This window comes from Mycobacterium sp. 4D054, assembly GCF_052245755.1.
GTDB lineage: Bacteria > Actinomycetota > Actinomycetes > Mycobacteriales > Mycobacteriaceae > Mycobacterium.
The window spans coordinates 56,329-143,558 of sequence record NZ_JBQQCF010000011.1 but is presented as its reverse complement, the minus strand read 5'-3'; the positions used below and the strand labels follow the sequence as shown (position 1 = coordinate 143,558).

Here is an 87,230-nt window from a genome sequence, read left to right as displayed (position 1 = left end):
ACACCCCACCCCATCGGACCCATCAACGATGAAGGACCCACAGGCCCCAGGAAAGCCCGCCCCACCCGGCGACACGGGACAGCACCTCTACGCCACCACACGAAAACCACTACCCAACAACACAACTCGGCATCACACCGAACCCACACCAATTACCACGCAAAATCCGGGCTAACTGCCCATTCGTCGACGTCGCCCTGTCCGAAATGATCGTCTTGGCGGACTTCGGTTTTCGCTGTCAAAGTCGCTCCGCGCACGATCAGCTACAGTCCGAAGCGAAGAGTGTTGCCAGTTCGTGCAGCGAGTTCACCCGCAGATCAGCAAGCACCGCTTCTTCTTTGAGGGCGTGAATGTGGCCCCATGGTCCGCGGCGGATGAACGCCGTGTGCATCCCGATCGCGCGGGCGGGCAGTATGTCGTTGTCGAGGCGATCACCCACATACAAGATGCTCTCGGCGGGAGCCTGCGCTTCGGCGATCAGCCGGTCGAAGAACGCGGGGTCTGGCTTGGCTACACCCCATGCTGCGGATGATGCCACGAAGTCTGCTTCCAGCCCGGCTGTTGCGAGCATCTGCTCGACGGTTTCTGGTTGGTTTCCGGCAACGCCGACGATCAACCCTGCTCGACGCGCCGCGGCGACGCATTCCAGAGCATCGGGATACAAGTCTCCGAAGCCGGGGTCGACGCCCACTGTGGGTCGATCGACGCCAAGAACCTCCCACAGATCGTGGTGATGTCGTCCGGTGGCGATCAGGGCTCCCAGCACGCTGCTCAAGGTCAATGGCGTCACCGAGTCGTTGGGCGAGTTCGCTCCACATTCGAGTCTCATCAACCAGTGTCTCGCCGATGTCGAACGTCACGCATCGGATTTCCGGCGGGATCATCGGGACTCCCGGATAATCTGCTGGTTGTTCAGCCAGCCGTCGAGGGCTGCGTCGGTCGCTGTCTCGTGCTCGGCGCCGAACACTGCGTTCGCGGCTGCCAGGAGAGCCATGCGGGCGGGGCTGGGATCACCGGAGCGGTTCAACAATGCGGGCCGTCGATCGATGATGACCGCGGCCATCTTCACCGTTTCGACGTAGGTGGCGATGTGCAGGTTGACCGTTGAGATGCTGGCCCATCGCCCTCCCAGGGCGATGCCGGTAACCGCGCTCTCGCCGATATCATCACTGTGTCGGAATCGTCGCTGCCGCAGAACTATACGTGATGCGTCGTTGATCGCTAGCTCAACGATGTCGGGGTTGTTGCGCTTGGCCAGGGCATGATGCGCCCTGGCAGCTTGGGCAACGGCTGGATAGTTTTTGAGTGATATCTGATCGTCCCATCGCTGGGCGGAAGGGCCGATCCAGCGGTTGTGGCGATGGCAGACGGTGAGGTGGTCGGGCAGCCAGCAATGGACCGGCTGGGTCGCCCCTCGCCTGGCTGAGCAAAACCGGCAGAGTGGGCGGGCCCGTGCCCGCTGGCGGGTGAGGTCACGTTCATCAGCGGTCAGGCCCCGCAGTCGGGCGCCGAGGACATGTCGTGGGTAGCCGCTGAGCCGGGCGAGGCGGTCGGGGTCGACGTAGTGGCCTTCGCGTGCGGCGTAGTCGCGCAGGCTTTGGGGCGGGAGTCGGTTGGCGTGGGCGAGTCGGGTGGTGAAGGAGTGCACGGTTTCATCGCGAAATGCGGTGACTGACTGCGGAAGTGGTCGTGGTGGTAGTCGGGGCCAGTCGTTGATCACTGCTATCCGGCGCTGCGTTGGGCTGAGGCCTGAGCTGCGTAGTCGATGAGGACGCTGTCCAAGCCCTGACGGTCGATGTGTTCGGTGTGGTCCAGCATTGCCCGGATGGCTGCCGAGCGGATGAGGTGGGCAAGGCTTCCTATCATTCCGCCGGTGCGTTGGTGCAGGTATTTCGTCTGGCGCACGAGCGTGCCCGGCTCGTGTCGGTGCAGTCGCAGGGTTCCCTCCATCGCGGCGACCAGTGCTCGCCACTCTTGCCCATACGGGAAGGCCGCTGTGTTGATGACACCGCAGCGCCCGGCCAGTTGGCGGCCGCGGGTACCGGTAAAAACCCCGGAGCGTTCGACGTCGATGCCGGCGTAGACGAAGGTCGCAGGGAGGTGTTCGGTGAAGTACTTCAAGTGGTCGGAAAGCTCTTCTCCGGCGCGGGTATCGAGATTGAGGTTATGGATCTCGTCGACGACCACGATGTCGGTACGCGCGTCGATGAGCACTTGGCACACCGCGTCGGCGATATCGGTGACGTTCATCCGTCGTACCGGTGGAAGCCCCAGGAAGCGGGCGAATTCCATAGCGAGCTTGCGAGCTGAGCCCTTCGGCGGAGCGGTCACGTAGACGACGGGGATACGGGTTTTGTCCGAGTAGCGGGTGCGGATCCGAAGTTCGTGGAACCGACCGAGTTGTTTGATCGCCGTGGTCTTTCCGGTGGCCGCGCCACCAGAGACGATCAGCCCCCGCCGGGCGCCGATCTCGCGTTGATTCAGCAAAGTGAGCAGCTGGCCCTCGTTGGTGATCTTCTGGATCGCCGAGGTGGTTACCACGACGAGCTCGGAATGATGGGCCACCCTGGCCTCGTTGTAGGCGATCCGATCAGCGTCGTCGAGATCAGACCAGCCTTGTTCGGGCAGCAAGGTGAATTCAGGCCGGTCCGCGTCGATGAACCGTCGCCACCCTTCCAGGGTTGTCGTCGGTTGCCGGCGCTCCTCGAGTTGACTGATCGGGCTCACCAATGCCACTGCTCGGCCTCCTTACGTGCGTCGAACACCGGCAACGGGATGACATCAGCGAGATCGTCATCATCGGAACCTTGGGGCCCGTCGCTGCTCATCTCCGGCGGTTCCTGGTTCTGGTTGGTGTCCTCCGGCCTGGCGGGGTGTGGCCAGGACGGCTCGGGGATGGATCGGGCCCTGGCTGCTGCGCGTCGAGCTGCTGGCGGGTTCTGCTGGGTGTCGGGGCCGCGTTCGGCACGGTCCAGTAGGGCGTCGGCCGCCGCCGCGATCTCGGCTTCGGTCACCGGATCTGCGCCCCTTTCGGAGACGATCGCTTGGGCTTGCTTCCACACGGTGTTCCCGAATGGCACTGCAGCGGTGCGCATGTGGGTCCAGGTCGCGGTGATCCAGCCGTCGTCGTGGTGGTTGCGGACCCAGATCTGAGAGACGTCGTAGGGGTCGTAGTGAACCTCCCACCGTCCGTTGCGGGACCGAACCCCAGAGTCGGCCCGGCGGTACGGGTTCAGTGCCCGGGCATCGTAGGTCCGGTGATTGACCCGGATACCCGCTGAGCCGATGGTGCGCCACGTCGCGGGTAATAACTCGATGTAGTCGTCGGCGCTCAGCGGTACTGGGACGTAACCCGCGACTTCGACCAGGGCCGCGTACTTCTCGTTGGGCGTCAGTGCTTTGCCTGGGGTCACCGGGTCACGTAGTCCGTCGTGGGGGCGGTTCTGCCACACCGCGACGAGCCACTCATCGAGCAACGCCTGCAGTTCCAGCAATGACCACACGGCGTCCTGGTCGGCGTTCTTGCCGCGACGTTCGACGCTGGAGCCGACATAGCCGGCGACGTATTGGGCGAACAATGTGCCCACTGACTGCAGGGTGCGTTCCACTTTCGGTTTGTCAGTGGGTTGATCCGGATGAGCGGGTTGCAGGTTGATGCCCAGTGAGCAGCACGCCTGCTCAAAGGTCTTGGAGAGAAATGCCTTCCCGTGATCACAGACGATGGTCTCGGGAGCGATTACCGGGCGGGCCGCGGCGTCGGCGAGGCGTTGATCGATATCGGTCAAACGCCGGTGCGGCAACACCGAGCGTGACAACCGCAACGCATCAGACCAACCCGGGCGCATCGGCTCTGGGGTCAACGCCTTGGCCAACAACAACGCGGCATCGACGGCCTTGGTGGTGGGCCGCAGAACTGCCGCCGGGATCGAGCGGGTGACGTTGTCGACCATGGCGGTCAGCTCCACCCGATCGACCACACCGTCATCAAGGACCACCCTCACGTCCAGCGGGGTGGAGTCGATTTCCACCATTTCACCGGGACGGGCTGCGGTGACCGTCCCGAAGGGGCCGTCGGGTTGTTTGGCTAATGACCTGCGGGTACGCGCGGAACCGAAGGTGTGTTTGCCTTCCTCCAGGCGTTTGACGAGCCGGTAGAACGTGGCCTGTGACGGGACTTTCGGGGCGTCGTCGGCACCGTATTCGGCCAGCAGCGCCTTCTCCAACTTGCGCTGGAGCCTGCTCACCGTGCCGGTCGATACGTCAGTCTCGTTGTCGATGAGACGCCGGACCACGGCAACGACACGCTCATCAACACGACCCAACACCGGACGTCTGGCGAGATAGCGGCCGTCCACCAATCCCAGAAGACCTTTGGCCTCGTACCGGGATCGCTGACGTTGCAGGGTGATCAACGCCAGATCGTGACCGGCGGCACGCAGCTCCTCAAGCTTGGTCAGCTCCCTTTGGCGAAGGGACCGGACCGCCGGATCGAACTCTGGACGGATCGGCTGCCCAGCAGGACTCTCAGGTCGGCGCCCGGTCAACACCTCGACGATGTGGTGTTCCCACCACCGTGCCCGATCAGCGACCTCCTCGGGCACACCTTCGAGCGCCTCAACAGACCACAGCACCGGCCGTGACCCCGCCAGCACCTCCAGAGTCGAATCGGCCAGCACCGCCGCCAGGGGAACAGTTGTGCGTTCACCAACAGCGTCGATGAGCCGTACCGATCCTGCGGCCAGACTCGAGACCGTGAAAACCCGTGAACCTAGGCGGATTTCGTCACCTTCACGGATCACACCACCTCGCAGCGAACTCACGACACTGCCGCGCTCACCGGTGTCCGATCGTCGAGGACCGTGCGAGAAAGATCGGCCACCAATCGTCGGTGCCAGAGCAAGTGGAACAGCACAGGCAGCACCACCAGCGGATCGCCCAGGGCCTTCGCGCCCTCCAGAAGCGGCCGCTCGTGGGCGAAACAGCTCAACAGTTCGGCCGCCACGCCCGGTCGGAACACGCGCGGATGCCGGGACCCCGACAACCACCGCAGGTTCGCTGCCAACACAGGGTCCAAAACGCCGACGCGCTTGTACTGCCAGCCGGCCGCAGTGCACACGGCCTCCGAGCGGGCGAACAACTCCGCATCAGACTCCGGAATCCGGTCATCGGGACGGACGTCGACGATCACGACCGTGCCGTCGGATCTGCGAGCGTAGTAGTCGGGAACATGATGACGGCCATCAGACCATCGCAGCCGAAAAGGTTGGGAGGCAACGCCAACGGTGTCAGGATCAGCATCCAATGCCATCAGCTGATCCCGCTCAACCCACGATTCATAACCGATGTGCCTGCGCATCGTCGCGAACCACCACAATCCAGGAAAATTCCGTTGCCCACGAAACGACGGAAACGACCGCACCGGCTCGCAATCGACATCGAACCGGATCCCATGAGCCAACTCCAGCGGAAGACGTGAAGTCCCGTCGGCATCGGCTACCTCAAACACCGCATCGCACCGGCCCGCGGCAACAGCACCAGTGGCCAGCATCGACATGCCCAGAACGGTACCGGCTGTATCAGATCAAATGAGAAAGGCGCGCCGATGTGTCACATCAAATGAGAATGCTTCTGATCGGATGAGAACTGACAGTTGATGCCGGCGTGGTGAAACCTGCCCACCGCTTCGGGTGTCAGTTCCGTCACGGTGACGACATCCGCACTAGTGCGGGCCAATTCGACGAACGCGCTTGGGTCCGCCCGTCCGTAGCGCAGATTCGATGACAACACCCGCACCTGGACGTCCCCGCCGGCCGAGGCTGCGCTGACGCTGGCGCTTCCGCCGTAGTACCAACGCACTTGAATTCCGAGCGATACCGCAAGCACGATCACCGCCACCACCGACAGAATCACTCGGCGAGACAACACCGCCAGCACGAGCCCGATCATGGCCACCACCACGCTGTAGGGCGCCGCCACCGCAATCACCAGCATGACTGTGTTCGTCAGCGGTAACGCGCGAATCACCACGGTCAGGATCGAGAATCCGAGGGCGATAAGGATCGCCACCACCGTCGCACGTCGTTGCCACGTCGACGCGCGGTGCTGTGCGGAAAGAATGAGGTGAGTCCTCCCCTGTGCCGCCCCCGCGGTTGTCCGCAGGCTACCAATGCGCGGAGGGCCTCGCCGGGCACCAGAGGTCAGGTGAGGGCCGCCGAGCTCCTTTTCTAAGGGACTAGTAAGGGCCACCCGCGACACCGCCGGTCGGCGCGGTTAGCATCGGGAGCTATGACCAGCGTGAGCGAATCCCCGGCGACGCCAGCCGCCTCCCACGAGATCGACATCCACACCACCGCCGGGAAGCTGGCCGACCTGCGCAAACGCGCCGAGGAGGCCCTGCACCCGGTCGGCGAGGCCGCCGTGGAGAAGGTGCACGCCAAAGGCAAGCTGACCGCCCGCGAGCGCATCCTGGCGCTGCTGGACGAGGGCTCGTTCGTCGAGCTCGACGCGCTGGCCAAGCACCGCAGCAAGAACTTCGGCCTGGAGAAGAACCGGCCCACCGGCGACGGTGTGGTCACCGGCTACGGCACCATCGACGGCCGCGACGTGTGCGTGTTCAGCCAGGACGCCACCGTCTTCGGCGGCAGCCTCGGCGAGGTCTACGGCGAGAAGATCGTCAAGGTCCAGGAGCTAGCCATCAAGACCGGCCGCCCGCTAATCGGCATCAACGACGGCGCCGGCGCCCGCATCCAGGAGGGCGTGGTCTCCCTCGGCCTCTACAGCCGCATCTTCCACAACAACATCAAGGCCTCCGGCGTCATCCCGCAGATCTCGCTGATCATGGGCGCGGCGGCCGGCGGGCACGTCTACTCCCCCGCGCTGACCGACTTCGTCATCATGGTCGACCAGACCAGCCAGATGTTCATCACCGGCCCCGACGTCATCAAGACCGTCACCGGCGAGGACGTCACCATGGAAGAGCTCGGCGGCGCCCACACCCACATGTCCAAGTCGGGCACCGTGCACTACGTCGCCTCCGGCGAGCAGGACGCCCTGGACTACGTCCGCGACCTGCTGTCCTACCTGCCGCCCAACAACTACGCGGAGCCGCCGCGCTACCCGGCCCCGCACGCTGACGCCCCGATCGAGGAGAGCCTCACCGACGAGGACCTCGAGCTCGACACGCTGATCCCGGACTCGCCGAACCAGCCCTACGACATGCACGAGGTCATCACCCGCATCCTCGACGACGACGAGTTCCTCGAGGTGCAGGCCGGCTACGCGGGCAACATCGTGGTCGGCTTCGGCCGCGTCGACGGCCGCCCGGTGGGCATCGTGGCCAACCAGCCCACCCAGTTCGCCGGCTGCCTGGACATCAACGCCTCGGAGAAGGCCGCCCGCTTCATCCGTACCTGCGACTGCTTCAACATCCCGATCGTGCTGCTGGTCGACGTGCCCGGCTTCCTGCCCGGCACCGACCAGGAGTACAACGGCATCATCCGCCGCGGCGCCAAGCTGCTCTACGCCTACGGTGAGGCCACTGTGGCCAAGGTCACCGTGATCACCCGCAAGTCCTATGGCGGCGCGTACTGCGTGATGGGCTCCAAGGACATGGGCGCCGACGTGGTGGTGGCCTGGCCGACCGCCCAGATCGCGGTGATGGGCGCCTCCGGCGCCGTCGGGTTCGTCTACCGCCAGAAGCTCAAGGAAGCCGCCGCCAACGGCGAGGACGTTGACGCGCTGCGCCTGCAGCTGCAGCAGGAGTACGAGGACACCCTGGTGAACCCGTACATCGCCGCCGAGCGCGGCTACGTCGACGCGGTGATCCCGCCGTCGCACACCCGCGGCTACGTCGCCACCGCCCTGAAGCTGTTGGAGCGCAAGGTCGTTCAGACCCCGCCGAAGAAGCACGGCAACATCCCGCTGTAATCCGGCCTGAACGCCTTCCCAGACAAGGACTTTGCGCATGAATCACGACTCCGACATCGTCGAGGTCTCCGACCCGCGCGAGATGACCATCGACGACCCGCCCCCGCCCGACCCGCACTTCCAGGTGCTCAAAGGCGAGCCGACGCTCGAAGAGCTCGCCGCGCTGGTGACCGTGCTGGCCGGCGCCGGTGGCGGCGCACCCGCCGATCCCGGCCCCCAGGAACTCAACCCGTGGGGCCACCCGGTCGACAAACTGCGCTACGACGTCACCAGCTGGCAGCGCGTCACCCTGCTCGAACGCATGCACATGCGGCGGTGACGTAAACCAGGACGCACGAAACTCCAGGCAGCGGTTCTCCGCTGCCTGGAGCTTTTTCGTGGGAAGAGTGTCAGCAGCCCCGGCTGTAGCCGAGCTTGGTGGTCCCGTAGGGGCCGATCGACAGCGTGATCCCGAAGATGCACGTCGAGAAGTTCAGGCTCTGGGTGAACCAGCTGTAGAGCGGCTTGATCCAGTTCGGAATCAACGCCAACGGCGTGAAGGTGAAGAACGTGGTGGGGCCGTCCTCACCCGGGCCGGGGCCGTGGAACCACCACCACTGCTCGGGAACGGCCGCGGCGCCCAGCGCCGGTGCGGCCATGATCTCGGAGACCATCGGTGCCGACGGAGCGGGCAGGGTGACGATATCGGCCTGCGCGGCGACGGCCGGCGTCAGGACCGCGGCCCCCGCAATGGCGCACGCGGCGGCGCCCACCTGAAACTTGGTGCAGACCGTCGAAAATCGTGTTGCCTCAGCAGACATATCGCCCGCCTTCCATTGTCGGGGCTGTAGGAAAAATGTTGGCAGAGGGTTGCGGCGACGTCAAAAGAAGGGACGGCGACGAAAAATCGGCACCGACGCGACTCTTTCTGACCGCTCTACCTGCGACAACGCTGCGGATCGAGGTGCTGCACGGGATGCCCGCCCGCGCTTTCCGAGCATTATTTGCGGCCGGGGATTCGGAGAATTAATCTCGCGCAACCAACAATTAATCTGCCGTGCAGGCGAAAAGACCTCCGGCCCACTGATGTGCGGGAAATCCGTCGCACCGCGCCGGATAACATCGCCGCATGACCAGCGTGACTGATCGATGACGCGCGTCGTTCTCGCGTCGGCCTCCCAGGGCCGGCTCGGTGTCCTGCGCCAGGCCGGTATCGACCCACAGGTGATCGTCTCCGACGTCGACGAGGACGCGTTGATCGCATCCTTGGATCCGGAGATGCCACCCGAGGCGGTGGTGGCCAAGCTCGCCACAGCCAAGGCGGTCAGCGTGGCCGCGGCACTACCTGAGGATCTGCTCGCCGACTGCGTGGTGATCGGCTGCGACTCCATGCTGTTCCACGACGGAAACCTGCGCGGCAAGCCGGGATCGGCGGATGCGGCGCGCGCGCAGTGGGCGTCGATGGCCGGCACCACCGGGCATCTGCTGACCGGACACGCGCTGCTGCGCATCGCCGCCGGCGTGATCACCCACACCGAGGGCGACACTGGCAGCACCGCAGTGCATTTCGGAACCCCGACCGCTGCGGAGCTGACCCGCTACATCGACAGCGGTGAACCCCTTTATGTGGCAGGCGGGTTCACCCTCGACGGCCTCGGCGGCTGGTTCATCGACCGCATCGAAGGCGACCCGTCCAACGTGATCGGCCTCAGCATGCCGTTGGTGCGCCGCATGCTGCAGGCTGCCGGCCTGTCGATCGCCGAGCTGTGGACGTGATGCGTCAACGCAATGGGGACTGCCCGTGCGGACAGTCCCCATTGGTGAAGCTCGGCGATCAGCAGCCTCGGCTGAAACCGACCGATAGCGTGCCGTAGGGCCCGATCCTGGCGTTCAGGCCGAGGAAGCAGGCGGTGAAGTTGATGTTGGCGAACCACGAGAACAGCGGCTGGAGGAACCCCGGCACCAGAGCCAGCGGCGAGAACGACGCCACCGAAGTGTAGGTGGGGCCGTCATCCTTGGTGCGGCCGAACCAGATCCACGACCCCTGTTCGGCCACACCGACCGACGAGATCATCGGCGCGGTCACGAGGTCCGACATCGCCGGCGCAGCAGGTACCGGCAGCGCGATGTCGGCCTGCGCAGCCACCGCCGGCGTCAGCACGGCCGCGGCGGCCACCGCACACGCGGCGGTTCCGACCTGGAATTTGGTCCCGACCCTTGAGGATTTTGCAGCGACAGCGGACATGACCCCCCACTTCCTCCCGATTTAGTTAGCTGCAACCATCCCACTCGGGAAGCCCGATGTCAACCGTGAACCGCTGCGGGGACGGGTTCCGCCTTTGCGCCGAAAAGTGCTGTTGCTAAAGCCTTTTCACGTTACGAACGCCCTGGAGCCGGCCTTCGGACTGACGACGTGGGAACGCGTCACGAGTGCGACCCCGGCCATCGCTAAATGTTTGCTGGTTCGTCTGCGGCACGGCTTCGGGCGAGGTAGCGGGAGTGTTGAGGACGCAGCACCGATCGCCATCGACGCATGGCGCGGTGCACGCAGGCGACGGCTGCGGATTCATGCACCCCAATGCCGCAAGTGCACATACGCGACAAAATCGATACGTGGCCGCGCATCGGCACGACCATTGGGCGCGGGCGGTCGCCGCCTCAGTGCACCCGGTCAGTGGAACAGGATCGGCGAATCAGCAGCCCGAAAAACGCCGCGCCAACGCGAAGGTCACCGTCCGCGGCTTCTCGCCGACCTTCACCGTGCTGCCGGCCGACGGGGCCTGCCCGCACACCACCCAGTTGGTGTAGTTGTAGATCACCTGGTTCAGGTCTCGGTTGTACAGATTGAAGCGGACGTTCTGCTCGCCCGCGTTCGCGATCACGTCGTCGATGGCGCGCTGCAGGACCTCATTCCGGTAGGTGCCCATCTGCCACGTGTCCCCCACGGTGGGCGCCGCCCCCGCGGTCGGCGCACCGATGCCGATACCCGACGCAAACATCCCGGCCGCCACCGCTGCGACTGCCATGCTTCGCCGCTGCCTCCTGAACCCCTTCAGCTCCATGCCGAGAAGCTTAGAGGTGCCTGGAAGCTCAACCCAAAGCGTTAGGTAACGATTTGCTCACGCCGGTTCCCCAGCCCGGTGGCGCAACCCCTCGTTACGCGCCGCAGGCCTTCCCGCCGGGCCGCTCGACCAGCAGCGTCACCGACTTCGTCTTCGCCTTCGACAGCGCGCTGCCCGCCTTCGGCGACTCACCGCACACCACCCAGTCCTCCAGGTTGTAGACGGCCTCGTGATTGGGCGCCAGGGTCTTGAACTTCAACGGCATGTTGTCGACGACGCCCTCAACGTCCTGTTCGGCGCGGTAAAGCACCTCATCCTTCAGGTCCGGCATCACCCACGCCGCGTTTGGCTCCTTGTACTGGATCTGCGCGTCGTCGGCGTGCGCTGACGCCGGCCCGGCACCCGCGACGGCGCCCGCCGCAGCGGCACACATCGTCACGGTCGTCGCCACGATCACTCTGTTCATCACGGTCCCTTGCTGCCAATCGTCTTTCGCCCCAGGAGATCCGACGCCCTTTTGCTGGGAGTCTCGTGGAGACTGCCTGATCAGGCTAAGGCCGGCGGCACGCCAACGGCCCGACCTCAAGCACACCGGCAGGATCTCCCCAGGAAGCACGCAGCCGCCGACAGTGGTCTCTCAGGCGTTGCGCGCGCGTTTCCCGGCCGTGACGCCGAACACGTCGAGTTGCCAAAAGTCTCGGAACCGGAAAGATGGCGAAGAACTGTCGATGCTTGCCGGGGGGCACACATGGTGACAAGGCTCGATCAATGGCGTCAATCGGAAATTCGACGCCGCCGCCGCGCGGAACGAGCAAACCATCGATTGGACATTCAAGGATTGCGCGCCGTCGCGGTCATGGCCGTGTTCGCGCATCATCTGTGGGGCGCGCCCAGCGGCGGCTTCGTCGGTATCGACGTCTTCTTCGTGATCACCGGATTCTTCGTCACTGAGAGTTTGCTGCGAACCGCCGCCGACGGCGGCGCCCCGTCGCTGCGCCGCTACTACTGGGACCGCCTGCGCCGCATCGTCCCGGCCGCCACCGTCGTGCTCATCGCGACCCTCGTCGCCGTCGTGTACGTGCTGCCGCCACCGGCGCTGCGCACCACCGGCATCGACGCGCTGTTCGCGTTCTTCTTCGTCGCCAACTGGCATTTCCTCGGCACCGACGTGCTGGCGGCGACCGATACCGCGTCGCCGCTGTTGCACTACTGGCCGCTGTCGATCGAGGAGCAGTTCCTGCTGGTCTGGCCGCTCGTGATCGTCGGGATCACCGTGGTGGCCGTGCGCGGCGCCTGGGGCCACAACCGCCGGCTGGCGCGGATCGCCGCGGCGACCGGTCTGCTCGTCCTCGCGTCGTTCGCCTGGGCGGTGTACGCCACCTCGGCGTCGCCGGCCGCGGCGTACCTCGACACCGCAGCCCGCGCCTGGGAGTTCGGCGTCGGCGCGCTGCTGGCCACCGCGGTCGGCGCGTTCGCCCGGCTGCCCCGCCCGGTCCGCCCGCTGCTGTCCTGGGCCGGCGTCGCGCTGATCGGCGCGAGCATGGTCGTCATCGACGGGTCGGCCGGGGTTCCCGCGCCGTGGGCGCTGCCGGTGGCCGGCACTGCGCTGGTGATCGCCGCCGGAGTGGGGCACGAGCCCGCGCTGCAGGGATTCCTGCGCAACCGGGCCATCACCTACGTCGGCGACGTGTCCTATGCGCTGTATCTGACGCACTGGCCGGTGATCGTGCTGCTGGCCGCGATGATGGAACCCGACGCGTACTTCTATGTCAGCGTGCTGACGCTGGCGTTCGGCTTGGCGCTGGCGCTGCACTACCTGGTCGAGAACCCGCTGCGCTACGCCGGCGTCGCCGCGTGGCGGCAGGCCCGCGAAGACATGCGGCACGGCCTGTACCACGTCGAGCTGCGCACCAAGATCGCCGTCGTCGCCGCGCTGATCCTGTGCACGCTCAGCGTCATCAGCTACGCCATGCGCCCCGACGCGCTGCAGGACGCGCCGGCACTGACCGAGACGAGCAGTATCGGCCCGTGAGCCCATACCCTTGTGGCCATGGGCATGGATCAGCGCCCCGCTCAACATCCTGATGACTCCGCGAACCGGCAGGCGCATAAAGCCCGGGTCGCGAGGGCACTTCACCAAGTGCTGCGCTCGGAGTCCAGGCTTCTGGCCCGACTGAAGGACGCGTGAACTTCGCTGCGGCTCCCGATCCCCAGCGACCATGGCTGCAATCTCGTCCTCAGCTTCGAAAACTGGACACGCCGTCGCCCAAAACCACGCCCCACCTCCCCGGTAGGCTCGAAGACGTGCCGCTACCCGCTGATCCCAGTCCTGCTCTGCAGTCCTACGCCCACCCGGAACGGCTCGTCACCGCCGACTGGCTGTCGGGCAACCTCGGCCGGCCCGGGTTGGCCATCGTCGAGTCCGACGAGGACGTGCTGCTCTACGACACCGGCCACATCCCCGGTGCGGTGAAGATCGACTGGCACACCGACCTCAACGACCCGCACGTGCGCGACTACATCACCGGCGAGCAGTTCGCCGAGCTGATGGACCGCAAAGGCATCTCCCGCGACGACACCGTCGTCATCTACGGCGACAAGAGCAACTGGTGGGCCGCCTACGCGCTGTGGGTGTTCACGCTGTTCGGCCACCCCGACGTCCGCCTGCTCGACGGCGGCCGCAACCTGTGGATCTCCGACGGCCGCGACACCACCCTCGACGTGCCGACCAAACAGACCACCGGCTACCCCGTCGTCGAGCGCAATGACGCCCCGATCCGCGCCTTCAAGGAGGACGTGCTGACCGTCCTGGGCGAGCAGCCGCTGATCGACGTGCGCTCCCCGCAGGAGTACACCGGCGAACGCACCCACATGCCCGACTACCCCGAAGAGGGCGCGCTGCGCGGCGGCCACATCCCGACCGCGGTGTCGATCCCGTGGGCCAAGGCCGCACTCGACAACGGCAAGTTCCGCAGCCGTGCCGAACTCGAAGAGCTCTACGCCGACTTCCTCGATCCCGAGAACAAGACGGTGGTGTACTGCCGCATCGGCGAACGCTCCAGCCACACCTGGTTCGTGCTGACCCATCTGCTCGGGCTGCCCGGCGTGCGCAACTACGACGGCTCCTGGACCGAGTGGGGCAACGCGGTGCGGGTGCCCGTGGCCGTGGGTGACGAGCCCGGCCAGGCGCCGTAAGCGACCTAGCGAGAAACGATGAACCGATGAGTATGCCCCCCGCACTGGCCGAGGTGGTCTCCGACTTCAAAGAGGTTGAGGGACAAGACAAGTTGGCCCTGCTGCTGGAGTTCGCCGGTGAATTGCCGCCGCTTCCCGACGAACTCGAAGAGGCCGCGATGGAACCGGTGCCCGAATGCCAGTCACCGCTGTTCCTGCACGTCGACGCCGCCGACCGCGACAACGTGCGACTGTTCTTCAGCGCGCCCGCCGAGGCCCCCACCACCCGCGGGTTCGCCGCGATCCTGGCCGCCGGCCTGGACGGGCAGTCCGCCGACGACATCCTGGCCGTGCCCGACGACTTCTACAGCGACCTCGGCCTGGCCAAGCTGATCAGCCCGCTGCGGCTGCGCGGCATGTCGGCGATGCTGGCCCGCATCAAGAATCGCTTGAAGTAACACTGCCCTCCCGCCCGCGCGATAGCTCAGTGACCGGGCGCGACAACAGCATTCCCCCCGGGAATGCGCAGGGAGGGTTCAAGGAATGGCGAAGACCACCAGGGGGCGCGACCGCGCGCGCAAGATTGCGGCGTGGACGGCGGTGTTCGCCGCACCGGCCGCGCTTGTCGCGCTCTCCAACGCCACCGCGTCGGCCAAGGAGATCGGCGTCGACCGCACCGTCACCAGCCGTCAAGCCGGATCCGTCTCCGGCGACGCCACATTCGGTGAAGTCCGCGGCCCCGACGGCGGCATGCTCGCCCAGGGTGAGATCAAAGAGTCACTGAAGGCCGTCCCCGACCGGATGGGCGGTACCCGCGCCCGGCCGTTCAACCCGAACTGGAAGCCGGGCCCCGGCATGGGCAACTGGTGAGCTGACCCACCAGTCGTTCGACACGCAAGCAGATTTGATCTTCTGTTCATCAACCGTTTCGGCGCCCGCTAGGCTCTAGCAAACCGCTCACACCGTCTGGACAGCAGACCGGGGTGAGCGGTTGTGGGATCCGAGCGGGGGGTTTCGTGGGGGCGATCAGACGCTGGTGGCAGCAGCCGGATCAATACGACTGGCTGTCGAGCTACATGCACGCCCGCGGCTTCACCCGCCCGGCCCAGACCCTGATGGCGATCGTCGCCGGCTCCGGCGCGCTCGTTCCGCTCAACGCGATCTGGGGTCCTCCGTCGTCCAACCGCGCCTTCCTGATCGCCCTCGGTGCGGTCGCGGGGGTGGTCGGGCTCGGCTACGCGGCGTTGTGGCTTACCCGCTGGCCCACCCGCAGCCAGTCCATCGGTTTCGCGCTGTTCATCTGTGTGTGCATCGGGCTCGGCAGCTGGACCGCCACCCAGCCCGAGATCGGACTGATGGCGTGCGCGGCGCTCGCGGTGTCCGGCGGCTATCTGGCCTTTTTCCACTCGGCCCAGCTGGTAGCCGTGAACCTGTTCGTCGCGCTGGGCGTGGCGTCGATGCACGTGATGCATCTGGTCGCCGACGGCGAAGCGGTGCTGGGCCTGTCAATGTTTTTCCTCGTCCTCGAACTCAACGCCGGTGTCCCGCTGGCGATCCAGATCATGGTGCACGCGCTGGGCCTCGACCTGATCCAGTCCGACCGTGATCCGCTGACCGGGCTGCTCAACCGTCGCTCGTTCGAACGCACCGTCGTCGCCGCGGTACTTGACGGCAAGCGCAGCGGCAGCCACCTGGCCTTCGCGATGATCGACCTCGACCGGTTCAAAGTGCTCAACGACACCCTCGGGCACAGCGCCGGCGACGACGCGCTCGTCGCCGTCGGCCGGGAACTGTGTGCGCACCTGCCGGATACGGCGATCGTCGGCCGCGTCGGCGGCGAGGAGTTCCTGGTCGCCGACATCATCTCCGGCCCCGTGGCCGAGGCCCTCGGCGAACAGGCCCGCGAAGCCGTCGCCGCCACGCCCTACGAGCTGACCGGCAGCGTCGGCACCGCCACCGTCGCGGTCGGCACCCTCGACACCGGCACCATCGTCGACTCGCTGCACTGGCTCACCGTCCAGGCCGACGTGGCGATGTACAGCGCCAAGCGCGCCGGCGGAAACCGCGTCCGCCACCACGGTGTGTCCCTCCGGTGCGATCAGGACAGCCCTAGGGAAGGGGCGCAGCGAGGGCCCTGACCCGATGCGCCCACCGGTCGGCCGTCCTTACTCGGCGGTAACCGACACCGCTTGGCGGGGGCACGGCGACGGCGCTTAAACTGCCCGATAGATTCTTAAAGACGTTTCTTAGAGATGGCCGTTTTCGGCCAACAGAACCACGCCATCAGGAGGCGCCAGTGGCCAGTCACGCCAGCTCGAAGATCTCCAAGGTGCTTGTCGCCAACCGCGGAGAGATTGCCGTCCGAGTCATCCGTGCAGCAAGAGACGCCGGACTGGCCAGCGTGGCCGTGTACGCCGAGCCCGACGCCGACGCCCCGCACGTGCGGCTGGCCGACGAGGCGTTCGCTCTGGGCGGGCAGACCTCGGCCGAGTCCTACCTGGTGTTCGAGAAGCTGCTCGACGCCGCCGCCAAGTCCGGCGCCAACGCCATCCACCCCGGCTACGGATTCCTGTCCGAGAACGCCGATTTCGCCCAGGCCGTGCTCGATGCCGGGCTGATCTGGATCGGGCCCAGCCCGCAGTCGATCCGCGACCTCGGCGACAAGGTCACCGCCCGCCACATCGCCGCCCGCGCCAACGCCCCGCTGGTGCCCGGCACCTCCGAACCGGTCAAGGACGCCGACGAGGTCGTCGCCTTCGCCAAGGAGTACGGCGTGCCGGTGGCCATCAAGGCCGCCTTCGGCGGCGGCGGACGCGGCATGAAGGTCGCCCGCACCATCGAAGAGATCCCCGAGCTCTACGACTCGGCCGTCCGTGAGGCCGTCGCGGCGTTCGGCCGCGGCGAGTGCTTCGTCGAGCGCTACCTGGACAAGCCCCGCCACGTCGAGGCCCAGGTCATCGCCGACACCCACGGCAACGTCGTGGTCGCCGGCACCCGCGACTGCTCGCTGCAGCGCCGCTTCCAGAAGCTCGTCGAAGAAGCCCCCGCGCCGTTCCTGACCGACGCCCAGCGCAAAGAGATCCACGAGTCGGCCAAGCGGATCTGCAAAGAGGCCGGCTACTACGGCGCGGGCACCGTCGAGTACCTGGTCGGCCAGGACGGGCTGATCTCCTTCCTCGAGGTCAACACCCGCCTGCAGGTCGAGCACCCGGTCACCGAGGAGACCTCCGGCATCGACCTGGTGCTGCAGCAGTTCAAGATCGCCAACGGCGAGGCCCTCGACATCACCGAGGACCCCACCCCGCGTGGGCACTCCATCGAGTTCCGCATCAACGGCGAGGACGCCGGCCGCGGCTTCCTGCCCGCCCCCGGCCCGGTCACCAAGTTCGTCGCCCCCACCGGTCCCGGTGTGCGTATGGACTCCGGTGTGGAGAGCGGCTCGGTCATCGGCGGCCAGTTCGACTCGATGCTGGCCAAGCTGATCGTCAGCGGCGCCACCCGCGAGGAGGCGCTGGCCCGCTCGCGGCGCGCCCTTGACGAGTTCACCGTCGAAGGCCTGGCGACGGTCATCCCGTTCCACCGCGCCGTGGTGTCCGACCCCGCGTTCATCGGCGACGGCACCAAGTTCGACGTCCACACCCGCTGGATCGAAACCGAGTGGAACAACACCGTCGAACCCTTCACCGGCGGCGACCCCATCGACGAGGAAGACACCATCCCGCGGCAGACCGTCGTCGTCGAGGTCGGTGGCCGCCGCCTCGAGGTGTCGCTGCCCGGCGATCTCGCGATCGGCAACGGCGGCGCCCCGGCGCACGGCGCGATCCGTAAGAAGCCCAAGCCGCGCAAGCGTGGCGGTGGCGGCAGCGCCGCGGCCTCGGGTGACGCCGTGACCGCCCCGATGCAGGGCACCGTGGTCAAGGTCGCCGTCGAGGAAGGTCAGACCGTGGCGGCCGGTGACCTGGTGGTGGTGCTGGAGGCCATGAAGATGGAGAACCCCGTCACCGCCCACAAGGACGGCGTGGTCACCGGGCTGTCCGTCGAGCCCGGCGCGGCCATCACCCAGGGCACCGTGATCGCGGAGCTCAAGAGCGCCGAATAGGTCTCGCTTACTCGAAGAACGGGGCGCCATCGTCTGATGGCGCCCCGTTTTCAGGTTTTTGTGTCTTCACCGAAATTTGCTTGTTTTCACCAAAGAAACGCTGCGGTGACCCCGGTGGCGTTATGGTTTGCCCCAGAGTGGGTTCGTCGGGTTGCTGCACACAGGCAGTCAGGAGAGCCGAGGGGTGGGAACGGCCCCGCTGCCACGGCAGCGGGGCCGAGCCTCGTTTCGGGACCATGGCAAGCTGTCGGGGTGGAGCCCGTCGAGATCAATGCCGGCGCCTGGTACCTGCGGGCGCTACGCGCCGATGACCGCGTCGACGACCGTCCCGCCCTCGCCGAGCTCGGCGAGCGCCGCGCTGACTACGTGGAAACCCTTGCCTCACAATGGTCTTCGGAGACCCTCTACTCCTGGGCGGTGTGTGAGCCGACGACCGGCGAACTGCTGGCCGAGGTGACCCTGGACCCGTCCACCCGCGAGATCTCGACGCGGGCCCGGCCCGGCCAGGACGACGCCGCCCGCACCGGCGCGCAGGCCGTGGCGCGGTTCGCCGCGGCGATGCTGGGCTGAGACATACGCTGCCGGCGCTGGTCAACGCTGGGCCCAACCGTGTGTTAGCGCGTGTCGATGTCGCGCCCGCTGCCCAGATCGGCACAGTCGACGGCGACGGCGTCGTCGCGGCTGTTCAGGAACGGTCCGGCGCCGACGTCACCGGACAGCGTGTCCAGCAGGGCGGGCCAGTGCCTGCGCGCGATCGCCACCGGATGACCCGGTCGTCGGTCGTAGCGTGCCCGCGCCAACCCCGACTCCTGCGCCGCCGCCAGCACCCTTCGCACCGCCTCCGCACCGACACCCGGGGTGTCGACGGTGGTCAGCACAACGAAATCCGTCGTGCCCGCGGCCCGCACTCCGGCCCGCACCGAGGCACTCAATCCGACGCCCCAATCCTCGGCGACGACCGCGCGCGCGGGCGCGGGGACCTCGACGACCGCGGCGCCCAGCACCACCACCACGTCGTCGCAGCCGCCGCCGGCCAGCGCGGCGACGCTCGCCCGCAGCCAGGCGCCACCGTCGGCCAATACCTTCGGCATCCCGAAGCGTGTGCCCGCGCCCGCGGCGAGCACCACACCGGTAACCGAAATATTCTGTGCCACAGCTATTTACGACCTACCCGTGATCGTCATCGACTGTTCATGCCCTGCCCGTGATCGTCTGTACGCAGTGACGACGTTCTGCTGAGGATTTGCTTAAAGCTGGCATATTCGGGGTCCAAGATCACCGGATGAGCGTATGGTTCAAAGCAGGTTGATTTCCCAGCCTTTGAAAAGGTCATCGTCACCACACGGGGCTCCCAGGCTCCGTGGAGGCTTTGAGAACTAGGGCCCCACCTTGGCGTGAACCACCGCACCCGTGCTCCTGATCGGAGGCCATCGTGCATCACGTCCCAGAACACTCCCCTAATGAGGGCCGCGATAGCTTCGTCTGCCATACGGCGCTCTTCGAAATCAGTTGGCCCGAACCGTCCACCGCCGTCGTCGCGGGACACGGTGAACTCGACGCCGCCAACGGCAACGAATTCGTCAACTACGCGCTGCGTCACTCCGACAAGACACACTGGCTGGTCGTCGACCTGTCCGAACTGACGTTCTTCTCCACCGCCGGATTCTCGGCGCTGCACACCCTCAACGTGCAGTGCGTCAGCGGCGACATCCGGTGGGTGCTGGTGCCCGGCAACGCGGTCAACCGGGTGCTGCGCATCTGCGACCCGGATTCGGCGCTGCCCATCTGCGAGGACGTTCCCGCCGCGCTTACCGTGGTGCGAGAAGACCCACCGCAGTCACTCAAGCTGGTCGCGGAGCCGCGCTAGCGACTTCGCGAGCAGCCGCGAGACGTGCATCTGTGAGATGCCGACCCGCTCGGCGATCTGCGTCTGCGTCATCGACTCGAAGAACCGCAGCACCAGCACCGTGCGCTCGCGCTCCGGCAGCTGTGCCAGCAGTGGTCGCAGCGCCTCGCGGTTCTCGATCTGGTCCAGCGTCAGGTCCACGTCGCCGAGCGTGTCGGCGATCGCGGGGGCGTCCTCGTTGCCGCTGCCGCCGCTGTCGATCGACAGCGTGTTGTAGGAGCTGCCCGCGACCAGACCCTCGATGACCTCGTCACGGTCCATCTCCAGCTCGGCGGCCAGCTCGGTGGCCGTCGGGGCGCGGCCCAGCCGCTGTGACAGCTCAGCCGTCGCGGCGCCCAGCCGCAGATGCAGCTCCTTGAGCCGGCGCGGCACCTTCACCGACCAGCTGTTGTCGCGGAAATGGCGGCGGACCTCGCCCATGATGGTCGGTACTGCGAACGACACGAAGTCTGAGCCGGCGTTGACGTCGAACCGGATCACGGCGTTGACCAGCCCGACACGGGCCACCTGGACAAGATCGTCACGCGGCTCACCGCGGCCGTCGAACCGGCGCGCGATGTGGTCGGCCAGCGGGAGGCAGCGCTCGACGATGCGGTCACGCTGCCGTAGGAACGTCTTCGAGCCCTCTTCGAGCTCGGCGAGCGCGCGGAACATCTCGGCAACGTCCGCGTATTCAGAGCTCGACCGTGACGACGAACCCTGGGACGACGACCGGGTCACTGCAACGAACTCGCTCGCCTCGTCGTCATGGAGATGCCGAATACCTCGCTGTCACCGGAGGGCTGGCCGTCGGAGAACGTCGTGACCTCGTCGGTCAGCGAGCTCAGCACATGCCAGCTGAAGCTGCCCGGCGCGAGGATGTCCGTGTTGTCGCAGGTCGTCGACGCGTGCACAACCAGTGCGTCGGGCTGGGGATCGACCACGACCAACAGCGTCGAGTTGGGCAGGGCCGACCGGATCAGCCGGGTACAGGCCTCGTCGACAGCGAGCCGAAGGTCGGCGACCGCGTCGAAATCGAGGTCCTCGAAGGTGCCGATGGCGGCCACCAACGTGCGCAGCACCGCCAGGTTTTCCAGGGTGGCGTTCACGCGCAGCTCTACCGACTGCGCGCCGCGACCCTGTCCATTGATGTGGCTCGCAACATCGGCCATCTGACCTCCCAGAAACTTGCCAGCGAGATTACCCCAGGCTGCGTCGCCGTTATTCATGGGCGCACCGCGGGGCCGTTACCAGCCTCCCCGTCCCGGGTAACCCGAAAACATGAATCAGCACACCAACCCGCTGCGCCCGATCCTGGTGGCAGCCGGCATCGCCCTGGCGGTTCTGATCCTGACGTGCGTGGCGATCTATGCCGGCGCCTTCCTGATACTGGCGCCGATGATGCAGTAAGGCCTGCGGTGGGGAGCTTCTCATGGTGCCGCTTCCATACCCCACTGTCCGTGCAGGCCAAACCCCTTTGTCGTGCGGGGTTCTTACGGTTGTGGCGCGACGCCGTCACCGGCAAACCCGTTGCCGCTGAGAGCGGTTCGCTGGAATGCGCTGAGAACGCTCTGCTGACATGCCGGCGAGAGCGGTTGCTGAGATGCCGCTGAGAGGGTCCCGTGAGACGCCGGTCACTCGTTTAGCGCCAGAGGGCTTCGGGAAGCCAGGGGGTGGCTCAATGACGGGGCGCTCCCGCCCCAACTCATCCATCCAGCGGAAGGCAGCCATGACTGAGAAGAACAGTGGTCCCGAAGAAGGCATCAAGGGCGTCGTCGAGGACGTGAAGGGCAAGGCCAAGGAAACCATCGGCACCGTCACCGGCCGCGACGACATGGTTCGCGAAGGCAAGGCCCAGCAGGACAAGGCAGACGCGCAGCAGGAAGTCGCCAAGAAGGAGGCCGAGGCCGAGTCGGCCCGCGCCGGCGCCAAAGCCGCCGAGAAGCGCCAGGAAGCCAACCAGTAGACGTCCAGACGTTGCCCCGACGGGCCCGACCGGGAGACCGGTTGGGCCCGTTGCGTCGTTCGGCCCTTTTTCGTGATGCTGTCCGTCCGGTCCTGTGGTGGCCAATCGTCGGCCCGGGGAGTGGCACGCCGCACCCCTCTTGCCCCTCTGGCGGGCGCTTCGATCACGCGGACCCACGCCAGATCATAGCCCGTTCGGGTTAGGAAATCGTGCAGTTGCGTTCCCGCGCAACGACATTCCGCGCTCTTGCCGAGCTGGAGAACCGCCATCCGCCCTCAGGTTGAGCACCAAGAGGAAGGCCGAAGATCGCGCCCCCTAGGCGCACGCCGGCGGGCTTGAGCACCGCCGGCCCGGGAGCGGTTTAATCCACCTTGGACCGGGTAGTGCACACGGGTGACGTACTCAATCATCGGCCGCGACGCCGACACCGGCGAAATGGGCGTCGCCACCCAATCACAGGCGTTCGCCGTCGGCAACAGCGTGCCGTTCGCCATGCCCGGTCACGGTGTGATCGCCACCCAGTCGATGGCCGAGCCCATGTACGGCGACGTCGGCCTCGACCTGCTGCGCAGTGGGTTCACCGCCGAGGAGTCGTTGACCGCCCTGCGCAGCGTCGATCCGCATCCGGAGCGGCGGCAGGTCGCCATCCTGGCGGTGACAGGAGAAATGGCCGTCTACACCGGCGATGGCTGCGTCGCTGAGGCTGGCCACCTTGTGGGCGAGGAATGCGCCGCTCTGGCGAACATGGTCGTCTCGCCCGACGTGTGGGAGGCCATGCGGAAGTCTTTCGAGTCGCACCCGGAACCACTCACCCAGCGGCTGCTGCGCGCCTTGCACGCCGCGGAGGACGCCGGGGGCGACTTCCGGGGGCGTCGGTCGGCCGCGGTCATGGTGGTTCGCGCCCACACCACGGGGCGACCCTGGCACGACCGGGTGGTGGACCTGCGCGTCGACGACTCCACCGACCCGGTCACCGAGCTCGACCGCCTGACCACCAAGTGGGAGCGCTATCAGCGGGTAGTCGCCGCCTTCCAGCTAGCGCTGAACGGGGATCCGGACACGGCCGACCGACAACTGGAGGAACTGCGCCCACAGGACCCCGAACTCGAGCCCGACCAGGCGCTTTGGCGGGCGGTCGTCGCGGCCCTAGCCGGACGGGAGGATGCCGCGCGGGAGATAGTCGAGCACCTCGGTGCCACCGCACCGCAGTTCGTGGAGGCGGCCCGTCGCTTCGCACCCGCGGGGCTGCTCCCCCGGGATGTGGTGGAACGAATACTGCCGCAGGCGCCCTGACTGCGGCCCGGCCGACCGGCACGGGCCCCGACAGTCCCCGTCCGCCACGGCACCTCGGCGGTGCTGTCTGGTCAGAAGACGGCGCCTCGGACAGCTGGTGCAAAAGCCGTCCGACCCGCGCGGGACTTGCCCGACGCATAGCGGCAGATGCTCAGCTGGTGGGGCGCTGCCTCGTGGTGCCGGGATGCTCGGCGTACCAGAGCTCCTCGAGGCGGCGGACGCGGTGATGTTCGAACATCAGCCAGCCGGCTCCGACCAGGAAGCCGGTGCCGGCGATCCCGGCGAGCACCAGACCAGAATCGTGATGCGACGTGGCGAAGGCCGCCAACGACGCGACGAAACTGACGAGGGCGAGACCGATCACCACAAGGCCCGGCATGATCTTGTTGTCCTTCATCGACTCACCCGCGTGCGTCCGCGTGGTGCGTGCATGGTCGACTGGATCGTTGGGACCCTTCATCGGAGACTCCTTAGAACTGCCCCCTCAGTGTGCTACCGACCGGGCAGAGAAGGAAGACTCACGACGGCACTGAGCACCATCAAAGCCAGCAGCGACCACCCGGCGCCCTGCCACGCCCACCGAGCATGCCCGTGCCGGACGCGGAAGCTGCGGACCAGCGACCACAGTCCGCCGACGAGCAGGATGGCCGGCGCGCCCAGCGCGAGCATCGTGCGCTGCGGGGCGCCGCAGCCGGCCGCCTCCGCGAGCGACCCGGTGCATGTCCCGATCCACACCATCGCCACGAAGAGGAACGTCGCGCCCGCGGCGGCGAAACCGAACCCGGCCCGGACGGCGTCGCGCACACCCGGTTCGGCATAGCTCGCGCCAGGCCGCAACTCCCGGGTGTGGTGGGACAGGTCCGTCATCGTGTCTTCTCCCGGTCGCGCAGTCGGTGATTTGCGGGGAGTTCCCGGGCGTCGACGTGGATAAACGCGAGCTGTCGGTGCTGCTGCCTACGATTCGGCCGTGACGAGGCTCAGGTGGAAGCTCTGTGCGGCCCTCGGTGTCGCCGCCGGGGCCACCGCCCACCTGGCCGGCGCAGACCTCGGCCTCAGCGCCGCGGTGGCATTGCTGGCTCCGGGGGTTGCCGTCGCCGCACCGCATTTCCTGCGCGCCGTGATCGTCGGGGCGGCCACCCCCACTGCGCGCGAACATCCCGTCGACGCGGACATGTCGGGCACCGAGTTCGAGGACTACATCGCACGGATCGCGCGCAGCTGCGGCGTGCCCGTGATCATGACGCCGCTGACCGGCGACTGGGGCGTCGACCTCATCGTCGGGCATCGGCCGAACCGGCTGGCCGTGCAGTGCAAACGCCAGTCACGACCCGTGGGCGCCGGAGCCGTGCAGGAGGTGGTCGCCGGGGCGCCCATGCAGGACTGCACGCAGACCATGGTCGTCACGAACCACCAATTCACGCCTGCGGCACGCAAACTCGCCGAACTTCACGGCTGCGAGCTGGTGGGCGGGGCGGACCTGCCGCGGCTGCGGTCGACGATCCGCCGGCTCACATCGACCTGAGCACCGCGCGCACCGCGTCGACCGCCGAGTCGAGCTCGGCCGTCGACACCGTCAACGCCGGCCGGAACCGCACGCTGTCCGCGCCGGAGCCGAGCATGATCACCCCGCACTCCCAGAGTCCGGCGATCAGCGCGTCGCGCTGCGCCGGGCTCGGCACGCTGAACGCGCACATCAACCCGCGGCCACGCACGTCGCGCACCAGCCCGGGAAATTCGAGTGCCAACCCGTCGAGCCGGCCGAGTAGATGGCGTCCGCTGTCGGCGGCACGCTCGAACAAGCCGTCGACCTCGATGACCTCCAGGATCCGGCGGGCGCGCACCATGTCGACCAGGTTGCCGCCCCACGTCGAATTGATCCGGGAGCTGGTGTGGAAGACGTTGGCGGGTACCTCGTCCACCCTGGTCCTGAACTGCTGCCCGTGTGCGCGGCCGCCCGCCATGATGCCGCACACCTGGGTCTTCTTGCCGAACGCGACCACATCGGGTTGAACACCCAATTGCTGGTAGGCCCAAGCGGTTCCGGTGATCCCGCACCCGGTCTGCACCTCGTCGAAAATCAGCAGCGCGTCGAACTCGTCGCACAGCTCCCGCATGGCGGCGAAAAACTGCGGCCGGAAGTGGCGGTCGCCGCCCTCTCCCTGGATCGGTTCGGCGATGAAACAGGCGATGTCGTGCGGGTGAGCCTCGAAGGCCGCGCGGGCCTGCCGCAGGGATTCGGCTTCCACCGAGTCCATGTCGGCACCTGGCCGCAGGTACGGGGCCTCGATGCGCGGCCAGTCGAACTTCGGGAACCGCGCCACCTTGTTCGGGTCGGTGTTGGTCAGCGACATCGTGTAACCGCTGCGCCCGTGGAAGGCGCCCGTCAGATGCAGCACCTTGGTGCCGAGTTCGGCGCTGCGGCCGTGCGCCTCGTTGTGGCGGCTCTTCCAGTCGAACGCGACCTTGAGCGCGTTCTCGACGGCGAGCGCGCCGCCGTCGACGAAGAACAGATGCGGCAGCTGCGGGTCACCCAGCACACGGGCGAACGTGTCGACGAAACGCGCCATCGGCACGCTGTAGACATCGGAGTTGCTGGGCTTGTTCAGTGCGGCGGCGGCGAGTTCGTCGCGGAAATCGTCGTCGCCGGCGAGCCCCGGATGGTTCATGCCCAGCGCCGAGGACGCGAAGAACGTGAACATGTCGAGATAGCCGCGGCCGGTGCGGGCGTCGACCAGGTGAGAACCGTTCGAACCGTCGAGATCGAGGACCAGGTCCAGTCCGTCGGCCAGAATGCTGCGCGCCAGCACCGCGTGCACGTCGGCAGGTGCGATGGCGGCGGCCCCTGACCGGACTGCAGCGCTGATCGACGGAAAAGTAGCGGTCATGGATCCACTTTAACGCATTTTTTACGGCACTGATGCCTTCTAGGGCGAATTTCATCGAAGTTGCAGCGGCCAGTCCGCTCGTGTCGGCAGGCGCTGCGTGTTTTCCGGGCCTAAAATCGGGCATCCGGCGCGACGATGCGTGCGGCGACTCGAAGCGCGGCCCGGATCGGCCGATGGTCGCGAGCGAAACTGGTCTTACGGTGGTGGTCGAGGTGGCTCAGTCCGCGCAGGCACGAAGCGCATCGATGCCGCGCGAGACGACAGGCCGACCGTCATGAATCTGCTCGGATCTTCACTCAAGCTGGCCCAAATCGCCGCCGGGACAGCACTTTTGGCCGGCGATGCCGCTCTCGGCGCCGGACGCGCCATCGCCGGCGTGGTCACCGATGCCGCGACAGGCGCAGCATCGACCGCCCACGCCGCAGCCGAGGCGGTCCAGGACGCGGCGGCCGGCGCGCCGGCGGCGCTGCAGACCGCCGTCGCGATCACGACCGAGGCGCTGGGCGGCCACCCCGTCAAACGCACCAGCCGGCTGAACTCGCACCACTGGATCGAGGTCTGCGGTCTGAGCGGTCCCGACGCCGACGCGATCGCCGCCGAGGTGCTCGCCGCCGTGACCGCCGTCGACGGGGTCAAGCACGCCGAAATCAACCGGTCGGTGGCGCGCGTCATCGTCACCACCGAGCCGGAAGGACCCGCCGAAGACCTGGCCGAGGTGGTGCTCGCCGCCGAACGTCGCGTCCGCACCGCACCCTGCGGTGAGCGGCACCGACCCCTCACCCTGCCCGGCGACGACGCGCTGCTGGCGGCACGGACCATCGGCGCGGTGGCCGCCGCCGTCGGCTTCGGCCTGTCCGTGACCGGCAGGGCGCTGCACGGGCCGAAAGTGTCGGAGCTGCTGTCGGTGGTTCCGACCATGGCCGCCAACGTTCCTCAGCTGCGCCGCCAGCTCGAACACCGGCTCGGGCGCGACAGCACCGACCTGCTGTTGAGCCTGATGGAAGCCGCGACGTCCGCACTGACCGCCTCACCGGCGTCCGCGGCCGCCGACGCCGCGACGCGCGCCTTGCTTGCCGCCGAGGCGTGGGATGCCCGCCTCGCGTGGCGCCGCCACGAGCCCCGACTGGCTGCTTATCCCCCCGACGGCGGCTTCCCCGATCGCGGCACCCTGGAGTGGAACTACGGCCCCGGCGAGCGCTACTCCGAGCGGATCGGCGAGGCCGGCATGGCCGCCGCGACGCTCATCGGGGCGGTCACCGGAAACCCCACGATCGCAGGCACTGCCGCGTTGGTGACCGCCGCCAAGCCGTCGCGAGCGGCGCGTGAAGCGTTCGGCTGCGCGATGACCCGCGGACTGACCGGCCGGCACGACGTCGTCGTCGTCCGCCCGCGAGCGCTGAGGCACCTGGACCGGCTCAACGCGATCGTCATCGACCCCCGCGTGCTCTATACCGACAAGCTCACCGTGACTCGCGTTGTCGGAGTGGCGAATTCGGGGCGAGCCCCGGCCTGGGAGGCGGTCCGGACGGCACTGGACACCGACGGCCTGGCGGCCGGCTGGCACAAGCTGTCCACCATCCCGGGAGCGGGGCGGGCGGGCAAGGCGCTGGTGAGCCCGGTGCGCGACCCCCTCGCCAGCGCCGTGGTCACCGAGGCGCGGCGCACCAAACCGCGGGTGGTGTCGGTCGCCGACGACGGGCTGCGCTCGCTGGCCCAAGGTTTCGATCGGCTCTATCCCGTCGACGGTTCGATCGACGAGGCGCTGGCCTCGGCGCTCGCCGAACTGAAAGCCGACGGCGCCACCGTCGCGCTGATCACCACGCCGGACATGGCGATGAACCAGGACGCCGACCTGACGATCGGGCTGGAACGTCCCGACTGGCGGCCGCCGTGGGGCGCCGACGTGTTCGTGCCGGACCTGCTGTCGGTCTGGCGCATCCTGCACTCGCTACCGACCGCGCGCGCCGTCACCGCCCGCGGTATCCGGTTATCGGTATCGGCCACCACGCTCGGCGCGCTGATGTTGATACCGAGCGTGCCGGGCAGCGGTCCGGAATCGGTGAACGTCGGCGTGGTGGGCGCGCTGTGGTCGGGGTTCACCGCGGGAAGCAAAGTGTTCAACGACCCGCCGCCCGAACCGGAGGTCGCGCACGACTGGCACGCCATGCCGGCCGACGAGGTGCAGCGACTGTTGCCCCGTCCACCCGACGAAATACCCGATGAGACAACAGGTTTGGCCGACCTCCTCGCGTTACGCGTGCTCGCGCGTGCCGGCTCCTGGGCATGGCACCTGACCCGCGATTTCGTCGGCGAGATGCGGACGGACCTCTCCGATCCCATCACGCCGCTGCTGGCCACCGGGGCGGTGGCCAGCGCCCTGCTCGGCTCCCCGCTGGATGCCGCGCTGGTCGGGGGCGTGCTGCTGGCCAACGCCGCGCTGTCGGCCGAACAGCAGCTGCACGCCGAGCGGATCCTGCGGCGGCTCATGGCCGTCGAGGAGCCGCTGGCCCGCCGGCGGACCGGTCCGCTCGATCAGCACGGCCACGAGAAGGTGTCGGCGCGCCGCCTGCGACCCGGCGACATCATCGAGGTCCACGCCGACGAGGTGGTCCCCGCCGATGCGCGGCTGATCGAGGCCACCAACGTCGAGGTCGACGAGTCGACGCTGACCGGCGAGTCGCTGCCGGTGCCCAAACAGACCGATCCCACGCCAGGAGCTGCACTGGCCGAGCGGGCCTGCATGCTCTACGCGGGCAGCACGCTGGTGGCCGGCACCGCGGTCGCGGTCGTTACCGCGGTGGGGTCCCGCACCGAGATGCGCCGCGCGCTGGCGATGGCTCCCGAGAAATCCCGGGAGATCGGCCTGCAGCGCCAACTGAGCCGGGTCACCAAGCGCGCCTTGCCGTTCAGCATGGGCGGCGGCACTCTGGTCGGGTTGCTCAGCGTGGCCCGCGGCACCCCGCTGCGCGAGGCCGTCAGCAGTGCGGTCGCGCTGGCGGTGGCCGCCGTCCCCGAAGGACTTCCGCTGGTGGCCACGCTGGCGCAACTGGCCTCGGCCCGTCGGCTCACCGGCGAGTCGGTGCTGGTGCGCAACGCGCAGTCGATCGAGGCGCTGGCCCGCCTGCAGGTGGTGTGCTTCGACAAGACCGGCACGCTCAGCGAGAACCGGCTGAGGGTCAAGGCCGTGTCCCCGGTCGACGGCTTCACCGAGGACCAGGTGCTCGACTCGGCCCTGAGCACGATCTTCGTCCAGCCCGGTCACCGTGCCCACCACGCCACCGACGACGCGATCCGCCGCGCCGTCCACGGCGAGGAGAACGCCGCGGACACCACCGCGATCAAGCGCGACGCGTTCCTGCCGTTCCAGGCCGGCCGGCCGTTTGCGGCCGCGATCGTCGGCCATCGCCTGACCATCAAGGGTGCACCGGAGGTACTCGCGTCGGCGCTGACCCGGGCCAACGGTCCGGTGGTGGCCGCCATCGACGACATGGCCGCCAAGGGACTGCGGGTGATCGCTGTGGCCGAGCGTCAGCTCACCCCGGAGCAGGCCGCCGCCGCGGCCGCCGACGCCGCCGCGTTCGAGGCGTTGTGCCGTTCGGAGCTGACGCCCATCGGCTTGCTCGGCCTGGCCGACACCCCCCGGGCCAGCGCCCGCCAGGTCCTTGAGGGGCTCACCGACCGGGGTATCGGGGTCCGTCTGATCACCGGCGACCATCCGGTGACCGCGATGGTGATCGCCGGCGAGCTCGGCCTCGACGTCACCGCCGAACAGGTGATGACCGGCACCGAATGGGAGCATCTGTCCGCGGACGAACGCGCCGACGCGGTCTGCTCGCGACTCGTGTACGCCCGCATGTCGCCCGAGCACAAGATCGACGTGGTGCAGACGCTGGAGCGCATCGGCATGGTGACGGCCATGGTCGGCGACGGCGCCAACGACGCCGCAGCCATCCGGGCGGCCAGCGTCGGGGTCGGCGTGGCCGCCCGCGGCAGCGATCCGGCGCGCACCGCCGCGGACGTGGTGCTGCTGGACGGCCGGATCGAGGCCCTGCTGCCGGCCCTCGATGAAGGTAAGCAGCTGTGGCGCCGCGTGCAGTCGGCGGTGTCACTGCTGCTGGGTGGCAACACCGGTGAGATCGCGTTCGCGCTCCTGACCAGCCTGCTGACCGGGCGATCGGCGCTCAACGCCCGACAGATGCTGCTGGTCAACATGCTGACCGACGCACTGCCGGCCGCGGCGCTGGCGGTGAGCCGGCAGACCGACACGACGGGACAGGTCGACCTGGACGAGGCGGCGATGTGGCGGGCCATCGGCGTGCGCGGTGCGGCCACGACGGCCGGCGCAGGCGCGGCCTGGATGATGGCGCGCGTGACGGGCACCCCCCAGCGCGCGTCGACCGTCGCGCTGATCGGGCTCGTATCGACGCAGCTGGCCCAGACTCTGGTCGACTCGCGCAGCCCGCTGGTAGTGGTGACCGCGCTGGGCTCGTTCATGACGCTGGCGGGAATCGTCAGTGTCCCAGTGGTCAGCCAGGCCTTCGGCTGCACGCCGGTGGGCCCGCTCGGCTGGGGTCAGGCGTTGTCGGCCACGGCGGTCGCCACGCTGTTGTCGGCGACCGCCCCGGGACTGCTCAGCCGGGCCACCGGCGCAGTGCGCGACCGCGTCGCCGCCATGGTGGACGACGAGCAGGCCGCACAGAGCGGGGCGGTCGCGAGGAAGACAGCGGCGGAAAAGGCGGCACCCGCCAAGAAGGCCGCGGTCACGAAGACGACCGCCAAAAAGACACCGGCCAGGAAGGCATCGGCGAAGAACACCGCGGTCACGAAGACGACCGGCAAGAAGGCCGCGGTCACGATGACGACCGGTGCACAGAAGACACCTGCGAAGAATCCGCCCGCCAGGAAGTCAGCCGTGAAGAAGGCAGGCGGCAGCCCTGCGTCGTGACGGGGCCGACCGGGCGCAGCCGTGCATTTTGGCCCTCACCGCGCCATTGCCAGTAATTAGTCCGGTATGTAGCGCCTACCACTGTAAAATTTCTGTAAGATGACCGTGCTGCGCGTCTTCACGTCGGCTGCGGTGCGGATCTTCTGCAGCAGGCCTTCCAGGGCCCGTGCCGACTCGACGTGAACCAGCAGCAGATAGTTGTCTTCGCCGGCCACCGAGTAACACGCCTCGATTTCGGGGATGTGCTCCAGCCGTGCGGGTGCATCATCGGGTTGAGAGGGATCGAGAGGGGTGATGGCGACGAACGCCGACAGCTTGCTGCCGACGGCCTCCGGGTCGATGCGCGCCGTGTATCCGGTGACGATCCCCCGCGACTCCAGTCGCCGCACCCTCGACTGCACTGCCGACACCGACAACCCCGCCGTCGCCGCCAGATGCGCCAGCGTCGCCCGACCGTCGGCGACCAGCTCGCGGGCCAGCACGCGATCGATCTCGTCGAGCGGCTGCACGTCTGCGGGATCGGTCATGGGCGCACTGTATCGGAGCGCCCATGAGTAGCGTCGAAACCTGGCAGTTGCGCGCGCAATTCGCGGCAGGACTCTCGCAGCTGCACGGCGCCGAGGCGCCCGCCGGCCACACGCTGGTCGAGGTCAGCGCTGCGGTGAACGCCGCCTACGTCACCGAGAATCCCGACGCCCAGCGGCTGGGCTCGCTGGAGCGGGTCACCGCCGAGCGACACGGCGCGATCCGCGTCGGTTCGGCGGCCGAGCTGGCACAGGTGGCCGACCGGTTCCCGGCGTTCGGCATGCATCCCGTCGGCTTCGACGATTTACGCGAAGCTGCCTCCCCGGTGCCCGTGGTGTCCACAGCGTTCCGTCCGATTGATCCGGATGAGCTCGCGCGCAACCTCTTTCGAGGGCACCACGTGCACCACCCCTACGACCTCTACGAGAAAGTCGCATCCTCATGACCACCGTTCTGACCTCCCCGCTGCCCACCGCCGACGCGCTGCGCGCCCGCGTCCAAGACGCACTGACCGCGGTCGGCGCGACCGTCGACCTGCGCCCGGCCGGCGCGGGAGGAATGCCCGCCGGCACTCCGATCTCCGGTGACGTGCTGTTCACGGTGCCGGCCGCGTCGGCATCCGATGCCGATGCCGCGATATCCGCTGCTGCCGACGCATTTTCGACGTGGCGGACGACCCCGGCGCCGGTGCGGGGGGCGCTGGTGGCCCGGCTCGGTCAGCTGCTCGTCGAACACAAGACCGATCTGGCCACGCTGGTGACCATCGAGGCCGGCAAGATCACCTCCGAGGCGCTCGGCGAAGTGCAAGAGATGATCGACATCTGCGAGTTCGCCGTCGGGCTGTCGCGGCAGCTCTACGGCCGCACCATCGCGTCCGAGCGCCCGGGACACCGGCTGATGGAGAACTGGCATCCGCTCGGCGTGGTCGGGGTCATCACCGCGTTCAACTTCCCCGTCGCGGTGTGGGCGTGGAACACCGCGGTGGCCCTGGTGTGCGGCGACACCGTGGTGTGGAAGCCGTCCGAGCTCACGCCGCTGACCGCGGTGGCGTGCCAGGCCCTGCTGGAGCGGGCCTGCGCGGACGTCGGGGCGCCCGCCGCGGTGGGACGTCTGCTGCTGGGCGAGCGTGAGATCGGCGAGACCTTGGTCGACGACCCGCGGGTGGCGCTGGTGTCGGCGACCGGCTCGGTGCGGATGGGCCGCGAGGTCGGTCCGCGGGTGGCGCAGCGGTTCGGCCGCGCGCTGCTCGAGCTGGGCGGCAACAACGCCGCGATCGTGACCCCCTCGGCCGATCTGGATCTGGCGGTGCGCGGCATCGTGTTCTCGGCCGCGGGCACCGCCGGTCAGCGGTGCACCACGCTGCGGCGGCTGATCGTGCACTCGTCGATCGCCGACGAGCTGGTGTCGCGGATTGTGGCGGCCTACCGGCAGCTTCCGGTCGGCGACCCGCTGGCCGACGGCACGCTGGTGGGGCCGCTGATCCACACGGCCTCCTACCGGGACATGGTCCTGGCGCTGCAGCAGGCCGAGGCCGAGGGTGGCGAAGTGATCGGCGGCGAGCGCGTCGACGCCGGGGACGAGGGCGCGTTCTACGTGACACCGGCGGTGGTGCGGATGCCCGCGCAGACGGCCGTGGTGCACCGGGAGACGTTCGCCCCGATCCTCTACGTGCTGACCTACGAAAGCCTCGACGAGGCCATCGCGCTGAACAATGCGGTGCCGCAGGGTCTTTCGTCGTCGATCTTTACGCTGGACATGCGGGAGGCCGAGCGCTTCCTGGCCGCCGACGGATCGGATTGCGGGATCGCCAACGTCAACATCGGCACGTCGGGCGCGGAGATCGGCGGCGCGTTCGGCGGTGAGAAGGAGACCGGTGGCGGTCGCGAGTCCGGCTCGGACGCGTGGAAGGCCTACATGCGGCGCGCGACCAACACCGTCAACTACTCGGCGGAGCTGCCACTGGCCCAAGGCGTGCACTTCGGCTAGCCCCGATACGCGCGAACGTGCGTGCCTGCGGCCGACACACCGCCCTAGGGACCGACTTCACGCACGCTCGCGGCAGACTTGAGCCATGGACCTTCACGGCAGGACAGCGATCGTCACCGGCGGCGCGTCGGGAATCGGGGCCGCGATCGCGGACGAGCTCGCCCGAAACGGCGTCAGCGTCGTGGTCGGCGATCTGGACGAGGCGGGCGCGCACGCGACCGCGGCAGCGATCCGGGATGCCGGCGGCGCCGCCGTCGCACTGCGCGCCGACGCCGCCGAGGTCGTCGACATCGAAGGTCTGATCACGCTCGCCGCCCGAGAGTTCACACCCGTCGACATCTACGTCGCCAATGCCGGCATCATCGGAAAAGCCGGTCTGGGAACCGAATCCGACTGGGACGCGATCCTGGACGTCAATCTGCGCGCGCACATCCGCGCGGCCCGGCTCGTGGTACCGCACTGGCAGTCCCGGGGATCGGGGCACTTCGTGTCGGTGGCGTCGGCCGCCGGGCTGCTCACCCAGCTGGGTGCGGCGGGTTACGCGGTCAGCAAGCACGCGGCGGTGGGGTTCGCCGAATGGCTGGCGATCACCTACGGCGACGACGGCATCGGGGTCAGCTGCGTGTGCCCGCTCGGGGTGGAGACGCCGCTGCTGCAGGCCGTGCGCAGCACCGAGGATCCGGATGCGCGGCTGGGCGCGTCGTCGATCGAGCACTCGGCCGGCGTGATCAGCGCCGCCGATGTCGCGTCGGTGACGGTCGAGGCCGTGCGCGAAGGCCGGTTCCTGGTGTTGCCGCACGCCGAGCTGCTGGAGATGTACCGACACAAGGGCGGTGACTATGACCGCTGGATCAGCGGAATGCGCCGCTACCAGCGGACCCTGCGCGCGCTCTGAACCTCAGGGTGGCCACGGCCTATCCGGCGAACTCCGGGACCGTGGAAATCCGCCCGTGCGCCATAGACGGTGGCCGGGCCGCCCTGCATCATGATGCCCACGGCGATCAGCGCCGTCGCAGCGTCAGGTGGAAATCCTTGGGCATCAACGTCAACCGCTGTGCGACCTGCAGCCGGTAACCCGGATCGGGGATTAGCTCGTAGCGGCGCAACAGCACTGCCAGCAGCAGCACCGCCTCGTGCAGCGCGAACTGCCGGCCGATGCACGACCGCAGCCCGGTACCGAACGGCTTGTACAACCCCGCGGGCCGCGCCCTGACTTTGTCCGGCGCGAAGCGGTCGGGATCGAAGGCCTCGGGGTCGTCACCCCACCGCGGGTCCCGGTGCAGCCCCATCGTCAACGCAAGCACCCAGTCGCCCTTGCGCATCGGATGCACCCCGGCCAGCACGGTGTCCTCGCGGGCGGCCCGGTAATAGCCTGGCACCGTCGGCTGCAGCCGCAACGCCTCATCGAAAATGCGCCTCACGTGGCGTAGTTTGGCGATCAGCTCGAAAGCCGGGCGTTCATCGTCACCCCACACCTCGGCGATCTCGGCGCGCGCCCGTTCGGCGGCTTCGGGGTGCCGCGACAGGAAGTACAGCGCGAAAGACAGTGCTCCTGAGGTGGTTTCGTGGCCGGCGACCAGGAAGTTGATCAACTGGTACCGGATGTTGGCCGCGTCCAGATCTGACACCAGCATCAGTTCGAGCAGGTCGTCGTGGCGCCCGAGCCCGCCGCGCACGCGTTCGGCGATGATCTCGTCGGCGAGCGTGTGCATCTGCGCGGCGTGGTGGCGAACCACGCGCTCGACCCTGCGCGCGAAGACCCGCGGCAGGAATGTCGCACGCAACACCCCGAGCCGGTCCGATCCCTGCAGCCCGGCGACCATGTGCTCGACGAACGGATGCGCGTCCTCGGAGTCGAAGCAGCCGAAGGGATAACCGGCAGCGCAGCGCCCGATCGTCTCCAGCGTCACCCGCGTCGTATCGGCGGGGACGTCGATCGGCTCGCCGGTGCCGGCCCGCGCGTCCCACCGCGCCAGCAATTCGCCGGCGACATCGAACATCACGGCGTGATACCGGTGCATCGCCTGCCTGCTGAATGCCGGCATCAGCACGTCGTGCGCCTTCTGCCAGTTCGGTTCGTGGTTGTAGGCGGTGAACAGGCCGTCGCCGCCCATGATCCGCAGCGCCTCGATGTCGGGACCGACGTGCTTGCAGAACCGGCTCTCGTCGCTGAGCTCGACCACCGCCTCCGCGCCCGCCGCCACGACGTATCGTGCGCCCAGAAAACGGAACTCGAACACCGGACCGGTAATCTGCGAGGACGGCTGGGTGAGAATGTCCTCGCTGAAGCCGAGCACGTCGCCGAGAACCGGGACGCGCCGCGGCGGGTGTGGCAGCTTCGGAAACGACACCCGGTCACCAACGAGGGCCATGGGCCCCAGCCTCCGCCGCTATTTTACATGTGTCAAGTAGTATCGGGCCATGACTGAAGGTCGCCGCAGGCTCTCACCCGAGGATCGTCGCAACGAGTTGCTGGCCCTCGGAGCCGAGGTGTTCGGCCGACGGCCGTACGACGAGGTCCGCATCGACGAGATCGCCGAACGCGCCGGCGTCTCGCGCGCGCTGATGTACCACTACTTCCCGGACAAGCGTGCGTTCTTCGCCGCGGTCGTCCGCGCGGAGGGCGAACGGATGTTCCAGGCCACCAACACCCCTCCCCTGCCCGGTCAGTCGCTGTTCGCTCAGGTCCGCACCGGCGTGCTCGCCTATCTGCGCTACGACGAGGAGCACCCGCACCGGGCCTGGGCGGCATACACGGGAACAGGGCGGTCCGATCCGGTGCTGCGCGGCATCGAAAACGTCGACAACGATCGTCAGGCCGACCGGATCATGGACCGCGTCACCGAAGCCGCCGGCCCGGTCGACGCGAAGGTGGAGCGCGATCTGCGCGCGACCGTCTACGGCTGGCTGGCGTTCACGTTCGAGATGTGCCGGCAGCGCCTGCTGGACGCCTCACTGGATGCAGACCTGATCGCCGATCTCTGTGCCCACGGCCTGATGGACGCGGTGGGCCGGGTGCCGGGCATCCCGGCCGTGCTCGTCGAGTCCGTCGCGCCGCACCAGCGCTGAGGTCAGCCCTGACAGCGGTTGCGGAAATCCACCAGCGGCTGCCGGATGTTCCGCAGGTCGGCGGCCACCTGCGGATTGGCATCCATGTACGCGGTCACCGCGGCCTTCTTCTCCTCGCGCGGCTTGTCCTTGAGCGTGGTGAAGAAGTCGTTGACCGGCGGGTGGGTGAACAGGTAGGCCGACGTGGCGGCGCTGACGCCGGTCATGACACCGGCGAGGTCGGCCGCCGTGCAGTTGGGCGCCGCCGGCTGGGCGTGAGCGGTGGCCGACGACAGGACGACGCCGGCCGCGCCGAGCGCCGCGGCGGTCATCCGCCGCACAGAGATCTTTCGCACCCAGCGATCGTAGGCTGCTCAGCCGCCGCAGCGTTTGCGAAAGTCCACCATGGGCTGCCGGATTGCCTGCAGCTCCGCCCGTACCTGCGGGTTGGCGTCCATGTAGGTCTGCAGCGCCGCGCGACGCGCTTCCGGCGGCTGCCCCTTGAGGCTGGTGAAGAAGTCGTTGACGGGCGGATGGGTGTACAGGTACGCCGACGTCGCCGCCATCACCCCGGTCATCGTCCCCGCCAGGTCTGCCGAAGAGCAGGTCGGCGGAGCCGGTGGCGGCGGCTGTGCGGCGGCGGACGCGGCGGTACCGAGCACGGCGGCGCAGCCGATCGCGGCCAGCACGGGTGCCAGGAAATGAGATGCCATGCGCTTCTCCTCGGTTCTCATCGTCCGCCGCGTCCGCCGCCGCCGCCGGGGCGGCCCCCGCCGCCGCCCGGCCGTCCCGGGTTGCCGATATCCGGACGACCGGGTCGTCCGATGTCGGGCGGACGAGGATTGACGTCGATATCGGCATCGGCATCGAAATCGACGTTCCACCACTCGTTACAGTCGTAGTAATCCAGATCGCACGGGTAGGGCACGTACGGGCCTTCGCCCGGGCCGGCCCCGGTGTTGGAGCCGCGCACCTCGCCCTGCGAACAGATGGTCGTGCCGCCGGCACTGGTGCAATCGGCAACCGCGGGCGGCGCGATGGCGATACCGGTGCAACACACCACCGGTGCGACGAACAGGTAAACCAACCGCATCTTGCACACTCCCTGCGTTGGTTCGCGCACAGCCTCTGTTGGCTCACGGATCGCTGCGTCAGCGTAGGCATCAGTCCTCACCCCCGGCATCCCCCACAACGGGTGAAACAGTTTGCCGCTCTGTGGAATTACCGTAAGCAAATATCCGGGCTTCTCACAGCCAGGTCGGCGCTTCCCCCGGATCGGGGGACGACAGCACCGCGGACAGCACCCTACGCTCCGCCCGAGGGGGCGATCGGAGGATGAGCGCGATGGATGGTGACAAGGTGTGGTCGCGGCCTGCGGCCATGGCGATCCCGCCCGAGGGCTACTTCGAGCTGGAGCGCGGCCGGTATGGTCCGGTCTATCCGCGCACCCCCGCGTGCTACGGATTCTCGATCATCGCGAAGGTCAAGGAGGGCCGCGAAGAAGCCGTGCGGGCGTATGGCAAGCAGATCGAGGACGCGATCGCCGGCAGTCCCGACGTGCTGGCACCGTTACGGCTGCACTACCTGCGCTGGGTGCTGTTCGACGTCGGCTCCGGCCTGCACTTCCAGTACCAGGGCATCTTCGACACCGACTTCGACAAGTACACCGAGGACGCCGTCCGCCTGTTCAGCGCGACCGGGATCACCACGGTTTTCACCAATCTCGAAGGTTTTCCCGAGGATTGGCAGAGCAACCCCGAAGCCTTCATCACGTTCGTCCGCGAGCATCAGTACCCCAGTTTCCTCGAATATGGGGAGTACCCGTACGTGACCGCGGACGAGATCAAGAAGGCGTTGCGGCTGAAGGCGGCCTTCTCCGACATGCTCGACCAGATGCAGTGATGAGAGCTCGCGCGAAGATCCGATCGCAGTGACCCTTCAGCTCGACGACATCCAGCACATCCTGCTGACCCGCACACCCGCCATGACCGGGCGCTACGAGTTCCTGACGTTCGACCATCCGGCCGGTGGAAGAGCCTGGCTCACCGAGCTTCTCGACGTCGTTCAGTCGGCCGCGGACGTCACCGCCACCATGGACGCTTCGCGACGCTGGGTCACGGTCGCCTTCACCTGGGCCGGGCTGCGCGCGCTGGGGGTCTCCGATTCGAGCCTGGCCACATTTCCCGACGAGTTCCGTGAGGGCATGGCGGCGCGGGCCGACATCCTCGGCGATACCGGCGCGAACGCCCCGGAGCACTGGGTGGGTGGACTGGCCGGAGACGCCCTCCACGCTATCGCGATCCTGTTCGCCCGCGACGACGAGGAACACGCCCGCTGTGTCGGCGAACACGATGCGCTGGTGGCCCGCTGCGATGGTGTGCGCACCCTGTCCTACCTGGACCTGAACGCCCACCCGCCGTTCAACTACGCCCACGACCATTTCGGATTCCGCGACCGACTGTCCCAGCCCGTCATCAAGGGCTCGGGCGAGGAACCGACCCCGGGTTCGGGTGCGGCGCTCGAGCCAGGCGAGTTCATCCTCGGCTATCCCGACGAGGACGGCCCCGTCGCCGATCTACCGCAACCGGATGTTCTGTCCCGCAACGGGAGCTACCTGGCCTACCGCCGACTGCAGGAGCACGTCGGGGCGTTTCGCGCGTACCTCGCCGACAACGCCGCGACTTCGGAGGAGCAAGAGTTGCTGGCCGCGAAGTTCATGGGACGCTGGCGCAGCGGGGCTCCCCTGGTGCTCGCGCCCGACGCCGACGATCCCGAGCTGGGCGCAGACCCGATGCGCAACAACGACTTCAACTACAAGGAGATGGATCCGTTCGGCTATGCGTGCCCGCTCGGTTCGCACGCCCGGCGACTGAACCCGCGGGACATCGCGCACTACATGAACCGCCGCAGGATGATCCGGCGGGGCGCGACCTACGGGCCGGCGCTACCGGACGGGGCGCCCGACGACGGCGTCGACCGCGGGATCGCCGCGTTCATCATCTGCGCCAGCCTGGTGCGACAATTCGAGTTCGCCCAGAACGTGTGGATCAACGACAAGACGTTCCACGAACTCGGCAACGAGCACGATCCCATCTGCGGCACCCAGAACGGCACGCTCGACTTCACCGTTCCCAAACGTCCGATCCGCAGGGTCCACAAGGGCATTCCGGCGTTCACCACGCTGCGGGGCGGCGCCTATTTCTTTCTGCCCGGGCTCAACGCCCTGCGCTACCTCACCACACTCGGTAGTTAGGAGTGTCTCGATGGCCACACGACCAGCTAGAACCTACAACCAGGACCACCTGCCGCGGCCCCGCGACGGCCGTCGCCGGATGAGCATCTACTGGACGTGGAGTTATCCCTGGGAATCGCAACGGGATCCGGCGGCGATGAGCAACCGCTTCTCGACCATGACCGAGGTTCGCAACGTCGCCTACCCCGCCTACGAAACCCCGGAGTTCGACGCGGCCCACTTCCTGCAGGGCATCGCCGGAACGCTTCAGCTCTTCCACCGGTCTACGCTGATGTTCCAGGATCTTGTCGGAGAGCTGACCGGACACCCGGTCGCCGTCTTCCAGCGCATCGACCAGGCCGGCTACTCCCAGCCCATCGACGAGCGGATCCTGGCCGACACCGACACCCTGATGGTGTTCGGGCTCGACCACCTGAACTCCGAACTCGAAGCCGGACGCGACGAAGTCGAAGCGTTGCGTGAGTGGCTGCACCGTGAGGGCACCTGCCTGTTGCTGGCCCCGCATCACGATGTCGGCTTCACCGACGATCTCGGCCAGCGGCAGGTCGAGTACCGTCACCACGGGGACCGCCTGGTCCCCCGCCAGCAGCGGTTCAGCAGGTACACCCGCTCGTTGATGCGGGCGCTGGGAGTCCCGGTGCACAACATCTGGGGATTGCGCCCCGCCGTGCGCAGCGGAACACGTGATCCGGTCGCGCTCAACGCCTATCACGAGTTCGACGACCGGGGACTGCTGGCCGATGTGCCGACGCTGAGTTTCCACCAGCACCTGCCGCACTACGAGCTGACCGCCCCGGAAGGCGCGAGTCTGCGGGTCCTGGCCCGTCAGCCCATCGACCTGGACCGTCCCCACCCGTTCACCGCCGCCGGCAACTCCGCGTTCAACGCCGTGGTCTGGATGCCCCCGGACGGGGACCGCGCCGGTGACATCGTGCTGATCGACTCGACGCACTTCACCACGCTGTTCGGCGGGACACAGAGTCTGCAGAACCTGTGGCGGAACCTGGCGACGATGACCGAGGGGTGATCAATCCGTGATCAGGCCAACCCTTTTCGCCTCACTCACCGCGTCGGCACGTGACGACACCCCCAGCTTGCGGTAAATGGATGTCGCCTGACTCTTGGCCGTCTCACGGCCGATCACCAACTCCTCGGCGATCCGCTGCAGCGACAGGTGGCTGGCCAGATGCGGCAGCAACCGCAGTTCGGCAGCGGTCAACGGGCGGGCACCGCCGGCCGCCATCGCCTTGACGCGGTCGATGCGCTGGATCAGCGCGGTCGCGTCGGGCTCACGGTGACAGGTGCGCTCAGCGGCGGCCAGATGCCGGGCGAGCAGATCCGGATCCTGGATGACCGCCGCCGTCCACGCCAGCAGTCCGTGGCCGAGAAGTGCTGTGCGCGCGGACAGACTGCCCAGCCGGGCCAGCAGGGTCTCGGTCACGGTCACCGCCTGTCCGACGTCCTCACCGACTCGTGCGGCCATCACCGCGCTGGTGGCGTACACGACGATCATCGGCACAACGTCGCACAGGTCGTACTTGTCGGCCAGCGTCCGGGCCGCTTCGCTGCGCTGCACCGCGGCTTCGTCGTCGCCGGCAGCGAGGTCGAGCAGCGCCAGGTGCGCCAGCGCCGCGGCATGGAATCCCGGCAGTTCGTCGATCACCGGCAGTGCGGCCTCCAGCAGACCGCGAGCGCGGGTGGCGTTGCCGCGCATGGCCTCCGCGGCGCCCTTCATGACGGTGGCCGCGCCCCACCACGGGTTCACCAGATTGTCCCCGGCCGCGCGGACGACGTCGGCCTGCCGCACCACTTCGTTGACCCCGTTCGCGCCCAGAAGCGAACTGATCAGCGCCACCGCCACTTTCACCGAGGGTGTGCCGTCGGACAGCGGGTACCCACGGTCGGCGCGCACCGCCAGCATCAGTGACCGCTGGATCAACTCGGCGTCGGCCGTCGTCACCCCCAGCCAGGCGCGCGCGACCGCGGCGTCGGGGTGTTCGGCGAACGTGCGCGCATCCAGCATCGTCAACCGGCGCGCCAGCACCCCGGCCCGCCCGTCGAAGCCCAGTCGGACCGCCTCGCAGTTCACCAGGGCAGCGGCCCGCTCACGGTTCCCTGCGTCGACCGCATGCACCAGCGCACCGTCGATGTCACCGTCCCGTTCCAGCAGATCTGCTGCGCGCGTCGCCAATTCACGAAAACGGGCGGGCGCGGTGAGACGCAGCCGGACGCGGAGCACATCGCCGAACAGGTGGTGGTAGCGATACCAGATCCGTTGGTGGTCAGTCGCGATCAGGAAGGGATTGCCCGATCCCGTCAGCGTCGCCAGCATGCGCGCGGAGTCGTCGCGGCCCAGCACGGTGTCGAGCTGCTCGGCGGTGAAGCGTCCGAGCACCGCCGACTCGACCAGAAACGTCGCGGTGTTCGCGTCGAGCCGGTCGATGACCTCTTCGACCACATAGTCGACCACCAGGTTGTCGCGTCCGGCCAGCGTCTCAAGCGTGGTGCCGTCCCGCAACGCCATCGCGGTCAGCACCACGCCCGCCGGCCACCCCTCGCAGAGGTCGACGACGGCCGAGATCGTCGCATCGTCACATGCACCGCTGACGGAGGTGAGCACGTCGACCGACTCCTGGGGGGCAAACCGCAGCACCTCTTGGTCGATCCGCACGACGGCGCGCTGCAGCCCGCGCCGCGCCAGGCCCAGCGGCAACACATACCGACCGACCAGCACCGCGGTGGTCGTCGGCGGCGCCTGGTCGAGCAGCATCTGCAGTGCGGTCACCGCTGCGGGGTCGGAGAGCTTGTGCACGTCGTCGAGCAGCACCACCAGCGCGCCGCAGCCGTCCAGCAGCTCGACCACCGCGGGCACCAGCTGAGCCTGTGGGCTGCGCCCGGGACCCCGCAGATAGCGCAGCAGATCGCTGTCTCCGCCGGTGAGCTGCACGACAGCCGTCGCGATGTGCAGCAGCAGGTGCACCGGGTCGTCGTCGAGATGGTCGAGGCGGACCCAGGCGAACGGCCGCGCGTCCGCGGCGTCCCACAGCGCGGCCGCGGTGGTCTTGCCGTAGCCGGCGGGGGCGGACACCACGACGACGTCACCGCCGTCCGCCGCCGTCAGCCGCCGGAGTACCCCCGGGCGTCGGATGACGCGGTCAGCGATCCTCGGCCGGCCGATGGTCGCGGCCGGAATCCGGGGCCGCCAGTCCCCCGCCAGCACGTCAAAATCCTAAACCCGACCCGCGGTGACGTGCTCGTTTTCGCTATATGGACTGGTGCACGGATCGGATGTCGGTGCCCGAGGGCACCATGGACGTCATGTCTGTCACCACCGATCCGCTGTCACGCTTCTCCGCGTTGACGCGCGAATGGTTCGCGGGCACCTTCGTCGAGCCCACACCGGCGCAGGCGCAGGCCTGGAATGCGATCGCCGACGGCGACAACACACTGGTCATCGCGCCGACCGGATCGGGCAAGACGCTCGCGGCGTTCTTGTGGGCGATCGACGGGCTGGCCCGTGATCCCGAGGCCACCCGCGGCACCCGGGTGTTGTACGTCTCTCCGCTGAAGGCGCTGGCCGTGGACGTCGAACGCAACCTGCGCACCCCGCTGACCGGCATCTCGCGGATCGCCGAACGTACCGGTGAGCAACCACCGGCCATCAGCGTGGGGGTCCGTTCCGGCGACACCACGCCCAGTAAGCGCCGCGAGCTGATCAGCAAGCCGCCCGACATCCTGATCACCACGCCGGAATCGTTGTTCCTGATGCTGACCTCGGCGGCCCGCGAGACATTGGCCGACGTTCAAACGGTCATCGTCGACGAGGTGCACGCGGTGGCGGGCACTAAGCGGGGCGCCCACCTGGCATTGTCCCTGGAGCGCCTCGACGCGATGCTGCCCCGGCCGGCCCAGCGGATCGGGCTGTCGGCCACCGTGCGTCCACCCGAGGAGGTGGCCCGGTTCCTGTCCGGTGCGGCCCCGACCACCATCGTCGCACCGCCCGCGGCCAAGACTTTCGATCTGACCGTGCAGGTTCCGGTGCCCGACATGGCCAACCTTGAGGGCAACTCGATCTGGCCCGAGGTGGAGCAGCGCATCGTCGACCTGATCGAGGCTCACAATTCCTCGATCGTGTTCGCCAACTCGCGGCGGCTGGCCGAGCGGTTGACCGCCCGGCTCAACGAGATCCACGCCGAGCGGGCAGGTATCGAGCTCGGCGCGCACAACCCCGGGGTGGCCGGCGGCTCCCCAGCCCACCTGATGGGCAGCGGGCAGACCTACGGCGCGGAGCCGGTGCTGGCCCGCGCGCATCACGGTTCGGTCAGCAAGGAGGCCCGCGCGGACGTCGAGGAAGCACTCAAGAGCGGCCGGCTCAAGGCGGTCGTGGCCACGTCCAGCCTGGAGCTCGGCATCGACATGGGCTCGGTCGACCTGGTGATCCAGGTGGAGACGCCGCCCTCGGTGGCCAGCGGGCTGCAACGCATCGGCCGCGCCGGCCACCAGGTCGGCGAGATCAGCCAGGGCGTGCTGTTCCCCAAGCACCGCACCGACCTGATCGGCTGCGCGGTCAGTGTGCAGCGGATGCTGGCAGGCCAGATCGAGACGATGCGGGTGCCCGCCAACCCGCTGGACGTGCTCGCCCAGCACACCGTGGCGGCGTGCGCGCTGGAGCCGGTCAACGCCGAGGCCTGGTTCGACACCGTGCGCCGTAGCGCCCCCTTCGCGACACTGCCCCGCAGCGCGTACGAGGCGACGCTGGATCTGCTGTCGGGCAAGTACCCGTCGACGGAGTTCGCCGAACTGCGGCCGCGCATCGTCTACGACCGCGACAGCGGCACCCTGACGTCCCGGCCCGGCGCCCAGCGGCTGGCCGTCACCTCCGGCGGAGCCATCCCGGACCGCGGCATGTTCACCGTGTACCTGGCCACCAATGCGGACTCCGAAAAGCCTTCGCGCGTTGGAGAACTCGACGAGGAGATGGTCTACGAGTCCCGGCCCGGCGACGTCATCTCCTTGGGTGCGACCAGCTGGCGGATCACCGAGATCACCCATGACCGGGTGCTCGTCATCCCCGCCCCCGGCGAGCCCGCCCGGCTGCCGTTCTGGCGAGGCGACGGTGTGGGCCGGCCCGCGGAGCTCGGGGCGGCCATCGGCGCGTTCAACGGAGAGCTGGCCCGGCTGGACCGGGCGGCATTCGAATCCCGCTGCCAGGAAGTGGGTTTCGACGCATTCGCCACCGACAACCTGTGGCAGCTGATCTCCGAACAGCGGGAGGCCACCTCGGCTGTGCCGTCGGACACCACGCTGGTGGTGGAACGGTTCCGCGACGAGCTCGGCGACTGGCGCATCATCCTGCATTCCCCGTACGGGCTGCGGGTGCACGGGCCGCTGGCGTTGGCGGTCGGCAAACGGCTCTACGAGCGGTACGGCATCGATGAGAAGCCGACCGCGTCCGACGACGGCATCATCGTGCGGCTGCCCGACACCGACGACACCGCCCCCGGCGCAGACATCTTCGTGTTCGAGCCCGACGAGATCGAGCCCCTGGTGACCGCCGAGGTCAGCTCGTCGGCGCTGTTCGCGTCCCGGTTCCGGGAGTGCGCCGCCCGCGCTCTGCTGCTGCCGCGCCGGCACCCGGGCAAGCGCTCGCCGCTGTGGCACCAACGTCAGCGGGCCGCCCAGCTGCTCGACGTCGCGCGCGGTTATCCGGATTTCCCGATCGTGCTCGAAGCGGTCCGGGAATGCCTGCAGGACGTCTACGACGTCCCGATGCTGGTCGACCTGATGTCGCGCATCGCGCAGCGGCGGGTGCGGCTACTCGAGGTCGAGACTGCGACCCCGTCACCGTTCGCGGCGTCGCTGCTGTTCGGCTATGTCGGCGCGTTCATGTACGAAGGTGACAGCCCGCTGGCCGAACGCCGCGCCGCCGCACTGTCTCTGGATCCGACGCTGCTGGCCGAACTGCTCGGCCGCGTCGAGCTGCGCGAGCTGCTCGACGCCGACGTGGTCGCCACCACGGCGCGGCAGCTGCAGCACCTGACACCGGAACGGCTGGCCCGCGACGCCGAGGGGGTCGCCGACCTGCTGCGGCTACTCGGACCGCTGACCACCGACGAGATCGCCGCGCGCTGTGAGCATTCCGAGATCGGCGGCTGGCTGGAAGGTCTGCTGAGCGCCAAACGGGTGCTGCAGGTGTCCTTCGCCGGGCAGTCCTGGTGGGCCGCCATCGAGGACATCGGCCGGCTGCGCGACGGTGTCGGTGTGGCGGTGCCGGTGGGTGTGCCGATGGCGTTCCTGGAGCAGGTGGTCGATCCGCTGGGCGAGTTGCTGTCGCGGTATGCGCGCACACGGGGCCCGTTCACCACCGCCGAGGCGGCCGCCCGTTTCGGGTTGGGGCTGCGCGTGGCCGCCGACGTGTTGGGCCGGCTGGCCGTCGACGGCAAGCTGGTGCGCGGCGAATTCACCGACGTGGCCGCCGATTCCGGGGAGCAGTGGTGCGACACGGAGGTGCTGCGCATCCTGCGCCGGCGGTCGCTGGCAGCGCTGCGGGCCCAAATCGAGCCGGTCAGCACCGCGGCGTTCGGGCGCTTCCTGCCCTCGTGGCAGATGCTCGGCGGCGATACGGTCACCGGTGTCGACGGCCTGGCCGCGGTGATCGACCAGCTGGCGGGAGTGCCGATGCCGGCGTCGGCGGTCGAGCCGTTGATCTTCGGGCAGCGGGTGCGCGACTACCAGCCCGGCATGCTCGACGAACTGCTGGCCTCCGGCGAGGTGCTGTGGTCGGGTGCCGGTTCGCTGTCCACGGCCGACGGCTGGGTCGCGTTCCACCTGGCCGAGACCGCTCCGTTGTCGCTGGCGCCGCCCGGGGAACTCGACCTCACCGATGTGCACCATGCGGTGCTGGGCGCACTGGCCGGCGGCGGAGCGTACTTCTTCCGGCAGCTATCGGTCGACGGCGTCACCGCGGCGTCGTTGAAAGAGGCGTTGTGGCAATTGATCTGGGCGGGATATGTCGGCGGTGACACGTTCGCTCCGGTGCGGGCGCTGCTGGCGGGCACTCGGGGCACCGGTCAGCGCCGGGCGGCGACGCCGTCGCACCGGCATCGCCGGGCTCCCCGGCTGAACCGCTACAGCTTGAGCACGTCGAACCTCAGCGCGCACCGCGACACCGACCCGCCGGTGGCGGGTCGCTGGTCGGCGCTGCCGGTCGCCGAGGTCGACACCACCATGCGCGCGCACTATCAGGCCGAACAACTGCTGGCTCGGCACGGCGTGCTGACCAGGGGTGCCGTGGCCGGTGAGAACTTCCGGGGGAATGTACCCGGCGGGTTCGCGTCGATGTACAAGGTGCTGACCACGATGGAAGAGGCCGGCCGGTGTCAGCGCGGCTATTTCGTGGAGTCCCTCGGCGGCGCGCAGTTCGCGACGGCCAGCACCGTCGACCGGTTGCGCAGCCACGCCGACAGCATCGACGACCAGCAGCAGCACCTGCGCGCGATCGCGATCGCGGCGACCGATCCGGCCAACCCGTACGGCGCCGCGCTGCCGTGGCCGTTACGCGACACTGACGGCGACAAGGCGCACCGTCCCGGACGCAAGGCCGGCGCGTTGGTGGTGCTGGTCGACGGAGAGTTGGCCTGGTTCGTCGAGCGGGGCGGCCGGTCGCTGCTGAGCTTCACCGCCGATGCCGGGATCAACAACGCCGCCGGTGCGGCGCTGGCGGAACTGGTGACGCGGCAACGGGTTCCGGGGCTGCTGGTGGAGCGCATCGACGGTGTGCCGGTACTGGAGTCGCGGGACTCGGTGGTGGCCGAAGCGCTGACGACGGCCGGGTTCTCGCGCACCCCCCGCGGGCTGCGGTTGCGCTGATGCCCGAGGGTGACACCGTCTATCGGGCCGCATGGAAGCTCCGCGAGGCGCTGGAGGGACGTGAGCTGACCCGCTGCGATGTCCGCGTGCCCCGGTATGCGGCGGTGGATCTCAGCGGTCAGGTGGTCGATGAAGTGCTCAGCCGCGGCAAGCACCTGTTCATCCGGGTCGGGCAGGCCAGCATCCATTCGCATCTGAAGATGGAAGGGGCGTGGGTGATCGGCCGGGTCCGGGTGCCGGAGTACAAGATCCGGATCGTGCTGGAGACCGCACAGTCTCGGGCGTCGGGTGTTGATCTGGGTGTCCTGGAAGTGCTGGATCGTGCCACCGACATGGACGCCGTCGCCCACCTCGGCCCGGATCTGCTGGGCCCTGACTGGTCGGCACCGGTTGCGGCGGCCAACCTGATGGCCGACCCGGACCGTCCACTGGCCGAGGCGCTGCTCGATCAGCGGGTGCTGGCCGGCGTCGGCAATGTGTACGCCAACGAGATCTCTTTCGTGTTCGGGTTGCGTCCGAGCACCGCGGTCGGCGAATTGACTGACCCGTTGCGCGTCGTCAACCGGGCCCAACAGATGTTGTGGCTCAACAGAATCCGACTCAACCGCACCACAACGGGTAATACCAGGCCGGGTCAGGATGTGTGGGTGTACGGCCGGGCTGGTCTGCCCTGCCGTCGCTGCAACACGCCGATCGAGACGGACAAGGGCGGCGACCGGGTCACCTATTGGTGCCCCACCTGTCAGCGCTGACCGCCCGCCGGTCCGTGCCTCGCCGAAATCGCATTCCACGCGCCCACCTGTGCATAATTCCAGCGCCACACGCAATCTCGGCGAACCAGTCCGCGCCGAAATCGCATTCCACGCGCCCACCTGTGCATAACTTCAGCGCGGCGTGCAATCTCGGCGAACCGTGTCAGGGGCTGGGTCAATCATTCGACCATGAGACATGTCATCATCGGAACCGAGGCCGTCGCGACCGGCACCGTCACCAGTCACGAACTCAGACGCTGGTACCGCCCGATCTTCCCCAACGTGCACGCACCTGTGGACCGCGAACTCACACTGCGGGACCGGACCATCGGCGCGTGGCTATATTGCAAGCGCGAGGGCATCGTCACCGGGCTGGCCGCGGCCGCGTTACACGGTTCACTGTGGGTCGATGACGCCGTCGACATCGAATTGATTTTCAAGTGTTCACGTTCCCCGGCGGGGCTGGTCGCCCGCAACGAACGCATCGCACCGGACGAGTACCGGGACCTCGACGGTCTGCCGGTGGCAACGCCTGAGCGCACCGCGTTCGACCTGGGGCGATTCCGACCCGACTACGAAGCTCTGGCACGGTTGGACGCGCTCATGCGTTTCCGCCCCTTCGAGATTGACGACATCATGGTGCTCGCGGATCGATACAAGGGCGCACGCGGAGTTGCCCGGCTCAAGGCACTGCTCCCCTACGTCGACGGTGGCGCCGAGTCACCGCGAGAATCGTGGTGGCGAAAGCTGCTCATCGACGCCGGCTTCCCCACGCCCGCCACCCAAATCCCGGTCGTCGACGAAGACGGCGTACACGTCCGCACCCTCGACCTGGGTTGGGAGAGCTTCAAAGTCGGGCTTGAATACGACGGCGACCAACATCAGTCCGACCGCCTGCAGTACCTCAAGGACCGGCGCGTCCTGCCTGAGCTTCGCCGCCTCAACTGGCATGTCACCTCAGTCGTCAAAGAAGACGATCCCGTCCTGGTGATCAACCGGCTGAACGCAGCCATGCGCTCGCGCGGCTGGCGAGGCGCGGTGCAGATCCCGTCGTACGCGTACGCCTACGCACGCCGTCTCACCGAGATTGCGCACAGTGTGCCCGCTTCGGCGTAACGACCGCAGGGAATGCGAGTTCGGCAGGCGGTGCTAAACCGTGCAGTCGACTCCCGCGACATCGGTGGCGATCACGCACGCCGACGAGTTGGACAGCTTCCACGCGCCGTCCTGATTCACCCAGTAGATGTTGTGGGTCTTGGTGCCGAAGATGGGAATGGTCACCGCGAGCTGCGCGTCGAGCTGGTCACCGTTGAGCACGGGGTTCTGCACCTGCCAGTTGACCATGCCGCCATAGGTGTTCAGGCGATTGGCGATACTGTCGGCGGTCGGCACGGCCGACTGCCCGCCGGCCAGCTTGGCGGCCCGTTCGCTCGCCGGCGCTCCGGTGTTGAGCACCTGCCGCAGCTCGGCGGTGAGCTGGCCGGCATCGGGCACCGACGGCTCGGCCGACGCCACCCCGACGCCGCCCAACGCACCTGCAGCCACCACCGACATCGCCGCCAACGCAGCACGCATGAATTGCTTCCTTCCGCACAGAGGGTCCGACCCAGCCCACACCCCACCATGCAACCCTCCACGCCACAAGACCTACGTCCCCGGCGCGAAACGCGCGTATCCACGCGGCCCCTCGCGTAGGGCCGCGTGGAATACGGTCTCAGGGGGGTCAGAACGGCAGGGCGAACTTCACGATCTTGCGCACCACCGTCGCGAACTGCCGTGGCAAAGGCCCGGTGTTGTAGGGCACGCCGTAGCGCTCACAGATCTCCCGCACCTTCGGCGCGATCTCGGCGTGCCGGAACGCCGGAATGTCCGGAAACAGGTGATGTTCGATCTGAAAGCTCAAGTTGCCGGACAGGATGTGAAACAGCTTCCCACCGGTCAGATTGGCCGAGCCGAGCACCTGCCGGAAATACCACTGTCCACGCGTCTCGGCTTTAGTCTCCTCGATGGAGAACTCCTGGACATCCTCGGGGAAGTGCCCGCAGAAGATGATCATGTACGCCCACACGTTGCGCATCAGATTGGCGGTCAGGTTGCCGGTGAACACCCACGGCGCGAACGGGCCGGCCAGCAGCGGGAACGCGACGTAGTCCTTGAGTGTCTGCCGCTTCGTCTTGGCCCAGATCTCGCGCAGAATCTCGCGCTTGTCGGTCAGGGTGATCTCACCGGCGGCGATCTTCTCGCTCTCCAGCTCGTGCAACGCCACGCCGTACTGGAACAGCACCATCAGCAGGAACGCGTACACCGGGTTGCCCAGGTAGTACGGACGCCACTTCTGGTCGGAGCTCATGCGCAGGATGCCGTAGCCGATGTCGCGGTCGAGCCCGACGATGTTGGTGTAGGTGTGGTGCATGTAGTTGTGCGAGTGCCGCCACTGGTCGGCCGGGCAGGCGGTGTCCCACTCGAAGCCACGGCTGGAGATCGCCGGGTCGCCCATCCAGTCGTACTGGCCGTGCATGACGTTGTGGCCGATCTCCATGTTGTCGATGATCTTGCTCAGCCCCAGCATCGCGGTTCCCGCCAGCCAGAACGGCGGAAAGATGCCGCCGAACAGCAGAGCGCGGCCGCCGATCTCAAGTCCGCGCTGCGCCTTGATCATTCGCCGGATGTAGGTGGCGTCGCGCTCGCCGAGGTCGGCGATCACGCTTTCCTTGAGCGCGTCGAGTTCCCTGCCGAATGCCTCGGCCTGCTCGGGGGTCAGGGTGACGGTCTTGCCGGCGACGGTCTTGGTGATGGTCTGTTGCGTCGGGGCGGCCGGGTTGGTGGTCGGGGTTTCCAGGACTTCGGTCATGATCTCCCTCTCAGTTTGGTCAGTTCTCGGGCGGGCGCCGAGATCGCGTCCAGCGCGGCGATTCGTCCACTTGACGCGCGTGGAATGCGATTTCGGCGGTTATAGGTCGACGTCGACATCGCCGGCCGGCGCCGACACGCAGATCTGGATGTCCTCCTCCTCCGTCGACGACAGTGCTCCGGTGATGACGTTGCGCACCGCACCGCTGGTCTTGCGACGAGTGCACGAGAAGCAGATGCCCATCCGGCATCCACTCTCCGGGGTCAGGCCCGCATCCTCGGCCTGGTCGAGCAGCGGACGGCCGTCATCGACGACGTCGAGTCCGCTGCCGGTGAATTGCACTCGGCCACCGCTGGATTCGCCGGTGAACACCGGTGGCACGAAGCTCTCCGCGACGGAATCGGGGTAGACGCCCCGGACCGCGTCGACGAGCGCGGGCGGTCCGCAGACGAACACCGCGTCGGCGTCGAACACGCGGTCGGTGAACCGCGGCGGCAGATCGGATCCGGTCGTGTCGCGGGTGTACCCGTGCAGGACGCGCACATTCGGCATCACCGCGGCGATCTCGGCGAGCTCGTCGCGGTAGCACGCCTCCGGTGCCGAACGCGCGTAGTGCACGAACGTCACCTCGCCGGCGTGCCGGCGGGCGCGCAGCGTTCGCAGCATCGACATCACCGGGGTGATGCCGCTGCCGCCGGAGACCAGCAGCAGGCGTCCCGGGGTGTCGGGCAGTGTGAACTCGCCGGCGACGGAGTCCAGACCGACAACCATGCCCGGCCGGGCGTGCTCGAACAGATAGGACGACACCAGTCCGCCGTCGTGGCGGCCGACGGTCAGCTCGATATGCCGATCGGTCTCGGCGTTGGCCGGCGAGTAGGGCCGGGTGCGGCGGCGGCCATCGATGTCGACGGAGACATTGATGTGCTGACCGGCCCGGAACCCCGTAAATGCTCGGTTGGGCGCCAGGGTCAGCGTCACACTGCGCGGCGTGCTGCGCCGCACGGCGACCACGCGGGCACGGGCGTGGCCCCGTGTCCATGTCGGGTCGACCAGCTCGGTGTAACGGTCGACGCCGTGCGGACCGGTCAGCAGGTCCAGCAGCGCGGACCTGCGCACCTTCGTGAGCGTTTCAGTGAACATATGTACACCGTGCGCGCCCAGGGCCGGGCAGGTCAAGAGATCGCTGCAGCGTGTGGTAGGTTTCACACAGTGAACAGTCGTACGCCCAGCTCACGATCGGGTCGGTCCCGGTCTCGCGAGAAGGAGACGCTGTCACGCGAGGAACGCAAGGAGGCCACCCGGCGGGCGATCGTCGCGGCGGCGCTGCGCCTGCTCGCCGAACGCAGCTTCAGTGGCCTGAGCCTGCGCGAGGTCACCCGGGAGGCCGGCATCGTTCCGGCAGCGTTCTACCGGCACTTCGAGTCGATGGAAGCGCTCGGCCTCGTGCTGATCGACGAGTCGTTCCGGGCGCTGCGCGAGATGCTGCGCGGCGCGCGGGCCGGCAGACTCGACCCGAACCGGGTGATCGAGTCCTCGGTGGACATCCTCATCGACAGCGTGCAGCAGCGCCGCGAGCACTGGCGCTTCATCGGCCGCGAGCGTTCAACCGGCGTCACGGTGCTGCGGTATGCAATTCGCACCGAAATACGGCTGATCACTTCGGAATTGGCGATCGACCTGGCGCGCTTCCCCAACCTGAACACCTGGAGCAGCGAGGACCTCAACATCCTCGCCAACGTGTTCGTCAACAGCATGATCGCCATCGCCGAATCCCTCGAAGACGCCACCGACCCGGCCAGCGTCGCCGAAATCCGCCGCATCGCGATCAAGCAGCTGCGAATGATCACTGTCGGCGTGGCGGGCTGGCGCAGCGGTTAACGTGACGGGCATGTCGTCCGTCGTCGAAGTCACCCACCCCAGGCCCGAAATCTCCGTGGTCACCCTGAACCGGCCGGACAAGCTCAACGCGCTGTCCCATGAGCTGGTCGAGGGCCTGCACGCCGTGCTCGACGGCCTCGCCGCCGACAACACGTGCCGCGTGGTGGTCCTCACCGGCGCCGGACGCGGGTTCTGCGCCGGACTGGACCTCACCGCGCCCAACCCCGAGCAGACCGGCGGCGGCACCGAATTCCCCCGCTCGGGCATGCGGTGGCAGGAACGCATCGCCGACCTGACGGCGAAGATCCATCGGCTGCGGCAACCGGTGATCGCGGCGGTCAATGGAGTCGCTTACGGCGGCGGACTCGGGATCGCCGCGGCCTGTGACATTCGGGTGGCGTCGCCGTCGGCGCGGTTCTGCACGCAGTTCATCAAGCTAGGACTCGGGGGGTGCGACATCGGCGTGAGCTACACGCTGCCCCGCATCGTCGGCGCCGGCCCTGCCTTCGACATGATCCTGACCGCGCGTGCGGTCGACGCCGACGAAGCGCTGCGGCTCGGTCTGGCCTCACGGGTGGCCGACCCGGCACTGGACGAGGCGCTGTCGATTGCCGAAACACTCTGCGGATACGGAAAGTTCGGCGTCGAATCGACCAAGCAGGTGCTGTGGGCCAATCTCGAGGCGTCCAGCCTGGAGGCCGCGCTGCATCTGGAGAACCGCAGCCAGATCCTGGCCTCGACCAGCGGCGAGATGCGCGAGATGGCCGCCACGATTCTCCGCAAGTCCTGACCTCGTCCGCCAAGGGGGCTCAACCCGGCAGCCCGGCAGCCCGGCAGCCCGGCCCTGCCGAAATCGCATTCCACGTGGCCAATTTCGCCCTGAGGCCGCGTGGAATGCGATTTCGGCGGAAACCCGGCGGACAGGAGCCGGGGTCAGGCGAGGGCGACGCCGAGCTCGCCGGCGAACACTCGGATCATGTGCTGGACGCCGATCTCGTTGCGGCCGATCAGCATGTGATCGTGCTGACCGTGCCGCACCCCTTCCCCACACTGGGGCAGCATCACGAAGTCTTCGTCGCGGACGGCGGCGTGCACCTGGTTGTAGATCTCGTCGTAGAACGCGCGCTGCGCGTCGTCGGCGGCGGGATACCGGGCCATCCAGCTGTGCCGGACCGTGCAACGGGTCGGCTCGCCGGCGGGCAGGATGTCGATGATCTCCACCCCGACCGGGCTGTTGGCCAGGATCAGGTTCGGGTAGATCCAGTAGATGACACCCATCCGGAGCACGGGATCCCAGTCCTGCGAGGGGTTGTCGTTCAGCTCGGCGATGTTGTTGAACGGGAAGCCGATCCGGTGATGGCGCCCCCACTCGTCATAGACGTGGGTGTTGGCCACCGTGTTGAGCCCGATCACGCTCTGCCCGTGCACATAGGGGAAGTGGTACCCCTCGGCGAAGGCCTCCAGGGCACCCTTCCAGCTGGTCTCGGACTCGAACTCGCGGTCGTCGTGGTACCCGTACGTGCGGTAGTTCCACTGCTCGAGTTCTGCGGCGAAGCCGCCCAGATGGGTGTCCAGGTCGATGTCGGCGCCGGCGGTCAGCACCGCCCACACAAACCCGAACCGCTCCTCGTTGGGTAGTTCGACCAACCCGTAACCCTCCGGGTCCACCTCGGCGAACCCGGCTTTGCCCGGGATACGCACCAACTTGCCCGCCGAGTCGTAATTCCAGGCGTGATAAGGGCATACGAAGCGACGGGAGTTCCCGCTGCCGCAGGCCGGCATCGCGCCGCGGTGGCGGCAGTAGTTCAGGAACACGTGCGCCACGCCGTCGGCGTCGCGGGTGACCAGCAGCGAGTCGCCGAGCACCGACCGCACCACGTAGTCGTGTCTGTTCGGAATCTGACTGCCCGGCACGATGGCCAGCGGGGTGCGCCGCAGGATCGCCGACTCTTCGATCTCGGTGATCTTCGGATCGCGGTAGTAGTGCAGCGGCACCCGCAGCACCGCGTCGGCCATGTCCGTCGTCTTTGCGTTGACCAGCGCCAGTCCGCGTTCGGTCAACGTCCGGTCGAGCGTCATGCCAGTGACCATACACCTACGACATTGCGTATGGCCACGATGCCGCCGAGATTGCGCCCGGTGCGGGAAAACGGGCCCGAGGGCCGCGTGGAATGCGATTTCGGCGGAGGGTCAGCGTGGGGTGCCTCCGCCGTCGGCGATGATCACCTGACCGGTGATGTAGCTGCCGGCGTCGGAGGTCAGAAGCAGTGCCGCGCCGACCATTTCGTCGGCGGTCGCCAAGCGACCCATCAGCGTGCCGCCAACCATCCCGTCGATGGCCTCCTGCGGGTTCTTGCGCATCATGTCGGTGTCCACCGGTCCGGGAGCCAGCGCGTTGACCCGGATGCCGTGATGTACGAACTCCGCGGCCATGGACCGGGTGAACGACATCATCGCGGCCTTCATCGACGCGTAGATCGACAGCATCGGCGCGAAGATGAACGCGCCCACCGACACCATGTTGAGCACCGCGGCATGCTCACTGGCCTTCAGGTGCGGCAACGCCTCCTGCACGAGCAGCACCGGCCCGCGCAGGTTGACCTCGAACGACTTGGTCAACGCGTCGACGGTCATGTGTCCGAACGGTTGCGCGAGCGGGTTGGCGGCATTGTTGACCAGCACGTCGACTCCGCCGAACTCGGACACGGTGCGCTCCACGAGCGTCCCGAGGTCGTCGACCTCGCCCAGGTGGGCAGGGATCCCGATCGCGGTGCCGCCCAAGCCACGCAGGTGTTGCGCGGCCTGCTCGCAGGCGTCGGCCTTGCGGCTGGCCACCACCACCCGCGCGCCCGCCAGCACATAGCCCTCGGCCAGCGCCAAGCCGATTCCGCGGGTGCCGCCGGTGACGATCACGGTCCGGTCTGTCATGTCGAACAGCCGGTCGAAGGAAGCGCGGTCCACTAGATGCATCCACCCACGCTGATGCGCCGGCCGACGTCGGCGCAGACGCTGACGTTGGGCGCAGGGACGTACACCGGCGGTGGCGGGGGCGGCGGCGGGGGCGCGCCCGGCGGCGGCGGTGGCGGGGGCGGCGGCGGGGGTGGCGGCGCCAGGGCCTCGTTGAGCTCAGAGAACGGATCGGCGCAACCGGTGATGTCGACGTGGACTCCGCCGACGGAACCACACACCGCCCCGTAGGCCGGAGCGGGGATCAGCACCGGGACCGACGCCCCGAGAAACAGCGACGCGGACGTGACCAGCCAGCTCTTGCGCAACTGCACTCCTTGTCGTCTCCGGTGCCCGTCACCGCAGACAGGCTGATTGTGACAGTCGGGCCGCCCACCCCGCGGCCGAACCCGCCCGATCCGCTCCCGCGGCCGCACCGACCGGGTCGGCACCGTGATTTGCCATCTGGGCGCGAATCAGAACGGATCTCGTATATCTGCACAGCATCTGGCCGGTTCTGGTATCCCGCCGCTCCGCGCGCCGACGTAGCCGACAGTGTCACCAGGTGCGCAAAGGCCCGTCAACAGGGGTCGCCAAGCACAATGCCTAGTCAGCGCCAAGATTGACGATGATGTCTAATCGCTCAGCGAACTGTTGACAGATGAAGTACATTTTTCCACTGTGCGTCGCTAAGGCGCCGGGCGACGCACGTGACACGGGAGCGGGAACGCTGCCGACGGTGTTCGTGTGCGCTCAGATCGCGATAGAGCGATCTTCGAGGGGAGTCGCGATCTGAGCGCACATTCAGATCGTCCGCCCGCTGGTGAACCGCTGTTGGACGCCCGTCACCGGGTCGGCGAACGTCAACGTATGCGCCAGGAGCTTCAGCGGGGTCGAGAAGTCCCCGGCCGCCACGTCGATCACCGAGGGGTACAGCGGGTCGCCATCGATCGGCAGTCCGAGTGAGTTCATGTGGACGCGCAACTGGTGGGTGCGCCCCGTGCGCGGGGTCAGCCGGTAGTGACCGTCACCGCAGCTCTGCACCAGAGTCTCGGCGTTCGGCTCTCCCGGCTCCTCCAATGCCTGTAATCGGCTGCGCTGCTTGACGATCCGGCTGCGAACCGTCACCGGAAACTCCCGCTGCGTGGGCGCCGACGACCGCGCGAGGTACGTCTTGGCCGCCTCGCCGCGCGCGAACATCGTCTGATAGGCGCCGCGGACCGCGCGATGGGTGGTGAAGACCAGCACCCCGGCGGTCAGCCGGTCCAGCCGGTGCGCGGGGCTGAGTTCGGGCTCGTCGAGTTCGCGGCGCAGCCGGACCAGCGCGGTTTGCGCGACATGCCCGCCGCGCGGCATGGTCGCGAGGAAGTGCGGTTTGTCGACGACGACGAGGTTGTCGTCCCGGTGCAGGATAGGCATGTCGAACGGCACCGGTACCTCGTCGGGTAGGTCACGGTACAGGTAGACCACCGAATTGGGTTGCAGCACAGTGGCTGCCGTCACGGTAGTGCCGTCAGCGGTGAACACCTCGCCGTCGAGCACCTTCTGCGCCGCTGCCTGACCGAACCGGTCGGCGAACTCCACCAGCACCGCACCGCCGCGCAGCCGCACCCGCGCCGGTCCGAGCCCGTCGCGCACCGGAAGCGGTGCGGGGCGGGGGCGCCTCAATTGAGCGGCACCGGCTCGAGGATCTCAGCGCGCGCCTCCGGGGCAGCGGCGCGCAACGCGTCGGCGGACTCGTCGTCGGGCTGCGTCTGCGAGAGCACCTCGGCCTCCACCCGCGCCAGGTAGGTGTCGACCTCCCGGTCGACGTCATCGGCACTCCAACCCAGCACGGGCGCAACGATTTCGGCGACCTCGCGGGCGGAGTCCACGCCCCGGTGCGGGTACTCGATCGAGATCCGCATCCGGCGCGCGAGGATGTCCTCGAGGTGCAGCGCTCCCTCCGCGGCCGCAGCGTAAGCGGCTTCCACCTTCAGATACACCGGCGCCTCGGTGATCGGCTCGAGCAACTCCGGCCGGTGGTCGGCCAGCGAGAGCACCTCGCCGATCAGCGACCCGTACCGGTCCAGCAGGTGCCGAACGCGATACGGATGCAGACCGTAATGCGCACCGACACTTTGGGTTTGGTTGATCATCGCGAAGTACCCGTCGGCGCCCAGCAGCGGCACCTTCTCGGTGATCGACGGCGCCACCCTGGTCGGGATGAACTCGGCGGCCGCGTCGATCGCGTCCTCCGCCATCACCCGGTAGGTGGTGTACTTGCCGCCGGCGATCGCGACCAGACCGGGGGCGGGCACCGCGACGGCGTGCTCGCGCGACAGCTTGGAGGTCTCCTCGCTCTCGCCGGCCAGCAGTGGCCGCAGTCCGGCGTACACCCCGTCGATGTCGTCGTGGGTCAGCGGTGTGGCCAGCACCTTGTTCACCTGTCCGAGGATGTAGTCGATGTCGGCCTTGGTCGCTGCCGGGTGGGCGAGGTCGAGGTTCCAGTCGGTGTCGGTGGTGCCGATGATCCAGTGCGTGCCCCACGGGATCACGAACAGCACCGACTTCTCGGTGCGCAGGATGATCGCGACCTCGCTGACGATGCGATCGCGGGGCACCACGATGTGCACGCCCTTGGATGCGCGCACCCGAAACCTGCCGCGCTGCTTGGACAGTGCCTGGATCTCGTCGGTCCATACCCCGGTGGCGTTGACCACGACGTGCCCGCGCACCTCGGTGACCGAACCGTCCTCGGAATCGCGCACCCGCACGCCGGTGACCCGGTCACCCTCCCGCAGCAGCGCGACCACCTGCGTCGACGTCCGCACCACCGCGCCGTAGTGCGCGGCCGTGCGCGCCACCGTCATCGTGTGGCGGGCATCGTCGACGACGGTGTCGTAATAGCGGATTCCACCGACCAGCGAGCTGCGCTTGAGTCCCGGCGACAGTCGCAGCGCACCCGAGCGGGTCAGATGCTTCTGCGCGGGAACGGATTTCGCGCCACCGAGCTGGTCATAGAGGAAGATACCGGCGGCGACGTAGGGCCGCTCCCACCACCGGTTGGTCAACGGGAACAGGAACGGCAACGGCTTCACCAGATGCGGCGCCAGCGTTGTCAGCGACAGTTCGCGTTCGTGCAGGGCTTCGCGCACCAGGCCGAACTCGAGCTGTTCGAGGTAGCGCAGCCCGCCGTGGAACATCTTGCTGCTGCGACTGGAGGTGCCCGAAGCGAAATCGCGGGCCTCCACCAGCGCGACCTTCAGGCCGCGGGTCGCCGCGTCCAGTGCCGCTCCGGCGCCGACGATGCCGCCGCCGATGACGATCACGTCGAACTGTTCGCTGCCGAGCCGTTCCCAGGCACGGACCCGCTGATCAGGGCTCAGGAAGGTCTGGCTGTTGCCCGGAGCGGGGATCGGGTCACCCACGTAAACCGGCTCCTCGTTACTCGTCAGTACGGGTTGTCGCCTCCCAGGCTAGCCGGACGACGATCAAGCGGCGAGGAACGAGCCGCGTGCTCAGTCCAGATCGTCGTGGGCCATCAGCCGGCGCGCGGCTTCCACGATCGACCCCGACAGCGACGGATACACCGACAGCGTCTGCGCCAGATCGGTCACCGAGATGCGGTTCTGCACGGCCAGCGCGATCGGCAGGATCAGCTCCGAGGCGATCGGAGCGACCACCACGCCGCCGATCACCACCCCGGTGGCGGGCCGGCAGAAGATCTTGACGAAGCCGTGCCGCAGCAGCGACATCTTCGCTCGGGCGTTGGTGCTCAGCGGCAGCATCAAGGTGCGGGCGGGCACACTGCCGTCGTCGATCGCCGACTGCGGGATGCCGACCGCGGCGATCTCCGGCCGGGTGAACGTCGCCGAGGCCACCGTGCGCAGCCGGATGGGCGACACGCCCTCACCGAGCGCGTGGTACATCGCGATGCGGCCCTGCATCGCGGCCACCGAGGCCAGTGGCAGCAGCCCGGTGCAGTCGCCCGCGGCGTAGATTCCGGCGGCCGGGGTCCGCGACACCCGGTCGACGGGGATGTAGCCGCCGGGTTTGAGATCGACGCCGACTCGTTCCAGGCCCAGCCCGGAGGTGTTGGGCACCGAGCCGACGGTCATCAGTGCGTGGCTGCCCTCGACGACGCGTCCGTCGGCTATGGCGACCCTGACGCCGGTGTCGGTGCGGGTCACCGAGTCGGCGCGGGCGTTCTTGACCAGCGTCACGCCGCGCTCGTTGAACACCTCCTCCAACGCGGCCGCGGCGTCGGAGTCCTCGTGGGGCAGGATCTGGTCACGGCTGGCCACCACCGTCACCGTCACGCCGAGCTCGGTGTAGGCGTTGCAGAACTCCGCGCCGGTCACCCCGGAGCCGACGATGATCAGGTGCTCCGGCAGCTCGGTCAGGTCGTACACCTGGCGCCATGTCAGGATCCGCTCGCCGTCGGGGATTGCGTTGGGCAGCACCCGCGGGCTCGCGCCGGTGGCGAGCAGCACGACGTCGGCTTTGAGTACGCCGACCTTGCCGTCGTTGGTGGTGACCTTCACCCGGTGGTGCGCCATGCCGGCGATGTCGTCGACGAGCTCTCCGCGGCCGCCGATGATCGTGACGCCCTGGTTGAGCAGTTGGCTGCCGATGTCGGCTGACTGCGACGCGGCCAGGGTCTTGACGCGGTTGTTGATCTGCGGGAGCGAAATCCGGGCGTCGTCGATGCCGATGTCGTAGCCCAGGCCCTGGGCGCGTCGCAGCTCGGTGCGCACACCGCTCGATGCGATGAACGTCTTCGACGGCACACAGTCATACAGCACGCACGCCCCGCCCAGACCGTCCTGGTCGACCACGGTCACCTGAGTGACGTCGCGTCCCCGCGCGGCCGCGACCAGAGCCGCCTCGTATCCCGCTGGTCCTCCGCCGATGATCACGATGCGCGTTACCACGTTCTCAACCTAGGGCACGGAGGTGGCCGAGGCGTTCAGACACATGCTCCGCCCGATGGCGGCCGGGCGTCTAAGCTTCTCGCGTGCCGATCTACGCCGCCTACGGATCGAATATGCATCCCGAACAGATGCTGGAGCGGGCTCCGCACTCCCCGATGGCCGGGACGGGCTGGTTGCACGGATGGCGGCTGACGTTCGGCGGCGCGGACATCGCCTGGGAGGGCGCGCTGGCCACGATCGTCGAGGACCCGAACTCGAAGGTATTCGTCGTGCTCTACGACGTGACCAAGGAGGACGAGGAGAACCTCGACCGTTGGGAGGGCTCCGAACTGGGCTTCCACAAGAAGATCCGGTGCCGGGTGGAACGCACCTCCTCAGACACCGACACCGATCCGGTGCTGGCGTGGCTGTATGTGCTCGACGCCTGGGAGGGTGGTATCCCGTCGGCGCGGTATCTCGGCGTGATGGCCGATGCGGCCGAGATCGCCGGGGCGCCAGCTGAATACGTGCACGATCTGCGCACGCGCCCCGCGGGCAACGTCGGCCCCGGCGCGTAGGCGTCCTTTCCCTGAACCGCGCGTCGACCGAACCCACGTGTCGGTGCCCAGGCCTCGTCCGGGCCCCGGTTCCGCCGCGTCACCCGCGAAATCCTCGGGGCCGCCCACCCGTCGTCCTGGTGAGCGTCGGATCGCAAACTCCGTGACTGTTGACGGCTGGCCGGGAGTCTCCGGGCGTTGTCAACCACGTGGCAAACGCACTGGTGTCGTCCACGCCACGGATGCCAGGTCGACGGCATCGGCGAAAGTCCACCGTCGCCGGCGCTCCGCGCGTGCGCAGGTTCCGCGCGTCACCGCTGTCCGGGCGACAACTCAGCCTGAAACCCATCGCTGTTGACGGCGCCCAGTCACATACTCGCCCGTTGGTGACCGCGATGGGGCCCTACCCGGACTCGAAATCGCACGCGTACAACGCGGGTGCGGGGCCCGGGCGAAACATCGCGTCACTAAGTCCGCAGCGAATGCGACGTCGCTGTGCCTCAGCGCTCGTCGATCCCCCGAAGTGGGGCCACAACTGAACGTCACAGTGGGGCCAGCTCACATTGACATTGCCAGGTCCCTCTTCTCAGCTTTCATGGGCGCGAGGCTTGCCCATCGACCTGAGCATTTCCAGCATGCCGTGAAGGTGAGCGACCGCAGTCTCGATGTCGTAGTAGTTGCGTTGCCCTGCTCGGGACTCGGCCGCCAGAAGCCCGCAGCGATGAACGTCGTGGAAGTCGCCGTACGGAAACTTGTAACGGCCCTTGCGGTTCTCGTCCTGCAGGTCGTCGATCCCCAGATACCATTTGGAGTACTCCGCGATCCCGCACTTTTCGATGAACTCGTTCTCCTGCCGGGCCGACGGCTGATGCTCGCTCCATGCATCGCGGTCGTCGATCACACAACTGCCCGCCTCTATCAACTCCTGCGCATGCCTGTATGCCCTGTCGTTCAGTTTGACCGTCATGAATACACATTCGCTGTCACGGCAGCTCCTACCTTCGTCCCGGCGCGCCAGAATTTGTCACGCATGGTTCTCCTAGCGGGGTGAAGCCGCCTGTCGGCAATCGATTCATCGCCTTACTGTGACCTTATTTTTCTCTTAGTTTTCTTAAAAAGGGTGTAAGGTGGCCCGCAAGCGTTCGTCGCAAGGGAAGGAACCCGCATGCTGCAATCACCTGAGCGGATCGTCCTCATCACCGGCGCGTCGCGCGGCGTCGGCGCCGCAGTCGCCCAGCGGGTCGCCGCCCCGAACACCCACGTCCTCGTCCAGCATCGCGGAAACGCCGAGCGTGCCGAGTCCGTGGCGCAGGCCGTCCGCGACGCGGGCGGGGATGCATCGACGATCGCCGCCGACATCTACGACGAATTCGCCGTCGCGGCGATGATCGACACCATCCGCGCACGCTTCGGCCGACTCGACGTCCTCATCCTCAACGCCTCCGGCGACCTGGAGATGGGCGCCGGACCGAGCCACGCCATGCGGGCCAAAGGCGATGCCCAGCGCCGCCTCGCCACGCTGGCGATGCCGTTGATGCCTGCCGGCGCCCGGATCGTGTTCGTCACCAGCCATCAGGCGCACTTCTACCCAAACAAGGCGGTGCCGAAGGGCTACGCAGGCGTCGCCGCGAGCCAGCGGGCCGGCGAAACCGCGCTGTACGCACTGCGCTACGAGTTCGCGCACGCGGGAATCGGTTTCACCGTGGTCTCCGCCGAAATCACCCAAGACATCGTCATGGTGCCGGCCATCGCCGACGCGGCGACCGCCGCACGGCCGACCGGGATCGTGTACGTCGGCGGCACGGGTCACCTGATGACCGCCTGAATCGCGGCCGCAGAACTACCCGCCGGTGGTGTCGGCGACGCGCGGTCGCGGTGCGGGCCACGGGGCCGGAACCGGGCGGTAGCGGATCCGCTGCGGCCACCAGAACCACCGGCCCAGCAGCGCCGCGATCGACGGCGTCATGAACGACCGGATCACCAACGTGTCGAAAATCAGGCCCATGCCGATCGTGGTGCCCACCTGGCCGATGATCGTCAGATCGCTGACCGCCATCGTCATCATCGTCAGCGCGAAGACCATGCCGGCCGCGGTGACCACCGAGCCACTGCCGCCCATCGTGCGGATCAGACCGGTCTGCAGGCCCGCGTGGATCTCCTCCTTGAGCCGGGCCACCACCAGCAGGTTGTAGTCCGCCCCCACCGCCAGCAGGATGATCACCGCCATCGGCAGCACCATCCAGTGCAATTCGATGCCGATGATGTGCTGCCACACCAGAACCGACAGCCCGAACGATGCGCCGAGCGACAGCACCACCGTGCCGACGATCACCGCGGCGGCGATGATCGCGCGAGTCAGGATCAGCATGATGATGAAAATCAGTCCGATGGCGGCGATTCCGGCGATCAGCAGGTCGTAGCGGGTGCCGTCGGCCATGTCCTTGAAGGTGGCCGCGGTGCCGCCGAGATATATCTTCGACCCCTCCAGCGGCGTGCCCTTGATCGCCTCCTTGGCAGCCGTCTTGAGCGCGTCGATCTTTCCGATGCCCGCCGGCGAGAGCGGATCACCCTCGTGGGCGATGATGAACCGCACCGCGTGGCCGTTCGGTGAAATGAATTGCTCGATGCCGCTTTGGAAGTCGGCGTTCTCGAAGGCCTCCGGCGGAAGATAGAACGAGTCGGCGTTCCAGGCGTCGTTGAACGCGTCGCCCATCGCGCCGGCGTCGGCCTGCATTTCGGCACCAGCTTCCAGCTGGCTGTTCTGGGTCTGATACTGCGTCAGCATCATCTCCCGCTGCGACTTCATCGTCGCGATCTGCTGCGGCATCAGCGCGACCATCTCGGGCATGATCGCGGCCATCCGCTCCAGGTCCGGGACCAGGTCCTGGACATTGTCGGTCAGCAGATTCGTGCCGTCGATCAGGTCGAACAGCGAGCGCATCGAGTGACACACCGGGATGTTGTAGCAGTGCGGTTCCCAGTAGAAGTAGTTGCGGATGGGCCGGATGAAGTCGTCCAGATCGGCGATGTGGTCCCGCAATTCGGTGATGTCGGCCGCCATGGTCTTGGTCTTGGCGACCATGCTCTGCGTGATCTCCGCCATCTGACCCATCAGGCTCTGCATCTTCTCCATCGTGTTGATGGTGGTCTGCAGCGACTCCGCCTGGACGAGCATGTCGTCCATGCGGTCAAGCATGTACTTCTCGTTGAGCTGCTGGGTAGTGCCCTGCCGGCTCATGGCGTACGGGATCGAGGTGCTCTTGATCGGTGTGCCGTCCGGGCGGGTGATGGTCTGCACCCGTCCGATGCCCTCGACGGCGAACAGCGCCTTGGCGATTTTCTCGATCACGATGAAATCGGCCGAATTACGGAGATCGCGATCGGTCTCGACCATCAGCATCTCGGGGTTGAGCCGCGCGGGCGAGAAGTGCCGTTCGGCCGCGGCGTACCCGACGTTGGATTGAATGTCGGCGGGCAGGTAATTGCGGTCGTTGTAACTGGTTTGGTAGCCGGGCAAGGCCAGCAGCCCGATCAGCGACACCGCGACGCTGGCCACCAGGATCGCGCCGGGCCACCGCACGGTGACGGCGCCGATCTTGCGCCAGCCGCGAACCCGCATGGCGCGTTTGGGTTCCAGCAGCCCGAACTTGCTCGCGATCGTCACCACCGCCGGCCCGAACGTCATCGCCACCGCGATCAGCACCAGCATGCCCAGCGCCAGCGGCACCCCGAGGCTCTGGAAGTACGGCAGCCGGGTGAAGCTCAGGCAGAACGTCGCGCCGGCGATGGTCAGACCGGAGCCGACGATCACATGCGCGGTGCCGCCGAACATCGTGTAGTAGGCCTCTTCGGCGGTCGCCCCCGAAGACTTGGCCTCCTGATAGCGGCCGACCAAGAAGATCGCGTAGTCCACCGCGATCGCGATGGCCAGCGTCACCAGCAGGCTGGTCGCGAACGTCGAAAGCCCGATGATGTCGTGGAACCCGAGGAACGCCACCACCCCCCGCACCGTCATCAGGCTCAGCCCGACCATCACCAGGATCAGCAGCGTGGTGACGATGGAGCGGAAGAACAGCACCAGCATGATCGTGATGACCAGGAAGGTCAGCGCCTCGACCATCCGCATGCTGCTGTGGCCGGCCTCCTCCTGCTCGGCGGCCAGCGCCGACGCGCCAGTGACGTAGGCCCGCACTCCGTCGGGGGGCTGACTGTCGTACACCAGGTCCTGGACCGCGCGCACCGACTCGTTGGCCAGCGCCTCGCCCTGGTTGCCGGCGAGATAGACCTGAAAGTAGGTGGACTTGCCGTCAGCGCTCTGGGCGCCGGCCGCGGTCAGCGGGTCGCTCCAAAGGTCCTGGACGTGCTCGACGTGGGTGGTGTCGGCTTCCAGCCCGCTGATCAGGTCGCTGTAGTACGCGCGGGTGTCGTCGCCGAGGGGCTGCTCCCCCTCCAGCACGATCATCACCGAGCTGTTGGACTCGTACTCCTCGAACACCTCGCCGATGTGTTCCATCGAGATGACCGCGGGGGCATCGTCGGGACTCATCGACACCGACCGGAGCTTGCCGACCTCTTCGAGCTGCGGCACCGAGATGTTGAGGAAGGCGGCCAGCGCCACCCAGATCAGGATGATCGGGATCGAGGATCGGCGGATGAACCGGGCGACGCCGTAGAAGTGTGGCTTGTGCTGACTCTCTTCGCGCAAGCGGCTCATCGGCATCCGTCCACCGGCGACTCCTCCAGAGAGTTACTCGAAAGTCGTTACGGCACAGCCGCCCTCGACAGGAAGTTAGCGAACTACCGAGCTACACTAACCAATCGGCTAACTGGGCACAAGCCGATCGGCTAACTAGTGGCATGGCACGGAATCGGTCCGCACTGTGACGTGGGATACAGTTCGGCCCGGTTCGTCCGTGCGGCGGAAGGGGGACGATGGCCAAACCGGTGGCGACCCGCGGCTTCGCACGCGAGCGGGTACTCGACGCGGCACTGGCGCTTTTCGCCGACCACGGGGTGAGCGGCACGTCCCTGCAGATGATCGCCGACCGCCTCGGCGTGACCAAGGCCGCGGTCTACTACCAGTTCCACTCCAAAGACGAGATAGCGCTGGCGGTCGTCAAACCGGTGTACGACGACATCGAACACTTGCTGCGGATCGCCGAGACCTTGCCCTCGGCGGCGGCGCGGCGCAGCGTGTCGATGGCCGGCCTGGTGGAGTTGATCATCCGGCACCGTCGCATCTCGAGCGTGTTCTACGGCGACCCGACGGTGCATCGATTGCTCGAGGATTACGACGACTTCCGCCGCATCGGCGAGCGGCTCGCCTCGGTGCTGCTCGGTCCAGACCCCAACAACGCGACGCGGGTGGCGATCTCGATGCTCAGCGCCGGGGTACACGGCTGCGTCACCGACCCGACGATCGCCGACCTCGCCGACGCCGAGCTCCAGCAGGTGCTGCTGGACCTGACGAAGAAGTTCCTCGACGTGTGCGTGCCGACGGACTGACCCGGCCCGCGAGCGTGCGCAAACTTTGGAATTTCCCCGGCATGGCGCCCGCAGACACGCACGCTCGCGCGGAATAAGGGACTAGGGGGCGGCGGCGCTGCGCTCGACCAGGTTGACCATCAGCCGCACCCCGACTCCGAGGGCGCGCTCGTCGAGGTCGAACGTCGGCTGATGCAGATCCAGCTGTGGCCCCTGTCCGCTCCACACCCCCAGCCGAGCCATCGCGCCGGGCACCTCCTCCAGGTACCAGGAGAAGTCCTCGCCGCCGCCGGATTGCAGGGTGTCGGCGAGCACGTCGGGGCCGATCGCCTCGATCGCGTGGGTCATGATGCGCGTGGAGATCTCCTCGTTGACCACCGGCGGCACCCCGCGGCGGTACTGCACCACGTGCTCGATGCCCAGCGGCGTGAGTAGCGACGAGATCGATTCGTGCACAATGTCTTCCAGCGTCAGCCAGGTTTCCCGGCTCGCGGTGCGGATGGTGCCGGTCAGCGTGCCGGTCTGCGGGATCGCGTTGGCGGCCATCCCGGCGTGCACCGCACCCCACACCATCACCGTGCTGTGGCGCGGATCGATGCGCCGCGACAGCACACCCGGCACCCCGGTGATCAGCGTGCCGAGACCGTAGACCAGGTCGCCGGTCAGGTGCGGGCGCGAGGTGTGCCCGCCCGGCGAGTGCAGGGTCACCTCGACGTGGTCGGCGGCCGAGGTGATCGGCCCTGCCTTCACCGCGACCCGTCCGACGGGCAGATGCGGATCGCAGTGCAGCGCGAAGATCCGGGACACCCCGGTCAGCGCGCCGGCGGCGATCGCGTCGATCGCACCTCCGGGCATCAACTCCTCGGCGGCCTGGAAGATCAGCCGCACCCCGATCGGCAGCTCGGCCTCCGAGGCCATGGCCAACCCCGCGCCCAGCAGCACGGCGGTGTGCCCGTCGTGGCCGCACGCGTGAGCGACGTTGGGCACCTCCGACGAGAACGGCAGGCCGGTGCGTTCGGCCATCGGCAGCGCGTCCATGTCGGCGCGCAGCGCCACCCGCGGCGCGTCGTCGGGCCCGAAGTCACACGTCAGGCCGGTCCCCCCGGGCAGCACCTTCGGGTTGAGGCCGGCGTCGGCCAGCAACGACGCGACGAACTGCGTCGTCGCGAACTCCTGGCGCCCCAGCTCGGGGTGCCGGTGCAGGTGCCTGCGCCAGCCGACGAGGTCGTCGTAATGCTCGCTGAGCCACCGCGCGGCGGCGTGCTTCAACACGCTCATGACGCGCGCCTCTCCCACAGCTCGAGCACCCGGCCCCGTTCGGTGTTCGACTCGGCCAGCGCAACCACGGTGCGCGCCAACATGATCGACCCCTCGATCACCGCGGTGTCGGCGCTGGCGTTGACCGCCGCCGCGGCGAACTCCGGCTGGTGGATCGACGCGCCGCCGGCGTCGATGCCGACGACCGGATGAATCCCGGGCATCACCTGCGTGACGTTGCCCATGTCGGTACTGCCCAGCGGCACCGACGCCTCCAGCTCGGTCGGCAGCGGGGTGCGACCGACCCGGGTCATCTCGGCGCGGAACGTCTCGGCAAGCCACGGATCGGGGGCCAGTTCGGCGTAGGCCGGCGCCGTGTCGGTGACGATGTGCTCGCACCCGGTGGCCACCGCGCCCGCCGCGAAGCACCCGGCCATCCGGGATTCCAACGCGCGCAACGATTCCGAGTTGGTCGCCCGCATCGTGTAGCGCATCTCGGTGTGTCCGGGGATGACGTTGGAAGCCTGCCCGCCGTCGGTGACGATGCCGTGCACCATCTGGCCGGGCGCCAGCTGCTGCCGCAGCAGTCCGATCGCCACCTGCGCCACGGTCACCGCGTCGCCGGCGTTGAGCCCGAGATACGGGGCGACCGCGGCGTGAGACTCGCGACCGGCGTAGCCGATCGTCATCTCCGACAGCGCCAGCGACCGGGCGGCCGCGATGTCGACGGGCCCGGGGTGCAGCATCACCGTCGCGACGATGTCGTCGAACACCCCCGCGTCGAGCATCAGAGCCTTCCCGCCGCCCAGTTCCTCGGCCGGGGTGCCGAGCAGCACCACCGTCAGACCGAGCGCATCGGCGACCTCGGCCAGCGCCAGCGCGGTGCCCACCGCTGACGCCGCGATGATGTTGTGCCCACAGGCGTGCCCGATGTCGGGCAGCGCGTCGTACTCGGCGCAGACACCGACGACCAGCGGCCCGCTGCCGAAGACGGCGCGGAAGGCGGTGTCCAGGCCGGCGACGCCGGCGGAGATCTCGAACCCGCGCTCGGCGACCAGGGCCTGGGTCTTGGCGCAGCTACGGTGCTCCTCGAACGCCAGCTCGGGTTCGGCGTGGATGGCGTGCGACAGCTCGACCAGGTCGACGCGGCGGCGGTGCACTGCGTCTTCGACGCAGGTCGACGCGGCGGCGGTGGGCATGCAGGCAAGTATCTCACTGCACGAACACCCCAATTAAGCTGCCGCCTGTGGAAGACCCGTCAGCAGAGGCCACGCGGGCCGCCGATGCGCTGCGCACCCGCACCGGTGTCGACGCCTTCGACGTCGCCGTCGTGTTGGGCTCGGGATGGGCGCCGGCCGCCGCGCAACTCGGCGATCCCGGCGCGGTCGTCCCGATGGCCGAGCTGCCCGGCTTCACACCGCCCAGCGCGCAGGGCCACGGCGGCCAGGTGTTGTCGCTGCGGGTCGGCACGCACCGGGTGCTGATGCTGCTCGGCCGCATCCACACCTATGAGGGCCACGACCTGCGTCACGTCGTCCATCCGGTGCGCACCGCCTGCGCGGCCGGGGTGCGCACCGTGGTGCTGACCAACGCCGCCGGCGGGCTGCGCGAGGACTTCTCGGTGGGTCAGCCCGTGCTGATCAGCGACCACCTCAATCTGACGGCGCGCTCACCGCTGGTAGGCGCCCAGTTCGTGGATCTGGTCGACGCGTACTCGCCGCGGTTGCGCGCGCTGGCCCGCGACATCGAGCCCGGGTTGCCCGACGGCGTCTATGCCGGGTTGCCCGGCCCGCACTACGAGACCCCCGCGGAGATCCGGATGTTGCGCACGCTGGGCGCCGACCTGGTCGGCATGTCGACGGTGCACGAGACGATCGCCGCGCGGGCGGCCGGCGCCGAGGTGCTGGGGGTCTCGCTGGTCACCAATCTCGCGGCCGGGATGACGGGCCAGCCGCTGAGCCATGCCGAGGTGCTGGAGGCGGGCCGTCAGTCGGCGACGCGGATGGGCTCCCTGTTGTCGGCGGTGATCTCCCGGCTCTGATCGGGCGTGCTCAGCCGCCGACTCATCCACAAGACCGCGCGCGCCATGACCGGCGCGGCGAACAGCATCAGCAGGATCCGGACCACCTGCGCGGCGATCACGAACGTCACGTTGGAGCCGGTCTCCACCGCGGTGGCGAGCACCGCGTACACCCCGCCGGGACTGGTCGCCAGGTACCCCTCCAGCGGGGTCAGGCCCGCGACGTGAGCAAGCACGATGCCCAGCCCCGCCGTCGCCACGCCGATGAACACGATCAGCCCCACCGCCACGGGCAGAAGCCGGCCGACCGAGCGCAGCGAGTCCCGGGTGAACGCCAGCCCGGCCTGCCAACCGATCAGCATGTAACCGGCCTGCACCAGCAACACCGGCACCGACAGCCCGAACGACAACCCGCTGACTTCCAGCGCGACCGTCAACGCCAGTGGCCCGAGCAGCCCGGCGCCTGGCAACCGGATCAGTCGGCCGCCGGTCCCACCGACCAGCACCAGGGCGATCATCATCGCCACGCTCAGATACCAAGGCGCCGAAGGGCTACGGGTGGCGTCGACCGCGTTATGGGAACGGTCAGCGTGATAGATCAGCGTGACGACCACCGGCATCGACGCGGTCACCAGCGCCACCCGCAGGTACTGCACCACGGCAACCACGCGGTCGTCGCCGCCGAGTTCACGGGCGATGGCGACCAGCCCGGATGCCCCGCCGGCGACCAGGGCCAGTGATCCGGTCAACGGGGTCACGTCGCGGCGCAGCCCCAGCAGCGCGCCGGCGATCACGCTGAGCGCCAGCGTGCCGGCCGCGACGGCCAGCACGATCGCCCAGTCGTCCTTGAGTGTGCTCAGCGCGTCCTGCTGGACCATGGTGCCGATGTAGACGCCGAGCACCCCTTGGGCCGCGATGCCCAGCTTGCGCGGGACGCGCTCGGGGCCGCGGGAGGTCAGCGCCACCGCGATACCGACGACCAGCGCGGCGAACAGCGCAGCGGACGGCACTCCGACCAGCGTCAGCGGGACGGTGACCGCGACGGTCAGCGCAAGAAGGACCGCCCAACCGGGTATTTGCCGCCAAACCGCTTTCACCGTCATCGATGCCAAGTATGCTCTTGCCATGCCAAGATCTCAACGAGGAGTGATGCTGAGTGACGAACTGTAGTTACCAAGTTTTGACTTGGGAATGACCAGGCGGCCCGACCGGGCATTCACCGCGGCGACCGAATTGCGCGAGTCGCTGATGGCGGTGGCGCGGCAGCTGCGGCGGCATCGTCCGGACAACGGACTCACGTTGAGCCAGATGCAGCTGCTCGGTGAGATCAGCCGCACCGGAGTGACCACGCCCGCCGAACTCGGCGTGCGGATGCACGTCCGGGTGCAGTCGCTGACCGACTCGCTCAACGAGCTGGAGTCCCGCAGGCTGGTGAGCCGGCGGCCCGATGAGAACGACCGCCGCCGCCAGCTCGTGGAGATCACCGATGACGGGCTGGCGCTGCTGGAAGCCGACCGCGCCGAGCGCGACGCCTGGCTTCACCAGACCATGCGCGACACGCTGTCCGAGCTGGAGTTCGACCTGCTGATGCTGGTGGCGCCCATCCTGCGCAAGCTCGCCGAATCCGACGCCGGCATGCGCCAGGGCTGACGGGCGCGCCGTCAGGGCACAATGACGGGGTGACCTCGCCGTTGCGAACTGCTGTGCAGGAGTGGCTGTCTCACGACCCCGATCCGGCCTCGGCCGCCGAGCTCGCCGCCTGCACGGACGACGAGCTGGCCGAGCGTTTCACCGGGTCGCTGACATTCGGCACCGCAGGCCTGCGCGGGCCGCTGCGGGCGGGCCCCAACGGCATGAACCTCGCGGTGGTGCTGCGGGCGACGTGGGCGGTGGCCCGGGTGCTGACCGACCGCACACTGGGCGGATCGCGCGTCGTGGTGGGTTACGACGCCCGGCACCGCTCCGCCGAGTTCGGCCGCGCCGCTGCCGAAGTTCTTTCCGCGCAGGGCTTTTCCGTGACCCTGATGCCGTGCGCGGTGCCGACGCCGGCCGTGGCGTTCGCCGTCCGCACCACCGGCGCCGCGGCCGGGGTGCAGATCACCGCATCGCACAATCCACCGCAGGACAACGGGTACAAGGTGTACTTCGCCGGCGGGCTGCAGATCGTCTCCCCCACCGACCGCGACATCGAGCACGCCATCGCGTCGGCGCCGCCGGCAGACGAGATCCCGCTCCGTCCTGTCGACACGTCGGGCATCGACCTGCTGCGCGCCTATGCCGAACGCGCCGCCACGGTGCGCCGCACCACCGGCACGGCGCGGATCGCATTGACCCCGATGCACGGGGTGGGCGGTGAATTCGCACTCGACGCACTGGCGTTGGCCGGATTCGACGACGTGCACGTCGTCGAGCGTCAGTTCGCGCCCGACCCGGACTTCCCGACCGTGGCCTTCCCGAACCCCGAGGAACCCGGCGCGTCGGACGAGCTGACCGCCCTGGCCGCCGCCGTGGACGCCGACATCGCGATCGCGCTGGATCCCGACGCCGACCGCTGCGCGATCGGGGTGCCCACCCCGCACGGTTGGCGGATGCTCTCGGGTGACGAAACCGGTTGGCTGCTGGGCGATTACCTGCTCTCACAGGGCGACAACACCCACGCCGTAGTGGCCAGCACCGTGGTGTCGTCGCGGATGCTGGCCGCCATCGCCGTCGAACGCGGGGCCCGCCACGTCGAGACGCTGACCGGGTTCAAATGGCTGGCCCGCGCCGACGACGGCATGGAAGACGCGGCCCTGCTGTACGCCTACGAGGAAGCGATCGGGCATTGCGTGGACCCCGAGGCCGTGCGCGACAAGGACGGCATCAGCGCGGCTGTGCTAGCCGCTGATCTGGTTGTCGCACTGCGCAACCGGGGCCTGACAGTGCTCGACGCGCTCGACGACCTGGCCCGCCGCCACGGCGTGCACAGCACCTCGGCCGTCACCCGGCGGGTGGATTCACCGCAGGACGCGGCGGCGCTGATGGAACGGCTGCGTGCCGCGCCTCCGGCGCAGATCGCCGGATTCCCGGTCACAGTCGCCGATCTGGCAGCGACCGATCTGGCGGCGCGCACCGACGCCCTGGTGTTCACCGGCGGTGACGACACGACCTCGGTGCGGGTGGTGACCCGCCCGTCCGGCACCGAGCCGAAGCTGAAGAGTTACATCGAGATCCGGTGTTCCGGGGAGTTGGCCGCCGCTCGGGCCCGGGCCGCCCGGGTGCAGGACACGGTGGCCGCCGCGGTGCGCGCCTGGCCATGATCCGCCGAAATCGCATTCCGTGCGGAATTTTCGCGACTTGACGCGCGTGGAATGCGATTTCGGCGGTGTCAGCGGGGGCCGAACTGGCGGTCGCCGGCGTCGCCGAGGCCCGGCACGATGTAGGCGTAGTCGTTGAGGCCCGAGTCGATGGTCGCGGTGAACAAACGTAGCTCGGGAGCCACCTTCTCCAGCGCGCGCAGACCTTCGGGTGCGACGACCACGCAGATCGCGGTCACATCCACCGCATCACGCGCGTAAAGCAGTTCCAGCGTGTGAGCCATCGACCCGCCGGTGGCCAGCATCGGGTCCAGCACGATCACCGGCTGGTGACTCAGATCGTCGGGCAGCGATTCCAGATACGGGGTGGGCTGGTGGGTCTCCTCGTTGCGCGCCACCCCGACGAAGCCGACGCGGGCCTCGGGGATGAGAGCGTGCGCCTGGTCGACCATGCCCAGGCCCGCGCGCAGCACCGGCACCAGCAGCGGCGGGGCGGCCAGCCGCGTGCCGGCGGTCTCACACAGTGGGGTGCGCACCGGCACGGTATCGACGGCCAGTTCCCGGGTGGCCTCGTAGACGAGCATCAGCGTCAGGTCGCGTAACGCGGCGCGGAAACCGGCGTTGTCGGTGCGCTCGTCGCGCAGGGTGGTCAGCCGCGCCGCGGCCAAGGGGTGGTCGACAACGCGCACATCCATGGGTCCAGACCTTAACGGGAACCGCGCCGAGCTTCCCGGCGTCCTATCCATATGCCCGCCCCGCTGTCTGTGGACACCGACTCGATCCGCGAGTACGGCGCCGCCTGCTCCGCGCACGCCGCCCACCTCGATACGGCGGCGGCCCGGCTCACCGCGGCCGCCGGCGGGGCCGCACCGCTGCTGGGTCCCGTCGGCACCCGCTTCCTGGCCGCACTGGCGCGGGCCGCGGAGGATCAGGCCCTGCTCCTGACAACGGTCAGCAGGTCGTTGGAGGCGGGCGACGCCGCAGCGTCAGAGGCGGCGCACGCCTACGCCGGCTCCGACGACGCCGCCGCGTCCCGGATCACCGGCGGCCGGTGATGCCCAGTTCGACGGTCGCCGCACTCACCGCGCCGATCCGCCGGGTGCAGCAGCTCGTCGGGCCGGGATGGTCCGGTGCGGCCGATCCGGCGGCGACGCTCGACGGGGTCCGCGCGACGCTGACCGAGATCGCCGACGCGGCGGGCCAGGCCTGGCTGCGCGCCCAGGCCAACTGGTCGGGTGCCGGGGCCGACGCCGCCGCGGAGTTCGCGACGTCGACTGTGGCGGCGGTCGACGCCGCCGCCGAGCGCGCCGGCGGGCTGGGCGCCGCGGCGGCCGACGCGGCCTCGGCGGTGGCCCGGGCCCATCGTCGCCTGCAGCACATCGTCGACGAATTCGAATCCAAGGCAAGCGCTTTGGAGCCCCATCTGGACTCACCGGGGGTGGCACGGGAGCTGCTGGCCGAGGCGCGAGAGGCGCTGGCCCGTGCCATCGCGGTGGTCGAGGAACTCTCGGTCGAGCTGGACGGGCAGGCCGCGGCGTTGGGGGCTCCGGCCGCTTCCCCCGTTCCAGCCGCTCCCCAGGCCTCGGCGGCGACGGCACCGGCCGGATACCACTCCGGCGCGCCGAGTGTGGGCGCGCCGGGCCCCGGCACCGGATGGAACGGCGGGCTGGGCTCGGGCTTCGGTTCGGGTGCACCGGGCTCGGGCGCCCTCGGTGACTTCGCCGCGTTCACCCGACCCGACGACGCCGGGACACCGGACGCGGCGTCATTCGGCGAGGGCGTGGCCGTCCGGTTGCCCGACGGCACGATCGTGACGGCCCCCAACGCGGTGGCCGCCGGCGCCGTCCGGCACGCGCTGACCCAGCTCGGGGTGCCCTACCTGTGGGGCGGGACGACGCCCGGGGTCGGATTGGACTGCAGCGGACTGACCCAGTGGGCTTACCGCGAAGCGGGCCTGGACATCCCACGGCTGGCGCAGGAGCAGGACATCGGCGGCGCGGTCGCGGGGTCATCGGTGCTGCCGGGCGATCTCGCGGTGTGGGACGGACACGTCGCGATGATCGTCGGTGGCGGTCTGATGGTCGAGGCCGGCGATCCCGTGCAGTTGTCGCCGATCCGCACCGCCAACGCCGGCCAGGGATTCCAGGGGTTCTGGCGGCCGACGGCCTGATTACGCGCCGGGCCGCTCAGCCCAGGATGGGCAGCCGGCGTTGACGTGCCAGTTGGGCCAGGCCGTGCTGCATCACCGCACGGACGTGCGCGTCGACCCTGGCCACGCCGGGCTCGTCTCCGAACTCGCAGCGATCTCGATCGGCGGCAGCACCCGCGTGAGGATTTTGGTGGGCAGCGGCAGATTGACCGGCGCCGGGAGACCGGTTGGGCCCGTCGTCGTTCAGCCCGAGGTCGGCCACCAGCGCTTGTGCCGAAGCTGAACGCGAGATTGCTCTGACGGCCGTGATCTACTCACCACGACCCTGAGTGCAAACTCGCGTTCAGCCGCGCGTCAGGTACTAGCACTCGGACCGCCGGCCACCACACTCAAGCCGAACGGAAAGCCGATCGACACCGGCAGGATGTCTGTCCGAAAGAGTTTGCGTTCCAAGGCCGGTGTCGAACCACTCCGGCGGCCTGATGAACTTCGGCGTGTCGGTGTTCGCCGTCGACTACTACCAGAAGTGCGGCTACGAACGGCCGCTCTATGTGCTCGCTCACGACAGCTTCTTCCGCAGCCCGGATGGGTCAATCCCCTAGTCGCCGTAGTAGCCCAGCCTCAGCAGCGCCGTGATTTCCTCGACCAGCGGCATCCGGGGGTTGGTGCGATTGCTCAGGTCCTCGAACGCCGTCATCGCGAGTTCTGGAAGCACGGCAAGGAATTCGTCCTCCGGCACCCCGTACTCCTTCAACGAGCGTGGCATGTCGAGCCGGTCCAGGAGATCTTCGACGGCGGCGAAGAGCCGCTGCATGCTGTCCTCCGGCTCGTGACCGCCGAACACCAATTGACCGATCTGGGCATACTTTTCGGGCACCACGTACGCCGAGTAGCCGGGCGCGGGCATGAACTTGCTCGGCAGGCTCGAGTTGTAGCGCATCACATGGGGCAGGAAGATCCCGTTGGCCCGCCCGTGCGCGATGCCGAATCGGGCACCGACGGCGTGGGCCAGCGCATGGTTGGTGCCGACGAAAGCGTTCGAGAACGCCAGACCGGCAAGCGTTGCGGCGTTGGACATGTCGGTCCGCGCCGCCAGATCACCGGGATCGTCGTAGGCCCGCGGCAGCGCGCCGAAGATCAGCCGCACCGCCTGCGCGCACAGCGCGTCGGTGTAGCTGGACGCGAAGATCGAGATCACCGCTTCCAGCGCGTGGGTCAGCGCGTCGATGCCCGTGTCGGCCGTGAGCGCCGGGGGCATCGATGACGTCAGGACCGGGTCGACGATCGCAAGGTCGGGCACCAGGCTGTAATCGACGAGCGTCTCCTTCCGCCCCTGCACCGTCAGCACCGCCGCCGGCGACACCTCAGACCCGGTGCCCGACGTCGTCGGGATGGCCACCAGCTGGATGCGGTGCCGATCCTTCGGGAAGTCCGCCACCCGCTTGCGGGGATCGAGGAACGGCATCGTCAGCTCGTCGAGATCCATCTCGGGATGTTCGTAGAACAACCGCATCGCCTTTGCCGCGTCGAGCACCGAACCGCCGCCCACGGCGATCACCACATCGGGCTCGGACCGCTGCAGGAACGCGACACCGCGGCGGATCGACGCCTCGTCCGGTTCGGGTGTCACCTCGGTGAACACCTGCACGTGATGGGTACGCAGCTTGCCGCGCACCTGGTCCACCACGCCGCGTTGCTCACTCAGCGCGTCGGTGACCACCACGGCGGTCTCGCAGTCGAGGTCGCGCAGGTTGTCCAGCGCGCCCTCGTTGAAGTAGGTGTTCGACGGCACCCGAAACCAATGCGGCGGGGTCCGCCGGTGCGCCAGCGTCTTGATGTTGAGCAGCTGCCGGTAGTTGACGTTCTCGGTGGTGCTCGAGCCGCCCCCGGTTCCGCAACCCAGCGAGAAGGTGGGCGTCAGGTTGTTGTAGATGCCTCCGAGCGCGCCGACCGCCGTGGGCGCGTTCACCAGGATGCGCCCGGTGCGGACGGCCAGACCGTACCGTTCGACGACGTCGTCGTCGGCCGCGTAGATCGCCGACGTGTGCCCCAGTCCGCCGTGCTCGGTGACCAGCACCGCGGCGTCGATGGCGTGCTGCACACTGCGCGCGCGCACCACCCCCAGCACCGGCATCAGCTTCTCGGACACCAGCGGATGTGCGTCGAGCTCCGCGAGATCCGACGGTAATTGCGCCAGAAGAACTTTCACGGTCGGGGGCACGGTGAACCCGGCGCGGGCCGCCAGCTCCGACGCCTTCTGCCCGACAGCCTCCAGCGAGATCTTGTCGCCACAGCCGAACGCGAAGTCGGCCACCTTCGCGGTCTCGTCGTCGGTGAGCAGGCGAGCACCCATCCGCTCGAACTCGGCGATGGTGTCGTCATAGACGGCGTCGTCGACGATGCAGGTCTGCTCGGCGGGGCAGATCACCGACGAGTCAAAGGTTTTCGAGATCAGGATGTCGACGACGGCGCCCTTGACGTCAGCCGTCTCGTGAATGTAGATGGGCGCGTTGCCCGGTCCGACGCTGAGGCCCGGCTTGCCGGAGGCGTTGGCGAGCGCGACGATCTTCGGTCCGCCGGTCCCCAGACGAAGTCCACCTTCGGATGTTCGAACAGGTGGTGCGTCACCTCGTGCGCGGCATCCGGGATCACCTGCAGCGCCCCGCGCGGCATTCCGGCGGCCTCAGCGGCCTCACGCAGGATCTCGACGCTGCGTTCGCAGCAGCGCGTCGCGTACGGCGACGGACGGAACAGCACCGCGTTGCGGGTCTTGGCCGCGACGATCGCCTTGAACAACACGGTCGACGTCGGGTTGGTCACCGGGGTGATCGCCAGCACCACACCGATGGGTTCGGCGATGTAGCGGATGTTGTTCTCCACGTCTTCGTCGATGACGCCGACCGACTTCTTGTCCCGCAGGTAGTCGTGCAGGAACTCGGTCGCCACGTAGTTCTTGACGACCTTGTCCTCGAAGACACCGAACCCGGTCTCCTCGATCGCCAGCGCGGCCAGTTCGGCGGCGGCCCGCAGTCCGGCGCGCACCATCGCCTCGACGATCGCGTCGACCTGCTTCTGATCGAGCGTGCGGTACTGGCGGGCGGCGGCAGCGGCGACATCGACGACGGTGTCGACCTCGGCGATCCGGTGGGCGTCAGGCGCGCCCGCGCCGCTCGGCCGGCGGTCCGAGACCGCAGCGGCGCCCGTCTGCGTCCCGGTCATCGGGGTGCGCCGCTGCGTCGATGCGCGTCGTCGGCCACGACGCCGGGCGGTTGGGCCGGGACGACGCGCAGCGCCAGCGCGCCGAGCGCCGCCACCGACACCGCGGGGGTGAGGAACAGCAGGATCGCCCACACCAGCCCCACCCCTGATCCGCTGAGCGCCTTGACCAAGGTGAACACCGCGACCAGCCAGCTCACCGCGCCGGCGATCACCGTCACCGCCAGCGCGACCGCGACCGCGCGGCCGCGCCCGTAGTGCCGATACCCGCTCGCGGCCAACAGCGCCGCCGTCGGGACGACGATCACCACCGCGCCCAGCCACGGCCGGTCGGCGCCGAGACGCAGGCCCGGGACCAGCAGCAGCGCAGCCAGCACGGCGGCACCCAGGATGCCGGCGACCGCCACACCCCGGCCATCCGTCGGCTTCGGCATCGACATGGCACACCCCTGTTCACAGCTGACGACACGCCCGCACGGCCGTGCCCAGATCCTCGCGCAGGGCCGGTGCTCTCCACAGAGGAAAAGGTCCCGACTCTCGGCGCAGCCGTCGGTGAAGCGACCGCGTCCCGGTTCTCCCGAAGTGACCTTGTGCTCTGGCCTCGAGGCGGGCCGCGTTCTGACAATTGACCGCGCCGGCCCAGACGGCAGTTCCCGTCGGGGCCCGTGAGGGAAAGGGGATCGGCGATGATCGGAGCGCTGCTCGGGACGACGTCGTCGGTCCCGTTTTCCGTGTGGCGCAAGATCGCCATGGCCACGTGGCGGCCCCGGACGGACCCGATCATCTCGGCCACGATGGACGTCGAAGCGACCCGGCTCGAGGAGTACATCGGCGAGGTCCGCGCCGCCACGGGCGAGCACATCACCCCGATGCACCTGGTCGGCCGGGCCGCCGCCAAGGTGTTCGTGGCGCTGCCGGGACTCAACGGCCGGGTGGCATTCGGCAGCTTCCTGCCGTCGCCGACCATCGACTGCTTCTTCGTCGTGTCCCTGCGCTCCGATCCGGTCGCGGGAGTCGAGGCGTCCGCGACCGACCTGTCGGGGGCGGTGGTGCGGCGGATCGACGAGAAGCCCCCGTGGACCGTCGCCCGCGAACTCGCCGACCGCGCTGCGCGGATCCGGCACGGTGACGATCCCCAGTTCAAGCGGGCGAAGACGATCGCCCAGCTGGTGCCGCCGCTGGCCCTGCGCCGGATGATGGACGGCATCGGCTTCGTCACCGAGACCTTGCAGTTGCCCCTACCCCTGCTCGGGCTGGAAGCGCGCCCCTACGGCTCCGTCCTGGTCAGCAATGTCGGCACCTACGGTCTGGAGACCGCCGCCGCGCCGGTGCCGACGTTCTGCCACGTGCCGTTCGTGATCGTGGTGGGCGGGGTGATCGACAAGGTGGTGGCCCGCGACGGTCAGCCCGTGGTCCGCCAGGTGCTGCCGATGACGATGACGCTCGACCACCGATTCGTCGACGGCTACCAGGCGGCCACCATGGCACGGGTCTTCCGCGAGTACATGGAGGATCCGGCCGCGTTTGACCCGGTGCCCGCAGCCACGGCGCGACCGCGGCCGGCACCGCCGAAACTCCAGTCCACGCGGTCCTGACCCGACCCTTCTCCGACAGACGCGATCTGGGCGTGCGCTCAGGTGCGTACCCGCATCCATCTGCCGGCCAGCTCGGAGATCCAGGCCTCCGCGGCGATCGGGTCCGCGGGCGGGCCGGCCACCAGGACCAACTCGTCGATGCCCGCGTCGGCCAGCCGGCCCGCGTCGGCAGGCACCGGATCCCGCAGGGCGACCGCCACCTTCAGATCGGTCGGGTCACGGCCCATCTCTCGGCAGAGCGCGCGCAGCTTCGACACCCGTGACGCCGCTTCCTCGACGTCGGCGAGGTTGAAGCCGTACCAACCGTCGCCCCACTCGGCGACCCGACGCAGCGCCGCATCGGAGTTGCCGCCCAGCATGATCGGGATCGACCGGCCGTGCGGCTTGGGGTTGACGCGCACCCGGTCGAAGGCCACATACCGTCCGGAGAAGGACGCGACGTCGTCGCGCCACAGGGTGCGCATTGCCGCGACGTACTCTGCCATCCGGTCCGCCCGGCCCTCGAACGGCACCCCGAGCGCGTCGTACTCGGCTTTCGACCGCCCGATCCCGACGCCCAGCGACAGCCGCCCACCGGTCATGCGGTCCAGCGACGCGGCCTGCTTGGCGGTGATCACCGGGTTGTGCTCCGGCAGCACCAGCACCCCGGTCGCCAACTCGATCCGGTTGGTCGCCGCCGCGGCGAAGCTGAGGGCGACCATCGGGTCCAGCCAGTCGGTCTGCGGGGCCAGTTCGATCGCCCCGTCGTCGCGGTAGGGGCGCTGTGACCGCGGATCCCCGGGCATCACCACCCGCTGCCCCACCCACAGCGTCGCGAATCCCGACCGCTCGGCCGCGGCCGCCACCGCATCGATCACGGTGCGCTGCGCACCGGCGCCGATGCCGAGGCCGTGCAGGCCCAGTCTGATCACCCGGCGATCATGGCAGGCTTGACCAACATCCCAAGCGACGAACGGGTTGCGGTACGGCAACGGTGGGCCACGCCCGGGGTTAAGCACGGCCATGCCCACGATGCCTTTGGGCCAGGTCGTTAGGCTGTGCCGCATGGCTGCTGACATCGTGCCGATCGGACTGACGTTGACCAAGGGCGACGTGTACACGCTGTGGGCGCCGCGGTGGCGTGCCGACGGCGACGAGTGGGAGGCCTTCCTCGGTAAAGACGAGGACCTCTATGTCCTGGAATCAGTGGCCGACCTGGCGGCTTTCGTGCGTACCAGCACCGACAACGACCTCGTCGACCACCCGGCGTGGCAGAAGCTGACCGAGGCCAACGCCCACCGGCTGGCGCCGACCGATGAGAACACCCACGACCTGGTGGTCCTGGAGGAACTGCTCTCCAAGAAGCCGACCGAGGACAGCGTGCGCGCATTGCACGGCGCGCTGGCGGTGGTGTCGTCGATGGGTTCGGTGTGTGAACTGCCCGCGGTGACGAAGTTCTTCAACGGCAACCCCGTGCTGGGCACCGTCGGCGGCGGCGTGGAGGCGTTCGCGGGCCGTGCCGGCCGCAAGCGCTGGGCGGAGATCGAGAAGATCATCGCCAAGAGCTGGGACAACGTGATCGAGGCGCTCGACGCGATCATCACGATCCCCGAGGTGGACAGCGCCGCCGTGGCGAAGGCCCAGGCCGAACTCGACGAGCCGGCTCCGGAGCCCGACGAGGACGACCTGGTCATCGACGATGTGGTCGACACCGACGAGGAGGCCGACTCGCTGGCCGCCGAGGCCGCGACCAAGGTGCTCGGCAGCGACAAGGATTTCTGGTCGCGGGTCGGTATCGATCCGGTCCGGATCATGACCAGCCGCGGCACGTTCTTCACGCTGCGCTGCTATCTGAACGACCACCCGATCTTCCTCGGCCGCAACGGCCGCATCAGCGTGTTCCCGTCCGAGCGGACACTGGCCCGCTACCTGGCCGACGAACACGACCACGACCTGTCCGACCTTGCCACCTACGACGACATCCGCACCGCGGCCACCGACGGTTCGCTGCGGGTCGACGTCACCGATGACAACATCTACGTCCTGACCGGGATCGTCGACGACCTGGCCGAGGGTCCCGACGCGCTCGACCACGATCAGCTCGAGCTCGCCGTCGAACTGCTGCGCGACATCGGCGACTACTCCGAGGACACCAGCGTCCAGACCAAGCTCTCCACCGACACCGCGCTGGGCCGGGTGATCGCCCACGTGCTCGACCCGAAGACGGTCCGGCCGGGCGGACCGTACGCCGACGCGGTGGCGCAGTGGGAGTCGCTGGAGTCGTTCGCGGAGTCCCGCCTGCGCGAGGAGTGAGTTCGGCTTACCCCACCAGGACGGCGTAGCGCGGCTTGATCACCTCGTCGATGATCGCCAGCCGCTGGTCGAACGGGATGAACGCCGACTTCATCGCGTTGATGGTGAAGCGCTCCAGGTCGCTCCAGCCGTAGCCGAACGTCTCGACCAGCCGCAGCATCTCCAGGCTCATCGAGGTGTCGCTGATCAACCGGTTGTCGGTGTTGACCGTGACCCGGAAGCGCAGCCGCGCCAGCCGGTCGAAGGGGTGCTCGGCGATGCTCTTGACGGCACCGGTCTGCACATTCGAACTCGGGCACATCTCGAACGGAATCCGCTTGTCCCGCAGCAGCGATGCGAGCCGGCCCAGCCTCGCGGTGCCGTCGGCGTCGATCTCGATGTCGTCGACGATGCGCACACCGTGGCCCAGCCGATCGGCCCCGCAGAACGCGATCGCCTCGTGGATCGACGGCAAACCGAACGCCTCGCCGGCGTGAATCGTGAAGCGCGCGTTGTTGCTTCGCATGTACTCGAAGGCGTCCAGGTGCCGGGTGGGAGGATATCCGGCCTCCGCCCCGGCGATGTCGAAGCCGACGACACCCTTGTCCCGGAACCGGATCGCGAGCTCGGCGATCTCCCGAGAGCGGGCCGCATGACGCATCGCGGTCACCAGGCAGCGCACCGTGATCGTCCGTCCGTCGGCGGCGGCGGCCTTCTCGCCGTCGGCGAAGCCGGCCAGCACCGCGTCGACGACGGCGTCCAGGGACAGCCCGGCCTCGATGTGCAGTTCGGGGGCGAACCGGACCTCGGCGTAGACGACGTTGTCGGCCGCGAGGTCCTCGACGCATTCGCGGGCGACGCGCTGCAGCGCGTCCGGGGTCTGCATGACGCCGACGGTGTGGGCGAACGGCTCTAGGTAGCGCACCAGCGAGCCGCTGTGCGCGGCGGTGTGGAAGAACGTGGCGAGGCTGTCGACGTCGGTGGCGGGTAGGTCCTCGTAGCCGTACTGCTCGGCCAGCTCCAACACCGTCGACGGACGCAGACCGCCGTCGAGGTGGTCGTGCAACAGCGCCTTGGGTGCGCGCCGGATGTGGTCGAGCGTCAACGGTGTCGTCACGGCAGAACCTCCTACATGGTGATCCGATCGATGATGAGCGGGCGCGCGGGCGGCGGCTGATCGCCGACACTCCACGCCCCGTCGAGCTCGGCCAGCGCGCCGGCGAGCCGCTCGGGAGTGTCGGTGTACAAGGTGAACAAAGGTGCGCCGGCGGCGACGGGCTCACCCGGCTTGCGGTGGATGCGCATGCCGGCGCCGAACTGCACCCGTTCACCGGGCGCCGAGCGGCCCGCCCCGAGCCGCCACACCGCCAGTCCCACCGCCATCGCGTCGATGTCTCCCATGGTGCCACCGCGCGGCGCGCTGACGGTCTCGGTATGCGCACCCAAGGGCAACGCCGCATCGGGGTCCCCGCCCTGGGCGGCCACCAACTCTCGGAACCGGTCCATCGCGGTGCCGTCGCGCAGGGTCTGCTCGGGGTCGACCGCGTCCAGGCCGGCGGCGTCGCACATCTCGCGGGCCAGGGCCAGGGTCAGTTCGACGACGTCGCCGGGTCCGCCGCCGGCGAGTACCTCCAGGGATTCGACGACCTCGACGGCGTTGCCGACGGCGCGTCCCAGCGGTGCGTTCATGTCGGTCAACAGCGCGCGGGTCAGCACACCGTGCTCGGCCCCGAGCTCGACCATGGTGCGGGCCAGCTCCCGCGACTCGGCCTCGGTGCCCAGGAACGCCCCCGACCCGACCTTCGAGTCGAGCACCAGCGCGCGGGTGCCCTCGGCGATCTTCTTGCTCATCACCGAGCTCGCGATCAGCGGCAGCGACTCGGTGGTCGCGGTGACGTCGCGCAGTGCGTAGATCTTGCGATCGGCCGGCGCCAGCTCCCCGGCGGCGAAGATGGCCGCCCCGATGTCGCAGAGTTGTTGGCGGATCCGGCCTTTGGAGATCTCGGCGGTGAAACCGGGGATGGACTCCAATTTGTCGAGGGTGCCCCCGGTGTGGCCGAGCCCGCGCCCGGCGGCCTGGGGCACCGCGCCTCCACACGCCATCACCACGGGCACCAACGGGATGGTGATCTTGTCCCCGACACCGCCGGTGGAGTGCTTGTCCACCAGCTTCAGCGCCCGGCCGTCACGCCGCAGATCGCCGAAGTCCAACCGCTCCCCGGAGGCGATCATCGCGGCGGTCCAGCGCGCGATCTCGGCGTTGGTCATGCCGCGCAGGAAGATCGCCATCAGCAGCGCCGACATCTGCGCATCGGCGATCCGGTCGTGGGTGTACGCGTCGATCACCCAGTCGATCGCCGCGTCGGACAGGACGCCGCCGTCACGTTTGGTCCGGATGACGCTGGGCGCGTCGAATGTGAGGCCGGTCACGGTGTTTCCTCGGCGGGCACGCGATTTCGGGCCAGATCGTCGGGACCGAACGCGTCGGGCAACAACTCGCGCAGCGGGCGCGGGCCGAGCGGATGGTCGATGAGCATGTCGGGGCCGCCGTGCTCGAGCAGCACCTGCCGGCAGCGTCCGCACGGCATCAGCACCTCACCGTCGGGTCCTACGCAGGACAGTGCGACCAGCCGTCCGCCACCGCTGGAATGTAGGGCGCAGACCACTGCGCACTCGGCACAGAGACCTAGGCCATATGAGACATTCTCCACATTGCATCCGGCCACCATCCGGTGATCGTCGACGAGGGCGGCCGCTCCCACGCGAAATCGCGAATAGGGCGCGTAGGCATACTCAGAGGCATCAATTGCTTTACGGCGCAATAACTTCCAGTCGATCTCTGCCGTCACGTCACGCCGCCCGATCCGACTCTGAATCAATTCCGAACACCCCGTCCCGCGACCCGAAGTCCCAGATAGGCGACCCTAACTTCTACCCTGGAAGCAGCGCATACGCCCCCACGCTAGTTCGTTTGACAGTACGTAGGGGATTAGAGTCGCCCCGAGGTTTGGGGCTTCGGCAAGCAGGACCGAGCTTCGAACGTCCACCGATGGCGTTGGAGGGTCACATGAGTACGGCGACACCAGCCGATACCGACATACCGGCACCGCGATCACAGCCGATGCGTCGCCGCACTTTCTACCGTGGTGACCCGGGCATGTGGTCCTGGGTTCTGCACCGCATCTCCGGTGCCACCATCTTCTTCTTCCTCTTCGTGCACGTGCTCGACACCGCGTTGGTGCGGGTCAGCCCGCAGGCCTACAACGAGATCATCGAGACCTACAAGACCCCGATCATCGGGCTCATGGAGATCGGCCTCGTCGCTGCCGTGCTGTACCACGCGCTCAACGGCATCCGGATCATCCTCATCGATTTCTGGTCGGAGGGTCCGCGGCACCAGCGCAAGATGCTGTGGGTGGTCGCCGGCGTCTTCATCGCCGTGTTCATCGCGTCGGTCGGAGTGATAGGTATGCACATGGCGGAGAGGTTCCTGTGAGTACAGGAAAGAAGATGGCCGAGAACCCGTACGACCACATCACCGAGCGCGGCGGCCCGGCTCCCGTCATGCAGCGCAGCTTCGACCGCCCCGCGGGCCTGGACAACCCGCGCGCGGCGCGGCGCGGCGGCGGAATGCCCAACTTCGAGAAATACACCTGGCTGTTCATGCGGTTCTCGGGTGTGGTGCTCGTCTTCCTGGCCCTCGGCCACCTGTTCATCATGCTGATGTGGGAAGACGGCGTATACCGCATCGACTTCAACTACGTCGCCGAGCGCTGGTCGTCGCCGTTCTGGCAGACCTGGGACCTGCTGCTGCTGTGGCTGGCCCAGCTGCACGGCGGCAACGGGATGCGCACGATCATCGCCGACTACACCCGCAAGGACTCCACCAAGTTCTGGCTCAACACCCTGCTGGCGCTGTCGATGGCATTCACGCTGGTCCTCGGCACCTACGTGCTGCTGACGTTCGACGCGACGATTTCCTGACTGGGAGCGACACATGATTGTTGAACACCGCTACGACGTCGTCATCGTCGGCGCCGGCGGCGCGGGCATGCGGGCGGCCGTGGAAGCCGGCCCCCGGGTCCGGACCGCCGTGCTGACCAAGCTCTACCCGACCCGCTCGCACACCGGTGCGGCGCAGGGCGGCATGTGCGCCGCCCTGGCCAAC

General features: G+C 68.3%; 83 protein-coding genes and 3 pseudogenes (1 of these 86 running past the window's edge). 42 read left to right on the top strand and 44 right to left on the bottom strand.

The window, feature by feature from the left end:
* Positions 1 to 259: 259 nt before the first annotated feature.
* The 6 genes from ACTWP6_RS11100 to ACTWP6_RS11075 form a co-directional block, all read right to left on the bottom strand.
* Positions 260 to 766, bottom strand: coding sequence for an HAD family hydrolase (locus tag ACTWP6_RS11100; protein WP_443187670.1), 507 nt, complete (start codon positions 764 to 766; stop codon positions 260 to 262).
* A 114-nt stretch (positions 767 to 880) separates the two neighbouring features.
* On the bottom strand, positions 881 to 1,648 hold the full coding sequence (locus ACTWP6_RS11095) for a hypothetical protein (RefSeq protein WP_234813870.1): 768 nt from the start codon (positions 1,646 to 1,648) through the stop codon (positions 881 to 883).
* 74 nt (positions 1,649 to 1,722) lie between these two features.
* Positions 1,723 to 2,736, bottom strand: coding sequence for a TniB family NTP-binding protein (locus ACTWP6_RS11090; protein ID WP_085173304.1), 1,014 nt, complete (start codon positions 2,734 to 2,736; stop codon positions 1,723 to 1,725).
* Positions 2,724 to 4,676, bottom strand: a complete 1,953-nt coding sequence (locus tag ACTWP6_RS11085) for a Mu transposase C-terminal domain-containing protein (RefSeq protein ID WP_443187669.1) — start codon at positions 4,674 to 4,676, stop codon at positions 2,724 to 2,726. Before ACTWP6_RS11085 ends, ACTWP6_RS11090 begins: the two co-directional genes overlap by 13 nt.
* Before the next feature lie 140 nt (positions 4,677 to 4,816).
* Entirely contained in the window at positions 4,817 to 5,554 is a 738-nt protein-coding gene (locus ACTWP6_RS11080; RefSeq protein ID WP_234813869.1) for a TnsA-like heteromeric transposase endonuclease subunit, read from the bottom strand.
* Positions 5,555 to 5,607: 53 nt separating this feature from the next.
* Positions 5,608 to 6,069 (bottom strand): hypothetical protein, encoded by a 462-nt coding sequence (locus tag ACTWP6_RS11075; RefSeq protein WP_443187668.1) that lies wholly within the window; start codon positions 6,067 to 6,069, stop codon positions 5,608 to 5,610.
* 216 nt (positions 6,070 to 6,285) lie between these two features.
* Here ACTWP6_RS11075 and ACTWP6_RS11070 point away from each other — a divergent pair, with 216 nt between their 5' ends.
* Together ACTWP6_RS11070 and ACTWP6_RS11065 are read left to right on the top strand one after the other, a co-directional pair.
* A complete protein-coding gene (locus tag ACTWP6_RS11070; protein WP_443187667.1) occupies positions 6,286 to 7,926 on the top strand; it encodes an acyl-CoA carboxylase subunit beta in 1,641 nt (546 codons plus the stop codon).
* A gap of 37 nt (positions 7,927 to 7,963) precedes the next feature.
* Positions 7,964 to 8,245, top strand: coding sequence for an acyl-CoA carboxylase subunit epsilon (locus tag ACTWP6_RS11065; protein WP_443187666.1), 282 nt, complete (start codon positions 7,964 to 7,966; stop codon positions 8,243 to 8,245).
* Between the two features lie 70 nt (positions 8,246 to 8,315).
* Here ACTWP6_RS11065 and ACTWP6_RS11060 read toward each other — a convergent pair whose 3' ends face one another.
* Complete coding sequence (locus tag ACTWP6_RS11060; RefSeq protein WP_443187665.1) at positions 8,316 to 8,726, bottom strand: hypothetical protein; 411 nt, start codon at positions 8,724 to 8,726, stop codon at positions 8,316 to 8,318.
* A 328-nt stretch (positions 8,727 to 9,054) separates the two neighbouring features.
* On the opposite strand from ACTWP6_RS11060, the gene ACTWP6_RS11055 reads away from it, so the two are divergent.
* Complete coding sequence (locus ACTWP6_RS11055) at positions 9,055 to 9,681, top strand: Maf family protein (RefSeq protein ID WP_443187664.1); 627 nt, start codon at positions 9,055 to 9,057, stop codon at positions 9,679 to 9,681.
* Positions 9,682 to 9,739: 58 nt separating this feature from the next.
* Here the strand turns inward: ACTWP6_RS11055 and ACTWP6_RS11050 are convergent, their stop codons facing one another.
* From ACTWP6_RS11050 to ACTWP6_RS11040, 3 genes are all read right to left on the bottom strand, one after another.
* Positions 9,740 to 10,150, bottom strand: a complete 411-nt coding sequence (locus ACTWP6_RS11050) for a hypothetical protein (RefSeq protein WP_443187663.1) — start codon at positions 10,148 to 10,150, stop codon at positions 9,740 to 9,742.
* Between the two features lie 448 nt (positions 10,151 to 10,598).
* A complete protein-coding gene (locus ACTWP6_RS11045) occupies positions 10,599 to 10,931 on the bottom strand; it encodes a hypothetical protein (RefSeq protein ID WP_443187662.1) in 333 nt (110 codons plus the stop codon).
* Positions 10,932 to 11,061: 130 nt separating this feature from the next.
* Entirely contained in the window at positions 11,062 to 11,433 is a 372-nt protein-coding gene (locus ACTWP6_RS11040) for a hypothetical protein (RefSeq protein ID WP_443187661.1), read from the bottom strand.
* Between the two features lie 282 nt (positions 11,434 to 11,715).
* Between ACTWP6_RS11040 and ACTWP6_RS11035 the strand changes: the two genes are divergently transcribed.
* From ACTWP6_RS11035 to ACTWP6_RS11005, 7 genes are all read left to right on the top strand, one after another.
* Positions 11,716 to 12,999: an acyltransferase family protein gene (locus ACTWP6_RS11035; RefSeq protein ID WP_443187660.1), complete on the top strand. Its 1,284-nt coding sequence runs from the start codon at positions 11,716 to 11,718 to the stop codon at positions 12,997 to 12,999.
* A 272-nt stretch (positions 13,000 to 13,271) separates the two neighbouring features.
* Positions 13,272 to 14,162, top strand: coding sequence for a sulfurtransferase (locus tag ACTWP6_RS11030; protein ID WP_260757652.1), 891 nt, complete (start codon positions 13,272 to 13,274; stop codon positions 14,160 to 14,162).
* A gap of 26 nt (positions 14,163 to 14,188) precedes the next feature.
* A complete protein-coding gene (locus ACTWP6_RS11025; RefSeq protein ID WP_260757651.1) occupies positions 14,189 to 14,599 on the top strand; it encodes a SufE family protein in 411 nt (136 codons plus the stop codon).
* An 85-nt stretch (positions 14,600 to 14,684) separates the two neighbouring features.
* Positions 14,685 to 15,011 (top strand): hypothetical protein, encoded by a 327-nt coding sequence (locus ACTWP6_RS11020; RefSeq protein ID WP_443187659.1) that lies wholly within the window; start codon positions 14,685 to 14,687, stop codon positions 15,009 to 15,011.
* A 146-nt stretch (positions 15,012 to 15,157) separates the two neighbouring features.
* Positions 15,158 to 16,279 (top strand): GGDEF domain-containing protein, encoded by a 1,122-nt coding sequence (locus ACTWP6_RS11015; RefSeq protein ID WP_443187658.1) that lies wholly within the window; start codon positions 15,158 to 15,160, stop codon positions 16,277 to 16,279.
* Positions 16,280 to 16,437: 158 nt separating this feature from the next.
* Positions 16,438 to 18,240, top strand: coding sequence for an acetyl/propionyl/methylcrotonyl-CoA carboxylase subunit alpha (locus tag ACTWP6_RS11010; RefSeq protein ID WP_443187657.1), 1,803 nt, complete (start codon positions 16,438 to 16,440; stop codon positions 18,238 to 18,240).
* Between the two features lie 252 nt (positions 18,241 to 18,492).
* A complete protein-coding gene (locus tag ACTWP6_RS11005) occupies positions 18,493 to 18,810 on the top strand; it encodes a hypothetical protein (RefSeq protein WP_443187656.1) in 318 nt (105 codons plus the stop codon).
* Positions 18,811 to 18,854: 44 nt separating this feature from the next.
* Here ACTWP6_RS11005 and ACTWP6_RS11000 read toward each other — a convergent pair whose 3' ends face one another.
* The gene (locus tag ACTWP6_RS11000) at positions 18,855 to 19,394 is read right to left on the bottom strand and encodes a nucleotidyltransferase family protein (RefSeq protein WP_443187655.1); all 540 of its coding nucleotides are present in this window, start codon (positions 19,392 to 19,394) and stop codon (positions 18,855 to 18,857) included.
* Between the two features lie 278 nt (positions 19,395 to 19,672).
* Between ACTWP6_RS11000 and ACTWP6_RS10995 the strand changes: the two genes are divergently transcribed.
* Positions 19,673 to 20,107, top strand: coding sequence for an STAS domain-containing protein (locus ACTWP6_RS10995; RefSeq protein WP_443187654.1), 435 nt, complete (start codon positions 19,673 to 19,675; stop codon positions 20,105 to 20,107).
* On the opposite strand, the gene ACTWP6_RS10990 is transcribed toward ACTWP6_RS10995, so the two are convergent.
* Together ACTWP6_RS10990 and ACTWP6_RS10985 are read right to left on the bottom strand one after the other, a co-directional pair.
* A complete protein-coding gene (locus tag ACTWP6_RS10990) occupies positions 20,078 to 20,800 on the bottom strand; it encodes an RNA polymerase sigma factor SigF (RefSeq protein WP_443187653.1) in 723 nt (240 codons plus the stop codon). The genes ACTWP6_RS10995 and ACTWP6_RS10990 overlap by 30 nt on opposite strands.
* Positions 20,801 to 20,862: 62 nt before the next feature.
* Positions 20,863 to 21,297, bottom strand: a complete 435-nt coding sequence (locus ACTWP6_RS10985) for an ATP-binding protein (RefSeq protein ID WP_260757643.1) — start codon at positions 21,295 to 21,297, stop codon at positions 20,863 to 20,865.
* Positions 21,298 to 21,406: 109 nt separating this feature from the next.
* On the opposite strand from ACTWP6_RS10985, the gene ACTWP6_RS10980 reads away from it, so the two are divergent.
* The 3 genes from ACTWP6_RS10980 to ACTWP6_RS10970 all read left to right on the top strand — a co-directional run bounded on the left by ACTWP6_RS10980 (position 21,407) and on the right by ACTWP6_RS10970 (position 23,384).
* Positions 21,407 to 21,535: a hypothetical protein gene (locus tag ACTWP6_RS10980; protein WP_443187652.1), complete on the top strand. Its 129-nt coding sequence runs from the start codon at positions 21,407 to 21,409 to the stop codon at positions 21,533 to 21,535.
* 319 nt (positions 21,536 to 21,854) lie between these two features.
* A complete protein-coding gene (gene mbp1 / locus ACTWP6_RS10975; protein ID WP_260757641.1) occupies positions 21,855 to 22,091 on the top strand; it encodes a microaggregate-binding protein 1 in 237 nt (78 codons plus the stop codon).
* A gap of 393 nt (positions 22,092 to 22,484) precedes the next feature.
* Entirely contained in the window at positions 22,485 to 23,384 is a 900-nt protein-coding gene (locus ACTWP6_RS10970; protein ID WP_260757640.1) for a DUF1028 domain-containing protein, read from the top strand.
* Positions 23,385 to 23,535: 151 nt separating this feature from the next.
* Here ACTWP6_RS10970 and usfY read toward each other — a convergent pair whose 3' ends face one another.
* Positions 23,536 to 23,844 (bottom strand): protein UsfY, encoded by a 309-nt coding sequence (gene usfY / locus ACTWP6_RS10965; protein ID WP_260757639.1) that lies wholly within the window; start codon positions 23,842 to 23,844, stop codon positions 23,536 to 23,538.
* 32 nt (positions 23,845 to 23,876) lie between these two features.
* Positions 23,877 to 24,251: a hypothetical protein gene (locus ACTWP6_RS10960; protein ID WP_260757638.1), complete on the bottom strand. Its 375-nt coding sequence runs from the start codon at positions 24,249 to 24,251 to the stop codon at positions 23,877 to 23,879.
* Between the two features lie 100 nt (positions 24,252 to 24,351).
* Here ACTWP6_RS10960 and ACTWP6_RS10955 point away from each other — a divergent pair, with 100 nt between their 5' ends.
* Positions 24,352 to 24,906 carry a restriction endonuclease gene (locus tag ACTWP6_RS10955; protein WP_260757637.1) on the top strand — a complete coding sequence of 185 codons (555 nt, stop codon included), beginning with the start codon at positions 24,352 to 24,354 and terminating at the stop codon, positions 24,904 to 24,906.
* On the opposite strand, the gene lat is transcribed toward ACTWP6_RS10955, so the two are convergent.
* Entirely contained in the window at positions 24,893 to 26,248 is a 1,356-nt protein-coding gene (gene lat / locus ACTWP6_RS10950; protein ID WP_396885414.1) for an L-lysine 6-transaminase, read from the bottom strand. The genes ACTWP6_RS10955 and lat overlap by 14 nt on opposite strands.
* A gap of 295 nt (positions 26,249 to 26,543) precedes the next feature.
* Between lat and ACTWP6_RS10945 the strand changes: the two genes are divergently transcribed.
* Positions 26,544 to 31,214, top strand: a complete 4,671-nt coding sequence (locus ACTWP6_RS10945) for an HAD-IC family P-type ATPase (RefSeq protein ID WP_443187651.1) — start codon at positions 26,544 to 26,546, stop codon at positions 31,212 to 31,214.
* A gap of 56 nt (positions 31,215 to 31,270) precedes the next feature.
* Here the strand turns inward: ACTWP6_RS10945 and ACTWP6_RS10940 are convergent, their stop codons facing one another.
* Complete coding sequence (locus tag ACTWP6_RS10940; RefSeq protein WP_443187650.1) at positions 31,271 to 31,741, bottom strand: Lrp/AsnC family transcriptional regulator; 471 nt, start codon at positions 31,739 to 31,741, stop codon at positions 31,271 to 31,273.
* A gap of 23 nt (positions 31,742 to 31,764) precedes the next feature.
* On the opposite strand from ACTWP6_RS10940, the pseudogene ACTWP6_RS10935 reads away from it, so the two are divergent.
* The 3 genes and pseudogenes from ACTWP6_RS10935 to ACTWP6_RS10925 all read left to right on the top strand — a co-directional run.
* Positions 31,765 to 32,130 (top strand): annotated as a pseudogene (locus tag ACTWP6_RS10935) (2-oxoadipate dioxygenase/decarboxylase family protein); the annotation flags it as partial.
* Positions 32,131 to 32,180: 50 nt separating this feature from the next.
* On the top strand, positions 32,181 to 33,725 hold the full coding sequence (gene amaB, locus ACTWP6_RS10930) for an L-piperidine-6-carboxylate dehydrogenase (RefSeq protein WP_443187649.1): 1,545 nt from the start codon (positions 32,181 to 32,183) through the stop codon (positions 33,723 to 33,725).
* An 85-nt stretch (positions 33,726 to 33,810) separates the two neighbouring features.
* Positions 33,811 to 34,620 carry an SDR family NAD(P)-dependent oxidoreductase gene (locus ACTWP6_RS10925; RefSeq protein WP_443187648.1) on the top strand — a complete coding sequence of 270 codons (810 nt, stop codon included), beginning with the start codon at positions 33,811 to 33,813 and terminating at the stop codon, positions 34,618 to 34,620.
* A gap of 106 nt (positions 34,621 to 34,726) precedes the next feature.
* Here the strand turns inward: ACTWP6_RS10925 and ACTWP6_RS10920 are convergent, their stop codons facing one another.
* Complete coding sequence (locus ACTWP6_RS10920; RefSeq protein WP_443187647.1) at positions 34,727 to 36,097, bottom strand: cytochrome P450; 1,371 nt, start codon at positions 36,095 to 36,097, stop codon at positions 34,727 to 34,729.
* A gap of 49 nt (positions 36,098 to 36,146) precedes the next feature.
* Here ACTWP6_RS10920 and ACTWP6_RS10915 point away from each other — a divergent pair, with 49 nt between their 5' ends.
* Positions 36,147 to 36,794, top strand: a complete 648-nt coding sequence (locus ACTWP6_RS10915) for a TetR/AcrR family transcriptional regulator (RefSeq protein ID WP_443187646.1) — start codon at positions 36,147 to 36,149, stop codon at positions 36,792 to 36,794.
* 2 nt (positions 36,795 to 36,796) lie between these two features.
* Here ACTWP6_RS10915 and ACTWP6_RS10910 read toward each other — a convergent pair whose 3' ends face one another.
* From ACTWP6_RS10910 to ACTWP6_RS10900, 3 genes are read right to left on the bottom strand one after another with little or no spacing between them, the layout of a single operon-like run.
* Complete coding sequence (locus ACTWP6_RS10910; RefSeq protein WP_260757980.1) at positions 36,797 to 37,105, bottom strand: heme-binding protein; 309 nt, start codon at positions 37,103 to 37,105, stop codon at positions 36,797 to 36,799.
* Positions 37,106 to 37,147: 42 nt separating this feature from the next.
* Positions 37,148 to 37,486: a heme-binding protein gene (locus ACTWP6_RS10905; protein WP_260757625.1), complete on the bottom strand. Its 339-nt coding sequence runs from the start codon at positions 37,484 to 37,486 to the stop codon at positions 37,148 to 37,150.
* Positions 37,487 to 37,503: 17 nt separating this feature from the next.
* Positions 37,504 to 37,866, bottom strand: coding sequence for a hypothetical protein (locus ACTWP6_RS10900; protein WP_443187645.1), 363 nt, complete (start codon positions 37,864 to 37,866; stop codon positions 37,504 to 37,506).
* Positions 37,867 to 38,108: 242 nt separating this feature from the next.
* On the opposite strand from ACTWP6_RS10900, the gene ACTWP6_RS10895 reads away from it, so the two are divergent.
* From ACTWP6_RS10895 to ACTWP6_RS10885, 3 genes are read left to right on the top strand one after another with little or no spacing between them, the layout of a single operon-like run.
* The gene (locus ACTWP6_RS10895; protein WP_443187644.1) at positions 38,109 to 38,675 is read left to right on the top strand and encodes a hypothetical protein; all 567 of its coding nucleotides are present in this window, start codon (positions 38,109 to 38,111) and stop codon (positions 38,673 to 38,675) included.
* A gap of 28 nt (positions 38,676 to 38,703) precedes the next feature.
* The gene (locus tag ACTWP6_RS10890; RefSeq protein WP_443187643.1) at positions 38,704 to 40,026 is read left to right on the top strand and encodes a Dyp-type peroxidase; all 1,323 of its coding nucleotides are present in this window, start codon (positions 38,704 to 38,706) and stop codon (positions 40,024 to 40,026) included.
* Between the two features lie 10 nt (positions 40,027 to 40,036).
* Complete coding sequence (locus ACTWP6_RS10885) at positions 40,037 to 41,053, top strand: hypothetical protein (RefSeq protein WP_443187642.1); 1,017 nt, start codon at positions 40,037 to 40,039, stop codon at positions 41,051 to 41,053.
* Here ACTWP6_RS10885 and ACTWP6_RS10880 read toward each other — a convergent pair whose 3' ends face one another.
* Entirely contained in the window at positions 41,054 to 43,246 is a 2,193-nt protein-coding gene (locus ACTWP6_RS10880) for an AAA family ATPase (RefSeq protein ID WP_443187641.1), read from the bottom strand.
* A gap of 98 nt (positions 43,247 to 43,344) precedes the next feature.
* Here ACTWP6_RS10880 and ACTWP6_RS10875 point away from each other — a divergent pair, with 98 nt between their 5' ends.
* The 3 genes from ACTWP6_RS10875 to ACTWP6_RS10865 all read left to right on the top strand — a co-directional run bounded on the left by ACTWP6_RS10875 (position 43,345) and on the right by ACTWP6_RS10865 (position 49,763).
* Positions 43,345 to 47,895, top strand: coding sequence for an ATP-dependent helicase (locus ACTWP6_RS10875; RefSeq protein WP_443187640.1), 4,551 nt, complete (start codon positions 43,345 to 43,347; stop codon positions 47,893 to 47,895).
* A complete protein-coding gene (gene nei2 / locus ACTWP6_RS10870) occupies positions 47,895 to 48,647 on the top strand; it encodes an endonuclease VIII Nei2 (protein ID WP_443187639.1) in 753 nt (250 codons plus the stop codon). The genes ACTWP6_RS10875 and nei2 overlap by 1 nt, the downstream gene beginning before the upstream one ends.
* Positions 48,648 to 48,836: 189 nt before the next feature.
* A complete protein-coding gene (locus ACTWP6_RS10865; RefSeq protein ID WP_443187638.1) occupies positions 48,837 to 49,763 on the top strand; it encodes a hypothetical protein in 927 nt (308 codons plus the stop codon).
* Positions 49,764 to 49,796: 33 nt separating this feature from the next.
* Here ACTWP6_RS10865 and ACTWP6_RS10860 read toward each other — a convergent pair whose 3' ends face one another.
* The 3 genes from ACTWP6_RS10860 to ACTWP6_RS10850 all read right to left on the bottom strand — a co-directional run bounded on the left by ACTWP6_RS10860 (position 49,797) and on the right by ACTWP6_RS10850 (position 52,638).
* Entirely contained in the window at positions 49,797 to 50,222 is a 426-nt protein-coding gene (locus tag ACTWP6_RS10860) for a hypothetical protein (protein WP_443187637.1), read from the bottom strand.
* A gap of 148 nt (positions 50,223 to 50,370) precedes the next feature.
* Positions 50,371 to 51,498, bottom strand: coding sequence for a fatty acid desaturase family protein (locus tag ACTWP6_RS10855; protein WP_443187636.1), 1,128 nt, complete (start codon positions 51,496 to 51,498; stop codon positions 50,371 to 50,373).
* Positions 51,499 to 51,597: 99 nt separating this feature from the next.
* Positions 51,598 to 52,638, bottom strand: coding sequence for a ferredoxin reductase (locus tag ACTWP6_RS10850; RefSeq protein ID WP_260757608.1), 1,041 nt, complete (start codon positions 52,636 to 52,638; stop codon positions 51,598 to 51,600).
* Positions 52,639 to 52,707: 69 nt separating this feature from the next.
* Here ACTWP6_RS10850 and ACTWP6_RS10845 point away from each other — a divergent pair, with 69 nt between their 5' ends.
* A complete protein-coding gene (locus ACTWP6_RS10845; protein WP_443187635.1) occupies positions 52,708 to 53,376 on the top strand; it encodes a TetR family transcriptional regulator in 669 nt (222 codons plus the stop codon).
* A gap of 10 nt (positions 53,377 to 53,386) precedes the next feature.
* On the top strand, positions 53,387 to 54,166 hold the full coding sequence (locus ACTWP6_RS10840; protein WP_443187634.1) for an enoyl-CoA hydratase/isomerase family protein: 780 nt from the start codon (positions 53,387 to 53,389) through the stop codon (positions 54,164 to 54,166).
* Between the two features lie 143 nt (positions 54,167 to 54,309).
* On the opposite strand, the gene ACTWP6_RS10835 is transcribed toward ACTWP6_RS10840, so the two are convergent.
* From ACTWP6_RS10835 to ACTWP6_RS10810, 6 genes are all read right to left on the bottom strand, one after another.
* Positions 54,310 to 55,455 (bottom strand): aromatic ring-hydroxylating oxygenase subunit alpha, encoded by a 1,146-nt coding sequence (locus ACTWP6_RS10835; RefSeq protein WP_443187633.1) that lies wholly within the window; start codon positions 55,453 to 55,455, stop codon positions 54,310 to 54,312.
* 111 nt (positions 55,456 to 55,566) lie between these two features.
* Positions 55,567 to 56,337, bottom strand: a complete 771-nt coding sequence (locus ACTWP6_RS10830) for an SDR family NAD(P)-dependent oxidoreductase (RefSeq protein ID WP_443187674.1) — start codon at positions 56,335 to 56,337, stop codon at positions 55,567 to 55,569.
* Positions 56,337 to 56,651 carry an RNA-binding protein gene (locus ACTWP6_RS10825; protein WP_443187632.1) on the bottom strand — a complete coding sequence of 105 codons (315 nt, stop codon included), beginning with the start codon at positions 56,649 to 56,651 and terminating at the stop codon, positions 56,337 to 56,339. Before ACTWP6_RS10825 ends, ACTWP6_RS10830 begins: the two co-directional genes overlap by 1 nt.
* A 475-nt stretch (positions 56,652 to 57,126) precedes the next feature.
* Positions 57,127 to 57,990 (bottom strand): pseudouridine synthase, encoded by an 864-nt coding sequence (locus ACTWP6_RS10820; RefSeq protein ID WP_443187631.1) that lies wholly within the window; start codon positions 57,988 to 57,990, stop codon positions 57,127 to 57,129.
* On the bottom strand, positions 57,987 to 59,732 hold the full coding sequence (gene glpD, locus ACTWP6_RS10815) for a glycerol-3-phosphate dehydrogenase (RefSeq protein ID WP_443187630.1): 1,746 nt from the start codon (positions 59,730 to 59,732) through the stop codon (positions 57,987 to 57,989). Before glpD ends, ACTWP6_RS10820 begins: the two co-directional genes overlap by 4 nt.
* A 90-nt stretch (positions 59,733 to 59,822) precedes the next feature.
* Positions 59,823 to 61,238 carry an NAD(P)H-quinone dehydrogenase gene (locus ACTWP6_RS10810; protein ID WP_260757600.1) on the bottom strand — a complete coding sequence of 472 codons (1,416 nt, stop codon included), beginning with the start codon at positions 61,236 to 61,238 and terminating at the stop codon, positions 59,823 to 59,825.
* Positions 61,239 to 61,321: 83 nt separating this feature from the next.
* Here ACTWP6_RS10810 and ACTWP6_RS10805 point away from each other — a divergent pair, with 83 nt between their 5' ends.
* On the top strand, positions 61,322 to 61,795 hold the full coding sequence (locus ACTWP6_RS10805; RefSeq protein WP_260757599.1) for a gamma-glutamylcyclotransferase: 474 nt from the start codon (positions 61,322 to 61,324) through the stop codon (positions 61,793 to 61,795).
* A gap of 565 nt (positions 61,796 to 62,360) precedes the next feature.
* Here the strand turns inward: ACTWP6_RS10805 and ACTWP6_RS10800 are convergent.
* Entirely contained in the window at positions 62,361 to 62,741 is a 381-nt protein-coding gene (locus ACTWP6_RS10800; protein ID WP_260757598.1) for a hypothetical protein, read from the bottom strand.
* 198 nt (positions 62,742 to 62,939) lie between these two features.
* On the opposite strand from ACTWP6_RS10800, the gene ACTWP6_RS10795 reads away from it, so the two are divergent.
* On the top strand, positions 62,940 to 63,599 hold the full coding sequence (locus ACTWP6_RS10795) for an SDR family oxidoreductase (RefSeq protein ID WP_260757594.1): 660 nt from the start codon (positions 62,940 to 62,942) through the stop codon (positions 63,597 to 63,599).
* Between the two features lie 15 nt (positions 63,600 to 63,614).
* Here the strand turns inward: ACTWP6_RS10795 and ACTWP6_RS10790 are convergent, their stop codons facing one another.
* On the bottom strand, positions 63,615 to 66,488 hold the full coding sequence (locus ACTWP6_RS10790) for an MMPL/RND family transporter (RefSeq protein WP_443187629.1): 2,874 nt from the start codon (positions 66,486 to 66,488) through the stop codon (positions 63,615 to 63,617).
* A gap of 218 nt (positions 66,489 to 66,706) precedes the next feature.
* Between ACTWP6_RS10790 and ACTWP6_RS10785 the strand changes: the two genes are divergently transcribed.
* Positions 66,707 to 67,279 (top strand): TetR/AcrR family transcriptional regulator, encoded by a 573-nt coding sequence (locus ACTWP6_RS10785; RefSeq protein ID WP_260757592.1) that lies wholly within the window; start codon positions 66,707 to 66,709, stop codon positions 67,277 to 67,279.
* Positions 67,280 to 67,360: 81 nt separating this feature from the next.
* On the opposite strand, the gene ACTWP6_RS10780 is transcribed toward ACTWP6_RS10785, so the two are convergent.
* Both ACTWP6_RS10780 and ACTWP6_RS10775 read right to left on the bottom strand, forming a co-directional pair.
* Positions 67,361 to 68,536, bottom strand: a complete 1,176-nt coding sequence (locus ACTWP6_RS10780; protein WP_260757590.1) for a M20 family metallopeptidase — start codon at positions 68,534 to 68,536, stop codon at positions 67,361 to 67,363.
* Positions 68,533 to 69,714: a M20 family metallopeptidase gene (locus tag ACTWP6_RS10775; RefSeq protein ID WP_260757588.1), complete on the bottom strand. Its 1,182-nt coding sequence runs from the start codon at positions 69,712 to 69,714 to the stop codon at positions 68,533 to 68,535. Before ACTWP6_RS10775 ends, ACTWP6_RS10780 begins: the two co-directional genes overlap by 4 nt.
* A 38-nt stretch (positions 69,715 to 69,752) precedes the next feature.
* Between ACTWP6_RS10775 and ACTWP6_RS10770 the strand changes: the two genes are divergently transcribed.
* Complete coding sequence (locus ACTWP6_RS10770; RefSeq protein WP_396885411.1) at positions 69,753 to 70,556, top strand: purine-nucleoside phosphorylase; 804 nt, start codon at positions 69,753 to 69,755, stop codon at positions 70,554 to 70,556.
* Here ACTWP6_RS10770 and ACTWP6_RS10765 read toward each other — a convergent pair.
* The gene (locus tag ACTWP6_RS10765; protein WP_260757584.1) at positions 70,502 to 71,638 is read right to left on the bottom strand and encodes an AbrB family transcriptional regulator; all 1,137 of its coding nucleotides are present in this window, start codon (positions 71,636 to 71,638) and stop codon (positions 70,502 to 70,504) included. The genes ACTWP6_RS10770 and ACTWP6_RS10765 overlap by 55 nt on opposite strands.
* 88 nt (positions 71,639 to 71,726) lie before the next feature.
* On the opposite strand from ACTWP6_RS10765, the gene ACTWP6_RS10760 reads away from it, so the two are divergent.
* Together ACTWP6_RS10760 and ACTWP6_RS10755 are read left to right on the top strand one after the other, a co-directional pair.
* A complete protein-coding gene (locus tag ACTWP6_RS10760) occupies positions 71,727 to 72,185 on the top strand; it encodes a MarR family winged helix-turn-helix transcriptional regulator (RefSeq protein ID WP_260757582.1) in 459 nt (152 codons plus the stop codon).
* A 29-nt stretch (positions 72,186 to 72,214) separates the two neighbouring features.
* Positions 72,215 to 73,834, top strand: coding sequence for a phospho-sugar mutase (locus ACTWP6_RS10755; RefSeq protein WP_443187628.1), 1,620 nt, complete (start codon positions 72,215 to 72,217; stop codon positions 73,832 to 73,834).
* A 68-nt stretch (positions 73,835 to 73,902) separates the two neighbouring features.
* On the opposite strand, the gene upp is transcribed toward ACTWP6_RS10755, so the two are convergent.
* Positions 73,903 to 74,526 carry a uracil phosphoribosyltransferase gene (upp, locus tag ACTWP6_RS10750; protein ID WP_260757579.1) on the bottom strand — a complete coding sequence of 208 codons (624 nt, stop codon included), beginning with the start codon at positions 74,524 to 74,526 and terminating at the stop codon, positions 73,903 to 73,905.
* Between the two features lie 51 nt (positions 74,527 to 74,577).
* On the opposite strand from upp, the gene ACTWP6_RS10745 reads away from it, so the two are divergent.
* Positions 74,578 to 74,886, top strand: coding sequence for a type VII secretion target (locus ACTWP6_RS10745; RefSeq protein WP_260757578.1), 309 nt, complete (start codon positions 74,578 to 74,580; stop codon positions 74,884 to 74,886).
* Complete coding sequence (locus ACTWP6_RS10740) at positions 74,886 to 76,001, top strand: C40 family peptidase (protein WP_260757577.1); 1,116 nt, start codon at positions 74,886 to 74,888, stop codon at positions 75,999 to 76,001. Before ACTWP6_RS10745 ends, ACTWP6_RS10740 begins: the two co-directional genes overlap by 1 nt.
* Before the next feature lie 16 nt (positions 76,002 to 76,017).
* Here the strand turns inward: ACTWP6_RS10740 and ACTWP6_RS10735 are convergent.
* Positions 76,018 to 76,211: pseudogene (locus ACTWP6_RS10735) on the bottom strand (glycerol acyltransferase); the annotation flags it as partial.
* A 227-nt stretch (positions 76,212 to 76,438) separates the two neighbouring features.
* Between ACTWP6_RS10735 and ACTWP6_RS10730 the strand changes: the two are divergent.
* The gene (locus ACTWP6_RS10730) at positions 76,439 to 76,582 is read left to right on the top strand and encodes a hypothetical protein (protein ID WP_313901376.1); all 144 of its coding nucleotides are present in this window, start codon (positions 76,439 to 76,441) and stop codon (positions 76,580 to 76,582) included.
* Here the strand turns inward: ACTWP6_RS10730 and adhE are convergent.
* Both adhE and ACTWP6_RS10720 read right to left on the bottom strand, forming a co-directional pair.
* Positions 76,579 to 79,199 (bottom strand): annotated as a pseudogene (adhE, locus tag ACTWP6_RS10725) (bifunctional acetaldehyde-CoA/alcohol dehydrogenase). The gene ACTWP6_RS10730 and the pseudogene adhE sit on opposite strands and share 4 nt — an antisense overlap.
* Complete coding sequence (locus tag ACTWP6_RS10720; RefSeq protein WP_260757576.1) at positions 79,196 to 79,630, bottom strand: hypothetical protein; 435 nt, start codon at positions 79,628 to 79,630, stop codon at positions 79,196 to 79,198. The pseudogene adhE and the gene ACTWP6_RS10720 overlap by 4 nt, the downstream one beginning before the upstream one ends.
* Positions 79,631 to 79,882: 252 nt before the next feature.
* Here ACTWP6_RS10720 and ACTWP6_RS10715 point away from each other — a divergent pair, with 252 nt between their 5' ends.
* Positions 79,883 to 80,791 (top strand): 2-oxo acid dehydrogenase subunit E2, encoded by a 909-nt coding sequence (locus ACTWP6_RS10715; RefSeq protein WP_260757575.1) that lies wholly within the window; start codon positions 79,883 to 79,885, stop codon positions 80,789 to 80,791.
* Between the two features lie 38 nt (positions 80,792 to 80,829).
* Here ACTWP6_RS10715 and ACTWP6_RS10710 read toward each other — a convergent pair whose 3' ends face one another.
* Positions 80,830 to 81,699: an LLM class F420-dependent oxidoreductase gene (locus ACTWP6_RS10710; protein WP_260757977.1), complete on the bottom strand. Its 870-nt coding sequence runs from the start codon at positions 81,697 to 81,699 to the stop codon at positions 80,830 to 80,832.
* Between the two features lie 136 nt (positions 81,700 to 81,835).
* Here ACTWP6_RS10710 and satS point away from each other — a divergent pair, with 136 nt between their 5' ends.
* Positions 81,836 to 83,083 (top strand): protein export chaperone SatS, encoded by a 1,248-nt coding sequence (satS, locus tag ACTWP6_RS10705; RefSeq protein WP_260757573.1) that lies wholly within the window; start codon positions 81,836 to 81,838, stop codon positions 83,081 to 83,083.
* A gap of 7 nt (positions 83,084 to 83,090) precedes the next feature.
* On the opposite strand, the gene ACTWP6_RS10700 is transcribed toward satS, so the two are convergent.
* From ACTWP6_RS10700 to ACTWP6_RS10690, 3 genes are read right to left on the bottom strand one after another with little or no spacing between them, the layout of a single operon-like run.
* A complete protein-coding gene (locus ACTWP6_RS10700) occupies positions 83,091 to 84,179 on the bottom strand; it encodes an adenosine deaminase (RefSeq protein WP_260757572.1) in 1,089 nt (362 codons plus the stop codon).
* An 11-nt stretch (positions 84,180 to 84,190) separates the two neighbouring features.
* A complete protein-coding gene (locus tag ACTWP6_RS10695; protein WP_260757570.1) occupies positions 84,191 to 85,492 on the bottom strand; it encodes a thymidine phosphorylase in 1,302 nt (433 codons plus the stop codon).
* A complete protein-coding gene (locus tag ACTWP6_RS10690; RefSeq protein WP_260757569.1) occupies positions 85,489 to 85,911 on the bottom strand; it encodes a cytidine deaminase in 423 nt (140 codons plus the stop codon). The genes ACTWP6_RS10695 and ACTWP6_RS10690 overlap by 4 nt, the downstream gene beginning before the upstream one ends.
* A 218-nt stretch (positions 85,912 to 86,129) precedes the next feature.
* Between ACTWP6_RS10690 and sdhC the strand changes: the two genes are divergently transcribed.
* The 3 genes in view from sdhC to sdhA are tightly spaced (at most 14 nt apart) and all read left to right on the top strand, a layout consistent with a single transcriptional unit that may run on beyond the window.
* Complete coding sequence (sdhC, locus tag ACTWP6_RS10685; protein ID WP_260757568.1) at positions 86,130 to 86,558, top strand: succinate dehydrogenase, cytochrome b556 subunit; 429 nt, start codon at positions 86,130 to 86,132, stop codon at positions 86,556 to 86,558.
* 14 nt (positions 86,559 to 86,572) lie between these two features.
* Positions 86,573 to 87,046 (top strand): succinate dehydrogenase hydrophobic membrane anchor subunit, encoded by a 474-nt coding sequence (locus ACTWP6_RS10680; RefSeq protein WP_260757976.1) that lies wholly within the window; start codon positions 86,573 to 86,575, stop codon positions 87,044 to 87,046.
* Positions 87,047 to 87,059: 13 nt separating this feature from the next.
* Positions 87,060 to 87,230, top strand: the start of a protein-coding gene (gene sdhA / locus ACTWP6_RS10675) for a succinate dehydrogenase flavoprotein subunit (RefSeq protein ID WP_260757567.1). It continues 1,584 nt past the right edge of the window; only the first 171 of its 1,755 coding nucleotides appear in the window; the start codon lies at positions 87,060 to 87,062; its stop codon lies off the right edge, out of view.

Excerpts from the sequence above, each read along its gene's own strand:
- ACTWP6_RS11080 (WP_234813869.1), bottom strand. The coding sequence starts at position 5,554 with ATGTCGATGCTGGCCACTGGTGCTGTTGCCGCGGGCCGGTGCGATGCG.
- ACTWP6_RS11070 (WP_443187667.1), top strand. The coding sequence starts at position 6,286 with ATGACCAGCGTGAGCGAATCCCCGGCGACGCCAGCCGCCTCCCACGAG.
- ACTWP6_RS11065 (WP_443187666.1), top strand. The coding sequence starts at position 7,964 with ATGAATCACGACTCCGACATCGTCGAGGTCTCCGACCCGCGCGAGATG.
- ACTWP6_RS11060 (WP_443187665.1), bottom strand. The coding sequence starts at position 8,726 with ATGTCTGCTGAGGCAACACGATTTTCGACGGTCTGCACCAAGTTTCAG.
- ACTWP6_RS11055 (WP_443187664.1), top strand. The coding sequence starts at position 9,055 with ATGACGCGCGTCGTTCTCGCGTCGGCCTCCCAGGGCCGGCTCGGTGTC.
- ACTWP6_RS11050 (WP_443187663.1), bottom strand. The coding sequence starts at position 10,150 with ATGTCCGCTGTCGCTGCAAAATCCTCAAGGGTCGGGACCAAATTCCAG.
- ACTWP6_RS11045 (WP_443187662.1), bottom strand. The coding sequence starts at position 10,931 with ATGGCAGTCGCAGCGGTGGCGGCCGGGATGTTTGCGTCGGGTATCGGC.
- ACTWP6_RS11040 (WP_443187661.1), bottom strand. The coding sequence starts at position 11,433 with ATGAACAGAGTGATCGTGGCGACGACCGTGACGATGTGTGCCGCTGCG.
- ACTWP6_RS11035 (WP_443187660.1), top strand. The coding sequence starts at position 11,716 with ATGGTGACAAGGCTCGATCAATGGCGTCAATCGGAAATTCGACGCCGC.
- ACTWP6_RS11025 (WP_260757651.1), top strand. The coding sequence starts at position 14,189 with ATGAGTATGCCCCCCGCACTGGCCGAGGTGGTCTCCGACTTCAAAGAG.
- ACTWP6_RS11020 (WP_443187659.1), top strand. The coding sequence starts at position 14,685 with ATGGCGAAGACCACCAGGGGGCGCGACCGCGCGCGCAAGATTGCGGCG.
- ACTWP6_RS10990 (WP_443187653.1), bottom strand. The coding sequence starts at position 20,800 with ATGTTCCGCGCGCTCGCCGAGCTCGAAGAGGGCTCGAAGACGTTCCTA.
- ACTWP6_RS10985 (WP_260757643.1), bottom strand. The coding sequence starts at position 21,297 with ATGGCCGATGTTGCGAGCCACATCAATGGACAGGGTCGCGGCGCGCAG.
- ACTWP6_RS10980 (WP_443187652.1), top strand. The coding sequence starts at position 21,407 with ATGAATCAGCACACCAACCCGCTGCGCCCGATCCTGGTGGCAGCCGGC.
- mbp1 (WP_260757641.1), top strand. The coding sequence starts at position 21,855 with ATGACTGAGAAGAACAGTGGTCCCGAAGAAGGCATCAAGGGCGTCGTC.
- usfY (WP_260757639.1), bottom strand. The coding sequence starts at position 23,844 with ATGAAGGGTCCCAACGATCCAGTCGACCATGCACGCACCACGCGGACG.
- ACTWP6_RS10960 (WP_260757638.1), bottom strand. The coding sequence starts at position 24,251 with ATGACGGACCTGTCCCACCACACCCGGGAGTTGCGGCCTGGCGCGAGC.
- ACTWP6_RS10945 (WP_443187651.1), top strand. The coding sequence starts at position 26,544 with ATGAATCTGCTCGGATCTTCACTCAAGCTGGCCCAAATCGCCGCCGGG.
- ACTWP6_RS10940 (WP_443187650.1), bottom strand. The coding sequence starts at position 31,741 with ATGACCGATCCCGCAGACGTGCAGCCGCTCGACGAGATCGATCGCGTG.
- amaB (WP_443187649.1), top strand. The coding sequence starts at position 32,181 with ATGACCACCGTTCTGACCTCCCCGCTGCCCACCGCCGACGCGCTGCGC.
- ACTWP6_RS10925 (WP_443187648.1), top strand. The coding sequence starts at position 33,811 with ATGGACCTTCACGGCAGGACAGCGATCGTCACCGGCGGCGCGTCGGGA.
- ACTWP6_RS10920 (WP_443187647.1), bottom strand. The coding sequence starts at position 36,097 with ATGGCCCTCGTTGGTGACCGGGTGTCGTTTCCGAAGCTGCCACACCCG.
- ACTWP6_RS10915 (WP_443187646.1), top strand. The coding sequence starts at position 36,147 with ATGACTGAAGGTCGCCGCAGGCTCTCACCCGAGGATCGTCGCAACGAG.
- ACTWP6_RS10910 (WP_260757980.1), bottom strand. The coding sequence starts at position 37,105 with ATGACCGCCGCGGCGCTCGGCGCGGCCGGCGTCGTCCTGTCGTCGGCC.
- ACTWP6_RS10905 (WP_260757625.1), bottom strand. The coding sequence starts at position 37,486 with ATGGCATCTCATTTCCTGGCACCCGTGCTGGCCGCGATCGGCTGCGCC.
- ACTWP6_RS10900 (WP_443187645.1), bottom strand. The coding sequence starts at position 37,866 with ATGCGGTTGGTTTACCTGTTCGTCGCACCGGTGGTGTGTTGCACCGGT.
- ACTWP6_RS10895 (WP_443187644.1), top strand. The coding sequence starts at position 38,109 with ATGAGCGCGATGGATGGTGACAAGGTGTGGTCGCGGCCTGCGGCCATG.
- ACTWP6_RS10885 (WP_443187642.1), top strand. The coding sequence starts at position 40,037 with ATGGCCACACGACCAGCTAGAACCTACAACCAGGACCACCTGCCGCGG.
- ACTWP6_RS10875 (WP_443187640.1), top strand. The coding sequence starts at position 43,345 with ATGTCTGTCACCACCGATCCGCTGTCACGCTTCTCCGCGTTGACGCGC.
- nei2 (WP_443187639.1), top strand. The coding sequence starts at position 47,895 with ATGCCCGAGGGTGACACCGTCTATCGGGCCGCATGGAAGCTCCGCGAG.
- ACTWP6_RS10865 (WP_443187638.1), top strand. The coding sequence starts at position 48,837 with ATGAGACATGTCATCATCGGAACCGAGGCCGTCGCGACCGGCACCGTC.
- ACTWP6_RS10860 (WP_443187637.1), bottom strand. The coding sequence starts at position 50,222 with ATGCGTGCTGCGTTGGCGGCGATGTCGGTGGTGGCTGCAGGTGCGTTG.
- ACTWP6_RS10855 (WP_443187636.1), bottom strand. The coding sequence starts at position 51,498 with ATGACCGAAGTCCTGGAAACCCCGACCACCAACCCGGCCGCCCCGACG.
- ACTWP6_RS10850 (WP_260757608.1), bottom strand. The coding sequence starts at position 52,638 with ATGTTCACTGAAACGCTCACGAAGGTGCGCAGGTCCGCGCTGCTGGAC.
- ACTWP6_RS10840 (WP_443187634.1), top strand. The coding sequence starts at position 53,387 with ATGTCGTCCGTCGTCGAAGTCACCCACCCCAGGCCCGAAATCTCCGTG.
- ACTWP6_RS10835 (WP_443187633.1), bottom strand. The coding sequence starts at position 55,455 with ATGACGCTCGACCGGACGTTGACCGAACGCGGACTGGCGCTGGTCAAC.
- ACTWP6_RS10800 (WP_260757598.1), bottom strand. The coding sequence starts at position 62,741 with ATGACGGTCAAACTGAACGACAGGGCATACAGGCATGCGCAGGAGTTG.
- ACTWP6_RS10795 (WP_260757594.1), top strand. The coding sequence starts at position 62,940 with ATGCTGCAATCACCTGAGCGGATCGTCCTCATCACCGGCGCGTCGCGC.
- ACTWP6_RS10790 (WP_443187629.1), bottom strand. The coding sequence starts at position 66,488 with ATGAGCCGCTTGCGCGAAGAGAGTCAGCACAAGCCACACTTCTACGGC.
- ACTWP6_RS10785 (WP_260757592.1), top strand. The coding sequence starts at position 66,707 with ATGGCCAAACCGGTGGCGACCCGCGGCTTCGCACGCGAGCGGGTACTC.
- ACTWP6_RS10780 (WP_260757590.1), bottom strand. The coding sequence starts at position 68,536 with ATGAGCGTGTTGAAGCACGCCGCCGCGCGGTGGCTCAGCGAGCATTAC.
- ACTWP6_RS10775 (WP_260757588.1), bottom strand. The coding sequence starts at position 69,714 with ATGCCCACCGCCGCCGCGTCGACCTGCGTCGAAGACGCAGTGCACCGC.
- ACTWP6_RS10765 (WP_260757584.1), bottom strand. The coding sequence starts at position 71,638 with ATGACGGTGAAAGCGGTTTGGCGGCAAATACCCGGTTGGGCGGTCCTT.
- ACTWP6_RS10760 (WP_260757582.1), top strand. The coding sequence starts at position 71,727 with ATGACCAGGCGGCCCGACCGGGCATTCACCGCGGCGACCGAATTGCGC.
- upp (WP_260757579.1), bottom strand. The coding sequence starts at position 74,526 with ATGGATGTGCGCGTTGTCGACCACCCCTTGGCCGCGGCGCGGCTGACC.
- ACTWP6_RS10745 (WP_260757578.1), top strand. The coding sequence starts at position 74,578 with ATGCCCGCCCCGCTGTCTGTGGACACCGACTCGATCCGCGAGTACGGC.
- ACTWP6_RS10740 (WP_260757577.1), top strand. The coding sequence starts at position 74,886 with ATGCCCAGTTCGACGGTCGCCGCACTCACCGCGCCGATCCGCCGGGTG.
- ACTWP6_RS10720 (WP_260757576.1), bottom strand. The coding sequence starts at position 79,630 with ATGCCGAAGCCGACGGATGGCCGGGGTGTGGCGGTCGCCGGCATCCTG.
- ACTWP6_RS10715 (WP_260757575.1), top strand. The coding sequence starts at position 79,883 with ATGATCGGAGCGCTGCTCGGGACGACGTCGTCGGTCCCGTTTTCCGTG.
- satS (WP_260757573.1), top strand. The coding sequence starts at position 81,836 with ATGGCTGCTGACATCGTGCCGATCGGACTGACGTTGACCAAGGGCGAC.
- sdhC (WP_260757568.1), top strand. The coding sequence starts at position 86,130 with ATGAGTACGGCGACACCAGCCGATACCGACATACCGGCACCGCGATCA.
- ACTWP6_RS10680 (WP_260757976.1), top strand. The coding sequence starts at position 86,573 with ATGGCCGAGAACCCGTACGACCACATCACCGAGCGCGGCGGCCCGGCT.